Origin of the sequence: Vibrio sp. NH-UV-68 (assembly GCF_042940635.1) — a bacterium.
In the GTDB taxonomy this organism is placed as follows: domain Bacteria; phylum Pseudomonadota; class Gammaproteobacteria; order Enterobacterales; family Vibrionaceae; genus Vibrio; species Vibrio pacinii.
Genome location: NZ_CP134975.1, coordinates 1,845,491 through 1,960,833, shown reverse-complemented (window position 1 = coordinate 1,960,833; position 115,343 = coordinate 1,845,491). Strand labels below are relative to the sequence as shown.

The 115,343-nt window shown below is 45.2% G+C and carries 104 protein-coding genes and 1 pseudogene (2 of these 105 running past the window's edge); 58 read left to right on the top strand and 47 right to left on the bottom strand.

What is annotated here, in order from left to right:
- On the bottom strand, window positions 1-428 hold the 5' portion of the coding sequence (locus ViNHUV68_RS08915) for a PilZ domain-containing protein (RefSeq protein WP_038172731.1). The gene continues 139 nt to the left of window position 1, outside the view; only the first 428 of its 567 coding nucleotides appear in the window; the start codon lies at window positions 426-428; its stop codon lies beyond the left edge, outside the window.
- Between the two features lie 179 nt (window positions 429-607).
- On the opposite strand from ViNHUV68_RS08915, the gene lolC reads away from it, so the two are divergent.
- From lolC to lolE, 3 genes are read left to right on the top strand one after another with little or no spacing between them, the layout of a single operon-like run.
- Window positions 608-1,816, top strand: a complete 1,209-nt coding sequence (lolC, locus tag ViNHUV68_RS08910) for a lipoprotein-releasing ABC transporter permease subunit LolC (protein ID WP_038172729.1) — start codon at window positions 608-610, stop codon at window positions 1,814-1,816.
- Window positions 1,809-2,495, top strand: coding sequence for a lipoprotein-releasing ABC transporter ATP-binding protein LolD (gene lolD, locus ViNHUV68_RS08905; protein ID WP_391087493.1), 687 nt, complete (start codon window positions 1,809-1,811; stop codon window positions 2,493-2,495). The genes lolC and lolD overlap by 8 nt, the downstream gene beginning before the upstream one ends.
- On the top strand, window positions 2,496-3,740 hold the full coding sequence (lolE, locus tag ViNHUV68_RS08900; protein WP_391087491.1) for a lipoprotein-releasing ABC transporter permease subunit LolE: 1,245 nt from the start codon (window positions 2,496-2,498) through the stop codon (window positions 3,738-3,740).
- A 100-nt stretch (window positions 3,741-3,840) separates the two neighbouring features.
- On the opposite strand, the gene ViNHUV68_RS08895 is transcribed toward lolE, so the two are convergent.
- Window positions 3,841-4,371: a DUF2062 domain-containing protein gene (locus tag ViNHUV68_RS08895; protein ID WP_038172721.1), complete on the bottom strand. Its 531-nt coding sequence runs from the start codon at window positions 4,369-4,371 to the stop codon at window positions 3,841-3,843.
- Window positions 4,372-4,379: 8 nt separating this feature from the next.
- Between ViNHUV68_RS08895 and ViNHUV68_RS08890 the strand changes: the two genes are divergently transcribed.
- The 5 genes from ViNHUV68_RS08890 to kdsB are packed head-to-tail and all read left to right on the top strand — an operon-like array spanning window position 4,380 to window position 10,327.
- Window positions 4,380-6,620: a DNA internalization-related competence protein ComEC/Rec2 gene (locus ViNHUV68_RS08890; protein WP_391087489.1), complete on the top strand. Its 2,241-nt coding sequence runs from the start codon at window positions 4,380-4,382 to the stop codon at window positions 6,618-6,620.
- Between the two features lie 33 nt (window positions 6,621-6,653).
- Window positions 6,654-8,402, top strand: coding sequence for a lipid A ABC transporter ATP-binding protein/permease MsbA (msbA, locus tag ViNHUV68_RS08885; protein WP_038172717.1), 1,749 nt, complete (start codon window positions 6,654-6,656; stop codon window positions 8,400-8,402).
- A gap of 2 nt (window positions 8,403-8,404) precedes the next feature.
- A complete protein-coding gene (gene lpxK, locus ViNHUV68_RS08880; RefSeq protein WP_038172716.1) occupies window positions 8,405-9,415 on the top strand; it encodes a tetraacyldisaccharide 4'-kinase in 1,011 nt (336 codons plus the stop codon).
- A complete protein-coding gene (locus ViNHUV68_RS08875) occupies window positions 9,396-9,575 on the top strand; it encodes a Trm112 family protein (protein WP_391087485.1) in 180 nt (59 codons plus the stop codon). Before lpxK ends, ViNHUV68_RS08875 begins: the two co-directional genes overlap by 20 nt.
- Entirely contained in the window at window positions 9,575-10,327 is a 753-nt protein-coding gene (gene kdsB / locus ViNHUV68_RS08870) for a 3-deoxy-manno-octulosonate cytidylyltransferase (protein WP_391087482.1), read from the top strand. The genes ViNHUV68_RS08875 and kdsB overlap by 1 nt, the downstream gene beginning before the upstream one ends.
- A gap of 35 nt (window positions 10,328-10,362) precedes the next feature.
- Here kdsB and ViNHUV68_RS08865 read toward each other — a convergent pair whose 3' ends face one another.
- The 3 genes from ViNHUV68_RS08865 to ViNHUV68_RS08855 form a co-directional block, all read right to left on the bottom strand.
- Window positions 10,363-11,904 carry a SpoVR family protein gene (locus tag ViNHUV68_RS08865; RefSeq protein ID WP_038172710.1) on the bottom strand — a complete coding sequence of 514 codons (1,542 nt, stop codon included), beginning with the start codon at window positions 11,902-11,904 and terminating at the stop codon, window positions 10,363-10,365.
- Window positions 11,905-11,913: 9 nt separating this feature from the next.
- Window positions 11,914-13,185: a DUF444 family protein gene (locus tag ViNHUV68_RS08860; RefSeq protein ID WP_391087479.1), complete on the bottom strand. Its 1,272-nt coding sequence runs from the start codon at window positions 13,183-13,185 to the stop codon at window positions 11,914-11,916.
- Window positions 13,186-13,293: 108 nt separating this feature from the next.
- Window positions 13,294-15,228 carry a PrkA family serine protein kinase gene (locus ViNHUV68_RS08855; RefSeq protein WP_038172706.1) on the bottom strand — a complete coding sequence of 645 codons (1,935 nt, stop codon included), beginning with the start codon at window positions 15,226-15,228 and terminating at the stop codon, window positions 13,294-13,296.
- Between the two features lie 514 nt (window positions 15,229-15,742).
- Between ViNHUV68_RS08855 and ViNHUV68_RS08850 the strand changes: the two genes are divergently transcribed.
- Window positions 15,743-17,629 (top strand): methyl-accepting chemotaxis protein, encoded by a 1,887-nt coding sequence (locus ViNHUV68_RS08850; RefSeq protein WP_391087475.1) that lies wholly within the window; start codon window positions 15,743-15,745, stop codon window positions 17,627-17,629.
- A gap of 99 nt (window positions 17,630-17,728) precedes the next feature.
- Here the strand turns inward: ViNHUV68_RS08850 and ViNHUV68_RS08845 are convergent, their stop codons facing one another.
- From ViNHUV68_RS08845 to pflA, 3 genes are all read right to left on the bottom strand, one after another.
- Entirely contained in the window at window positions 17,729-18,229 is a 501-nt protein-coding gene (locus ViNHUV68_RS08845) for a YfbU family protein (protein ID WP_038172702.1), read from the bottom strand.
- A gap of 122 nt (window positions 18,230-18,351) precedes the next feature.
- The gene (locus ViNHUV68_RS08840; protein WP_391087473.1) at window positions 18,352-19,020 is read right to left on the bottom strand and encodes an energy-coupling factor ABC transporter permease; all 669 of its coding nucleotides are present in this window, start codon (window positions 19,018-19,020) and stop codon (window positions 18,352-18,354) included.
- Window positions 19,021-19,085: 65 nt separating this feature from the next.
- On the bottom strand, window positions 19,086-19,826 hold the full coding sequence (gene pflA, locus ViNHUV68_RS08835; RefSeq protein WP_038172698.1) for a pyruvate formate lyase 1-activating protein: 741 nt from the start codon (window positions 19,824-19,826) through the stop codon (window positions 19,086-19,088).
- A gap of 225 nt (window positions 19,827-20,051) precedes the next feature.
- On the opposite strand from pflA, the gene ViNHUV68_RS08830 reads away from it, so the two are divergent.
- Window positions 20,052-21,932, top strand: a complete 1,881-nt coding sequence (locus ViNHUV68_RS08830) for a methyl-accepting chemotaxis protein (protein ID WP_038172696.1) — start codon at window positions 20,052-20,054, stop codon at window positions 21,930-21,932.
- Between the two features lie 6 nt (window positions 21,933-21,938).
- Here ViNHUV68_RS08830 and ViNHUV68_RS08825 read toward each other — a convergent pair whose 3' ends face one another.
- The 3 genes from ViNHUV68_RS08825 to ViNHUV68_RS08815 all read right to left on the bottom strand — a co-directional run bounded on the left by ViNHUV68_RS08825 (window position 21,939) and on the right by ViNHUV68_RS08815 (window position 27,264).
- Window positions 21,939-22,946: a lipid A-modifier LpxR family protein gene (locus tag ViNHUV68_RS08825; RefSeq protein ID WP_391087469.1), complete on the bottom strand. Its 1,008-nt coding sequence runs from the start codon at window positions 22,944-22,946 to the stop codon at window positions 21,939-21,941.
- 179 nt (window positions 22,947-23,125) lie between these two features.
- Window positions 23,126-25,402 carry a formate C-acetyltransferase gene (gene pflB / locus ViNHUV68_RS08820; RefSeq protein WP_391087466.1) on the bottom strand — a complete coding sequence of 759 codons (2,277 nt, stop codon included), beginning with the start codon at window positions 25,400-25,402 and terminating at the stop codon, window positions 23,126-23,128.
- Window positions 25,403-25,716: 314 nt separating this feature from the next.
- Window positions 25,717-27,264, bottom strand: coding sequence for a DUF3360 family protein (locus ViNHUV68_RS08815; protein WP_038172690.1), 1,548 nt, complete (start codon window positions 27,262-27,264; stop codon window positions 25,717-25,719).
- Window positions 27,265-27,957: 693 nt separating this feature from the next.
- Here ViNHUV68_RS08815 and ViNHUV68_RS08810 point away from each other — a divergent pair.
- The 4 genes from ViNHUV68_RS08810 to ViNHUV68_RS08795 all read left to right on the top strand — a co-directional run bounded on the left by ViNHUV68_RS08810 (window position 27,958) and on the right by ViNHUV68_RS08795 (window position 31,074).
- Window positions 27,958-28,728 carry an ABC transporter ATP-binding protein gene (locus tag ViNHUV68_RS08810; RefSeq protein ID WP_038172688.1) on the top strand — a complete coding sequence of 257 codons (771 nt, stop codon included), beginning with the start codon at window positions 27,958-27,960 and terminating at the stop codon, window positions 28,726-28,728.
- A 66-nt stretch (window positions 28,729-28,794) separates the two neighbouring features.
- Entirely contained in the window at window positions 28,795-29,565 is a 771-nt protein-coding gene (locus ViNHUV68_RS08805) for an ABC transporter substrate-binding protein (protein ID WP_038172687.1), read from the top strand.
- Window positions 29,566-29,651: 86 nt separating this feature from the next.
- On the top strand, window positions 29,652-30,392 hold the full coding sequence (locus ViNHUV68_RS08800) for an ABC transporter permease subunit (RefSeq protein ID WP_391087461.1): 741 nt from the start codon (window positions 29,652-29,654) through the stop codon (window positions 30,390-30,392).
- A gap of 4 nt (window positions 30,393-30,396) precedes the next feature.
- Entirely contained in the window at window positions 30,397-31,074 is a 678-nt protein-coding gene (locus ViNHUV68_RS08795) for an ABC transporter permease (RefSeq protein ID WP_038172683.1), read from the top strand.
- A gap of 69 nt (window positions 31,075-31,143) precedes the next feature.
- Here the strand turns inward: ViNHUV68_RS08795 and ViNHUV68_RS08790 are convergent, their stop codons facing one another.
- Window positions 31,144-32,826, bottom strand: coding sequence for an aspartate:alanine antiporter (locus tag ViNHUV68_RS08790; protein WP_391087457.1), 1,683 nt, complete (start codon window positions 32,824-32,826; stop codon window positions 31,144-31,146).
- 422 nt (window positions 32,827-33,248) lie between these two features.
- On the opposite strand from ViNHUV68_RS08790, the gene ViNHUV68_RS08785 reads away from it, so the two are divergent.
- The 3 genes from ViNHUV68_RS08785 (at window position 33,249) to ViNHUV68_RS08775 (ending at window position 36,276) form a co-directional block, all read left to right on the top strand.
- The gene (locus ViNHUV68_RS08785; protein WP_157631108.1) at window positions 33,249-34,187 is read left to right on the top strand and encodes a DUF2860 family protein; all 939 of its coding nucleotides are present in this window, start codon (window positions 33,249-33,251) and stop codon (window positions 34,185-34,187) included.
- Window positions 34,188-34,213: 26 nt separating this feature from the next.
- Window positions 34,214-35,233: a serine aminopeptidase domain-containing protein gene (locus ViNHUV68_RS08780; RefSeq protein WP_391087453.1), complete on the top strand. Its 1,020-nt coding sequence runs from the start codon at window positions 34,214-34,216 to the stop codon at window positions 35,231-35,233.
- 146 nt (window positions 35,234-35,379) lie between these two features.
- Window positions 35,380-36,276 (top strand): helix-turn-helix domain-containing protein, encoded by an 897-nt coding sequence (locus ViNHUV68_RS08775; protein ID WP_391087450.1) that lies wholly within the window; start codon window positions 35,380-35,382, stop codon window positions 36,274-36,276.
- Window positions 36,277-36,368: 92 nt separating this feature from the next.
- Here the strand turns inward: ViNHUV68_RS08775 and ViNHUV68_RS08770 are convergent, their stop codons facing one another.
- Window positions 36,369-36,635 (bottom strand): GrxA family glutaredoxin, encoded by a 267-nt coding sequence (locus ViNHUV68_RS08770; RefSeq protein ID WP_009841803.1) that lies wholly within the window; start codon window positions 36,633-36,635, stop codon window positions 36,369-36,371.
- A 268-nt stretch (window positions 36,636-36,903) separates the two neighbouring features.
- Between ViNHUV68_RS08770 and ViNHUV68_RS08765 the strand changes: the two genes are divergently transcribed.
- Complete coding sequence (locus ViNHUV68_RS08765) at window positions 36,904-38,157, top strand: iron-containing alcohol dehydrogenase (RefSeq protein WP_391087447.1); 1,254 nt, start codon at window positions 36,904-36,906, stop codon at window positions 38,155-38,157.
- Window positions 38,158-38,187: 30 nt separating this feature from the next.
- Here the strand turns inward: ViNHUV68_RS08765 and ViNHUV68_RS08760 are convergent, their stop codons facing one another.
- The 5 genes from ViNHUV68_RS08760 to ViNHUV68_RS08740 form a co-directional block, all read right to left on the bottom strand.
- On the bottom strand, window positions 38,188-39,042 hold the full coding sequence (locus tag ViNHUV68_RS08760; RefSeq protein WP_038172669.1) for a MurR/RpiR family transcriptional regulator: 855 nt from the start codon (window positions 39,040-39,042) through the stop codon (window positions 38,188-38,190).
- A gap of 279 nt (window positions 39,043-39,321) precedes the next feature.
- Window positions 39,322-40,980, bottom strand: coding sequence for a pyridoxal-dependent aspartate 1-decarboxylase PanP (gene panP / locus ViNHUV68_RS08755; RefSeq protein ID WP_391087444.1), 1,659 nt, complete (start codon window positions 40,978-40,980; stop codon window positions 39,322-39,324).
- A 130-nt stretch (window positions 40,981-41,110) separates the two neighbouring features.
- Window positions 41,111-41,623, bottom strand: a complete 513-nt coding sequence (locus ViNHUV68_RS08750; protein WP_391087441.1) for a hypothetical protein — start codon at window positions 41,621-41,623, stop codon at window positions 41,111-41,113.
- A 115-nt stretch (window positions 41,624-41,738) separates the two neighbouring features.
- A complete protein-coding gene (locus tag ViNHUV68_RS08745; RefSeq protein WP_391087438.1) occupies window positions 41,739-42,644 on the bottom strand; it encodes a LysO family transporter in 906 nt (301 codons plus the stop codon).
- Between the two features lie 19 nt (window positions 42,645-42,663).
- A complete protein-coding gene (locus ViNHUV68_RS08740; RefSeq protein WP_391087436.1) occupies window positions 42,664-43,584 on the bottom strand; it encodes an HDOD domain-containing protein in 921 nt (306 codons plus the stop codon).
- Window positions 43,585-43,939: 355 nt separating this feature from the next.
- Between ViNHUV68_RS08740 and ViNHUV68_RS08735 the strand changes: the two genes are divergently transcribed.
- Window positions 43,940-44,527, top strand: coding sequence for a TfoX/Sxy family DNA transformation protein (locus ViNHUV68_RS08735; RefSeq protein ID WP_391087433.1), 588 nt, complete (start codon window positions 43,940-43,942; stop codon window positions 44,525-44,527).
- 100 nt (window positions 44,528-44,627) lie between these two features.
- On the opposite strand, the gene ViNHUV68_RS08730 is transcribed toward ViNHUV68_RS08735, so the two are convergent.
- From ViNHUV68_RS08730 to ViNHUV68_RS08720, 3 genes are all read right to left on the bottom strand, one after another.
- Window positions 44,628-45,194: a hypothetical protein gene (locus ViNHUV68_RS08730; RefSeq protein WP_038172657.1), complete on the bottom strand. Its 567-nt coding sequence runs from the start codon at window positions 45,192-45,194 to the stop codon at window positions 44,628-44,630.
- A 165-nt stretch (window positions 45,195-45,359) separates the two neighbouring features.
- Window positions 45,360-45,857 (bottom strand): response regulator, encoded by a 498-nt coding sequence (locus tag ViNHUV68_RS08725; RefSeq protein ID WP_391087430.1) that lies wholly within the window; start codon window positions 45,855-45,857, stop codon window positions 45,360-45,362.
- Window positions 45,854-47,806 (bottom strand): ATP-binding protein, encoded by a 1,953-nt coding sequence (locus ViNHUV68_RS08720; protein WP_391087427.1) that lies wholly within the window; start codon window positions 47,804-47,806, stop codon window positions 45,854-45,856. The genes ViNHUV68_RS08725 and ViNHUV68_RS08720 overlap by 4 nt, the downstream gene beginning before the upstream one ends.
- Before the next feature lie 174 nt (window positions 47,807-47,980).
- On the opposite strand from ViNHUV68_RS08720, the gene ViNHUV68_RS08715 reads away from it, so the two are divergent.
- Entirely contained in the window at window positions 47,981-49,246 is a 1,266-nt protein-coding gene (locus tag ViNHUV68_RS08715; protein ID WP_391087424.1) for a DUF945 family protein, read from the top strand.
- A 124-nt stretch (window positions 49,247-49,370) separates the two neighbouring features.
- The gene (gene serC, locus ViNHUV68_RS08710) at window positions 49,371-50,453 is read left to right on the top strand and encodes a 3-phosphoserine/phosphohydroxythreonine transaminase (RefSeq protein WP_391087421.1); all 1,083 of its coding nucleotides are present in this window, start codon (window positions 49,371-49,373) and stop codon (window positions 50,451-50,453) included.
- 46 nt (window positions 50,454-50,499) lie between these two features.
- Here serC and ViNHUV68_RS08705 read toward each other — a convergent pair whose 3' ends face one another.
- The gene (locus ViNHUV68_RS08705) at window positions 50,500-52,779 is read right to left on the bottom strand and encodes a YgiQ family radical SAM protein (protein ID WP_391087419.1); all 2,280 of its coding nucleotides are present in this window, start codon (window positions 52,777-52,779) and stop codon (window positions 50,500-50,502) included.
- A 205-nt stretch (window positions 52,780-52,984) separates the two neighbouring features.
- On the opposite strand from ViNHUV68_RS08705, the gene ViNHUV68_RS08700 reads away from it, so the two are divergent.
- The 3 genes from ViNHUV68_RS08700 to ViNHUV68_RS08690 all read left to right on the top strand — a co-directional run bounded on the left by ViNHUV68_RS08700 (window position 52,985) and on the right by ViNHUV68_RS08690 (window position 56,540).
- Entirely contained in the window at window positions 52,985-55,447 is a 2,463-nt protein-coding gene (locus tag ViNHUV68_RS08700; protein WP_391087416.1) for an EAL domain-containing protein, read from the top strand.
- A 126-nt stretch (window positions 55,448-55,573) separates the two neighbouring features.
- Window positions 55,574-56,254, top strand: a complete 681-nt coding sequence (locus ViNHUV68_RS08695) for a hypothetical protein (protein ID WP_391087413.1) — start codon at window positions 55,574-55,576, stop codon at window positions 56,252-56,254.
- A gap of 85 nt (window positions 56,255-56,339) precedes the next feature.
- The gene (locus tag ViNHUV68_RS08690) at window positions 56,340-56,540 is read left to right on the top strand and encodes a DUF4250 domain-containing protein (RefSeq protein WP_038172642.1); all 201 of its coding nucleotides are present in this window, start codon (window positions 56,340-56,342) and stop codon (window positions 56,538-56,540) included.
- A 32-nt stretch (window positions 56,541-56,572) separates the two neighbouring features.
- Here ViNHUV68_RS08690 and ViNHUV68_RS08685 read toward each other — a convergent pair whose 3' ends face one another.
- Window positions 56,573-57,493, bottom strand: coding sequence for a LysR substrate-binding domain-containing protein (locus ViNHUV68_RS08685; RefSeq protein WP_038172640.1), 921 nt, complete (start codon window positions 57,491-57,493; stop codon window positions 56,573-56,575).
- Between the two features lie 260 nt (window positions 57,494-57,753).
- Here ViNHUV68_RS08685 and metE point away from each other — a divergent pair, with 260 nt between their 5' ends.
- A complete protein-coding gene (metE, locus tag ViNHUV68_RS08680) occupies window positions 57,754-60,039 on the top strand; it encodes a 5-methyltetrahydropteroyltriglutamate--homocysteine S-methyltransferase (RefSeq protein ID WP_391087410.1) in 2,286 nt (761 codons plus the stop codon).
- A gap of 123 nt (window positions 60,040-60,162) precedes the next feature.
- Here metE and ViNHUV68_RS08675 read toward each other — a convergent pair whose 3' ends face one another.
- The gene (locus ViNHUV68_RS08675; protein WP_391087408.1) at window positions 60,163-60,585 is read right to left on the bottom strand and encodes an Ohr family peroxiredoxin; all 423 of its coding nucleotides are present in this window, start codon (window positions 60,583-60,585) and stop codon (window positions 60,163-60,165) included.
- 113 nt (window positions 60,586-60,698) lie between these two features.
- Between ViNHUV68_RS08675 and ViNHUV68_RS08670 the strand changes: the two genes are divergently transcribed.
- Window positions 60,699-61,157, top strand: coding sequence for a MarR family transcriptional regulator (locus ViNHUV68_RS08670; RefSeq protein WP_391087405.1), 459 nt, complete (start codon window positions 60,699-60,701; stop codon window positions 61,155-61,157).
- A 2-nt stretch (window positions 61,158-61,159) separates the two neighbouring features.
- On the opposite strand, the gene ViNHUV68_RS08665 is transcribed toward ViNHUV68_RS08670, so the two are convergent.
- Together ViNHUV68_RS08665 and ViNHUV68_RS08660 are read right to left on the bottom strand one after the other, a co-directional pair.
- A complete protein-coding gene (locus ViNHUV68_RS08665; protein ID WP_391087402.1) occupies window positions 61,160-61,582 on the bottom strand; it encodes a BLUF domain-containing protein in 423 nt (140 codons plus the stop codon).
- Window positions 61,583-61,735: 153 nt separating this feature from the next.
- Window positions 61,736-62,425 carry a DNA-3-methyladenine glycosylase I gene (locus tag ViNHUV68_RS08660; RefSeq protein WP_038172631.1) on the bottom strand — a complete coding sequence of 230 codons (690 nt, stop codon included), beginning with the start codon at window positions 62,423-62,425 and terminating at the stop codon, window positions 61,736-61,738.
- A gap of 115 nt (window positions 62,426-62,540) precedes the next feature.
- Here ViNHUV68_RS08660 and ViNHUV68_RS08655 point away from each other — a divergent pair, with 115 nt between their 5' ends.
- Window positions 62,541-62,711 carry a hypothetical protein gene (locus ViNHUV68_RS08655; protein WP_169738995.1) on the top strand — a complete coding sequence of 57 codons (171 nt, stop codon included), beginning with the start codon at window positions 62,541-62,543 and terminating at the stop codon, window positions 62,709-62,711.
- Between the two features lie 99 nt (window positions 62,712-62,810).
- On the opposite strand, the gene ViNHUV68_RS08650 is transcribed toward ViNHUV68_RS08655, so the two are convergent.
- The 4 genes from ViNHUV68_RS08650 to ViNHUV68_RS08635 all read right to left on the bottom strand — a co-directional run bounded on the left by ViNHUV68_RS08650 (window position 62,811) and on the right by ViNHUV68_RS08635 (window position 67,476).
- On the bottom strand, window positions 62,811-65,258 hold the full coding sequence (locus tag ViNHUV68_RS08650) for a molybdopterin guanine dinucleotide-containing S/N-oxide reductase (RefSeq protein WP_391087397.1): 2,448 nt from the start codon (window positions 65,256-65,258) through the stop codon (window positions 62,811-62,813).
- Window positions 65,259-65,277: 19 nt separating this feature from the next.
- Entirely contained in the window at window positions 65,278-66,375 is a 1,098-nt protein-coding gene (locus tag ViNHUV68_RS08645; protein WP_391087394.1) for a NapC/NirT family cytochrome c, read from the bottom strand.
- A gap of 360 nt (window positions 66,376-66,735) precedes the next feature.
- Window positions 66,736-67,017 (bottom strand): T3SS regulon translocated regulator ExsE2, encoded by a 282-nt coding sequence (gene exsE2, locus ViNHUV68_RS08640; RefSeq protein WP_038172626.1) that lies wholly within the window; start codon window positions 67,015-67,017, stop codon window positions 66,736-66,738.
- A gap of 12 nt (window positions 67,018-67,029) precedes the next feature.
- Window positions 67,030-67,476, bottom strand: a complete 447-nt coding sequence (locus ViNHUV68_RS08635; RefSeq protein ID WP_391087391.1) for a CesT family type III secretion system chaperone — start codon at window positions 67,474-67,476, stop codon at window positions 67,030-67,032.
- A gap of 672 nt (window positions 67,477-68,148) precedes the next feature.
- On the opposite strand from ViNHUV68_RS08635, the gene ViNHUV68_RS08630 reads away from it, so the two are divergent.
- The 14 genes and pseudogenes from ViNHUV68_RS08630 (at window position 68,149) to ViNHUV68_RS08565 (ending at window position 78,555) form a co-directional block, all read left to right on the top strand.
- Entirely contained in the window at window positions 68,149-68,955 is an 807-nt protein-coding gene (locus ViNHUV68_RS08630; protein ID WP_391090299.1) for a helix-turn-helix domain-containing protein, read from the top strand.
- Window positions 68,956-69,102: 147 nt separating this feature from the next.
- The gene (locus ViNHUV68_RS08625) at window positions 69,103-70,089 is read left to right on the top strand and encodes a T3SS regulon anti-activator ExsD domain-containing protein (RefSeq protein WP_038172620.1); all 987 of its coding nucleotides are present in this window, start codon (window positions 69,103-69,105) and stop codon (window positions 70,087-70,089) included.
- 13 nt (window positions 70,090-70,102) lie between these two features.
- Window positions 70,103-70,531 (top strand): YscB family type III secretion system chaperone, encoded by a 429-nt coding sequence (locus ViNHUV68_RS08620; protein WP_391087388.1) that lies wholly within the window; start codon window positions 70,103-70,105, stop codon window positions 70,529-70,531.
- Window positions 70,528-72,392: pseudogene (gene sctC / locus ViNHUV68_RS08615) on the top strand (type III secretion system outer membrane ring subunit SctC). The gene ViNHUV68_RS08620 and the pseudogene sctC overlap by 4 nt, the downstream one beginning before the upstream one ends.
- Window positions 72,298-73,605: a type III secretion system inner membrane ring subunit SctD gene (sctD, locus tag ViNHUV68_RS08610; RefSeq protein WP_391087385.1), complete on the top strand. Its 1,308-nt coding sequence runs from the start codon at window positions 72,298-72,300 to the stop codon at window positions 73,603-73,605. Before sctC ends, sctD begins: the two are co-directional and overlap by 95 nt.
- Window positions 73,592-73,828 (top strand): EscE/YscE/SsaE family type III secretion system needle protein co-chaperone, encoded by a 237-nt coding sequence (locus tag ViNHUV68_RS08605; protein WP_038172614.1) that lies wholly within the window; start codon window positions 73,592-73,594, stop codon window positions 73,826-73,828. The genes sctD and ViNHUV68_RS08605 overlap by 14 nt, the downstream gene beginning before the upstream one ends.
- Entirely contained in the window at window positions 73,812-74,063 is a 252-nt protein-coding gene (gene sctF, locus ViNHUV68_RS08600; protein WP_038172612.1) for a type III secretion system needle filament subunit SctF, read from the top strand. Before ViNHUV68_RS08605 ends, sctF begins: the two co-directional genes overlap by 17 nt.
- A 3-nt stretch (window positions 74,064-74,066) precedes the next feature.
- Window positions 74,067-74,426, top strand: a complete 360-nt coding sequence (locus ViNHUV68_RS08595; RefSeq protein WP_038172610.1) for a YscG family type III secretion system chaperone — start codon at window positions 74,067-74,069, stop codon at window positions 74,424-74,426.
- Window positions 74,423-74,770: a type III secretion system inner rod subunit SctI gene (gene sctI, locus ViNHUV68_RS08590; protein ID WP_391087381.1), complete on the top strand. Its 348-nt coding sequence runs from the start codon at window positions 74,423-74,425 to the stop codon at window positions 74,768-74,770. Before ViNHUV68_RS08595 ends, sctI begins: the two co-directional genes overlap by 4 nt.
- Window positions 74,771-74,772: 2 nt before the next feature.
- Entirely contained in the window at window positions 74,773-75,513 is a 741-nt protein-coding gene (sctJ, locus tag ViNHUV68_RS08585; RefSeq protein ID WP_391087378.1) for a type III secretion system inner membrane ring lipoprotein SctJ, read from the top strand.
- On the top strand, window positions 75,506-76,171 hold the full coding sequence (vscK, locus tag ViNHUV68_RS08580) for a SctK family type III secretion system sorting platform protein VscK (RefSeq protein ID WP_038172605.1): 666 nt from the start codon (window positions 75,506-75,508) through the stop codon (window positions 76,169-76,171). Before sctJ ends, vscK begins: the two co-directional genes overlap by 8 nt.
- A complete protein-coding gene (locus ViNHUV68_RS08575) occupies window positions 76,150-76,809 on the top strand; it encodes an HrpE/YscL family type III secretion apparatus protein (protein WP_038172604.1) in 660 nt (219 codons plus the stop codon). Before vscK ends, ViNHUV68_RS08575 begins: the two co-directional genes overlap by 22 nt.
- A 141-nt stretch (window positions 76,810-76,950) precedes the next feature.
- Window positions 76,951-77,388 carry a hypothetical protein gene (locus tag ViNHUV68_RS08570; protein ID WP_038172602.1) on the top strand — a complete coding sequence of 146 codons (438 nt, stop codon included), beginning with the start codon at window positions 76,951-76,953 and terminating at the stop codon, window positions 77,386-77,388.
- A 3-nt stretch (window positions 77,389-77,391) separates the two neighbouring features.
- The gene (locus ViNHUV68_RS08565) at window positions 77,392-78,555 is read left to right on the top strand and encodes a VopS family T3SS effector adenosine monophosphate-protein transferase (RefSeq protein WP_038172600.1); all 1,164 of its coding nucleotides are present in this window, start codon (window positions 77,392-77,394) and stop codon (window positions 78,553-78,555) included.
- A gap of 42 nt (window positions 78,556-78,597) precedes the next feature.
- Here the strand turns inward: ViNHUV68_RS08565 and sctU are convergent, their stop codons facing one another.
- The 8 genes from sctU to sctN are packed head-to-tail and all read right to left on the bottom strand — an operon-like array spanning window position 78,598 to window position 84,884.
- Entirely contained in the window at window positions 78,598-79,650 is a 1,053-nt protein-coding gene (gene sctU, locus ViNHUV68_RS08560) for a type III secretion system export apparatus subunit SctU (RefSeq protein WP_391087372.1), read from the bottom strand.
- Window positions 79,647-80,441, bottom strand: a complete 795-nt coding sequence (sctT, locus tag ViNHUV68_RS08555) for a type III secretion system export apparatus subunit SctT (RefSeq protein WP_391087370.1) — start codon at window positions 80,439-80,441, stop codon at window positions 79,647-79,649. Before sctT ends, sctU begins: the two co-directional genes overlap by 4 nt.
- Entirely contained in the window at window positions 80,438-80,704 is a 267-nt protein-coding gene (sctS, locus tag ViNHUV68_RS08550; RefSeq protein ID WP_391087367.1) for a type III secretion system export apparatus subunit SctS, read from the bottom strand. The genes sctT and sctS overlap by 4 nt, the downstream gene beginning before the upstream one ends.
- Before the next feature lie 15 nt (window positions 80,705-80,719).
- Entirely contained in the window at window positions 80,720-81,370 is a 651-nt protein-coding gene (sctR, locus tag ViNHUV68_RS08545) for a type III secretion system export apparatus subunit SctR (protein WP_038172593.1), read from the bottom strand.
- A gap of 1 nt (window position 81,371) precedes the next feature.
- Window positions 81,372-82,334, bottom strand: coding sequence for a type III secretion system cytoplasmic ring protein SctQ (gene sctQ, locus ViNHUV68_RS08540; protein WP_391087364.1), 963 nt, complete (start codon window positions 82,332-82,334; stop codon window positions 81,372-81,374).
- Window positions 82,331-83,092 carry a type III secretion system needle length determinant gene (locus ViNHUV68_RS08535; protein WP_391087361.1) on the bottom strand — a complete coding sequence of 254 codons (762 nt, stop codon included), beginning with the start codon at window positions 83,090-83,092 and terminating at the stop codon, window positions 82,331-82,333. The genes sctQ and ViNHUV68_RS08535 overlap by 4 nt, the downstream gene beginning before the upstream one ends.
- Window positions 83,093-83,100: 8 nt before the next feature.
- Window positions 83,101-83,565 (bottom strand): YscO family type III secretion system apparatus protein, encoded by a 465-nt coding sequence (locus ViNHUV68_RS08530; protein ID WP_391087358.1) that lies wholly within the window; start codon window positions 83,563-83,565, stop codon window positions 83,101-83,103.
- Complete coding sequence (gene sctN / locus ViNHUV68_RS08525) at window positions 83,562-84,884, bottom strand: type III secretion system ATPase SctN (RefSeq protein WP_391087355.1); 1,323 nt, start codon at window positions 84,882-84,884, stop codon at window positions 83,562-83,564. Before sctN ends, ViNHUV68_RS08530 begins: the two co-directional genes overlap by 4 nt.
- A 187-nt stretch (window positions 84,885-85,071) precedes the next feature.
- On the opposite strand from sctN, the gene sctW reads away from it, so the two are divergent.
- From sctW to vopD, 11 genes are all read left to right on the top strand, one after another.
- Entirely contained in the window at window positions 85,072-85,971 is a 900-nt protein-coding gene (sctW, locus tag ViNHUV68_RS08520; protein WP_038172585.1) for a type III secretion system gatekeeper subunit SctW, read from the top strand.
- On the top strand, window positions 85,952-86,236 hold the full coding sequence (locus ViNHUV68_RS08515; protein WP_391087351.1) for a TyeA family type III secretion system gatekeeper subunit: 285 nt from the start codon (window positions 85,952-85,954) through the stop codon (window positions 86,234-86,236). Before sctW ends, ViNHUV68_RS08515 begins: the two co-directional genes overlap by 20 nt.
- Window positions 86,223-86,594: a type III secretion chaperone SycN gene (sycN, locus tag ViNHUV68_RS08510; RefSeq protein ID WP_391087348.1), complete on the top strand. Its 372-nt coding sequence runs from the start codon at window positions 86,223-86,225 to the stop codon at window positions 86,592-86,594. The genes ViNHUV68_RS08515 and sycN overlap by 14 nt, the downstream gene beginning before the upstream one ends.
- Window positions 86,594-86,989 (top strand): YscX family type III secretion protein, encoded by a 396-nt coding sequence (locus ViNHUV68_RS08505; RefSeq protein WP_391087345.1) that lies wholly within the window; start codon window positions 86,594-86,596, stop codon window positions 86,987-86,989. Before sycN ends, ViNHUV68_RS08505 begins: the two co-directional genes overlap by 1 nt.
- A gap of 4 nt (window positions 86,990-86,993) precedes the next feature.
- A complete protein-coding gene (locus tag ViNHUV68_RS08500) occupies window positions 86,994-87,335 on the top strand; it encodes a M48 family metallopeptidase (protein ID WP_038172579.1) in 342 nt (113 codons plus the stop codon).
- Window positions 87,328-89,445, top strand: a complete 2,118-nt coding sequence (sctV, locus tag ViNHUV68_RS08495) for a type III secretion system export apparatus subunit SctV (RefSeq protein ID WP_391087342.1) — start codon at window positions 87,328-87,330, stop codon at window positions 89,443-89,445. Before ViNHUV68_RS08500 ends, sctV begins: the two co-directional genes overlap by 8 nt.
- An 88-nt stretch (window positions 89,446-89,533) precedes the next feature.
- Window positions 89,534-89,785, top strand: a complete 252-nt coding sequence (locus tag ViNHUV68_RS08490; protein ID WP_391087340.1) for a type III secretion protein — start codon at window positions 89,534-89,536, stop codon at window positions 89,783-89,785.
- Window positions 89,786-89,795: 10 nt separating this feature from the next.
- Window positions 89,796-90,530: a virulence-associated V antigen gene (locus tag ViNHUV68_RS08485; protein WP_391087337.1), complete on the top strand. Its 735-nt coding sequence runs from the start codon at window positions 89,796-89,798 to the stop codon at window positions 90,528-90,530.
- An 11-nt stretch (window positions 90,531-90,541) separates the two neighbouring features.
- Window positions 90,542-91,033, top strand: a complete 492-nt coding sequence (locus ViNHUV68_RS08480) for a SycD/LcrH family type III secretion system chaperone (RefSeq protein ID WP_038172576.1) — start codon at window positions 90,542-90,544, stop codon at window positions 91,031-91,033.
- 3 nt (window positions 91,034-91,036) lie between these two features.
- Window positions 91,037-92,254 (top strand): type III secretion system translocon subunit SctE, encoded by a 1,218-nt coding sequence (gene sctE, locus ViNHUV68_RS08475; RefSeq protein WP_391087334.1) that lies wholly within the window; start codon window positions 91,037-91,039, stop codon window positions 92,252-92,254.
- A 10-nt stretch (window positions 92,255-92,264) separates the two neighbouring features.
- A complete protein-coding gene (gene vopD / locus ViNHUV68_RS08470; RefSeq protein WP_391087331.1) occupies window positions 92,265-93,272 on the top strand; it encodes a type III secretion system translocon subunit VopD in 1,008 nt (335 codons plus the stop codon).
- A gap of 82 nt (window positions 93,273-93,354) precedes the next feature.
- Here the strand turns inward: vopD and ViNHUV68_RS08465 are convergent, their stop codons facing one another.
- The 3 genes from ViNHUV68_RS08465 to ViNHUV68_RS08455 form a co-directional block, all read right to left on the bottom strand.
- Window positions 93,355-96,162 (bottom strand): Hsp70 family protein, encoded by a 2,808-nt coding sequence (locus ViNHUV68_RS08465; protein ID WP_391087328.1) that lies wholly within the window; start codon window positions 96,160-96,162, stop codon window positions 93,355-93,357.
- A 138-nt stretch (window positions 96,163-96,300) separates the two neighbouring features.
- The gene (locus ViNHUV68_RS08460; RefSeq protein WP_391087325.1) at window positions 96,301-98,217 is read right to left on the bottom strand and encodes an Hsp70 family protein; all 1,917 of its coding nucleotides are present in this window, start codon (window positions 98,215-98,217) and stop codon (window positions 96,301-96,303) included.
- Window positions 98,217-98,849, bottom strand: coding sequence for a DUF2760 domain-containing protein (locus tag ViNHUV68_RS08455; protein WP_038172567.1), 633 nt, complete (start codon window positions 98,847-98,849; stop codon window positions 98,217-98,219). Before ViNHUV68_RS08455 ends, ViNHUV68_RS08460 begins: the two co-directional genes overlap by 1 nt.
- 327 nt (window positions 98,850-99,176) lie before the next feature.
- Between ViNHUV68_RS08455 and ViNHUV68_RS08450 the strand changes: the two genes are divergently transcribed.
- Both ViNHUV68_RS08450 and ViNHUV68_RS08445 read left to right on the top strand, forming a co-directional pair.
- A complete protein-coding gene (locus ViNHUV68_RS08450; protein ID WP_391087322.1) occupies window positions 99,177-100,706 on the top strand; it encodes a diguanylate cyclase domain-containing protein in 1,530 nt (509 codons plus the stop codon).
- An 86-nt stretch (window positions 100,707-100,792) separates the two neighbouring features.
- Window positions 100,793-101,323 carry an exonuclease domain-containing protein gene (locus ViNHUV68_RS08445; RefSeq protein WP_391087319.1) on the top strand — a complete coding sequence of 177 codons (531 nt, stop codon included), beginning with the start codon at window positions 100,793-100,795 and terminating at the stop codon, window positions 101,321-101,323.
- A 49-nt stretch (window positions 101,324-101,372) separates the two neighbouring features.
- On the opposite strand, the gene ViNHUV68_RS08440 is transcribed toward ViNHUV68_RS08445, so the two are convergent.
- The 6 genes from ViNHUV68_RS08440 to ViNHUV68_RS08415 form a co-directional block, all read right to left on the bottom strand.
- Window positions 101,373-102,782 carry a TRAP transporter large permease gene (locus tag ViNHUV68_RS08440; protein ID WP_211252978.1) on the bottom strand — a complete coding sequence of 470 codons (1,410 nt, stop codon included), beginning with the start codon at window positions 102,780-102,782 and terminating at the stop codon, window positions 101,373-101,375.
- 10 nt (window positions 102,783-102,792) lie between these two features.
- Window positions 102,793-103,407, bottom strand: a complete 615-nt coding sequence (locus ViNHUV68_RS08435) for a TRAP transporter small permease subunit (RefSeq protein WP_391087315.1) — start codon at window positions 103,405-103,407, stop codon at window positions 102,793-102,795.
- A 77-nt stretch (window positions 103,408-103,484) separates the two neighbouring features.
- Complete coding sequence (locus tag ViNHUV68_RS08430) at window positions 103,485-104,486, bottom strand: C4-dicarboxylate TRAP transporter substrate-binding protein (protein ID WP_038172560.1); 1,002 nt, start codon at window positions 104,484-104,486, stop codon at window positions 103,485-103,487.
- A gap of 376 nt (window positions 104,487-104,862) precedes the next feature.
- Complete coding sequence (locus ViNHUV68_RS08425) at window positions 104,863-105,345, bottom strand: TerB family tellurite resistance protein (protein WP_391087312.1); 483 nt, start codon at window positions 105,343-105,345, stop codon at window positions 104,863-104,865.
- 172 nt (window positions 105,346-105,517) lie between these two features.
- The gene (locus tag ViNHUV68_RS08420; protein ID WP_391087310.1) at window positions 105,518-107,419 is read right to left on the bottom strand and encodes an alkaline phosphatase D family protein; all 1,902 of its coding nucleotides are present in this window, start codon (window positions 107,417-107,419) and stop codon (window positions 105,518-105,520) included.
- Between the two features lie 3 nt (window positions 107,420-107,422).
- The gene (locus tag ViNHUV68_RS08415) at window positions 107,423-107,788 is read right to left on the bottom strand and encodes a hypothetical protein (RefSeq protein ID WP_391087307.1); all 366 of its coding nucleotides are present in this window, start codon (window positions 107,786-107,788) and stop codon (window positions 107,423-107,425) included.
- A 117-nt stretch (window positions 107,789-107,905) separates the two neighbouring features.
- Between ViNHUV68_RS08415 and ViNHUV68_RS08410 the strand changes: the two genes are divergently transcribed.
- The 4 genes from ViNHUV68_RS08410 to katG all read left to right on the top strand — a co-directional run.
- Window positions 107,906-109,213: a MipA/OmpV family protein gene (locus ViNHUV68_RS08410; protein WP_391087304.1), complete on the top strand. Its 1,308-nt coding sequence runs from the start codon at window positions 107,906-107,908 to the stop codon at window positions 109,211-109,213.
- Between the two features lie 108 nt (window positions 109,214-109,321).
- Window positions 109,322-113,251 carry an ATP-dependent RNA helicase HrpA gene (gene hrpA, locus ViNHUV68_RS08405; protein WP_391087301.1) on the top strand — a complete coding sequence of 1,310 codons (3,930 nt, stop codon included), beginning with the start codon at window positions 109,322-109,324 and terminating at the stop codon, window positions 113,249-113,251.
- Between the two features lie 105 nt (window positions 113,252-113,356).
- Window positions 113,357-113,848 carry an outer membrane beta-barrel protein gene (locus ViNHUV68_RS08400; RefSeq protein WP_391087298.1) on the top strand — a complete coding sequence of 164 codons (492 nt, stop codon included), beginning with the start codon at window positions 113,357-113,359 and terminating at the stop codon, window positions 113,846-113,848.
- 197 nt (window positions 113,849-114,045) lie between these two features.
- Window positions 114,046-115,343, top strand: partial view of a catalase/peroxidase HPI gene (gene katG, locus ViNHUV68_RS08395; RefSeq protein WP_391087295.1) — the 5' portion only. The gene runs 877 nt beyond the window's last position; the window shows 1,298 of its 2,175 coding nt (coding positions 1-1,298); the start codon lies at window positions 114,046-114,048; its stop codon lies beyond the right edge, outside the window.

Sequence of the window (115,343 nt, the reverse complement as noted above, 5' to 3'; positions counted from 1 at the left end):
ACTTTTACCACATGACCATAGCAGTAAATAGCGGCTGCAGGGTGATCTAGAAACATTTTGACGCGCACCTTAGTCGCAGGGTGGAGATTATGATCCGACACATAGGTGAACTGACTAGCACCAAAAGAGTGAGTTTGGCAGCGCTGTTTCTCATCATCTTGTTGGGACAACATGAAAGTAAGTAGCAGGTTGAGTTTCGAGTTTTGCGTATCGAGAAGTTGAATAACATGTTTAAATTCGCTGTTTTTCAATTCATTACGAGCGCTGTCATTGAGAAGATCAAGGTGACTAAATTCACTGGCGACGATAAAGGGCGCCGGAATCTCACTTTCAAACTTTTCGAAACTGGGTAAGGACACATCGTTAGCCAAGGCTTCTATATTGACGGTCATGGTGTGATTAACGGTAAAGAATTCTTGGTCAGACATGTGTGATTCCTTGTGCTTATAGCATTGATTATCGTTATACCAGTCAAGTAATCAAGCTATCCCTTTGTTTATTCCATATTTTAACCATCAATTGGCAATTAAACACTACACGTGCCCGGAATTAATCGGTAGAGTAAACGCCATTATTAGGTCTTTTGGCTGCATATTTGGTTGCTACTATGTTTCATCCTGTCTCCACCTTCATTGGCTTGCGTTACCTGCGTGGGCGCTCCGGTGATAGATTTAGTCGCTTTGTTTCCTACATGTCAACGGCGGGCATCACCATAGGCGTGATGTCTTTGGTCACGGTGTTGTCGGTGATGAACGGTTTTGAGGCCCAACTCAAAGGGCGAATCCTTGGTGTATTGCCGCAAGCGATTATTTCACAAGACTCCGGAAACACCGCATTGCAAGCGACACCCCCTGACTTTATCACTCAAATGTCGAACGCAGGTATGCCTGAACCTGTTGTACAAAGTGAAGCGATTATCCAAAGCCCGAGCCAACTTAGTGCCGGTTTACTATTGGGTATTCAGCCGTCACAACATGATCCGCTCGAAACACATTTGATTGCCGGGCAACTCTCCAATCTAAAAGCGGGTGAATATCAACTGTTTTTAGGACATACCTTGGCACGTTCAATGAACGTATCGCTTGGCGATAAGGTTCGTTTGATGGTAACCAGCGCCAGTCAATTTACCCCGCTGGGTCGAATCCCAAGTCAGCGCTTATTCACGGTGGCGGGTATCTATAACACCGGCTCTGATGTTGATGGGCAACTGATGCTGACCCATTTACAAGATGCGGCTAAATTGATGCGGATGAAAAACGATCAAGTGACAGGCTGGCGGCTGTTTTTTAATGACCCATTCGTTGTGTCGGACTTAAGTAATGAGCCTTTGCCCGATGGCTGGACATGGCAAGATTGGCGCGATCAGCGTGGTGAGCTATTTCAGGCCGTGCGGATGGAAAAAAACATGATGGGACTCATGCTTGGTCTGATTATCGGTGTTGCCGCATTCAATATCATCTCTGCGCTTATTATGGTGGTGATGGAGAAGCAATCTGAAGTGGCAATTTTAAAAACGCAAGGGATGACAGACAGGCAAGTACTGGCAATCTTTATGGTTCAAGGGGCGAGTAGCGGTGTGATTGGTGCTCTAATTGGCGGCGGCTTGGGAATTGCGCTGGCGAATAACCTTAATCAGCTGCTTGAGAGCATGGGCGTGGTGTTATTTTCTGTTGGGGGGGAGCTGCCTATTATGATAAACCCCATTCAGATCGCTATTGTTATCGCGCTGGCGATTGCGCTCAGCCTTGCCGCGACTTTGTTTCCTTCTTACCGTGCATCCACCGTTAAACCAGCTGAGGCTTTAAGATATGAGTAACCTTCTCCAGTGTCACAATATATGTAAAATCTATCGTGAAGGTGCATTCGATACACAGGTTCTCAAAGGAGTTAGCTTTGGTCTAGAGCGTGGCGATTTGGTGTCGATCATTGGTACGTCGGGATCAGGGAAAAGTACCTTACTGCATATCTTGGGTGCGCTTGATGATGCAACCGATGGACACGTGACCTTTTTAGGTCATGACCTATCGACATTAAGCTCCAATCATCAGGCAAAACTGCGCAATCAGCATCTTGGTTTTGTCTATCAGTTTCACCACCTCCTTGCTGATTTTAGCGCCATAGAAAATGTGGCGATGCCACTGCTGATTGGCGGTGCTAAAGTCAATGTGGCTAAACAGGCGGCCAAAAAACTGCTCGACAAGGTAGGGCTAAGTCATCGTTTAGAACATCGTCCGTCTGAATTGTCTGGCGGAGAACGTCAGCGTGTGGCGATTGCTCGAGCGCTGGTGAATAGCCCCGATCTGGTGTTAGCCGATGAGCCAACTGGTAACCTTGATCATAAAACGGCATTGTCGATTTATGATTTGATGCGCGAGTTAAACCAAGAGTCACAAACGGCGTTTTTAGTCGTGACTCATGATGGAGAGCTGGCCGCGAAGATGGATCGTCAACTGCATATGCAAGACGGTTTGTTGATTAATGTCGAGGGCCGCTAAATGTTGTCGTCTTTGTCACTGCTTATTGGTGGACGTTTCAGTCGTGCGAAACAGCGTAACAAAATGGTGTCATTTATTTCGCTTTCATCGACACTGGGTATTGCCGTTGGGGTCGCGGTGATCATCATTGGTTTGTCTGCCATGAATGGATTTGAACGTGAGCTCAATAATCGCGTACTTTCGGTTATTTCTCATGGTGAATTTGAAGGGGTTCGAGGGCCGTTAACTGATTGGCAATCGGTGATTTCACAGCTAGAAAAGCATCCAAAGATCGATGCAGCGGCGCCGTTTGTAAAGCTCACCGCATTGGCTGAAAAAGGCACTCAACTTAAAGCGCTTGAAGTCAGAGGCATCGACCCTAGTGCTGAAAGTCGCGTTTCCAGCCTGAGTGAATTTATTGATTCGCAGGTGTGGTCGACGTTTCAGGCCGGAAATCAGCAAGTCATTTTAGGTCAAGGTGTGGCTGACCTGCTTAATGTAGATAAGGGCGATTACCTGACGCTGATGATCCCAACTAACGGGCCAACGACTAAGGTGCAAGCACCGAAACGAGTGCGAGTAAAAGTGGCGGGCTTATTAACTCTCAACGGGCAAATCGACCATAACTTGGCATTGATTCCATTAGCCGACGCTCAGTCCTACGCCAAACTCGGTCAAGGTGTGACTGGAGTGGCGGTTAAGGTGACGGATGTGCTGCAAGCGACGCAAATTGTTCGCGAGGCTGGTAACACGCTCAATGACTATGTTTATTTGCGTAGTTGGCAGCAGAAGTTCGGTTTCCTTTATCGTGATATTCAACTGGTACGCACCATTATGTATCTCGTCATGGTGTTAGTGATTGGCGTCGCAAGCTTTAATATCGTATCGACCTTGATGATGGCGGTAAAAGATCGGGCGGGCGAAATTGCTATTTTGCGCACCATGGGAGCAAGCGATGGTTTAGTGAAGCGGATCTTCGTTTGGCAGGGCGTCTTTTCCGGTGTTTTAGGCAGTATTGCTGGTAGCATTATCGGTGTGGTTGTTGCGCTTAATCTCACGCCAATGATCTCAGCGCTTGAGCAGCTTATAGGTCACCAGTTTTTATCCGGTGATATCTATTTTGTCGACTTCTTACCTTCGCAGGTCGCTTGGGTGGATGTGGTGCTCGTCTCATCGACGGCTATCGGTCTTAGCCTTATGGCGACTTGGTATCCTGCCTCTCGGGCAAGTCGGCTTAATCCAGCCGCAGTGCTGAGCGCAAAATAATCCAAGACTAAAAAAGGACCATTCGGTCCTTTTTCATTTCTACCTGACATCTGTCTTACATCATGCCCATCATTGGCTCGGAAACTGAGCAACGTAATTTTTATTTTTTGAGCAGATTTCTTATTCTGATCTTACGTTTTTGCCAACTTCTGACCACCGAATAGCGCCACAATGCTGTGATGCCAAAGTAACCCAACATCGCTGCCACAATGCCACAGATCAGACAACCGAGTAAAAACGGCGGACCAATCGTGCTCATTTGATGAAGTAAAAACTCCCACGATAACTCAAAGTGGAAATGCTGTGGCGGGGTATGCATCGCCCAAGCGCCAACTTTGTACGCGAAATAAAACAGCACCGGCATAGTGACAGGGTTACTGACCCAAACTAACGCCACGGATAGGGGCAGGTTAACCCCACACGCGATCGCAAGCCCGGCTGACATAATCATTTGACTTGGCAGAGGAACGAAAGCCATAAAAAGACCCACGGCAAAAGCCCCAGCGGCAGAACGACGGTTCAAACACCACAGGTTAGGGTTGTATAGCACATTGCCAAAAATCTTTAGTGCCTTTTGACGCTTAATTCTTTCGTGGTCAGGCATAAAGCGTTTTATGAATTTTCTTGGCATCGGTAAATATGACTCTCTACTTACATTATTGGACGCTAATCTCATTCTCTGCACTGGTTGCCACCAGTCCCTTCTGGCCGATACTGCCAGACTGGCGCTACCTATTTTATGCCGGGGTTATCTTAGTGATGACCTTCAAGTATAGGAGATTGAGAGGTTTTGTTGGGTTAGCTTTAGCGTGTGTTGTCGTATTAGCGCATGGTAATTTTATGCGTTTTCAAACTGAAACACTTTTCCAAGCAGGGGACGATATTAGCATAACTGCTGAGGTTGACAGCTTTTTTACACCAATAAAATTCGGCTTTCGCGGCATAGTTATAGTTAGATCAATTAACGGACAAACGTTGACCACTGGTGCGCGCGCAAAAATTAAGCTATCGGCGCCGATAGCACTGGTTCCACAACAGATAATTTCTGCTGATGTGACACTGCGTCCAATTGTCGGGGTTGTTAATGAAGTCGGTTTTGATAGTGAACAGTATGCGCTTGCAACTGGCCTTGTTGGTCAAGCATCCATTAATACAAAGCGAAGTTTCTATGTGGTGAGTGGGACAAATCGACGAGCTCAGTTGATTGACAGCGTCAAGCGTGCTTCGGCAGACACCGAGCATCAAGCATTTATCCAAGCCTTATTGTTTGGTCTTCGTAGCGATATCTCTTCTCAAACTTGGCAGCAATTAAAACAGAGCGGTTTAAGTCACCTTGTGGCAATTTCAGGCTTGCATATTGGAATTGCTTTCTCTTTGGGTTGGCTGATGGGTCTAGTGCTGTTTGCTCTTTTTCCACGCTGGGTTTGGTTACCAATGGCAACAGGTTTGGCTTTGGCGACGACGTATGCTTGGCTGGCGGGGTTTTCCATCCCTACCCAGCGAGCGCTTTTGATGTGCATCGTCTTATGTTGCGTGCAACTGCGTGGCGGGAATTTATCTTATCCGTTTAAGTGGTTGCTGGTTTTGGCTACGTTACTGTTTATCGCGCCTTTTTCTGTGGTCAGTGCCAGTTTATGGATGTCAATGTATGCCGTTGCTTGCGTGTTTGTGTTTATTGCGCTTTGCCCTAAGGGGTGGCACTGGTTAGCTAAGTTACTCCTTGCGCAAATGGTGATAGTGATAGTTATGGCGCCCTTGGTCAGTTGGTTGTATCAGGGGGTAAGCGTTGCGGCGGTGGTTTATAACTTAGTCTTCGTACCTTGGTTTAGTTGGGTGGTCATCCCTTGGCTATTCGTTGCAACCACTGCATCACTGTTGTGTGACTCACTGTCTTGGCTTTGGATTGGCTTAGATTGGCTGTTTGTGCCGCTGGACTGGGCGTTAGAGCATTCGAATTGGGGCTGGTGGGAGCTCTCGCATCACGAGTTGTACTGGCTTAGTGGGGCAGTATTGCTAGTCGCGCTAATGCCTTTTCTCGCAATCAAAGCTGTCGCGATTGTATTGTGTATCTTACTGATCTTGAGTCAACCTTGGCGGGCGAAACCGTTATGGGTGCTTGAGATGATGGATATAGGACACGGTTTAGCGGTGGTGATTCGGCAAGAGCAACGTGTTTTATTGTACGACACAGGCGCGGCCTGGAATGACTCGAGTATTGCCGAGCAAGTGTTAACACCTTATCTGGTAAAATATGGCGTAAAAGAGGTGGATTGGTTGGCGATTAGTCACTTTGATAATGACCATGCAGGTGGTTTTGGTCACCTTTCACAGCGTTGGTCACCGAATGATATTATGACCAGCCAAGTCAACACGGGCAACATCACTTGCGTGCAAGGAAAAAGTTGGCAATGGGGCAGGCTATCAATTAACGCTCTATGGCCGCCGGCAAGGGTGGCGCGAGCTTTTAACCCTCATTCATGTGTATTAAAAATCGCAGAGAGTCAAAGTGGATTTAGCCTTCTTTTGACTGGTGATGTCGAAGCCATTGCTGAATGGTTGTTGATCCGAGGGGAAGCCTCACTGGATGCCGAGATCATGACCGTGCCTCATCATGGCAGTCGAACTTCCTCGTTGCCCGATTTTATCAAAGCGGTTAATCCGCAGATAGCGTTAGTCTCGACCGCAAAAGATGGCCGCTGGGATCTACCGAATAAGCAAGTCGTCGAGCGCTATCAACAGCAAGGTGCTAGATTGCTTGATACGGGAAGCCATGGTCAGATAACGGTTAAATTCTATTCGGATCATTACACATTGACTACGATGAGGGCGTTGAAAGGGAATACTTGGTATAGGCAGATGCTGCGTAACCGAGTAGAATAGAGACTATATTGCAAAAGAAAAATAAGCACTTCTATGTCTCTGAATCAAGACGAAACTACTTGGCAAACCTTTAAACGCTTGTGGACCTACATCCGCTTATACAAAGCTGGTCTTGCGGTCGCGGTTGTTGCATTGATTATCAATGCGGTGGCTGATACCTACATGGTTTCTTTGCTTAAGCCACTTCTCGATGAAGGCTTTGGCGATGCAGAATCGAACTTTTTACGCATCTTACCTTTTATTATTTTCGGTATGATGGTGGTACGCGGGCTAAGTGGCTTTGTCTCGACCTACTGCCTTAGCTGGGTATCTGGCAACGTTGTCATGAAGATGCGTCGAGCCATCTTTAACCAATTTATGCATATGCCAGTGTCCTACTTTGATAAAGAGTCGGCAGGCGGATTACTATCACGCATTACTTATGACTCTGAGCAAGTGGCAGGTGCGACCAGCCGTGCCTTGGTCAGTATTGTACGTGAAGGGGCAAGTATCGTTGGCTTATTAGTGCTGATGTTTTGGAATAGCTGGGAGCTATCCTTGGTCTTGTTCGTTGTCGCCCCTCTTGTGGCATGGGGTATTGGTGTTGTTTCTAAGCGTTTTCGTAAGATTTCTAGAAACATGCAAGAAACGATGGGTTTTGTCACCTCTTCCGCTGAGCAGATGTTAAAGGGCCACAAAGTGGTCTTGAGCTATGGCGGTCAGCACGTTGAAACAGAGCGCTTTGACAACGTTAGTAACCAAATGCGTCAACAGTCGATGAAGCTAGTTGCAGCGCAAGCTATCGCAAACCCAGTGATCCAGTTAATTGCTTCGATTGCTCTTGTCGTGGTGCTGTTTTTAGCCAGCGTTGACTCAATACGTAGCGAACTAACTCCTGGTACTTTTACGGTTGTTTTCTCGGCGATGTTTGGCCTTATGCGCCCGCTTAAAGCACTAACTAACGTCACTTCAGATTTTCAGCGTGGTATGGCAGCTAGCCAAACTTTGTTTGCTCTGATGGATTTGGATACAGAGAGAGACAATGGCAAGTACCAAACTGACAAAGTACGCGGCGATATTGAAGTCAAAGATGTGACCTTTACTTATGCTGGTAAAGAGAAGCCAGCGCTCAATAATGTCAGTTTCAAAATTCCTCAAGGTAAAACTGTCGCTTTGGTTGGCCGCTCGGGCTCGGGTAAAAGTACCATTGCGAATTTATTTACCCGTTTTTACGACGTCGACACTGGAGCAATTTACCTTGATGAGCACGATATTCGTGATTACACCTTAAGTAATTTACGTTCCCATTTTGCGTTGGTTTCGCAAAACGTTCATCTGTTTAACGATACCATTGCTAATAACATCGCTTATGCAGCGACAGAAAAGTACAGTCGTGAACAAATCGAACATGCCGCGCGTTTGGCTCACGCAATGGACTTTATCGAATCGATGGATAAGGGTTTAGATACCGTCATCGGTGAAAATGGTGCCAGTTTGTCTGGTGGGCAACGTCAACGGATTGCGATAGCTCGTGCTTTGCTGCGTGATGCGCCAGTGTTAATTTTAGATGAGGCAACGTCTGCGCTCGATACCGAATCAGAAAAAGCGATTCAATCAGCACTCGATGAGTTACAGAAAAACAAAACAGTATTGGTGATTGCTCACCGTCTGTCGACCATCGAAAGTGCGGATGAAATATTAGTCGTAGATGAAGGCGAAATTGTTGAACGCGGCAGTCACAGTGAGTTAATTAACAAAGATGGCGCATACGCCCAGCTTCATCGTATTCAGTTTGGTGCTTAACCTTGATTGAGAAGATCTGGTTTGAGAATTCGCCGTTAAAATACCTGTTATGGCCACTTCTGTGGCCGCTAAGCCAGTTGTTTGCTGTGATCAGTCAAGCACGTCGACGTCAGTATCAAGGCGGAGCAAAACCGACCTATCGGGCGCCTGTTCCTGTGGTGGTGGTAGGCAATATTACCGCGGGTGGCAATGGTAAAACCCCGGTAGTAATTTGGCTTGTGGAGCAATTACAACAGCTAGGTTACCGACCAGGAGTAGTTTCACGCGGCTATGGCGCCAAGGCACCGAGTTATCCATTAACGGTAAGCCACGATACATCAACCAAACATTGTGGTGACGAACCTAAGCTGATACACAAACGTACCTCAGCGCCAGTGGCTGTTTCGCCTCAAAGAAGTGATGCAGTCAAAGCGTTACTGCCTTTGGGTGTTGATATCATTATTACTGATGATGGATTACAGCACTATGCGTTAGAGCGAGATGTTGAAATTGTTGTGGTTGATGGTGCACGTCGCTTTGGCAACCAATCACTGCTTCCACTTGGACCTTTGCGTGAACCGGTGCAACGATTACTAGAAGTCGACTTGGTCATTACTAACGGTGGTCAAGCCGAAGATGGCGAGCTTGCGATGACACTTGCGCCAACCCAAGCGGTTAACATGGTGACAGGTCAGCAAGTTGATGTGACTGAGTTAGATGAAGGCCTGGTTGCCATGGCAGGAATTGGTCATCCGCCGCGCTTTTTTAATACGCTCGAACAACTTGGTGCGGATCTGAAATACACTCAAGGCTTTGCCGATCATAAAGATTTTGAACCGTTACAGTTAGATGCTTTGGCGGCGAAAGGTAAGCATCTCATCATGACTGAGAAAGATGCCGTAAAATGTACGAATTACGCGAAAGATAATTGGTGGTACCTGCCTGTCACTGCACAGTTTAGCCAGCTCGACCAATCGCGGATTCTCAATAAGATAAAAGAGGTTAAGGAAAAGTATGGATCACCGTCTGCTTGAGATTGTTGCCTGCCCTGTATGTAAAGGCAAACTCACATTTGATAAAGATAAGCAAGAGCTTGTGTGTAAATTTGATCGCCTCGCTTACCCGATTAAAGAAGGCATTCCCGTACTTTTAGAGCCTGAAGCGCGCAAAGTGAGCATGGACGAGGGCAGGTAATGTCATTTACTGTTGTTATTCCGGCGCGTTACCAATCAACGCGGTTACCTGGTAAGCCTCTTGCTGACATTGGTGGTAAGCCTATGATTGAGTGGGTCTACGCCCAAGCCATTCAAGCGGGAGCAGAAAACGTCATCATCGCGACGGATGATCATCGAGTAGAGCAAGCAGTGAAAGGGTTTGGTGGCCAAGTTTGTATGACTTCACCTAATCATGAATCTGGTACTGAACGTTTGGCCGAAGTGGTAAAAAAGATGGCCATACCTGACGAACATATTATCGTCAATGTTCAAGGAGATGAGCCATTGATTCCACCAAGCATTATTAGTCAAGTGGCGGAAAACTTGGCCAACAGCCAAGCGCCGATGGCAACACTTGCGGTGGAAATTACCGATCAAGCCGAAGTGTTCAACCCCAATGCGGTGAAAGTGTTAACGGATAAAGACGGTTATGCGATGTACTTTAGCCGCGCAACCATTCCTTGGGATCGTGATAATTTTGCGAGTAACGATAAAGTCATTGCGCAGCCTCTGATGCGTCATATCGGCATTTATGCTTATCGCGCAGGTTTTATTAATACGTACATCAACTGGCAGCCAACCGCCCTTGAGAAAATTGAGTGCTTAGAGCAGCTACGTGTACTTTGGTACGGTGAAAAAATTCATGTGGCGGTGGCCAAACAAGCACCAGCCGCCGGCGTAGATACGCCTGAAGACCTAGAAGTAGTTAGAAACATTATCGCCAACCAATAAACCAAAGGCCCTACATTAGGGCCTTTCTCGTCATATTAGATTTTAGCGTCATAGTCGCCACGTTTTGGGCACGCCCCAAGAATTTCACGACGCCCGGTCTCTTTGACTTCTTCAAGTACGACATCAAAACCCCATAAACGATAAAGGTGTTTAAGCACTTGCTCGTAACTGTCGTCAAGAGGGATCCTATCATGTGGCACATACTGCAAGGTTAGCGAACGATCGCCGCGCACATCGACATTGTAAACCTGAATGTTTGGCTCTAAGTTACTCAAGTTATACTGCGCGGCTAATTTTTCGCGTATTGCTTTGTAGCCGACATCATTGTGAATGGCACTGACCTCGATAAAGTTCTTGCGGTCATCGTCTACGATGGCAAACAGCTTAAAGTCACGGATGATTTTTGGTGACAAATATTGGCTAATAAAACTTTCATCCTTAAAGTTCTGCATGGCAAAGTGCACCGCATCTAGCCAATCGGTTCCTGCAAGATCGGGGAACCACTCTCTGTCCTCATCGGTCGGATTTTCACAAATACGACGAATATCTTGGAACATAGCAAAACCTAGCGCATAAGGGTTGATACCACTGAAGTACTGACTGTTGTATGGAGGTTGCGCGACGACGCTGGTATGGCTGTGTAAAAACTCCAGAATAAATCTGTCTGTCACGAGCCCATCGTCATAAAGGTGGTTCAGTATGGTGTAGTGCCAGAATGTTGCCCAACCTTCGTTCATCACTTGGGTTTGTTTCTGCGGATAAAAATACTGACTCACTTTTCGTACAATACGGACTATCTCACGCTGCCACGATTCAAGCAAAGGCGCATGCTTTTCAATAAAGTAGAGAATGTTCTCTTGCGGCTCTGAGGGAAAACGAGCTTTTTCATTCTCGGCTTCGACTTTCGATTTAGGAACTGTGCGCCACAAATCGTTTACCTGTGATTGCAAATAGCTCTCGCGTTCTTCTTGGCGTAACTTTTCTTCGGCGATAGAAATTTTTTCAGGTCGTTTGTAGCGGTCCACGCCAAAATTCATTAATGCATGACAGGAGTCCAACAGTTCTTCAACTTCCTTAACGCCGTATTTTTGTTCACATTCTGCAATGTACTTCTTGGCGAACAGCAGATAATCAATGATAGAACTTGCATCGGTCCAAGTTTGGAACAGATAGTTGCCCTTAAAGAAAGAGTTGTGGCCGTAGCAAGCATGGGCCATCACTAAGGCCTGCATGGTGACAGTATTTTCTTCCATCAAGTAGGCAATACAAGGATCGGAGTTAATCACAATCTCATAAGCTAAGCCCATTTGACCATGTTTGTAGCCTTGTTCGGTCTGAATGAACTTTTTACCAAATGACCAGTGGTTATAGTTGATGGGCATACCGATACTTGAATAGGCATCCATCATTTGTTCAGAAGTGATCACCTCAATTTGATTGGGGTAGCTATCTAAACGGTAGTGCTCCGCGACTCGTTTTATTTCAACGTGGTAACGCTCGAGTAGATCAAATGTCCAATCTGGACCGTCAGGCAATGCTTTGCTCTTCGTCGGCTTTTTCGTTTTGGTTGTTGTCATACCGCCTCCCTAAGCGTGCTCTTTTTTGAAAAGCTCTCTAAAGACAGGGAAAATATCCTCAACCGCGCGGATGTTTTTCATCGCGAAGTTTGGGAAATCCCCTTCGAGTTTCTCGTACTCGTGCCATAAGGTTTGATGCGAACGGCGAGTGATTTCTATGTATGAGTAGTATTGGCAGTTTGGCAGTAGATGTTTGGTCAGAAGCTCGCGACAACGAGGCGAATCATCGGCCCAGTTATCTCCATCGGAAGCTTGCGCAGCGTATATGTTCCATTCACCGGTTGGGTAACGCTTGGCAATGATTTCGTTCATTAATTTCAGTGCACTGGATACGATGGTGCCACCAGTTTCTTGCGAATAGAAGAACTCGTGTTCATCGACCTCTTTGGCTTGGGTATGGTGGCGGATAAACACCACATCAACGTTTTCATAAGTTCGAGTCAGGAACAAATACAACAACACGTAAAAACGTTTGGCAATGTCTTTGGTGGCTTGATCCATTGACCCAGACACATCCATCAGGCAGAACATCACGGCTTGGCTGGATGGGATAGGGCGGCGCTGATAATTCTTAAAGCGCAGATCGAAGGTATCGATGAAAGGTACAGTCTGAATTTTATGCCGCAGTACCTTTATCTCCTCTTGTATCCGTTGCTCTTCAAGAAGCTGAGCCGGCTCAGACATCTTAACGCGATCCAACTCTTGCTCTAGCTCGTGTAACATACGTTTTTTGCCCGCTGTCATTGCGGTACGTCGGGCCAGTGATTGCTGCAGTGATTTCACGATCGCAATATTGGCGGGAACCCCCGCAGTTTGATAACCAGCGCGATGAGTTTTCCATTCAGTAATTTTGTTGACTTGATTCTTTTCTAAATTGGGTAGCTCTAGGTCTTCGAACAAAATATCGAGGTACTCATCTTTAGATATTTGGAACACAAATTCATCTTGGCCTTCACCATCTTGGCTCGCTTCACCTTCACCTGAGCCTCCACCTTGACCACCGCCCTTGGGACGTTCGATTTTGTCGCCAGTGCTAAATTGGTCATTACCTGGGTGGACACGTTCTTTCAGGCCGCCTTTACCTTGATGAAAGACGGGCTCATTAATGTCTTTGTGAGGAATTGAGACATCTTCCCCTGTCTCTGTATTTGTGATTGAACGTCGATTTACTGCGTCTGCCACAGATTCTTTGATCTTCTCTTTGTGGCGGCGTAAAAAGCGCTGGCGGTTTACAGCACTCTTATTTTTGCCGTTCAGTCGTCGGTCAATAAATTGCGCCATGAGTCACCCCTTATCTCGCACACGCCTTAATCTAAAGGCAGCCATAATTACTTCTTCCCATCCACCTATGTTTTGTTAGGTGGATGGGCATGGGCTAAAACATTGCTATTACGACGATTTACGTACGCGAAGATACCACTCAGACAGCAGGCGAACTTGCTTCTCTGTGTAGCCTTTTTCCATCATACGTGCGACAAAGTCATCGTGTTTTTTCTGATCTTCAGAAGATGTTTTAGCGTTAAACGAGATGACAGGAAGTAACTCTTCTGTATTGGAGAACATTTTCTTCTCAATCACAGTGCGCAGTTTCTCGTAACTGGTCCAAAGTGGATTGGTACCATTGTTATTCGCTCGTGCGCGGAGAACGAAGTTAACAATTTCGTTACGGAAGTCTTTCGGGTTACTGATGCCGGCGGTTTTCTCGATTTTTTCTAACTCATTGTTCAATGCTGACCGGTCGAATAGTTGACCTGTTTCAGGGTCGCGGTACTCTTGGTCCTGAATCCAGAAATCAGCGTATGTCACATATCGGTCAAAGATGTTTTGGCCATATTCTGAGTAGGACTCTAAGTAAGCGGTCTGAATCTCTTTACCAATAAACTCGACATAGCGAGGTACTAGGTAACCTTTTAAGAACTCAAGGTATCGTTCTGCGGTTTCCTGTGGGAACTGCTCGCGTTCGATCTGTTGTTCAATGACATAGAATAGGTGTACAGGGTTTGCGGCAACTTCGGTTTGGTCGAAGTTGAATACGCGCGACAAAATCTTAAAGGCGAAGCGGGTTGAAAGCCCAGACATCCCTTCGTCTACACCCGCAAAGTCACGGTACTCTTGGTAGCTTTTTGCTTTCGGGTCGGTGTCTTTCAATGTTTCACCATCATAAACGCGCATTTTCGAGAAAATGGACGAGTTTTCAGGATCTTTTAGGCGCGACAGAATACTGAACTGCGATAGTAGCTCAAGTGTACTTGGTGAACATGGTGCTTTTGACAGCTCGGAATGGTCGAGCAGTTTTTGATAAATTTTAACCTCTTCGGAGACGCGAAGACAGTAAGGAACTTTGACGATATACACCCGATCGAGGAAGGCTTCATTGTTTTTGTTATTGCGGAACGTTTGCCATTCCGATTCATTCGAGTGGGCGAGAATCATGCCGTCAAATGGCAGCGCTGACAGACCTTCAGTACCGTTATAGTTGCCTTCTTGAGTCGCTGTTAATAGTGGGTGTAGAACTTTAATTGGCGCTTTGAACATCTCGACAAATTCCATCAAGCCTTGGTTGGCTCGACATAAAGCGCCTGAATAGCTGTACGCATCAGGATCATTTTGTGAAAAATGCTCAAGCTGTCGGATGTCAACTTTACCGACCAACGATGAGATATCTTGGTTATTTTCATCACCGGGTTCGGTTTTGGCTATCGCGAGTTGATCAAGTATTGACGGTTTTACTTTGACCACTTTAAATTTTGAAATGTCGCCACCAAACTCGTGTAATCGTTTTGCCGCCCACGGTGACATAATGGAACGTAAATAGCGTTTATCGATGCCGTACTCTTTTTTAAGTAAGTCACCGTCTTCGCTGACGTCAAATAGGCAAAATGGATGGTCATTAACTGGGCTGCGTTCGCCGTTGGCTGACAAGACGTAAATCGGAACTTGCTGCATTAACGCTTTGAGTTTTTCTGCGAGTGACGATTTACCACCGCCGACAGGGCCGAGTAAATAAAGAATTTGTTTGCGCTCTTCTAGGCCTTGGGCTGCATGCTTTAGATAAGACACGATTTGCTCAATCGCTTCTTCCATACCATAGAAATCTTTAAACGTTTGGTAACGTGAGATGACTCGGTTGGAGAAAATACGGCTCAAGTGTGGGTCTTGAGCTGTATCAATGAGCTCTGGCTCTCCGATCGCCATCAGCAATCGTTCTGCTGCGTTAGCGTAGGCACTCTTATTGTCTTTACAAAGAGCTAGAAAATCTTGCAGCGATAATTCCTCGTCCTTGGAGGCTTCGTAGCGCGCTTGGAAATGGTCGAAAATACTCATAATGAATTCCCCTCTGAACTTGTCGAACTGACAATAAACCCGCATAGAAAAGCAAATCCTTTCTCATTTAATCCTAGTTGGTTTTTAGAATTCTGCTTAAAAAATATGTGTTTAATTGCAATTTGTGATTGAGAGCGAGTTGTACGATAACGACAATTTTTCTTCTTGGTCGTCACCTATTTAGCTGATCAATTGTTGTGCTTACAACCATGGTCAATTAGGTGATGCTAATTCTGGATTAGTCACTGCTTCTATCGACAATTGGCCATTCAAACTTACTGCCTTATTCGACTTTCTACGTGACAACGCGCCAATTAGATTCAGTTGGAGACAGAAGAAGTGTGGTTAATGTGAAACTTTGTGAGTAATAAGTAGTTGCCCAAAAATGCATTTAACTTCTATATTCAAACACTGAATCGCCAACTTTCGAGCTAGATCATGATTTATTTTTAACCACGAAATATAATATCGTCGATTAATGATTGATCACATAAATAAAACAAGTGAACTGAGTATGTTAAAAAAACTATCGCTAAAAAATAAGCTCGCTATTTCTGCGAGTCTTGCCATAGTCGTCGGGGGACTGTTGGTTGAAGGGCTGTCTTTTCGGGCGGCGCTAGAACGTTTGGATGTGGAGGTGCAACAACGCTTGCAAAGTACCACTTCATCCTATAACCAGTATGTATCAGACTGGATCGTATCTAAAGAACGTTCTTTGACTTCCCTTTCACAAGAATCAAAAAAAGAGGCCATTGTTACTCACTTGCAGCAAGTCAAAAATTCTGCAGGCTTTGACAATGTGTTTCTTGCCTATCCAGATGGCAGTCAAGATAACGCCAATGGTGTTGTATTACCGCCAGGTAATGATGACCCAAGAAAGTGGGGCTGGTACACCAATGCCGTCAAGCAGCCAAGTAAAGTCTTTATGGACAATCCAACGGTTGCGGCTGCGACAGGCGCCAATGTGGTTTCTTTAGGCAAAGCGCTCAACCTACACGGACAGCAAGTTGTGCTAGGGGCCGATGTTGAAATTACTGACATTGTTGGTGGAATCGAAAAAGTTATTTTACCAGGCGATGGCTACATGTTTATCGCCAACCAACAAGGCAATATCTATGTTCACCAGAATACCAAGCTGCTGAATCAGCCTATAAGTGAGTTGGGTTTAACGGTTTCGACAATTAAGCAAGCGGCTTCAAGTGGCGAAGATATCTATGTTGATGTGTTAGGACATGAATCTGTTGTTTATGCTGAAAACATTGGTGATACAGGCTTAATAACGGTTGTGGTTGTTGATTATCAATCGTTGGTTTCGCCGATATTTAGCGCGGTTTGGGGCCAGCTATTGGTTACGGGTGTCGTCGTGATCATCTGTATTTTGTTGTTCAATCTGCTTTGTAACATCTTATTCCGTCCGTTAAATAACGTTTCTTCGGCACTTGAGCAGATCGCGAATGGTAGTGGTGACTTAACCCAACGTATCGAGGTTGAGTCGAACGATGAAGTGGGAAAACTTGCCCATAACTTCAATACTTTTGTTGATAGTTTACAGCAACTGATAGGCCATGTGCGTGAGCAATCTTATCAGCTCAACCAGCAGTCTGAGTTGAGTACCAGTCGCGCACAAGGTGCCGTGGATGAAATCAATCATCAGCAACAAGAAATTACCATGGTCGCAACGGCCGTTACTGAGCTTGCCAGTGCGACCCAAGAGATCGCTTCTCATGCCGAGCGTACCGCGCAAGCGGCGCATGACTCAACGTCAAGTACTGATAACGGCCGCACATTGGTTGAGCAAACGAAAGGGTCGATAAACAAATTAGCCAGTGAGCTTCAAAGTGCGAGCGACGTTGTCGGTGAGCTTGAGCGACATGGCCAAGAGATTTCGAGCGTACTATCAACGATTCAAGGGATTGCTGAGCAAACCAATTTACTGGCGCTTAACGCTGCCATTGAAGCGGCGCGTGCAGGTGAGCAAGGTCGAGGCTTTGCGGTTGTGGCGGATGAAGTGCGAGTGCTATCGCAACGAACACACTCATCGACTGAAGAGATCAACAAAACCATTGCAGTACTGCAAGATACTACGGCACGTGCGGTTTCTATTATGAGTAATAGTGCAGAACTGGCGAATCATTCGGTGACTGATGCGGATCGCGCAGCCAGTGCATTGGCTGAAATTAGTTCGGCGGTGACTTTGATTAGTGATATGGCAACGCAAATTGCAACTGCGGCAGAAGAGCAAACTCATGTGACGAGCGAAATTACCCAGAACATTACGTCGATTAAAGATGTTGCCGACCAATTGGTCGTCGGTGCCAATGAAAGTTCTGAAGGGGCTCAACAAGTCAAGAGTCAAGCGGAGGCATTAAGCGCCAAAGTGGCGACGTTTAAGCTCTCTTGATGCTAACGCCTCGGTTAATATTGAGAGTGATATATTAATATTGAAGGCTATATAAACAACGGGGCCAAAATGGCCCCGTTCTGTTATCGCTCTAGATTATTAAGCGTTAAAGATTTGCTTTAGCTCATTAGCACACAAATGGTACTGTCTTGGGCAGTTGCGCCATGTTGACAGCATACGTCGGTATTTGTCTAACATTGGCATTTGTGCGTTAAAGTGATGATCGCCTTTGCTAAATTGTGGATATAGGCCTTCTGAATCGATCAGGAAGCGGACATAATTGACAAGTTGAGCCTCAGAGGCGATATCAAAACCGAGGAAAGACAGACGACGTTGGTCTACTTCTTTTTGCTCTTGCTCAGCGAGCATTTTGGTGGATTCTTGCATCGCATGATACATTTCCATGATGTCGATTACTTCACGACATTCAGCTTCAATTAAACAGCCAAAGTCTTTATTGAATTCGCTCATTTGTAGTTCATAGCCACGTTCAACAATGGTCTGTAAACGCTGGTATTTTGCCGCGTTTTCTGGGTCCATTTGTGACATTAAGTAATACTGATTAGATAAAATCAGACGTTGAGCGTTAGTCATTTCCATAGTGGCCTCACTAATACAATCTAATACATTTTTAATGTGCTTAGGTTATCGTTTCTTTGCGCATTGAAACATGATCTCAACACCTATTTAATATGAAAAGCACACCAAGATAGCACGTTTTTTCAGTCGTCTTTATGATAGTGATTATAGATGTAATCGCGATCAGAAAAGACACGAAGTAGTTCGGGTTTGAACACGGTCAGCATTGCTATCGCCATGCCATTGAGCAGCCCCTCGGGAAACGCAAGTAGAGGCGTGAACAGTAGATAATTGTCAAAAATGGTTGGCCAATCAAGATCGGTGGCCAGAAGGTAATAGCCTGAATTGATCAGTAGATGTAAGGTACCCGTCAGCGATCCATTAAGAAAACCCGCGACAAAAATAAACACAAAGATGTTTCGTGGTAAGTAGTGGTAACTAAGCAGAAAAATGGCGTAACTTATAGCAATGGGGAGCAGCGCTGAAAAAACCAAAAATTGGGGAAGAGCAGTCCATGCTAATGAACCAAATAGGGTCATCAACAGCACAATGGCAATGGACAAAGCAAACGCACTGCGCCATCCGTACATCAAGGTAAGTGCCGTTAAGCCGAGAAAATGTATCGAGAGGTTTTCTTTAACGCCAGCCTCAGCTGACCACAGCACCGAAAATATCAAGATGGTGGCGAAGGTAATGTGCTGAAAAGTGCGTTCTGTTTTCAGCTTAGTCAGTAGAACTTGAGTGAGGTCGCGCCAAGAAAGTACAACCGCAAGCAACACCACGATTAAGCAAAATAAACCATTAAGACTCACACAGACCTCAAAAAAAAATACCAACTCGACGTTGGTATTTTTTACGACTTTGTTACCTTTTGGTATCAGTATTTTACATTAGAGTGATATTGATCGAGTATTGACACGATATGGTCCATCGACTCTTTTGATGGTGGATTGACACCCTCTAGTGGATATTCGACACCGAGCGCTTCCCATTTATGCGCGCCAAGCTTGTGGTATGGTAAAAGCTCAACCTTCTCAATGTTGTCCATATCCTTGATAAAATCACCCAACATGTGCACGGCTTGATCATCATCGGTATACCCAGGCACAACGACGTAACGGATCCAGGTTTTTTGGCCTATCTTATGTAGATAACGGGCAAAATCCAGTGTTCGCTTGTTCGATACGCCGATGAAGTCATGGTGTATCTCATCGTTCATATGTTTGAGATCTAGCATCACAAGATCGGTTGCAGCGAGTACTTCATCAACAACGTCAGTGTGTTTACGAATATAGCCATTGGTATCAAGACAAGTGTGGATACCTTCGGCTTGTGCTGCACGGAAAAAATCACGCACAAACTCAGGTTGTAACATCGCTTCACCGCCGGAGCAGGTGATGCCGCCACCAGAGGCTTTCATAAAGTGGCGATAAGACTTAGCCTCGCGAATGATCTCTTCAACGGTCACTTCTTTGCCGCTATGAGTATCCCAAGTATCTCGATTGTGGCAATACATACAACGCATTAGACAGCCTTGCATAAACACAATAAAGCGAATTCCAGGTCCGTCTACCGTTCCGCATGATTCAAAAGAATGAATTCGACCAGTTGTTGACATGTGCTCATCTCGTCTTAGTTATTTGTCCGTTATTTTATTACAAAAGGTAGGGATAAAATAGGTTTTCTCGGTTTCGTCACAAAGAAAACAGCAATTGGGGAAAAGTGAGTTTATTTGCTAAAATTATGTTATAAAAATGTACAAACAATATAAATAATTATAGCGAATGACGTTCGCCGTCTGGCAAGGTGTTAAACATCTGATTGTTGCTAAAGGACTTTTAATATGGATATGCTTGCGCTTTCGCAAAAACAGAAGGTGACTCTGTTTTTGCTTGTACTTACGATAGGATTTGCTTCACTCGCCTTTTTTACCTCTGATCGATTGTCTCAAATGAAAAGTCACTACCACAGTAGTGCTGAGATAGCCGCAGGCTCTTTGTCTATATACCAAACGCAAAGCCATATCTTGGCCTTGGGGGGCGAACTAGATAGCATGACTGGAGCTAAGGTTCCAGCGACACTAGCCCGTATTGATGACATCGTCGTATCGATTGGTAAAGACTCACAGTTTCTGAGCCAAGTAGGGTTAGTCTCTCAAGCTGAGCAACTTACGCAAAGTGTGCTTGACTTCAAAGATGCGGTATCACCTTGGCTATCGATGAAGCAAGAGCTCGGTTTTAATATTGACGAAGGTAAGCTTGGCCAAATGAAGCAATTGGCCGCGACGATTGAACAAAAAATCGCTGAAACAGGCATGGTGACACTCAATTCAGACTTCCAAGCCATGGTTAAGGCTCAGCAGAACTACTTGTTGCAGCCAACAGAAGAGAACTTAAAACTGTTTAATCGAGCTATGGGGGCGTTTGAAAGTATGTCAAACGTCTACGCGATGCTTGATCTTTATGAACAAGAGATTGAACAGTATAAACAAACCTTTGTTGGTGTCAGTGAGTTATCAAAGCAGTTAAACGCTATCGAACAACAAGTGAACTCTACCAAAGTTAATATGACGCAATTGATTGGTTCGATTACTTCGGATCTTGGCGGGATCAGTGCTCGCTATCAAAATGTGGCGGAAAATACCTCTCAGCAAACCTTGTGGTCAATTCTGGTTGCCTGCGTAATTTTGGCCGTGTTTACTATTACTATTTCAGCGTTACAGAGCGCGTCTTTATCTCGCTCGTTAAATCGCACCAAAGAGATTTTGTACAGTTTGTCTACTGGCGATCTTTCTCAACGTATGGTTCAGAGCCAAAATCCCAATGATGAGTTCAACCAGTTGGCTACGAGCATTAATCAAGGATGTGAAAATCTCGGCGAGTTGGTCTCTGGTGTGCAAAATAGCAGTTTAGCTTTGTCGAGTAATGCGGCAGAGCTCAATCAAGGCCTAGATAGACTCGCTCATAACCAATCGGAAGTGTTGGGGCAAACTCAACTGTTAGCTTCTGCGACAGAAGAAGTCAGCGTGACTACGCAAGAGGTATCCAATTCGCTTGAATTTGTTGCAGAGATCAGTCGTTCGTCGACTCATGCGGCAGAAGAGGGGGCGAAAGTGATTGGTTCCGCTATTAGCTCTTTAGAAGAGGTTGGATCTATTATGACCTCAGCGGCTGGCCACATCAATCAGTTAGAAGAAGCCTCATCTAAAGTCGATTCGGTGATGGATATCATCAATGGCATTGCAGAACAAACTAACTTACTTGCGTTGAATGCGGCGATAGAAGCGGCGCGTGCAGGTGAGCAAGGACGCGGCTTTGCCGTGGTTGCCGATGAAGTGCGTAGTTTGGCGGTGAGAACGGTCGATGCGGTATCGGAAATCTCTGGGACCATCGATACGATGAAAAAAGAGAGCGCCGAAGTGATTCAGTATATCGGTCAATCAGAGTCTTCGATGAAGACAGGACGTGAACGCGGTCAACAAGCCATGGATGCGCTAAAACTCATCACAGAAAAAGCCGATGAAGCGTCTCATCAAACGGAAGTTATTTTTACCTCGATTAAAGAGCTCGCCACGACCAGTCAATCGATGGCAGACAACATGACACAGATCTCGTCGGCAATGAAAGAACTTGAAGAAAATAACGAACAGTTACGAAATGTCAGTGGGGTGGTAGAGCAGCGGTCTGACAGCCTCAACCAAGACTGTCAGAAGTTCACCATCTAGGCTGGTTTAGAAGAAAGCATAAAGAGCCAAGGCGCCAGTTCCGTATATTGATTCTTGCGCTTCTTTGTAATCAGGTGTTTTGGCTGTCGCAGAAAGTGTTGCGCCAAAACTTTGGTTATACCAAGCAAAACCCGCAACGGCACTCGCTTGAGTCTTGTCTAAGTTCACATTGTAAATATTTGGGTCTTCGCTCTGGCTGATGGCGTACTTATTGACACCTGAACGTTCACCTTCGATGGTGATATCATTAAAGCGATAACGTGCCTCAATCCCGGTAAAGACAAACCACCCGCCTTGGGAGCCTGCTAACATGCTGGCTCTAAAAGGGTTTTCATTATCAATATTTGCAGCGCCCATGCTGCCACCTAAATCAGCCCCCCAACGGAACATGAGTCCAGTTGAAACATCACTGCGGAAATTACCAGCGTTAAGCTCAGAAACATTGGATATTTCCCAATCGGTATTGGCAATTGAGCGCTGACGCCACAAATTGAAGTGGCTTAAGTAGCCGATGCTGGCGACGAACTTATCGTCAATTTGGTATGCCCAGCCTTGTGGTTCATCTGAACCAGTAATTCCATGTACGATATCTTGAGCTTGGTCTGCTAAGGAGCTTTCGCCTGTCGTGCCTAGCGTCAGATTAAACCGCTGTGCTTGCTGTGGATTGAGGCTGATATAGTTGAATTCAGTATGCAGGAACCCAGCATATGGTCGGTCGTTAGCCAGTGGCGCCGTTGCTTCGATATCGGATGGTGTGTACATCTTGTGGCCAAGAACAAATTCAAATTTATCCAACGATGCAGCCCCCCAGAAAGAGAGACTGAGCGGTTCAAATAATCGATATGGAGTGATAGATCCAGTCGCGTAGCTTAAAAATAATCCATTGGTGTAATCTTGATCGACGCCAAATATGCCATCGTTATCGATAGAAAAAGAAACGGTGGATTTGTCAGACGCAACACTTGCAGCGGAGGCAAGTAATAGCGGCAAAATATAGATGTGGTTCGACTTCATAATACTACGCTTAACTCAATTAGATAGTTGATAATACAAGATTAATTGAATTAGATGGTAGCGAGTTATCTAGCAGTGAAGGGGATTTGTGCAGTAAGTCGACTAAATTAGGTCGGTTGTTAGGTAAAAATAATAAAGCCCCGCTTTGAGCGGGGCTTTGTCAATCATTTAAACCGAGATTATAGAGACTCAGTAAATGTACGTGCGATTACGTCAGCTTGTTGCTCTGCAGTTAGAGAGTTGAAGCGAACAGCGTAACCTGAAACACGGATTGTTAACTGAGGGTATTTCTCAGGGTGCTTAACAGCGTCTTCTAGAGTGTCACGGTTAAGAACGTTAACGTTAAGGTGTTGACCACCTTCGATGCCAGCTTCGTGGTGGAAGTAACCATCCATTAGACCTGCAAGGTTAGCACGTTGTGAGCCTTCATCTTTACCTAAAGCATTAGGTACGATAGAGAAGGTGTAAGAAATACCATCTTGTGCATCAGCGAACGGTAGTTTAGCCACTGAAGTTAGTGACGCTACCGCGCCTTTCTCATCACGACCGTGCATTGGGTTTGCACCAGGAGCGAAAGGAGCACCAGCACGACGACCATCTGGAGTGTTACCCGTTTTCTTGCCGTATACCACGTTCGAAGTGATAGTCAGGATAGACTGAGTAGGGATAGCGTCACGGTACATCTTAAGCTTACGGATTTTACCCATGAAAGTAGAAACAAGTTCACATGCGATATCATCTACACGAGCGTCATTGTTACCAAATTTAGGGTAATCGCCTTCGATAACGAAATCAGTTGCAATACCGTCTTCATCACGAACAGGTTTAACCGTTGCATATTTGATTGCAGACAGTGAGTCAGCAGCAACAGAAAGACCAGCAATACCACAAGCCATAGTACGACGAACATCACGATCGTGCAGAGCCATCAGAGACGCTTCGTAGCTGTACTTGTCGTGCATGTAGTGGATGCTGTTCAATGCAGTAACGTATTGCTTAGCTAGCCAATCCATGAATGTATCTAGACGAGCCATTACGTCTTCGTAGTTTAGAACCTCGTCAGTGACCTTGTCGCCAACTGGGCCAACTTGCATCTTAAGCTTCTCATCAACACCACCGTTGATTGCGTAAAGCATTGTCTTAGCAAGGTTCGCACGAGCGCCAAAGAACTGCATTTGCTTACCGACAATCATTGGAGATACACAACATGCGATTGCGTAGTCATCAGATTGTAGATCAGGACGCATTAGGTCGTCATTTTCGTACTGGATAGAAGAAGTATCGATAGACACTTTCGCACAGAACTTCTTAAAGCCTTCAGGAAGCTGTTCAGACCAAAGCACGGTAATGTTTGGCTCTGGAGAAGGTCCCATGGTGTATAGGCTGTTTAGGAAACGGAAGTTAGTACGTGATACTAATGTACGACCGTCAACACCCATACCACCCATTGACTCAGTTGCCCAAATTGGGTCGCCAGAGAAAAGCTCGTCATATTCAGGAGTACGTAGGAAACGAACCATACGTAGCTTCATGACAAAATGGTCAATCATTTCTTGAGCTTCAACTTCGGTGATCTTGCCAGCAGCGATATCACGTTCGATGAAGATATCTAGGAACGTAGAAGTACGACCTAGAGACATAGCGGCACCATTTTGTGACTTAACAGCAGCAAGGTAGCCGAAGTAAGTCCATTGGATCGCTTCTTGAGCAGTTTGAGCAGGCTCAGAGATGTCAAAACCGTATTTAGCGGCCATTTGTTTGATTTGACCAAGTGCACGATGTTGCTCTGCGATTTCTTCGCGAAGTTGCATCGTTGCCGTTAGGTCTTCACCATTTTCGAAACGTTCTTGAAGAGAAGTGAACTGAGCCAGCTTGTCCTTCATTAGGTAATCAATACCGTACAGTGCAACACGACGGTAGTCACCGATAATACGGCCACGGCCATACGCATCAGGAAGACCAGTCAGAACACCAGATTTACGACATTTCAAGATATCAGGCGTGTAGATATCGAATACGCCAGCGTTATGAGTTTTACGATATTCAGTGTAGATTTTAGAGATGCTTGGATCGAGTTCACGGTTGTATGCTTTACATGAACCTTCAACCATACGGATACCACCATTAGGGATGATAGCGCGCTTAAGTGGTTTCTCAGTTTGAAGACCTACGATGGTTTCTAGATCTTTCTCAATGTAGCCTGCATCGTGAGCAGTGATGGTAGAGATAACATCAGTATCAAAATCTACAGGTGCTTTAGTCGCGTTTTCCTGTTTGATACCTTCCATTACCTTAGCCCAAAGCACGTTAGTTGCTTCAGTGCCTTCAGAAACTAGGAAAGATTCATCGCCTTCATATGGCGTATAGTTCTTTTGAATGAAATCACGAACGTTTACTTCGTTTTGCCAATCACCTTCAGCAAAACCTTCCCAAGCTTTAGCAAATTGCTCTGCCATGACATACCTACCTTTTTAGTAGAAAAAACACGTACCTAATCAAACCGTTGAGTTAGTTAGACCCTCGAAAATTGAGGCGGTACACTCTTATGAATAACAATATGTATAGTCTTTAATTTCGGTTATCGATAGTGAGAACAAACTATAAATATTGTGACTGTATTTATTAGCTTAGATAACAGAGTAAACTAAAAAATTTTTATAAACCTTAAACTAAATCAATAAATGCACTTTTTGCTAAAATTTTTTGAAATAAATCCCTTGATACTAAAAAAAAGTTGAGGACCAAAGCGATCCTCAACTTTTTGAGTCACTTATAGGAAGGCTGGAATGCCGTATTGACCTTCAAGCATACCCACCGCAAGCATTGCTACTAAACAGATAACAAATACACCGACTGGAATAATGATTTTATCTGCGAAAGATAAGCGGGAAGCGCGTTCTTTGTCACCAATTAAGCCATTGTTGTCTAGGAACATAGTAAGTGCCCATGCAAGTACAGGGTTAGCTACAACGGATGCAAAGATACAAATACCAGCTGCCTGTGAATCTCTTGTTTCTTTAACCATCTGCATACCAGCTTCAAGCAGCGGTAAGAAGACACCGACCAGAAGAGCGACACGCATTACAGGAGGCCACACCGCGACATCCATTGGGAAGCCCAAAATAGCCACGATGATACACAGTGAACCAAGCAAAATCGCGCCCGCAGGAATAGGTCGTTTCGCGATCGCTGCAGGGATCATGTAGGTCCCCCAAGAAGAAGTGATGTTACCACCACCTACAGCAGTACCGACCATTTGACGAATAGAACACATGGTCATGGTGTCATCGACATCCATCAGAACTTTTTCAGTCTTACGTGGGTAGTTCAGCTCTTGGAAAATACGGTGACCAAGGAAGTCTGGAGACCACATTGCAACTGCCAGAATAGCAAATGGTAAAGAGGCAATAAAGTGCTGCAGATTTGGAAGACCAAGCATCCAGCCTTGCTCTGTGCTACCCCACCAATAAACAGGGTTAAGGTTTGGAAGCCCCATTTCGGTTTCAAAGGTGAGGTCAAAACCAGCACCTAGGCCAAGCGCAAGAATAAGACCCGTGATCGCACAGACAGGAATCGCCAGCCAACGCTTATTCACTTTGGCTAAGTAAGCATATACGGCGATGTTGATGCCCAATACCACGAGGCCAACATAACCCATACTACCGGCGGCAACTTCGGTTGACTGCAAGCCTACTGCCCAATCTTGAATTGAACCAATCTGGCTCATCGTCCCAGTAAAACCTAAGAAGATCAATAAGCCGCCAGCGGTACCTTGAGACGTAAGATTAACGAGTTTGGAACCGCCTTTGAAGTAGCTTAACAACAAACCAAACACACCGAGCAAAATGGCTAGAGCTAAAGGGTGGGCGCCTGCAAGTGCGATAGAGCCGATAAGCGGAATCATTGGACCGTGGTTACCAGCAAGGTTTGCTCGCGGGTTAATAAATCCTGAAGCAAGGATACAGAATAGCAATGCTGGGATTAGCATTTCTACTCGTGCGACCTCGATAGCGAATTCTTTGCCTAAGTTAACGTGGTCCCATGCTGCAGTGAGACCATCAGCCCAAGACATCATGACCGCCGAGTACATGGCGATAATACCAATGGTACCCGCCAGTGCTGGCACGAGATCTTCAAGCTCAAAACGGAAATCACGACCTGGTAGGTTCAATCCGAAGCGACGTGGCTTCATGATTTGTAGTTCGTGGTCTAGATAGTCTGAACGGTTTGCAAACTCAGAAGCTGGGCGGTGAAGCTCTTGATAGCTCTTGTTTTCGATATCCGAATCAGAGTGCGGTTGTTTTACTGCGTCTGACATAGATTCCTCATATTCAAAAATGTTAATAATTCATCAAAGAACGACCCGATTGTTATTGTGTGTCGGTCATTCAGTAAAAACCTGGTCCTAGTATCGCTTCCTGCAGTTGACTCTGGTCTGCCTTGATTAGCCTTACCTTACCCTTTTGTAGCGCAATGTCCATGTGCTAGAGCATAGAGGATTGAAAGACAAAAAGAGAGGCTATTGAGGCTTTTATCTCTTGGCCGAGTTTAACGTGCTAACCCTAAGGAGTGATTGATTTAGATCACTTTATGAAAGGTTGTGAAAGAAAACTACACAACAATCTATTTACAGGTTAAACAAGGCGATATCCGGTGAAACAAATTTTCAAATTGTTTATTTAATTAGCGATATTCAATGTGTTACCTCGGTAATTGTTAGGTAGTGACTACCTTGATTGAGTGAGATCTTGTTTTTATAAAAATGTTAATACAGAGGTTGGGGGGATAATTTGCTGTTAAAAAGGTTTTATGCGAGATATAGAGCTTTTTTGACTGTTTAATGCATTATTACTCATATTAATTGGCTATATATTGCTGATTTATAGGTTAATAATTTGTTGCATGTTGGGCGGTGGAGTGCTAATTTGTATCGCAATGTGGGTGGAACCCAACAGAAACCAATCGGTATATGCGAGTGATTGGGCATAATAAAGACAGGGAGTAATAGCGCATGAAAGATGTACCAGCGCTGGACATAAAAGAACTGCATAAAACATTTGGACAAAATGAAGTTTTAAAGGGCATCTCATTAGAAGCCCACAAAGGGGACGTAATTTCCATTATCGGTTCATCCGGTTCTGGTAAAAGCACTTTTCTAAGATGTATTAATCTACTCGAAACGCCAACCGCTGGAGAAATTTGGGTCGATGGTGAATTGATTCAAATGAAAAACAATCGCCAAGGCGAAGCCGTTCCTGCCAATGAAAAGCAAGTACAACGCATCCGTTCTCGTTTGGCGATGGTATTCCAAGGTTTTAATCTTTGGTCGCACATGACGGTGCTAGAAAACGTCATCGAAGCACCAGTACACGTTCTTGGTGTGCCGAAAGCCCAAGCTATAGAAAACGCCGAAGTATTGCTGAAAAAAGTCGGCTTGTATGAGCGTAAAGACTACTACCCAGGCCACCTTTCTGGCGGGCAACAGCAGCGTGCTGCTATCGCTCGCGCACTCGCTGTCGACCCTGAAGTGATGTTATTTGATGAACCAACCTCTGCCCTTGACCCCGAACTCGTGGGTGAGGTGTTAGGCGTTATGCGCGATCTAGCAGAAGAAGGACGCACCATGCTTGTGGTTACCCATGAAATGGCGTTTGCTCGTGACGTCTCAAACCATGTAATGTTTTTGCATCAAGGATTAGTAGAAGAGCAAGGTGATCCTGCGAAACTATTTACTAACCCTGATTCAGAGCGCTTGCAACAGTTTATCTCTTCGATTTATTAATCGCCGCAGTGCGGCAAACACAACAACTAAGCTAAAATAAAAAATCCCAATCACAGGAGTATGGAAATGAAAAAGTGGTTATTAGCAGCAACTTTGGCGGCAACAGCTGCATCAGGTGTCGCTCAAGCGAAAGAATGGAAAACAGTTCGCTTTGGTATTGAAGGTGCATATCCTCCGTTTAGCTGGACAGAGGCCGACGGCTCTTTGAAAGGCTTCGATGTTGATATGGCGAACGCTTTGTGTCAGGAAATGAAAGTGGAATGTAAGATCGTCCCACAAGACTGGGATGGCATTATCCCTTCACTTCTTGCGCGCAAGTACGATGCGATCATCGCAGCAATGTCTATCACTGAAGAGCGCAAGAAAAAAGTCGACTTCACTGGTAAGTATGCTCAGATCCCTAACAAATTCATCGCTAAAAAAGGCGCTGGCCTTGATTTTGACAACTTAGACGGTCAAAAAATTGCGGTTCAACGTGCCACTACGCACGACAAATACCTGACTGATAACTACGGCGATAAAGTAGAAATCGTTCGTTACGGCTCTTTCGATGAAGCTTACCTAGATCTTGCAAACGGTCGTGTTGTCGCTGTTTTGGGTGATGCTTCTGCGTTAGAAGAAGGCGTACTGAATAAAGACGGTGGTGAAGGTTATGAGTTTGTTGGCCCTGCACTGATGGATCCGAAGTGGTTTGGCGAAGGTATGGGTATTGCTGTACGTAAGCAAGACAAAGACCTAACTCAAAAGCTAGATGCAGCTATCGTTTCTCTGCGTGAGAAAGGTGTTTACCAAGAAATCGCAGCGAAATACTTTAAATACGACGTTTACGGCCAGTAAGCGTTGTTAAGCGGTCGTTGGCTCTTGTTCCGAGGAGTAGTAGTCAACGACCGATTTTATAAAGTTTAGGGATCAGGAACTTACCTATGCTGGATCTACAAGGATATGAAGCCTCGATTTTAAAAGGGGCCGTAGTCACCATTGAAGTCGCGTTATTATCATTAATACTCGCGATGATTTTAGGCATGCTTGGTGCGTTAGCCAAGATGGCTCCGTATCGCTGGGCCAGAGCCATTGCGACACTCTATACCACAGTGATTCGTGGTATTCCCGATTTAGTTCTTATGATGCTGATTTTCTTCGGCGGACAAATCCTGCTTAACAATAGTTTATATGCAATTAATGAAACTCTGAATGAGTGGTTTGCCTCTAGCGATCCTAGTCATGAATGGACGTCATATTTACCTGATTACATCGACGTGAGCCCATTTATTGCAGGTGTTCTCACCATAGGTTTTATCTTTGGTGCCTACATGGCAGAAACCTTCCGTGGTGCAATTATGGCAGTGGACAAAGGTGAACTCGAAGCTGCCAAAGCATACGGCATGAGCTCGGTAATGGCGTTTAGACGTATTTTGTTACCGCAAATGGTTCGCCACGCATTGCCTGGTTTTGGTAACAACTGGCTTGTTTTGCTCAAGACAACAGCGCTTGTCTCGATCATCGGTCTTGAAGATATGGTACGAGTGAGCTCTCTTGCAGCAGGTTCAACCAAGATGCCGTTTACCTTCTACATGGCCGTTGCGATTATTTTTCTGTTCTTTACCAGTGTTTCAACTGGCTTTTTGAAGATCATCGAACGCAAATTCAGTATTCACGCGAGGTAAAAGGATGGACTTTTCGTTAATTGTTGAAAGTTTACCAATCTATTTAGAGGGTCTTTGGACCACCGTTTGGCTCGTGTCACTGGCACTGGTGATTGGTCTTTTTGTTGCGATTCCTTTGGGCGTTGCCCGTAACAGTGATAACTATCTGCTTAATGGGCCTAGCTGGGCGTTTATATACTTTTTCCGCGGCACGCCACTTTTAGTCCAGCTTTATTTGATCTATTACGGTATGGACCAGTTTATTGCGGTCAAAGGTACCTTGTGGGAGCATGCTTGGTTCTGTGCCTTAGTGGCTTTTGTGCTTAATACTTCCGCTTATACCGCAGAGATCATTCGTGGTGCAATCAACGGTTTACCAAAAGGTGAAGTGGAAGCTGCCAAAGCTTATGGCATGAGTGCGTTTATGACGTACCGTCGTGTTATTTTGCCAAGTGCGTTACGTCGCGCATTACCTGCTTACAGTAATGAAGTGATTTTCATGCTGCATGGTAGTGCGGTTGCAGGGATTGTGACCATTGCCGATCTAACGGGTGCCGCACGTCTGGTCAATTCACGCTACTACGCACCGTTTGAATCCTTCTTAACGGCAGGCCTGTTCTACATGGGACTGACATTTATTATTCTGATGTGTTTTAAAGCAGCAGAAAAACGTTTCCTAGCCTATTTAAGACCATTAAGTTAAGTCATCGAAATACAAAAAAGGCTTCCCGCGGGAAGCCTTTTTACTTTTCTAAATTGAGAATACTCAATATCAGCTTAAGATAATCAGTATCGTACCGGCTAAGGTCATCAGTATATTGGCGATGGCGTAGGTGCCCGCATAACCAAGCGCCGGAATGGTTGATTTCGCATAGTCATTGACGATATCCATCGCAGGAGCGCAAGTCCGTGCGCCAATGATGGCGCCAAACAGCAGTGCGCGGTTCATTTTTAATAGGTAAGCGCCAACTAGGTAAGCGACGACGACTGGCACCACACTGACTAAAAACGCCAAACCAATGACCTGTGGGCCAACCTGTGACAGGTGGTCAAACATTTTTCCACCCGCACTTAAGCCGATTCCGACCATAAAGAACATCAAGCCAAGATCTTTGACCATGTTCAGTGCCCCTTGGGGAACATAGCCAAATGTAGGGTGATTCGCGCGTAAAAACCCCAGTGTGATTCCGGACAGAAGTAGGCCGACAGCATTACCTAAACCGAAGGACACTTGACCAAATGTCATGGTAATTAAACCAAACAGCACACCGAGGATGAAAAAACTACAGAAGGCCAGTAAATCCGCCATTTGACTGTGAATCGAGATAAAACCGATCTTCTCAGCGAGACCATGAACTCGACTCTTTTCGCCACTAACTTGCAGTACATCCCCTTTGGCCAACACGATATCTAGGTCCATCGGCATTTCAATTTGTGCACGAACAACACGGTTAAGGAAACAGCCATACTCTGATAAGTTGAGATCAGAGAGACGCTTTCCAGCAATCGCGTCACTTTTTACTACGATCTCTTCTTCTGCGATTCGTAGGTCAAGTAAGTTTCGGTCAAACACTTCTTTACCATTACGAAAGCTTGGGTCGAGGCGAGCGTGGCTATCAGGAAAGCCAACGAGGGCAATTTCGTCGCCCTCTTGTAATATGGCGTCACCGTCTGGGTGGGCTAAAATACCGTTGCGGCGGATACGCTCGATGTAACACCCAGTCTGACGATAGATCCCCAGCTCGCGTAGGTTCTTGCCATCTGTCCAGTTAATCAGCTCTTGTCCGACGCGATAAGCACGAATAATGGGGAGGTAAACTTTACGCTGCCCAGAGCTGCCAAGCCCCCGTTCTTTAGCTATTTGCTGCGCAGAATCTGACAAATTCTGTTTTTGTAGTTTAGGCAGTAGCTTTGCAAACATAATCATACTAATAAGGCCAATCAGATAGGCCATAGCATAACCGACCGAAAGGTTTTCAATTACCTGCTCAAATGCCATATTGCGTGGGATTGTAGCTAAACCTGAGTTCAGGGCATCTTGGGCTCCCACTAATACCGGAGTTGAGGTGAGTGCACCCGCCATCATTCCAGCCGAAAGACCAAAATCGAGCCCAAGGTAGTGGGACGAAAAGTAGGTAATTGACAAGGCCGTAACGAGTACCACCAGGCTTAAAATAAAGTAGTGTTTTCCATCTCGGAAAAAGATACCAAAGAAGTTTGGTCCCGCTTCAATGCCTACACAGTAGATAAATAGCATGAAACCAATAGTGAGAGCGTCCGCATTAAAGGTGAAGCCAAGGTGGCCCATAATTAATGAGGTAATTAGGACTCCGATTGAGTTACCTAACTGTAGGCTTCCAAAGCGGATCTTGCCGATCGCTAAACCAATAGCAAGCACGACAAAAATGAGCAAAATGGGGTTTTGTTCTAGCAAAAGTACTACGTCAATATTCACGGGCGATTCTTGTATTGCGGCCGAGGGTGGTTGTATGCGCGAATTGTATCTGAATATGACTAAAAAATAAGTGAAATATTTTATATTTTACTATTAGTTTACACAGGGTGTCGTTAACCGTTGACTATTCTATTAGTTTTATAAGGTTTCAGCGTTGCGAGAGGCAGCCAATCAAGCGCGGATTGGGCGAGTCTAGTGAGTCGTTTAGTCATCCCGATCACGACAATTTCTTCTAAGAAGTTGCTCTTAAATGAGCTTTTTACATCGATACCACTTCCATTTCGTTATTTTGCATTCAGCAAGTTGGGACACTTTTTAACGCTAAAGCTATGGAACAATTCTCATCATAACTGGTGGAGAGCAGTCATCGCCTTTTTTGTCAAAGATGAAGATTGAGCGCTATAAAAAGTAAGGGAGAGATTGTGAAAACAAATTTACTCGTGGCTATGTCTGTAGTGATGTCATTGATATCAAGTGACATTTTAGCTGCAAGACAAGGACTGTCAGGAAGTGTTGGGGCCGTAGCTATTTACAATGAAATTCAAAGTAACCTAAACACTGGAGATGACAATAGACTTTCATCACTAAACCATGAGGGGAATCGCGTAGTAACTAGCAACCTTATTCCGTTAGGTCAGGTTCGTTATCAAATCAATGATCATCAAATATTTGTTGGTCAAAATGAGGATACTTTTGTTCGAGGCGTGCTTGCTCTCGAAATTGGCTATACAAATCAATGGAACAGCGCATCATCGCTGACCGTCGCAGTCGCGCCAACATTAGTCACGGGAGAAGTATGGGCTAACCCGTATTTACTTAATAACGCAAGAGAGAAAACCGATATCAAGGGTAATGTATATCGGTTGAAATTCGAACACCACTACATGTCGTTGAATCTAGCTTATTATGACCGGGAGGTTGGAAGAGAAATGACACCAAATAGCTTACTCAATCGAGATGGCAATGGTTATTTTTCCAACATTTCATTCCCCATTCCCTTTTCAGCCGATGTTTTCATTGAACCAAGCCTTTTTTATCAAATAGACAGTGCACAAGGTAAAGCCAATGCGTTCGATAAATTAGGTGTAGGGCTAAGCGCGACATTATTTGTCCATCCTTATACTTTCGTCATTGATAGTCGACTTTCGACCAGTGAATACGATGCGAAGCATCCCATCTTCGAAAAAATCAGGGAGGAAGATAGGTTTCACTTAAGTCTGTCATTCGAAGAGGTAAACATTTTGGGATTTGATCAAGTCAGTTTTGTTAGTCAGTTGGCTTATGAGCAGTCACAGTCAAACATTGCGTTTTACAATCAGCAAGAGTTCACTATTCTTTTGGGCGGCTTGTATCGTTTTTAATCTATTGTGGAAGAGTGATTATTAATATGAGAATCATAAAGTTAGAGTCGTTAATGGTTTTCTTGGTTCTCCTGTGTTGGAGTGAAGTGTCTTTGGCGAATGTGACTGAGCAGCGGCTGAGTTTTGAACATGACGGCTACACACTTAGTGCTTATTTCAAATCGCCGAGTGACGCACACAAGGTTAAAGGCGTGGTGTTTTTTATATCAGGTGATGGTGCGACGCCATATGATGCTGATGGTTACTATGATGAAATTTGGCAAGTGTTTCTAGATGCTGGTTATGCAGTCTTTAGCTGGGACAAACCTGGCGTCGGTCAATCGGGCGGCAACTGGCTTAAGCAATCAATGTTGAATAGGCAAAGTGAGGTGCGTAGCGCGATTAGTTTCGTAAAGAAACACTATCCGGATAAGGCTCAAACCATTGGTGTGATGGGGTTTAGTCAGGCTGGATGGGTCGCTCCCGCATTGATGCGAAATAATCCAGATATCAGTTTTATGGTTGGAGTTGGCTATGCGATGAACTGGTTGGATCAAAGTTGGTATATGACAAAAATTAAATTGCAACGTGAAAAGGCCAGCTCTGCTCAGTTTCGTCACGCGAGACAGAGGCATCAACAAGAGCGGTTGTTTTGGAAAGAGCGTCCAAGTTATGCCAACTATGTAAAGCTGTTTGCTGATGAAAAAGCGGTAATGAGTGAAGAACGCTTCAACTTTGTTAGAAAAAATGTCTGGTCAGATGCAACAAAGGATTATTTGAACATCAAGCAACCAATACTGATTTTACTCGGTGACAATGATGTGTATGTCGATGTTATGGATACCTACAATGAGCTAACGTTAATCTACAACGGGCAAGATAACGCCATGATTAAAATTATCCCTGATGCGACTCATGGTTTACTCAAATACCCTGAATTCGACGATGAGAATAATGACTTAATATCTCTGGTTAAGTTATTGTTGCTCGGTAAGCGTGCTTACGCGCCAGACTTTTTCACGACACTTTCAGCTTGGCTTGAGAAACTCGACAGCGAAACACCATGAAAAAGAGCATTTTAGCCAGCGCTTGAATCGATCCATCAAAAGCGCTTTGCTTTGCGTCTCGTTTTGGGAATACAGCATGAAATGGGTTTGATTTTAATCGGTGGTCGGGCGATAGTAATTCGGTCTTCCTGTTAAAGTCATTGTCTATGCCTGATCATGTCAAGCCAGTGTTTAAGTTGGTGCCCGAAATTGCGTTATTAGCGTCATTACCGAAGCACCTAAAAAAACGCTTTGTCCTTGCCTTGAAAAAGATGCACGAAGAACCAAGTGAGTCTCGGTCATGGGAAAATATTGCCGCCGATAGTGCGATTTCTCCCTATCATTTCCACCGCCAATTTACCGAGTTGTTTCATGAGACTCCGGGCCAATATATGAGTCGCTTGCGCCTTCAGCTCGCGGTTAACTTGTTGCTCAATGATCACCCTATCTCTGTTCTGGAGATTGCCCAACACTGCGGCTTTACCACCTCTCAGGCTTTAGCTAAGGCGCTAAAAAGAGAGTTGGGGCTTACTGCTAAGCAAATTCGAAAAATAGGTACTGAGTCTACACCTCGTGAGACCTCGGACTTTATCGCAAAACTTGCTCATCCAGGCTTACATTATTCTGTTGAAACTGAGCTGGCAAAGTCGATACCAATGGAACAAGTTTGGTATCCCAAAAGAGGCATGAAAAAAATTGCTCTGGATAATCCAGATTGGGATAGAGTATTTGCAAAGTATGGTCATCGATCAGTGCGTTTATTAGGCGCAACACCTATAAACCAACTTGAGAAGAGCTGGAGTCACATTGAAACTGTTATTGGTGATTGGCAAGTGGATCACGCGCGATACGATTTTATTATCCCCGAAGGATATTACCTGTGCGCTGAGGTTTACTTGCTCTCTGATATTGCTTACAGCACCGCACTTGAAGCCTTGTTCGATATTGCGGAACAACAGCAATTAGAGATTGATGAGCGTGCTTTTTTGGTTGAAATGATTCGTGATATTGAACCGACGTTAACGGGGGGAGTGACGTTTTCGTTTCAACTCCCTATTCGTTGATTAACCTTTTGTGCTATGGCAGTGCGTATGGCAATTCGTCACAAGCAACAAAAAAGCCGCGATAATCGCGGCTTTCACTGAGCAGTCTGGTCTTATTCGTCGAATAGACCAAGATGTTCTTTTGCGTACGCTTCGAATTCGTCGCAGCCACCGATATGATCTTGATCGATGAAAATTTGAGGGACGGTTTCTACAGGTTTGCCGACAGTTTTCTCAAGATCTGCTTTAGAAATTCCTTCCGCATGGATATCTACATAACGGTAGTTGAAATCATCGCGTTTTGCTTTCAGTGTTTCTGCGTGCTCTTTTGCACGAACACAGAAAGGACAAGCTGGGCGACCAAAGATAACTACGAACATATTGTTTTTCTCCTGTATTTTGTTACCTGCAACTATGCCCGAATCATAAACGGAAATAAAGTGGCAATTGCCTGTTAGTTTAATAGGTGAAATCTATCGACTAAAAATTGAACCTTTACTGGCCAGGCGGCGTATTTTTAAATGTGCTTTAGCTCTATAAAGACGCAATAAAATAAGGGTTAATACCAACAAGTTGCACTGAGTCAATTTTATTCTTTTACGGAAAAGGCAAGCTATTACTACGCCAGTGACAGGGAGTGTATCTAGCATGTTTCAGTTTATGACCTCCACTCGAATTATATTTGGAGAAGGTGCTTTGGAGCGCTCTTTGTCGGTACTCAACCAATTTGGCTATAGTGTCCTTTTAGTTAGCGGCAAAAATCTTCAACGCTCAGCACTCGTCATCGACTACTTGAATCATCAAAATATGCGTTACCAACACGTAGCCATTCGCGGTGAGCCTAACATTACCATGGTTGAAGAAGTGGCGTTGGTTGGGCGAAAATTCAAGCCTGATATGGTGGTTTCCATTGGTGGTGGCAGTGTGCTCGATATGGGTAAAGCGTTGGCAGCGGTTATTCCCAACCAAGGCGATGTGTATGATTATGTCGAAGTCGTCGGCAGGAATGTACCGCTTAAAGCAAAGCCCATCCCTTTTATCGCCATTCCCACCACGGCGAGTACTGGTTCTGAAGTAACACGCAATGCGGTACTGCGTTCGGGGCAAGATCGAGTTAAGGTCAGTCTACGTAGTCCAGAAATGCTCGCGGATGTTGCGATTGTTGATCCCAGATTAACTTATGGCACTGATACACAAACCTCAGCGCGCGGTGCTATGGATGCCTTTACTCACTTAATGGAAGCCTATGTGTGTGGCGAGCCGAATCCATTGACCGATATGATTTGTGAAGAAGGTTTGCGTAAACTGAGCGGTGCTATCATGAAAGGTTGTCTTGAGGATGATCCACAAGCGCGTAGCGATCTCTCTTTTGCCGCTATGCTCGGCGGAATGGCAATGACCAATGCTAAGCTCGGAGCCGCACATGGATTGGCGTCAGCATTAGGTGGTAAGCTTCATGCGCCGCACAGTATCATTACAGCCCAACTTGCGCCTTATGTGATGCAAGAAAACATCAGGGCCGCGACACTTGCTGGCCGAGACGATATCCTCAATCGTTATGAAAAACTGGCGCAAATTCTCACTGGCCGTGTGAATGCACACCGAGACGATGGAATATTGTGGGTTAATATGATGCTCGATAAGCTGCCACTGCCGAAGCTCAATAGCTTTGGAGTATGCAGTACATCGTTTGAGTCTGTCGCCCAAGATGCATTGAAATCGGTCGCGATCAAAGGCAACCCGATACCACTGACTATCCAACGCTTGATGTATATATTAGATCAGGTCTGTCAATGTGGTGGGGAGTGTCAGCAAGGTGAACAACTCGAATCAAGCTCTAAAGCAGATATCATTCACCAAGGTTATCGTCAGGATGAAGGGCGGCTGCAAAGTAGCGAATAAAAAAGGAGCACTTGTGTGCTCCTTCGTCATTTATAGCTGTGAAAGTTTATCGTAGCGAGAATCTTTCAACACATCTTTTACACGCTTTAAGTTCTCACGAAATCCAGAACCACGACGAAGCGTAAAGCCTGTTGCGAGGACATCGATGACCGTCATTTGAACAACGCGACTTGCCATCGGCATGTATACGTCGGTATCTTCTGGCACATCGAGTGATATAGACAACGAGCTTGCTTTATCAAGAGGTGAGTCTTTAGCAGTAATTGCAATCACTGTTGCGCCGTTTTCACGCGCGAGATTGGCAATTTCCACTTGGCTCTTCGTCCGACCAGTATGCGAGATCAGTACGATAACATCGTTATCAGTACAGTTAATGCAACTCATGCGTTGCATTACGATATCTTCAAAACAGGTAATCGGAATGTTAAAGCGAATAAATTTGTTTTGTGCATCTTTCGCAACCGCCGACGAGGCACCTAAGCCAAAGAACGAAATTCGTTTTGCTTGAGTTAGCAGATCAACGGCACGATTAACTTGCATCGGGTCAAGGCTATTTTTAGCCACGTCGAGGCACGCCATGGTCGATTCGAAAATCTTGTGCGTGTATGCGTCAGGGCCATCATCTTCTTCAACGTTACGGTTTACATATGGCGTTCCGTTGGCAAGACTTTGTGCTAAGTGCAGCTTGAAGTCGGGGAAGCCTTTAGTATCTAAACGGCGGCAAAAACGATTAACAGTAGGCTCACTTACATCAGCCATTTTGGCTAGCGTAGCAATACTAGAATGGATAGCAGTCTGCGGTGAAGCCATGATTACTTCGGCTACTTTTCGCTCGGACTTACTAAAGTTTTCTAGGTTTTTTTGAATTTTTTCTAATGTATTCATAGTGTTCACGAGGGTATAGAGAACAACTCACTGGATATACCCAAAATGAAAAAGGGTAACAAACTGTTTCCCAAAGGGTAAGTGCAATCCAGCGCCATAGGGCCAGTATAAACCTAAGCAAAAGATTTACGACAACTTTTCTGTCAAGCAATTAGTCATTCTATGACAAGCCTCAAACAAAATTTTGTTTAAACTACAGAATTGATTTCTAAAGTTGGATAAATTTTTGTTTTGAGGCTTAAGTTGATAGACAAATTACAATATTTCAGAAATAAAATTTCAGACTGAATTGTCAGCGCTGAATATCTGTTCCACTGTGTGATTGATTTGCGCCATCAGCTTTGGTGCTTGCTGAGCAATTTCACGTTGCTGTTGCAAAATGTGGTTTAGAATGTCGCAGCCCGTCAATGGATTGGCTAGCACCACGCGGAATACAATAGTGTTCAAATGATCCCACTTAGCAGGGTTGAGGCGCGTTCTCGATACAAACGATTTTCCCGTTTCTCGTTGGCGTTTTTGAATGAATTTGGTCAGTTCATTGAGCAGTTCATTGAGTGTTACTCGATGTTCACCTTGAGCTTTTTCCAGTGCATTTTGCACTCGTTGAGGAACGTAGCGGTAAGTGAGCAGGCATAACTCTGGCTGCGAGACTAATTCGAAGTCTTCTTGCTGACCGATTAAGTTGGCAAAATAGTTGGCTTTGTCGATGCTCTGATCGATAAGAAGCTCATAACCAGGTCGGCTAATGATATGCATTGCAGCATAGACTAACATCGCCATGCCAGATCGTGAACCCTCTAGGGTATGACTACCAAGATCTTTAGACCCTTTACGCAAGATATATTGCGCATGGTGTTCAATGGATTTCATCGCGTCAGGCTGTTTGAACAATACCATTCCAGCGCCCATTGGGATGTAGAGCTGTTTATGGGCATCAATCGTGACGGAATCAGCCAACTCGACGCCGGCTAGTAAATGGCGGTAATTGTTCGACATCAGTGTTGCACCGCCCCAAGCCGCATCCACATGAAAATGGCAATTTTCTTGCTGACAAACTTTTGCAATGGCTTGCAGAGGGTCGATGTTACCGGTTTCAGTGGTTCCTGCCACACCGATGACTGCAAAAGGTTTGATGTTGTTAGCTTTTAACTCGGTGATGCGCTGAGCAAGTGCCTCTGGGCAGATGCGGTTTTGGTTATCGGTTTTGACGGCAACTAAACCTTCTTGACCTATACCAAGAACGTCTGCGGCTTTTTTAAGCGAGTAGTGACCACGTTCGGAGACTAATACAGCAAGACCTTCATAACCATAATGCTTCATGGCTTTGAATAGACCTTCTTTTTCTACCCCTTGGAAGTCACCCTGTGCTTTTAATGCATTGTTACGCGCAACCCATAGAGCGGTAATATTAGCAATGGTTCCGCCTGAGCAAAATGCGCCTAACGAGTGATTGGCGCTGTGCATCCACTGGGCGTAAAAGCTATCATCTCGACCGTAAATAAGACGATGGAGCATACCGAGCACTTGACGCTCTAGTGGCGTAAAGGCTTTTGATGTTTCAATTTTCACCAAGTTTTGATTGAGCGCGATCATGATTTTCGACAACGGCATTAAGAAATACGGTAGCGCTGACGTCATGTGGCCGATAAAGCTTGGGGCAGAAGTATGAACGGATTGCGAGACAAGTGTATCGAGCAAGTGTTGGGTATGATCCGAGACAAATTCTGGTTTTTCAGGGATAGTGGCGTTGGAAAAATCTTTTTCGATATCTCGAAGCGGTTTCTCTTCGGCAACAATATGATCACGCAAAAACTCGTTTAAGTTGCGTGATAGCTTTTCTTCAATCTGGGTTAACGTTGAGTCCGGCCCTTCAGGTACTGTGAATATGCGCAATAAGCTCTCAAAATTCACATCAGCCGTTTTATGTTCCGTTATCATACAGCGACTTTGCTCTAATCATCTTTCTTGCAAGCGGGACAATCTAAACGAAAACGGGAACAATGTCCCGTCTTAATTAACGAATCTTAATATTTTCAAGTGACAAATACTACTGGCAAAAAAAGTGTTTCTATTGACAGTTGATCATTTCAAGTTGTTGAATTGACTTGTTATATCGTTTCAATGCCGCATCTATTTTTGTCGGGTGACTGAGTAAATCTGCAAACGCAGAGCGCAGTTCGTAGTTCTTCTCATGCGGTTGAGATTGACGGTCGCTAAAGGTCGTCTGCGCCAACTTGCCTAACTCATCGCTGCGTGATGAAAGCACTTTAATGTCTTTTTGTTCTAGTTGTAGCCAAGCTTCGACAGGCTGGTTGGTCGCCACTTTAGTTGGATCTTGTTTAAGGTAGTAATGCACAGCAGCTCGATTGAGCTCAAAGTGATGTTGACGACCTTGCAGGAACCATTCACTGACTTCACTCAGATCTGGATACTGTTGTGCTGTCAGCTGAGACAAGTCTTCATACCAGTGAAGCGAAGCATCGATATAGGCATCGTACTTTTGCGACAAACATTCGTTGTCAGTGGCAGAGGCGGTAAAAGCAGCGGCGCCAAGCAGCAGGGCAACAAGAGTACGTTTCATAGTGATTCCTTTTGAAGATAATTATTATAAGTGTGCTTTTATTGTTTTAGTGTTGATTAAAGTTAGTGGACTTAACCCGGCATAATATAGAGATTTTCGCTAATGATTCTGCGATCTAGCCTGCAAGAGAGACAAAGAATAACATCAAAACGGGTACCAAAAGACTTAATATAAATCCGCTAACAATGGCAATGGGTACACAGCGTACACCTCCTGTGGTTTGAATCACTGGTAGTGTAAAGTCCATTGCTGTTGCACCAGCATAACCGATTGAGGTGCAAGGTTTGTTGCGGATAAAGAGCGGGATTAAAACTAGGGCGATCAGCTCACGTAGCAACTCAATCATAAAAGAAGCACCGCCATAGACCGGACCAAACGCGTCGCCCATTAAAATTCCCGCGAGTGAGTACCAACCGAATCCAGATGCCATTGCTAGGCCCTGAAAAACATCAATTTGAAGTATTGTTGCAGAGATGACTCCGCCAATCATGGAGCTAGCAATAATGACTAGGGCAATGACCATTCCATGCTTATTGAGTAGTATCTGCCGCAGAGTTAAACCACTGTTGCGTAATTGAATACCAATAAAAAACAGCAGTAAAAACAATATCCATTCACTGGCGGTGTCTACCCAACTCAGGTCGAAAGGCAGCATAAGGCCGATCGCTAAGCCGCCGCCGACAACGATAATCAGCTTGGCAGATTCAAGTGCCATCGATGACAAAGGAAGCTTGGTATTACTTGCATCGGTTTGGATCGGTAGCCACTTATCAATCAGCGGCAATACCGCTAAATTTGCTAGGCTTAAGCAGCTAAAAAAGACAGCGGTTGTCTTTAAGATTAACTGCAGGTTTTGGCCGAGATTATCCAAAGCGGCTAGGCTGAGTCCCATCAAAGCCAGAATGACATAGATTAGGTTCGCCGTTGCAGCATTGATTTTTTCAAGTACAGATGGTTTGGCAATAGAAATAAAGTACCCTACCACCAGTGGGGCAAAAATAAATATCATCCCTGAAAACATGGTAAATCCTATTTAGTGGTTAGAGGCCACTTGCGCGAATGAGTTCGTCTATCTGTGTGTTGAACTCAATATCACTTAAATTACTGAGTTTGTACAGTATATCGGCACCAGTAACGTCAAATTCAACGGTATGGTCGTCAATGTTTTCATCTTGACGACGGAACATAAGGATATGATTGGCGATACGAGCGACATCTAAGTAGCTGACGGCTACGTCAGATGAACTGATAGTTTGGTTAGAAGCCACTTCGAGGAAGTCTTGGTCAAAACCCCACGTGTCTAGCACCAACTTACTTGCATTAGAGCACTGTCGATCAAATATCTGGAAAGCGATATCTTCTGCTAGGTAGTTACCTTGTTCCAAGTAGTTGTGGTACTCGTTAACAATACAAAACAGGCCAATGTCAGCCAATAAACCAGTAAGGAGAGCTTTGTCGGTTTCAAGGTTGTTGTAGGTGGCTAATCCAGTCTCTTTAAAACCCTGAGTGACGAATACCATCGTTGCGGCCAACTCACGTGAATTGGCGGCACTTTGACTAAGGATTTTGTTGCACGAGTGAGTTAAGTTGACCGAATGCTTAAGTTGTTCAATAGCTTGGGCTGTCACGATGTCACGGACACGCAGAATACCCAAACGTGAAACCGCGGTCATTAAGTCAGTGCAGGTGATATTACGGCGATTGAATATCACTGAATTGGCAACGCGAACTACAATAGCGGCCAAGCCAGGGTCTTCAAACAGGCAATCAGCAACATCTGAGATAGTGGTGGTATCTTGGGTACAAAGTTGTTGAATCTTTAACACAACATCAGGGATCGGGGGTAGCGAGATCTTGTGGCTCTTGATTGAATTTTCAATCAAGCTAGAGAACTCGGATTCGATTCCTTTGATTAACAGGTCACCATTTTCTGGTAGCCAATAAAAAGAGAGGTGATTCATAGGATCTATACAATTATCATACTGTAAACAGTTTAACGTTTTCACCGATATATTAGCAATCACTAGATAGTATTAAATGATAATTTGTGTAGCGATTTATTTGCGCCATAAATCAAATTACGTCGGTTATGAAAAGTAATAGAGTGTGACATTAATCTCGATGTTCAGCTAATCCAATGCAATTGATGTGATATATGCACAGACTTAATTTGTTTCGTTAACTATCATTCGTACTACGCAATATCGCTTAAGCCTCGCAAAACAAAATAATACTGCTTGAGCGCAAATAATTAATTCGCTTATTACTGCTGTTATCTGGTGATCTTAACTAATCGGGGTATTTGATTAAGGATCAATGGATATGACAGAGCAAAAGTTTATTCAATACGTTAAAAAGTTTGGCGACTTTCAAAAACGCTCGATGTTTGGTGGTACTGGACTGTTTAAAGAAGAGGCTATGTTTGCCTTAATAAGTAACGACCATGTTTTTATTCGTGGTGGTGAGAAGCTCGATAACGAGTTATCGCAACTAGGCTGCGAAAAGTATCGTCACGTTAAAAAACAGACAACGGCAACGGTAAACTACTATGATGTCACCACGCTCTTTGTGACCAACGACAGCAAGATAGCCCGTCTTGTCGAAGAATCTATTACCTATTCGGTTTCTGAGCGTGAATATAAACGTTCATATGCTAATCGCCGGCTACGTGATTTACCCAATATGCAGTTAACACTGGAGCGCATGGTCAAAAAAGCCGGAATAGAAGATGTCGATACTTTTGTTGAGCTTGGCCCTTCAGCGGTGTTCTCTAGAGTGAAGCAGGCTTATGGCAGCGATGTTGATGTGAAGTTATTGTGGAAGTTTGCAGGTGCGATAGAAGGCATTCATTGGAAACTAATCCAGGAGCCGCGTAAACGCCAATTACTGGCTAATTGTCACTAAAACTAATTTTATCCACTCCTTTATTTGGAGGGATTGCTCAAGCAAACGGATTTGCATAAAAAACCGAGGTGATGACCTCGGTTTTTTAGCTCGACGTTAATTAGAACTTAAAGCGAGTGGTGAACATTAATTGGTCACCGTAGAAATCATTAATACGTGCTTCGCCACCGATTGAGAAAAGTTCTGTCGAGTGGAAACGAACGTAAGCTGAACCAATCCACTTGTCATCATCATCAATCGATACGTAACCGCCTTTTCCACCGACTTCAAGTTGTGGACCTAACCACTGACGGATGCCTAGATTTAGCTCCATACCAGTATTGGTGCCTTGGCCGTAACCACTGCGACGCTCATTACCAGTATCAACTAAACGTAGTAACATTTCGCCAGTGAAATCGGCCCAGTTGTTGATTGGAGCGTGAAAGCCAAAACCTGCAGACGCATCATAATCGCCTTCAAATTCAGAATCGACACGACCAAGAATGTGAGCATTAGGGTGGATCGACTTACTTATAGCAGCACCAAAGGTAACAGGGCTTGCGCCGATACGAGCTTCTAAGTAGTCATAACTGAAGTTGCTCATTACTGCTGGGCTGTTTGGATCGGTTTGAGCGAATGATTGGCCCGATGCAAGCACTAGGGCTGCAGCTAAGATTGTTTTACGCATATGGACGATAAACCTATATCTTGTTAATTTCCTTGGTCTTTAGCGACGTGTGCGCCATGACATCATTACGACATGATAATGCATCATAGCAACAGTCACTATAGAAATGTCATTGTTTTGTCGTGATTTACATAACTAAGCAAGCTCTATGCCAGAAATGACTAATTATTCACCGTAATCGACACGTTTTTTTGCCATTGCTGCAAAGATTTTTTCAGTGTCAAGCACAGATGCCCAAGGCATTAACTCAGGTTCGTTTGCGATCATATAAGTTGTGAGCTGGCTTTTGACTATTTCTCTTAGTTCATCACCGCGCCATGGTTTGGCAATGAAAAAATCAAGACTGGAGTGATTGACAGCCTCAACCGTGTCTTCCAAACCTGCTTGTCCGGTTAACAATAGCTTACGTGCCTGAGTGGTTGGCGAGTTTTCATTGAGTTCAATCAGAAATTGGATGCCAGTTTGATCAGGCATAATGTGATCACAAAGTATAAGCGCCAATTTTACGTCTTCTTGCTGGCACTCTTCGATCAGGGATTTGGCTTCTGCAACCGACTCGGCAGCCTCCAAAACAAAATTCTCTTCAAAGCAATCGAGATCTTGAATGACGCTATCCAAAACTTCACGTTCGTCATCAACACATAAGATTAGGTACTTGTTCATTCAGGGCTCCTTGATTCGGGTAGTGCTTGGTCGTAAGGTAACCAAACAGAAAATTTAGTGAATTGATCAATTTCTGACTCGACTTCGATTTTTCCGCCGTGTTGATGGACAATTTGTTGGCAAACCGATAACCCGATGCCAAGACCAAAATTACCCTCTTTTTTAGTGGTAAAATTTAAACTGAACATTTGCTCTTGGATATGTTTAGGGATGCCACTGCCGTTATCAGTAAAGCTGATCACTGCCCACTGGCGATAATCTTTTTCTCGCATACTGGTTTCTATTAACAAGTGACCTTTACTCGGAAAGGCATCAATGGCGTTGGAGACGAGATTAGTCCACACTTGTTGCAAGGCTATTGGCAGGCACTGAATGGAAGCTAAATCGGCGTAGCGCTTTTCAACCTCATGAAATTTTAACCTGTTTTCAAAAATAACTAAGGTGTCTTCGATGCCTTCATGAATATCAATCAGGTGGCGCTTTTCATCATCAGGACGAGCGTAGCCTTTTAGGCTGCGGACCATATCGGCGATACGACCCGCACACACGTTTATTGAGCGAAGAGTGCTGCCCGCCATGTAATAATCTTCAAGTTGAACAAGTTGCGCCATAGTTGCGTCAGGGTGGTTTTGCGCTTTGTTTTGCCATTGAGCGTCGCTTTCCAAGCCGAGTTTGACCAATTTCTTTGCTAGGCGTCGATCACCGACATTTTGCTGTACCTGGCGAGTCAGTTCTCTTTCTGTTGCGGTTGAGCGTGGGCGCTGTGCTAAGCCTGCTTTGAGCACTTCAATGCCATCGATACCCACGTCTTCGCTCCAACGACCATCGACTAAATGTTGTATTTTGGCGGTTAATGTTTCAGTGCTACGCAGAATAGCTGCAATAGGGTTGTTGAGTTCGTGCGCGACTCCGGCAACCAGTTGTCCGAGCATCGCCATCTTTTCTCGTTCAATGAGTTGTTGATGAGCGGACTCAAGCGATTCCAACGTTTTTTGCAGCTCGAGCTTAGTATTAATACTGCGTTGCAAACGACGATTAAAGTGGCGTAGCAGCAAGTTGGTAAATAGCGGCAGTAAGGTCATATTGGAATGCATGACTTTAGTGAACACGTCTCGGTCGAGTTTGATTACTTCTGTTTGTGACAGGGTCACTGCGGTCGAGAAAGAGGGCTCCCCAGTGACAAATGACATTCCGCCAACGATATTGCCTTGGCTATGCCGTACTACTTCCCGCTGCATACCGATGTCGTCTTTTTTATACAGAGCAACGTCACCTTTGGTAATGAACCATAGGAATCGATTTTCTTCACCCTCTACTGTTAACAGATGATCGGCGGAGTAGGTGCGGCAAGCTTTGGTTTCGTCTTGTTCGGCAAAAAAATCGAGCAAAGCCGTGGAGACTTTTTGCGCCAACTGTTGATCACTCATGCTGTGATGATCGGTAATGAAACCTTCTCGATAGCTGCGCATTTTCTGATCGATATGAGCGCGTAGCAGACGATGTTGATCAAGCACTTGGCTGTAGGACAGTAAGTTCTCTTTGTCGTGCGTGAGAATAAAGTTGGTCAGCTCTTTTTGCACCGTCCTATGTACCACGTTGTCCTGTAGTGGTTTCGTCAGACAGTAATCGAGGCGTCCATCGTTGACGGCAGAGAGAATAGCTTGAATGTCCTTGCCACAGCTAATTAAGACTTTTTTGGCACTTTGTGTGTGGTGATTCTTGTCGAGTTGAATCAAAAAATCAGCGCCATTGAAATTATCGTGGTGGCTGGCAATCACCAAGGCGACGGTTTGTTGTTGTTCGAGGCAAAACTCAAGTGCCGCATGGGCATCGTCAATGGTATCGGCTGTATGTAGGTCAAACTTACTGGCAAACGGACTTAACTCGCGCCTAAGTTGTTCAACGCTAATCGGGTTGTTGTCCAAACACAGTACAGAGAATTGATTCACGACTAGGCTACAATATTAACAAATGACACCTTTCACTCTAGCAAGCTTAGCAATAGAGTATTGAGAGCTAGGTATGAAGAATCTCATTTGTTTTGGCTTTAAGGCCAATACTCTGATTTATCTCAATGTTTTTTGGTGTAGACTGAACCAAATCGTGACTAAGAATTGATGACCATGGAATTAAAAAAACTCGGTGCTATTGGTGGCGCCATCTCTCTCGCTTTGTGTTGGCCGTTGGCTGTTGGACAAATTGGACAGAGCGTTATTCAAGACGGCGTGACTCACCTGAATAGTGACTCTGTGCGCGCTGAGGTTATTGAATATGACCGAGGGTATCTGTCCTCACAGATCACCACTCGTTATACCGTGATTGACCCGATACTAGCTGAACAGTTAGTGGTTGATGGTTTACCAACCGAGCTGGTGGTCAATAGTCAGGTGTCGCATGGTCTGTTCAGCCTTAGTGCCGAATCGGTGCTTGAGAATGTCGATGACCTGCCATTAACGCTAGAGACCGTCACTCAATTAAATGGTAACACCGAGTACATCCTTAAGCTTGATCACTGGAACCAGGTCACTGAAGGGCAAGATGGTGCGATTGTCTCTGTTTCTCCTTCTACGCTGAGTGGTCATGTTACGGTGTTGGGCGACATGACCTATCAACTCGATGTTCCTTCAGTAGAGATTGATTTCAATTCCGGAGAGAAAATGGTGCTTTCTGGTCTACAAGGCGAAGGTGAAGGAAAAAAGGTCGACAGTTTTTGGATAGGCGAACAAACGCTTAAGCTAGCGAGAGCCGCGATTGTTAGCGGTGAACAATCGCCTTTATTTGCATTGAGTGACAGTCAATATCGTTTTGTTAGTTCGTTTGATGAAGCCGCTAAAACGGTCAGTAGTCAGCATATTGTTGAACTGAATAAATTGGTCACCAGTGAAGGTGACGTTGACAGTGTGTCACTCGACTTTGCCTTTGGCGATCTAGATAGTGAAGCGTTCGCACATTTAATTACCCTGTACCAAAACAATCCTGTCCCGAGTAACGACGATATTCAAACTGCGATACCTTATGTCGATAGCTTGTTTTCAAAGGGTTTTTACCTCGCCATCAATAAGATGGAGGTCAACCTCAACCAACAAAGTCGCTTCGAAACAACGTGGAGCATTAACGTACCAAAAGGAACGGATAATGTGACTCAAAATATGGCGATGATCTTGCCTGCTTTGACTGGGGATATCGATACTTATTTCTCCAACGGCTTAGTGACCCAATATCCATTCATTCAGCAGGGCATTGATGAAGCGATGGTGATGGAATTAATGCAGCAAAATGACACGGGCTACCGTATCAAAGCGCAGCTTAAAGAGGGTAGTTTACTATTTGAAAACGGTCAGGAAATTCCGTTGATGGCGCTACTTATGCCAGCACTGATGCAACCTTAACGGGTAAGTTTATTGGCTTTAACCGATAAAGAGGTCTAAAGACCTCTTTTGTTGCTTTTTATCCGATAAAAAACATGCTATTAATCGAAGTAGTCGTAATACAAGCTTGAGCAAGGAAAGTGAGATGGAAAAGGTGTATAACTTTAGTGCTGGTCCCGCAGGGCTGCCGAAGGCCGTGATGGAACAGGCGCAAAGCGAATTTGTAGATTGGAATAACTTAGGTACTTCTGTGATGGAAATCAGTCACCGTAGTAAAGAGTTTATTCAAGTAGCAGAAGAGGCAGAGCAAGATCTGCGTGACCTTCTCAATATTCCCAATAACTACAAAGTGCTTTTCTGTCAGGGTGGTGCGCGTGCTCAATTTGCTGCCGTTCCGCTAAACTTGCTCGGTACAGCCAAAAAAGCCACCTATATTGATGCGGGTTATTGGGCAGAAAGTGCAATTAAAGAAGCGTACAAATATTGCCAAGTTGACGTATTTGACGCTAAAACGCAGCGCGAGGGCAAAACTGCTGTGGTAGATGCGGATCAGTGGACGATTGACCCAGATTCTGCGTATGTTCATTTTTGTCCAAATGAAACCATTGATGGTATTGAAATCAGTCAATTGCCTGTAACAGATAAGCCGATTGTTGCTGATATGTCGTCGAACATTCTATCTCGTCAAATTGACGTATCGCAATATGGTGTTATTTATGCAGGGGCACAGAAAAATATTGGTCCTGCAGGCATTTGTATTGCTATCGTTCGCGACGACTTACTCGGTTTAGCCAATGCGCTGCTGCCAAGCTTTATGAGTTACAAGGTGCTGGCAGAAAAAGAGTCAATGTTCAATACACCGCCAACATTTGCTTGGTATCTATCTGGCTTAGTGTTTAAGTGGCTTAAGCAACAAGGTGGTGTAGCTGTGATGGAGAAAATCAACCAAGAGAAAGCGTCGCTATTATACAGCCAAATCGACGAGTCTGATTTTTACATCAACACGGTTCATCCGGATAACCGTTCACGTATGAATGTCCCTTTTCAATTGGTCAAACCCGAGCTAGACGAGTTGTTTCTCGAACAAGCACAAGCTAAAGGTTTGGTTGCCCTTAAAGGTCATAGGGCCGTTGGTGGCATGCGAGCATCAATCTACAATGCGATGACGATTGAAGGTGTTCAGGCTCTGGTCGACTTTATGCGCGAGTTTGAAGCCAATAACGCTTAAGCTCCGCAAAAGGAAAAAAGCCTAGCGATTTGCTAGGCTTTTTTGATCAACGCTGTTTAGCTTTACGCCCTGCGGCAGGTTTGCCGGAACCTGTCGCTGTCGGTTTCCCGCTACGAGAGTGTTGGGGTTTGGCCCCTGGTTTACCGTTGCGGTTGACATTGCCGTTACTGCTACTATTGCTTTTAGCGCGTTGTTCGCCGTGCATTTTTTCAAAGCCAGGTTGTGATTTAGTGTGCTTAGTCGCGAAGCGGTGAGCACCGTGACGACCTGATTTACGGCGCTGTGCTGGTGTCTGAGCGTCAAAGTCTTCTTCTGGTACTAAGCAGTTCGGCTTGTCACCAATCAGGTGCTTTTTACCCATGCTGATCAGTGCTTCGCGGATAATCTTCCAGTTCTCTGGATCGTGGTAACGAAGGAGCGCTTTATGCAGACGGCGTTGGCGATCGCCTTTTGGCACGGGTACATCCTCACGCTTTTTATACTTCACGCGTTTCAGAGGGTTAGTCTCTGAATAGTACATCGACGTTGCGTTACACATTGGCGATGGGTAGAAGTTCTGTACTTGATCACACTCGTAGTTATGTTTTTTCAGCCACAACGCAAGGTTAAGCATATCTTCATCTTCTGTGCCCGGGTGAGCAGAGATGAAGTAAGGGATTAGATATTGCTTCTTGCCCGCTTCAGCGCTGTACTTTTCGAACATCTCTTTAAAGCGATCGTATGTGCCCATACCAGGCTTCATCATCAGATCCAGAGGGCCTTTTTCAGTATGCTCTGGAGCAATCTTCAAGTAACCACCAACGTGGTGAGTCACAAGCTCACGTACGTATTCTGGAGATTCAATCGCTAAGTCGTAACGAACGCCAGAAGCGATCATTACCTTCTTAATACCCGAAACTTTTCTTGCTGAGCGATAAAGGTCAATGGTGTGTTGATGGTCTGTGTTGAGCTTTTCACAGATTTTTGGGAACACACATGATGGACGACGACAGTTAATTTCTGCTTTCGGGTCTGAACAACCCAAACGGTACATGTTCGCCGTCGGGCCACCTAAGTCAGAAATAGTCCCGGTAAAGCCAGGCACTTTATCGCGAATCTCTTCCATCTCGCTCAAAATCGACTCTTTAGAGCGGTTCTGAATAATACGCCCCTCATGTTCGGTAATCGAACAGAAAGAACAGCCGCCAAAACAGCCACGCATGATGTTAACCGAAGTTTTGATCATGTCATATGCAGGGATTTTCGCTTTGCCATACATAGGGTGAGGAACACGCTTGTAAGCAAGACCAAACACGTAATCCATCTCTTCTGTTGTCAATGGAATCGGTGCTTGGTTCACCCAAAGTTCACGGTCACCGTGACGTTGGATCAAAGCTCGACCAGAATACGGGTTGGTCTCAAGATGCAAAATGCGGCTCGCATGAGCGTAAAGGATGCGGTCATTATTTAGTTTCTCAAACGCAGGGATACGAACTGCAGTTGTTTTTGCATCGTGACGAGAAGGGCGAATGGTAATAGGTTGCGCCTTTACCTCTTCCTTTTCATCTTTCTTAGTCTCACATTGCGTTTCAACTTCGTACGGGTTTACTGGCACATAAGCCTTGTTCGGCTTTTCGATACGAGAAGAATCAATGATTTTGAAACCTTCAGGAGCCGCTGGAAGGTTGATTGCGGTACCGCGAATATTGGTTAGGTTAGCGATCTCTTCGCCATCAGCAAGGCGATGTGCGACTTCAACCAATGCACGTTCAGCGTTACCGAAAAGAAGGATATCTGCTTTTGCATCAAACAGTACCGAGCGACGAACTTTGTCTGACCAGTAGTCGTAGTGCGCAACACGACGCAAGCTCGCTTCAATCCCACCAAGCACGATAGGCGTACCTTTATAGGCTTCACGACAACGTTGAGAGTAAACCAGCGTTGCTCGGTCAGGACGCTTGCCGCCTTCATTGTTGGGGGTATAGGCATCATCATGGCGTAACTTGCGATCGGACGTGTAACGGTTGATCATTGAGTCCATGTTACCGGCAGTGATACCAAAAAATAGGTTAGGTTTGCCCAGTGCCATAAAGGCGTCTTTATTGTGCCACTGAGGTTGAGCAATGATACCGACACGGAAGCCTTGGGCTTCTAACAAACGACCGATGATGGCCATACCAAAGCTTGGATGATCCACATAAGCATCGCCCGTTACGATAATAATGTCACAGCTGTCCCATCCAAGGGCGTCCATCTCCTTTCGACTGGTCGGAAGGAAAGGTGCGGTGCCAAAGCACTCTGCCCAGTATTTCTTATGCTCGTGAATAGGAGTGATGTTGCTGTACATATTTTGCTCTCTGTGCCAAGGAGCGCGAATTATAGCGACTTGGCCAGCGACTATCTACCTCAATATCACTGTGGCTTATTGTGACGATCTGGCTTTATCGAGTGGAAGCCTCATTTAGCACCAAAGTGTTAAGTGAGTAACGATTAACACGCCTACCATTTTCTATAATATGAATAAATATGAAATGACATAAGTTGGTTAGTCCATGAGTGCATTAAAAACGAAAGATGGACAAGGTCAGCAAACCGGACCGAAGCGTAAGTTCGCTGTTTATGATTGGTGTCTAGATCTTAAAACGCAGACGTTACGCTGCGATAGCGAAGTTTCTATGATGCTGTTTGGTCGCCAAGATGAAGGACTGAGCGCTAAAAGCTTTTTTGAGTTACTACCTAATACACAGCGCAGTGTTATTAAACGCGTGTTCCAAACCGTGCTTGAGAGCGATAAACCGCAATATACTCACTGCTGCTTGATGGCAAAAACCGCGTTGTTTTTTTATGTTGACCTTTATATCGAACGTGTCAGTAGTCACGAGCTAAAAGGCACACTATCACCGTGTCTGAATATATCAAGCTCGCATGAAATGGCGGAAATTTTTTATTCAGTGTTTGAAAATGACCATCATGGCATTGTCGTGACTGATTCAGAAACGCGTATCCTTGCTTGTAATCATTACTTTGAAGTCCTCACTGGTTATTTAAGAAATGAGATCGTGGGCCTTAAAACGCGGGTTTTCAATTCAGATCGTCATAGCTCCGCTTATTACCAACAGCTTTGGAGCCAAGTTGAGCAACAAGGGTATTGGAGTGGTACGCTGTTATCACGTCGTGCTGATGGAAGTGTCTTCCCACAAGATTTGACTATTCACAAAATCAATCCGGGAAATGGTGAAACTTATTATTTGGGCTTTTCAGCTGATCTGTCGCTAGAGTTAAACCGGCTTGAGGATAGTGTATCGGGCGGTATTGATCTGCTCACCCAACTGCCAGATAAAAACAGGTTTATCGAACAACTTTCCCAGCTTTGCCAGCAAGCCGAAATGGGCAAAAGCCTAGTGGTACTCGCGATTCAGCCTCATTTTACTTCAGGCAACTTACCCGAGAAAAAACGTCAGTTTGCCAGTTATTTACGCGATAATACTGAGGTCCTTACTTGTGGTTATTTAGGTCATGACTGTTTTGCGTTGTGTCTTGATTTTGCCTATCAAGACAACCGTCAAGTGGTAACCAATATCGGCCGTGCGATTACTAAGCTGCTTCAGAGTTTTCAACATGCCCAAGTGTCAGTGGCTAGAGCGTTGAAGGAAGGGGTGACAGGGGTGTCTGTACTGAGTGCCGATGCGTCCACGCCAAATCAATTGGTATCACACGCATACCAAGCATTACTCGAACTACATTCTGGGCACGCTAGGCGAATTAATTTTTATGATCGTGATATTCACCGTCAGATTGAGCGTAAGAAGCAACTAGAAGAACATGTGCTGACGGCGCTGCGTAATGGTAATGTCGAGATCTATTTCCAACCCATTGTCGACTTAAAAAAGCAGCGCATTGATAAATTTGAAGCCTTGTGTCGTTTTCCAGAGAACGCCGACTTAGAGACGAATACTCAAGAACTAGTCGCGGTTGTCGAAGAACTGGATAAAGTGGTCGAACTTGATGATCTGGTGCTGCTTAATTCTTTAAAGTTACTTCCCCAATTGCAACAACGGTTTGGTGAGCATATAAAGCTCTCGGTCAATCGGTCACTCAAAACGACCACTAACCTCACTAGTATCTTAGAACGAGCGGCCATGCTGCTTGATACACAACATATCAATCCAAGCCAGATTACTTTTGAGTTTACAGAAAGTGCTTACTTCCAAAACGATGAAAAAAATCTAGAACTCTTGTCTGCGCTTCGTGGGGCTGGGGTTACCATCGCGGTGGATGATTTTGGTACAGGTTGTGCCTCGTTTCGTTATTTAAAAGAACGTTACTTTGATATATTGAAAATTGATCGCGCGTTTATTCAGGATATTACTTATCAATCTAGGCAATACAGTATTGCAATGACTTTGATTCAGTTAGCTCAGCGCCTCGGGTTAGAGGTTATCGCAGAAGGCGTGGAAACGGAACTCGAATTGGAAATCCTCACTAAGTTGGGGGCTGATTATATCCAAGGTTTTTATTTTTCTAAGCCACTACCCCTAGAGGAACTTGAAGATGTTATTGGCTGTTTCTCTGTTGAACAGCAATCATCGATGGAGAATGCCGACACACTAATTCAACTGGTTGAGCCTAGTCAGCGTATCGATCCTGGTGAGCCGTTATCCTTGATTTACCAATACTTATCGTCAGGGAAATTCGACTATTTGCCGGTTATTGAGAGTAAAGAGTGTGTGGGTTATATCGATAGAAATCACATGAATTTACATCTCACCCCAGGAATGGGCACCGACTGGGAGTCGAACAAAGAAAGCGGCTACTGGCATAAGCCCGCTAACCGAATTATGTCGCCTGTGATCACAGTACTTCCTGATCAAACGGCCAAATCTCAAATCAGCCAGCTTGTGATGAAGAATGCCGCTTTTCCCTGGTGCTTAATCGATGAACACGGACATTTTAAAGGCTTTGTGGGAGAGAAAGCGGTGATGGCCTATTTAGCCAATAATACCCAAATGGCTTAAATCGGCTACACATAACACATCAATTTGAGGGGAGGCACTATCAATGGTGAATATATTTCACAGATGGCTAACGCGTCTGAATCTGCTATGATCCGCGTCCTAATATCCCATTAATTCGATAGTGTTATGATTCAGCAATTACTCGCCGTCCTGTCCCCGATGTTATTGGGTGCACAGCTCATTCTAACTTTGATCTTGGTAAAGGGCGATCTCTGCCCTGGTCAAAGAGGGCGCATTCACAAGATGCTGCCTACCATCGCTCTTTTGTGGCTAGCCGTGTCATCATTACGTATTGAAGCGATGATGATCGTATTTGCAATCGCTTATTTTTATTCTCAAGTACAAACCAAAAAGACTCGCGTACAAGGCCCGATGTGGGTTATGTATTTAGCCAACGGCCTTGCATTGGCTTATGTCGCAATTGAGATCGGCAGTCAACCATCGCTTGTGGCAAGTTTGAATACCTTGGTTGCTATTTTCTTACTTGGCGCTCTGCTTGCACATTTATTGCTGACGATTGCGCGAACCCGTTTGCAAGCCTTTCATCGAATTTTACCAGTTACAGGTATCGTGGCGGCCATGCTGATGAGCTTAACCATCTTGCTTCAAGCTTACACAATGGATCCACAAACCTTAACTCAAGTGACCGAACCTTTATTGGTTGGCCTAGCAATGTTAATTACCTCAATCGTAATATGGTGCTGGCACCTCTTGACAACAAAACCTGTGAATAAACTTCAGCTTGGTTGTGCGCTAGCGCTCCTGTTGTTGGCGGTTTCTTCCAATCAGGCGCTGTTTTTATTGTAAGCGTAGAAATTTAGAGTTTGCTCACTGCGAACATTGCCAACCATTACTAAGCTTAACTAAGTGAGTGCGTAAAAAGGAGGCAAGGATGGATCTGAGTAATGCGGGTAATTTTGATAGCAGTATTCTGTTAGGTATCGTCAATGAGAAGCTGCGTTTAGAGTGTGATAGTTTTGAAGAGTTGATCAGCACCTATGAAATGGATGTAGAGCAAGTTGTTGGCAAACTTGATCTGCTCGGTTACAGCTACGACCCATTAACCAATCAGTTTAAGTCGTATCAACGGTAAACCCAAATGAGGAGGCGCATAGCCTCCTTTTTCTATCCTAGTTTGACGGTTTTAATTCCATCTAAATGACCTTGCGACTGAATACGTGCCGTATTGAAGAATGCCTGTAGATAGCGCTTATCCTTATCTGAATGTCGAGTGGCCGCAAATAGTCTGCGCCATAAACCATTGCCAAGCGGAATGCTGGTAATCAAACCTTGGCGTGAGAACTCACTGATTGCCCAATTCGGTAACGCCGCAACCCCAAGCCCAGCAGAAACCATTTGAATCAGCATCAAGGTATTATCCGCTTGTTTCCACTGTTTGGGGTCGACGGAGGCAGGTTGCAAAAAGTGTTTAACCACATCAAGACGGTTTTTCTGTACTGGATATGAGAGCATGGTTTGATCGCTCAGATCACTAGGTTGAATCGACTTTTTCTTAGCAAGAGGATGACTAACCGAGGTGACTAGACGCATCTCAAAATCAAACAGGGGTTCGTAATGCACTTCAGAACGCGGTTGAATATCTGAGGTGATGACTAAGTCGAGTTCACCACAAACGAGTGCGGGTAAAGGTTCAAACCCAAAGCCAGATGAGAAGTCGAGTGTCACGCTAGGCCAAGCCTGTTGGTACTCCTTTAAGGCGGGCATTAACCACTGAAAACAAGAGTGACATTCGATTGCCATATGCAGTCGGCCATTAACATCTTCTTTTAAGCTAGCAACTTCATTTTCTGCTTTGGCAATCCGAGGCAGAACGTCTTCGGCTAGCTTCAGGAATATCTCACCTTCTGCGGTGAACTTAACGGGGCGAGTTTTACGCAGAAATAGCTGACCGCCTATGCGAGCTTCAAGATCTTTAAGCTGGTGGCTGAGAGCCGACTGAGTAAGATGCAATGTGGTGGCGGTGGCGGTTAGCGAACCGGTATCGCGCAGTGTTGCTAAGGTTTTAAGGTGCTTGAGCTCAATCATGAATTCCCTTCATATAGACGATTTCTGCTTGAATAGTATTAACTTACTCCGATTTATTGGATGTGTAAACATCTAGACGTCTAAGTCGGCCATTCGAATCTGAAGCCCTGCAACATGAAATATACTAATAAACATGTTGAATATTTGGAACTTGTTCTATCCGGTGAACAACGAGATAGTTTAGCCATCCAGACATCTTTATTAAATGATTGATGTCGTACTCTGGCACATTGACGAATCTCAGCGAAAGGGCAAATAACATGACAACAACGACTCACATTCTTGGCTATCCACGTATTGGCGAAAAGCGTCAACTTAAATTTGCATTAGAGAAATATTGGCGTGGCGAAATTGATCAGGCCGAGCTTAAAACGGTCGGAGCAACGTTGCGTGACAACCACTGGCAAGAGCAGGCTCAAGCCGGTCTCGATTTTGTCACAGCAGGTGACTTCGCTTGGTACGATCATGTTTTGACCACAACAGTACTGCTTGGCCATGTACCTAAACGTCATCGAGACGGTTTCCCAGATATCGATACGCTGTTTAAAGTAGGCAGGGGCCAGTCTCAAGCTCAGTGTGGATGCAGTGGCAGTGCCGCCTCAGACATGACTAAATGGTTTAATACTAACTATCACTACATTGTGCCTGAGTTTAGCCGCGATGATAGCTTTGAAGTCAGCTGGCCACAGTTGTTTGAAGAAGTGAATGAAGCGGTACAAGCGGGACATAATGTTAAGCCCGTACTCCTTGGGCCGCTCAGTTATCTCTACCTTGGTAAAGAAGTTGAACCAGGTTTTGACCGATTGAGTCTATTGCCACGTTTGTTGACGGCTTACCAAGCCATTCTGGCCAAACTCACTAAACAAGGCGTCGAGTGGGTACAAATTGATGAACCTATCTTAGCGCTTGAATTGGAGCAGCCTTGGCAAGAGGCATTTAAACTCGCCTATCAAATGATTCGTTGTGACGTCAAGGTACTGCTGACAACCTATTTTGACTCGGTAACTGATACCTTAGACAAGATAGTCGAGCTGGATGTAGACGGTCTACACATTGATGTGTCTGCCGCGCCTCGGCAATTGGATACTGTGGTCGAAAAGTTGCCTGAGCACTGGGTTCTGTCCGCTGGTGTGATCAATGGGCGAAATGTTTGGCGTGCCGATTTAAGTGCGCAACTGGCCTTATTAAAACCAGTCAAAGATAAGTTGGCTGACAGGTTATGGATAGCCAGTTCGTGCTCGCTACTGCATAGCCCCGTTGATTTGGAACTTGAAGCGAATTTGAGTGATGAAGTGCACAGCTGGTTTGCTTTTGCTAAGCAAAAATTGACGGAAGTGGCGTTACTGGGTAAAGCGTTAGATGGTGATCACGCGGCTATTTTGGCTTGCGATACATATAGTACGCCGATTCAAGCGCGCAAAAGCGCAACCCACGTTAACAAACCTCAGGTTCAAGCGCGGCTTAATCGTGTCACTCAGGCATTTACCGAGCGTAGCGCACCTTATCCAGAGCGTGCTGCCCATCAACGTGAAGTGTTAGATTTACCATTATTCCCAACCACGACCATTGGCTCGTTTCCACAAACCAGTGAGATTCGTGTTCAACGCAGTGCTTATCGTAGCGGAAAGCTCTCTTCGGCGGAGTATCAGCAAGCGCTTAAAGGACATATTTCGGATGCGGTAAAACGCCAAGAAGCCTTAGGTCTTGACGTACTCGTTCATGGTGAAGCTGAACGTAACGATATGGTCGAGTATTTTGCCGAAAATCTCGCTGGTTTCCAGACAACTCAGTTTGGCTGGGTACAAAGTTATGGTTCACGTTGCGTCAAACCCGCTATCGTTGTCGCTGATATCGAACGTGAGCAGCCAATGACTGTCGAGTGGTCTACCTACGCGCAATCATTGACCTCAAAGCAGATGAAAGGAATGTTGACAGGGCCAGTCACGATTCTTTGTTGGACTTTCCCGCGTGAAGATATCAGCCGAAAAGAAATTGCCACCCAGCTAGCTCTGGCGCTACGCGATGAAGTGTCCGATCTTCAAGATGCCGGAATCAATATTATTCAGATTGATGAACCCGCTATCCGTGAGGGCTTACCACTTAAAAAAGCACAGCATAAAGCATATTTAGAGTGGGCTGTCGATGCGTTTAAGATTTCTGCGGCGAGCGCGAAGCCTGAAACTCAAATTCATACTCATATGTGTTATTCAGAGTTTAACGAGATCATTGATTCGGTTGCGGCGCTCGATGCGGATGTGATTACCATCGAAACGTCACGTTCAAATATGGAACTATTGAAAGCTTTTGAAGCGTTTAATTATCCGAACGAAATCGGTCCGGGTGTGTATGATATCCATTCGCCGAATATTCCGACTCAAGAGTGGATTGAAGGTTTAATCAATAAAGCGGCAGAAAAGATCCCGTCACAGCGATTGTGGGTCAATCCAGATTGCGGATTGAAAACGCGTAACTGGGCCGAGACAGAAGCATCGTTAACCAATATGGTGTTGGCGGCGAAAAAGCTCAGAAAAGCTTACTCTGCGTAAGTACTGTGTTGTTAACTATGCATATGTCGTTAGAACAATGTATGCAGATAAAACAATGCCGACCTAATGGTCGGCAGTGTTGTTAGTGATGCTTTGACATATCGTTTCAGTAATGCCAGCGAGTTAAATTGATTCACCGTTGACGGTGACTTGCACATCGATATTACCACGAACTGCGTTAGAGTAAGGACAGACTTGATGGGCAGTACGAACCAACTCAAGTGCTTGTTCTTGCGCAAGCTCTAAAGTCGCAGCTAGGCTCACTGTTAAGGCAAAACCACCTTGATCATTGGGACCAATACCCACTTCAGCAGTAACTGGCGCATGCTTAAGTGCCACTTTGGCTTCGTTGGCAACGTGTAAAATGGCATTTGAAAAACACGCAGAATAACCAGCAGCAAACAGCTGCTCTGGGTTAGTGGCAGCGCCACTTCCACCCATTTCTTTCGGGTAAGCGAGTGCCACATCTAGTAGGCCATCGTCTGTTTTTACTTGCCCATTACGGCCAGCGAGTGCAGTTGCTTGCGTTTTGTAGAGTGTTTTCATGTTATGTCCCTTAAATTTAGGTTGTGTACAATCTAATTGTTTGCAATGTTAGATCGAATCTTAGTTGAAATGCAAGTATATTGTGCGCAATTTATTTTTATGAGTGAACGTCTATGTCTCATTGCAAGTCACAACGTATTTTAGCGGCCGAAGAGTTACTGCTGTTAGACAATCAAGTCTGTTTTCCGTTATACAGTGCATCTAACGCAGTGATTCGTAGTTATCGCCCGTTACTTGATAAGCTCGATCTAACGTATTCTCAATATCTCGTCATGATGGTGCTGTGGGAAAATGACGGCATCAGTGTTAAAGATGTTGGTCATCGTTTGTATCTAGATTCAGGTACGTTGACGCCATTATTAAAACGACTGGAGTTAAAAGGGTATGTGGGACGTGGGCGTAGCGAACAAGACGAACGCGTACGTGTGCTTAAACTCACCCCATCAGGCTTGGCATTAAAACAACAAGCGATACAAGTTCCAGAGCAGATGAAATGTAAGTTTCATCTTGAGCTTGATGAACTGATCACCTTGAAAAGGTTATGTGAAAAAGTGCTAAGTAGCATTGAGTAACACTAACTGATCGTCGGCAAGGCATTTTTGAGATCAAGCAGTAATTGATAAGCGCTCTCACCAGACATGTGGTATGGGTTGAATTCACTAGCGCCTGAATAGCGCAAGTAAAGTGGCGCTGTGAGGCTAGAAGAGGGAATGTAACCCATCGACCAGTGGCTAAAATCACGCGCGCTTACCTCTCGGTAGTCGAGCATAATTATGCTTGAGTGGCGTTTATCATTCAAAATACGTTGATAGACATCATTGACATTGGTTCGTGATCCTTCCAAACACTGTAGAAAATAGTGCCGGTCGAAACACAGCATCCCAGTCACATCGAGTGCACTGTTATGTTTGCGTGCCGAGCTAATAATTTCTTCGACGGTCGATAAATCAAACCCTTGTTCAATGGTGCTGGCATACACGAGTCGTGTTAGAAACATTACAGGCTCCTTTAATGTGTCGGCAATATGTGTTCGCAAACAAGATTCAATATAAAACCTAGCTCATATTTGCGATTTGACAATAAATAACGTAATCATTGCCTGCGACACACCATGACCATTGATGCCTCTACGCTTAGATCTCTCGGTTACTTAGATCACTCGGTTGTCACCTGTACTGTAAGCAATCACTTGGCTAATATGGGTGAAACTTCGTCCACTTTGTTGTTGCCATTGTAAAAAAGCTTGAGTTGCCGCTGTGAGCGAGCGCAGGGTATCTCTCCCTCCTTCAATAAGCCCTGTGTTACGCAGATAACTTTCTACATCACCAGATAAAATAAAGGTGTCAACACCCATTTGACGCAAACTGTATGGCCCCGTATTACCACCTAACCGTTGGCCGTGTTTTTTCAGATAGAGCCACAATCCAGTAATATCATCCTTTGGCCACTGCGCCACCATGTTAGCGAACGAGCCATGGTTGAGTGAACATTCATGCATCATTTGAGCATTAGCACGGATAGACTGAACTTTACTGTGGTGGCGAATGATTCGTTTATCGGCAGCTTTGTTATCCCACTGTTCATCTGAAAGCATCAACAAGGGTTCTATTTTAAAACCAAAGAAGATCTCTTCAAAATTTGGCCACTTATTTCTCACCACTTGCCATGATATTCCACTTTGAAACACCTTCATACTGAACGCTGATAGCCAGCGGTCATTAGGTATACGCTGCAGTTGTTCGTGGCTAAGTGGCGAAGATAATAAAGACTCTAACTGGGTGACGCCCCCTTTTCGATCCACTGCGCGTTGGTAAATGTCGTCAAACTTTTCTTGTGTCAATGTGATGTTCTCCCTCAAATAAAACCAGCTAACCTGTTGCAAACAGAAGTTAACTTATCAATGACATAGTAACGATTGATCACGCTAAAGTCTGCGAAAAAACACGGAGTTAAACATGAAGAGTATTGGATTGGCGTTAGTCATCACAGCCGCTTTATCGGGATGTCAGATTACCAACGTTGAAGGTGAGTATCGTGATCTTGAAGTAAAATATAATAGTGACAAAGAGACACAACAACGCGAAAAATTCTGTCCACCAGGGCAAGCAAAAAAAGGTCGCTGTTAGAAAAAGCCAAGCCGATATACTAGAAAACACAATGCCGCTCACTTTAAGTGAACGGCATTGGAGCGAGTGCTCTAGTTTATCGGATTTATAAGTGTTTGTTTACGCGCTTTTCGGTGGGACAAACGCCGTCAGCTCAAGTGCCGGACCTGTATACTTTTCAATCCGGACTAACGCCGAGTTTGCTGCGCACCCGTTAGCGAGTCGCGAGGTAGGAATGTCGAGCGTTAGGACATTCGCACCGCCATTTTTACACAAGCCCGTTTTGGCATCGAGATCAGGCCAGCCGCCTTCATGAATACAGACCGAACCAGGTTTAATGCCGTCAGTGACCAGAGCGCCAACCAGTACTTGTCCTCGATCATTGTAGGCGCGGACTAAGTCACCGTTCTTGATACCTCGGGCGGCGGCGTCTTGAGTATTAATGGTAATTGGCTCACGGTCTGCAATGGCGTATTGCTGACGTAGTTGGGCGTAGTTAAATTGACTGTGCAAACGGTGGGCTGCATGAGCCGTCATCAGCTGCAGTTCGCCCTCTTTGGCGCTACCAGAATATTCGGTTGGTTCCATCCAAGTCGGGTGAGCAGGGCAGTCATCAAGTTTATAGCTCTCGATAGTTCGCGAGTAAATCTCGATTTTTCCGCTTGGCGTGCCAAGTGGGTTCATGACTGGATCTTTTCTAAAATCAGCATGGCGAACAAACTCGGCCGCCTTCTTGTTGAACTTCATTTCAATCAGTTGATTTTCATCCCAGAATTGGCCGAATTTTGGCATGCGAATTCTTGCTGCTCGCGCTCCTTTTTGCGCCGTTTCATAGAATTCTTTAATCCAATCCATTTCGTCCTTACCCTCGGTAAACACATCATGACCACCGGGTTTGATCAATTCCGCCATATCGGCAAAGACGTCGAAATCATTGCGTGCTTCACCTTGAGGTTCGACGACTTTCTTCATTGGTACTAAGTGTTGATTACTATAGTCGCCTGTCATGGTCATGTCGTTGCGTTCAAACGAGGTGGTGATGGGCAAAACAATATCGGCGTGTTTTGCCGCTGCGGTCCAATAAATTTCAGAAATCACGACTAATTCAGGTTTTTGCCATGCTTTGATCAGGCGATTAGTATCTTGGTGATGAGTAAAGTTACCACCACCTGCCCACCAAATCATTTTAATGTCAGGGAAGGACAACTCTTTGCCGTTATGGAGATAAGCCTTACCTGGGTTTTCAAGCGCTTCGACGATACGGGCGACTGGGAAACTATTAACTGCGCCAGAAACGGCCCAATCGTTACCAGCCGAAGAGCCGCCACCGATAGTCGCTGAAATCGCCGGGAGTACCCCTGCGTCTCGGGTCGGGTTACCACCGTTAGAGTAATGGTAAGAGAAGCCAAACCCGCCGCCAGGTAGCCCGATTTGTCCTAACATTGAGGCCAGAGTGACCAACATCCAGTGACGTTGTTCACCATATTGTTGGCGCTGCAACCCCCAACCAGCCATTAGCATGGTGCGATTTTGGCTGAAGATATCTGCGAGCATTTCAATTTTTTTGGCTGGAACGCCGCTAATTTTTTCGGCCCATTGTGGTGTTTTCTCGACACCATCTTCTTTACCAAGTAGGTAGGCTTCAAATTCTGGGTAACCTGCGGTGTATTTATCCAAGAATGCTTTGTCGTGTTTGCCTGTTGTTATCAATGAGTGAGCAATACCCATCATCAAGGCAACATCGGTCATTGGGTTAGGTGCAATCCACTCAATTTTGCCGTCAAAGAAGTCGATGGTTTCTGAGCGCATCGGATCGATCGCAATGACGGTTTTGCCCGATTTTTTTAGTTGATGGAAAAACTCTAGGCCAGAGCAGTCACTTGAACTCCATGCAATTTTTAATGTATTGAGAGGATTCATCCCCCACAGAACAACCACCTCGGAATTTTCCATGACGACTGGGTGAGTAGTTTGCTGTTCATACACCTCTATCGAGCCCATTACATGCGGCATAATTACCTGCGCAGCACCCGTTGAATAATCGCCTAAGTGACCAGAGTAACCGCCTGCCATACTCATATAACGTTGTAGTAGTGTTTGAGCTTTATGCAGCACCCCACTTGAACGCCAACCATAGGAACCGGCAAAAACAGACTCAGCGCCATACTGCTGACGAATGCGCATGTGTTGTTCATGGATCAGTTTATAAGCCTCATCCCAAGAAACGCGGACGTAGTCATCTTGGCCGCGCTCGCCTTTCGGTTGGTTGGGATCATCTAAGTAGCCTTTGCGTACCATCGGGTATTTGATTCGGGCTTTGGTATAGACTTGATCTGGTCCTGTTGATTGCAGGCTGTTTACTACTGTTTGTGCAAGGGCATTGGTGGTTGAAACCAGTTTTCCCTCTTTCACCTCGCAAAGTAAAGGCCCCATGCGGCTAGCCGTTAATACGCCTGAACCACGTTTATTTGATGCGGCCGTACTTAAAGGAGCGAGAGAGGTAATCGCTGCGGCGCCCGCAGCCATGCCAGTTCCTTTGAGAAAACCGCGACGTGTAATTTCGGTCATAATCGTATCCTTTTGTCTCTTAGTGGCCTACCACATCTTTGGCGTGGTATTGGAAGAATTTGGTCAGCACTTCTAGGTCGTAATCTGAGATATCAGTGCGTTCGCCCATTCCCTTCGCAACAGGGCCCCATGCGTTGACAGTAAAGTGCCCTGCGGGAATTTTGGAATGGCAGGTTGAGCAGTAGACCGTGTCGAGTTGCTCAGCGTATTCCCATAACGGTTTTTGGCTTGAAAGAACCGGTGAATCAATATCGCCAACTAAGCTGGCGGAACGCCATTCGTTACCGTATTCGTCTTGTATGTAATTTCCCACTTGTAAGGCGGCTTGGCCTTGCTCGGTTAAGGTGGCGATAATCGCGCGTTGCCCTTCACCAAAATAAAGCACTTGCTCTGCGCCTTTCATTTGATAGCCATCAAGCTGAACTTGACGGGCGTTGTCTCCTTGGGAGGCTAACACCATTAGTTCAGTTGTTGGGCTAACAGTGGCAAGATCACCCAATTGGACGAACTGGACCGGATAAACTTGCTTGGCTTGTGGATCGGTTTGCTCAGTGAATGCCATCAAGTTGTCGAAGGCGGCACTGTCCATTTCAGGTTCGGGAGCAAAGTGGGCAACACCTTTATGACAGTCAATACAAGTTTGCTTGTTGTCTAGTCCGTACTGATGCATTTTGACTGCGTCATCTGACTGCTCGTAAGTGTCCATTGCTTCATGAGTATGACAAGAACGACAAGTTGCTGAATCGTTGGCCCTCAATTGCGCCCAGACGGTTTCAGCCATGGCAATACGGTGTTCTTCATATTTTTCTTCGCTATCAATCTTGCCAGTAATAAACTCATGATAGATGTCTTTAGACGCACGAATTTTTGTCACGACATAATCGATAGGGTCTGATGGGATATGACAATCAGCACATTCGGCTCGTATGCCTTTGGCATTGGTAAAGTGAATCGAGCCTTGATACTCCTCATAGGGGATTTGCATAGTGTGGCATGAGAGGCAGAACTCGGTGCTTGACGTGTAGTGCATAACTGCGGCTGTGCCTCCGAGGGTCAGCCACCCTATAGTGATACCTATTACGGTAATTAGTGCGATATAACGTTTTCTAATTGACATAATGTGCACCAACCTTTGATGTTTTTTGTGCTCTGTCGCAATCTACTCCTTTAGTGGTACATGATGGTTGATCTTGCTCATAACCATGATTTTTGTATGGTTAAAATGTTTATATCTGAGGGGTTGATCGCTGATTTAATCAATCTAAGCAATAGTTTCACGAGTTGACATTGTTATTAGTGATTAATCTCTCAATATTGCCCTCCTGTAAGTAGAGGGATGTAATAGAGTTTAAGACTCTGATTTTATTTAATAAATTTCTTTGTGTGGTGAGTTTTTGCGAAATGAGCGGCAGGAGAAAAATATAAAGTAACGGCTGAGCACTGACATGTTTCCAAGCAAGTCTACAGCAGATCAAAATCATTCGATGATTTGTACTTTTCGTTGATAAAGTGTCTCTATAATTTGCTGGACCCTGTCGTTAGACATAACTAGATTACAATGCTGGAGATCACTCAGTTGCGTTAATTGTTGGTCCAAAGAAAGTTTGGCTTGCCGCTTATCATTTTGGTGGATAGTAGGATCAATAATAGCAACAACCTGACCGTGAAACTTTTTCGTCGGGGCGAGGTTAGTGTGTTTGATTTGGTTAAAGTCATGGGTATTGAAGTTGTTTTTCGTGATTTGAATATCGTTTGACATAGTCATCCCATACTATACTTTCAGGTCTTCATGGTTAGGTTCAGAAATACCTTGCTCGTTATTTTCAAAAGCGGTGAGCAGTGACATCCATGATTCACTTTGCGATATGAGTTCTGCCAGTGAGGACTCAAAACATGTGTAGTCAAAGGTCTCGATGTTGAGTATTTTATGTAAACATAAAACTTCTCGATGGTTATCCAAACCAAAAAAAACGCCAAAATCGGACCAGTGATTGTTAAATGCCAATAGTGAACGACATAAATCACTGTTGACTGCTTTTAAATCTACAACTTCCGACTCTAGTTGTACTGCATTAATTTCTGAGTGAAAGATGATATGAACTCGAAGGATATCATCGAACACTAAGCTTAACTCATTATTCACTAGTGATAGTTCAGGCAAGCCTATTTGATGAGCAAACTGAGTTAACACCTCATCTATTTTATGGCGTGCTGACATATGCAGGTTCCTTACTGTGGAAGTATCAGTCGAGCATATGTTATTGTAAGCGTGATGTTTATAACAATTAGAAGATATTTTTTATACATCAGTCGGATCTAATTTTTATTCACATTTAGAACTTGGAAGGGTGATGATGTCATGTTCGAACAAATACAAATTAGTTCTATATTATTTATCCGTATTAATCACGGTATGTTATTTATAAAGTATGTGCTTTACAAATCTAACGCAGTAAAAAATCATGCTATACACCTACAAGCCAATGTAATACAACACTGAAGCATTATAAATTAAACACTGTGATTAACTTATCTTGTCATATATTCATTCTTCGGACTTGTAAAGTTGTGTTATAAGTTATTTTAAGTTAGCCTCTAAAGATTCAGTTTTCTTTTGTCAGAATAAAATTACATCTGTAGATTTTTATTTTAGATACTAATTAATTGTTCTAAAGTCGTCTATTTTCTAAAATAGAGTGTAGTTCGTTTTCAAGTTCCTGTGCTCTTCTCTTAAATTACAATAATATTTTAAATGTTGGCAGCGATAGCTCTCGATATTGCATTATGCCTCCCGTTTTGAAAATACGGGGTAAGTGAGTATGGTGAAGGTCAGAAGATGAGTGTGTCAGAAGAACGAAATACAGATAAAGCCAATTCTGGTTTTGGCAAAATGCGTAAGCTTTCAACCTATTATCGAGAGGATGAGGTATTGAACTCAGATCATTCTCAGGTTGTTGTGGTGCTTAATGGACAATTAAAAGTTCAAACTGGTGAGTGCACAGTCAATGTTCTGGCTGGCAGCGGGATTTTTCTGTCACAAGGTGATTACTTGTTTGAATATTCGGCATTTGGTCGTAAATATAACTCGATAATCATCGAGTTTGGGAATGAATTGGTGAGTCAATTACTACAAAAGCACAGTGATCTGCTGATGACTTTGGCGACAGCCGATAAAGTGGTTTCAGGTTTGTTTACTTTTGATTTAAATATACTGCTTGAGCAAGTTCTGTCAGGGATGCAAGCATTGGAAGAGCAGTCTTATCCTGATGCGATCATGCGTTTAAAATACGAAGAAATGTTAATCCTTCTTTTACACAGTCCAGGCGGAGAGCGACTTTATTCTTTACTTTCTCAATTAACCAGTCGAACCTCACTGAGACTGCGACGCTTTATGGAAACGTACTATTTAGAGGAATGGAAGTTGAATGATTATGCCCATGAGTTTGGTGCCAGTCTCACTACATTCAAAGAACTCTTCAATGAACATTATGGCATGCCTCCACGCGCATGGATCAGTGAACGTCGTTTATTGTATGCACACAAGTTGTTGTTGACGAGTAATATGAGCATCGTTGATATCGCAATGGAGGCTGGTTTTTCAAGCCAATCTTATTTTACTCAGAGTTATCGTCGTCGTTTTGGTACTACGCCAAGTAAAGTCCGTTCGGGGGATGAACGGGTTATTATTGCTAAATAAGTGACTAAAAGCTAATACTTTGTGACTTTTATTATAAGTATACCGATGTAACTCAATATATGATCATCTAATTAGAGACCAATACCCACGACTAATGTCACCTCTTACGTTCCGTAGTGTTCGAAGGGGGGAGGAGAACGAGACGAGATGAAAAAGCAGCATTGGCGACGCCGTTCGCTTTTTTCAGATAACGAGGTGATCAAGCGAAAGGTTACGGTTTTGCATAGTGGTGTCCGCCACGATAGATCCTCTAGGCAAACGCCACATAAAAATGTTGTCAATGTCAGCCACCGTCAGCTTTTAAGTGAGGGTGTGCTCAGTCACGAGCAACTGTCTTTGTTGCAGAGGCTTTTAGATAGAGACGTGGTTGATAGTTTATGTTCGGCTCAGGTCGTAAAGACCTATCAAATGTTAGACACTCCGCTAGACCGTTTTGCGATGCGATTGTTTTTAGAAGTGGGGTCAAGACTTAGTTCAAACCAAGTTTTTGAAAATAATCAACAACGGCTGACGTACATTAATCAACATATTGGCTATCGCTATAATTTAGCAACGCCAAAATCGTTGGCGGTGTGCCTATGTGGGGCGATAACCGAGTGGCTCAAGCGCCAAACCGATCAGGATGTGCTCTCCAGAGTTGCTGAAATGGGGCAATTAAACAGCCAACTTCAGATTCAAAAAGAGTATTGGACTAAATTAGCCAGTCAACAAGCTCAAACGAGTTCAATTTATATCGAGCAGCAACTACAGCTGATCAAATCTCAGCAAACAAGTGTTAAAGAGCAACTTAAAATGCTCGAAGTGAATCATCAAGAAATGGCTAATTCATATCGATTGTCATTAGAAATTTGGCAGCCATATCTTGATGAATTAAAGGCGTTGGCTGAGTTTACCATGATCACACCCAGTTTCTTTGTCGCTTGGGAAGCTTGGTGTAAAAAAATAACTGAGTTTGCTCCCGAACTGAATGAGATCTGGGAGGCGTGTGATCATGTTTATCGTGACTTGAATGCAGTTGCTAAGTTGTGGCAGTGGTTTCGAGATATGCACTCAGTCAGCCAAGCTGATCTCTATTACTTTGATGTTCAAAGTGGTCAGTGTGGTTACGCTTTTAATCATCTCAGTCATAGCTAATTAAGGCATCACTATGCTAAACGACATTATGAAATCTCTTGCTTCTGAGCGAGGGATTAGGGCTTTTACGCCTGATGAAAAGGGCGCCTTTAATATTGATGTTGACCTATTTAGTCTCGAAATCAAGCAGCGTTCCTCTTGGATAATATGGGAAACCACGTTGCCATTTACGTTTGCAGAGGACTTAGACTTTCAAGGTGAGCAGATGCTAAAGCGCTGTATGCAATTTTCATTAAAGACGCTTCGTGATGGCCTAAATACGTTGACCGTAAACAACGATCAGAGCTTGGTGCTTCAGGCTAAAGTTGGATGTGAACAGTTATCTTATGCGCGTTTTTGTGCCCTTTTGTCGCAACATATCGATAGGTGTGAGCGTTATAGCGCACTACTAACACCAGAAGGCTTTAATCATATCGAGCGTCATACTATGTGGTTGCCATGAAGCACATCAGAAAATGGCAGCTATTGGTTAGCTTAATATTAGCTTTTGGTGTCAATAACTTAGCCGCTGCACCTCTTGATTGGCCTAATCATCGTCCGTTTCGTTATTTTGCAGATGATGACTCACTGAAGGAACTGCTGAATAACTTTGGTGCTAATTATTCTGTTGCAGTGGTTGTCAGCGATAAAATCAGTGAAAAGGTGAGTGGTCGATTTACCCCACAGCACCCAAACGAATTTCTTGATTACTTGGCTCAAGTCTACAACCTAATGTGGTATTACGATGGAGCGGTGTTACATGTCTATAAAGCCAATGGAATTCGTTCGAGACTTCTTCAACTCGAAACTCTCACCACACGAGAATTACGTAGTACGTTGATGTCTACCAATGTCTGGGATCCACGCTTTCATTGGCGAGCGGTTGAGGATAAAGGCCTTGTTTATTTGTCTGGACCACCGGATTACCTAGATTTGATCGTTCAAACGGCGCAAGCGTTAGAGAGCCGTATACTTCGCCAAGCTAACCCAATTGATGAACTGTTTGTGGAACTGATTCCGCTTAGGTATGCGTCTGCGACTGATCGTGAGGTTTCCTATCGAAATCAGAAGGTTATCGTTCCTGGCGTCGCTTCCGTGTTACGGCGATTAGTGTCGGGTGTTCAAACGCAAGTTGTCACGGTGAATCATCAAATGGCAGACGAAAAGCCAAGAGAAATAAAGGCTAATCCACCCACACTTGGCCTTGCGACAGTCGAAGCCGAGCCAGGGTTGAATGCCGTCATTGTGCGCGATACACAAGCAAGATTGCCTCTTTATCGTCAGTTAGTGGCACAGTTAGATAAGCCTCAAACAAGAATTGAGGTCGCGTTATCAATAGTGGATATCAGCGCTAACCATATCCGCCAGCTTGGTGTGGATTGGCGTGCGGGTATCTCGGTTGGTAGTAACCGTATTCTCGACATTAAAACGACAGGCGATGTGACTGGCGGTGACGTCACGTTAGGTAGTGGTGCGACGTTTCAATCTTTGTTGGATGCCAGCAATTTAAATTACATGCTAGCTCAAGTTCGCTTACTTGAATCAGAGGGAAGTGCAAAAGTGGTGTCGAGACCGACGTTGTTGACGCAAGAAAATGTCGAGGCGGTGCTGAACAACAGCAATACATTTTACGTTAAATTGCTCGGGTCTGAAACAACAGCACTTGAAGAGGTCAGTTACGGCACGCTGCTTAAAATTGTCCCGCGTATTGTTGGTGATCGTTTCGTCGAGCACCCTGAGATTAACTTAAGCCTCCACCTCGAAGATGGTTCGGAGATCCCGGATGGTAGTGTGGATGATTTGCCTTCCGTTCGTAAGACAGAAATCAGCACATTAGCGACGGTGAAACAAGGACAGAGTTTGCTGATTGGCGGTATTTATCGTGATGAAGTCAGTCAGCAGTTGCGCAAAGTACCTTTACTTGGAGACATCCCGTTCCTTGGGGCACTGTTTAGCAGCAAGACCAGTGTAACTCGCCGCACGGTTCGTTTGTTCATTATATCGCCTCGGATCGTAGTTGACGGGATTAGCGATAATGTTTTTATCGACAATCAATATGACCTAAGACCTCCGTTCGGACAACGAGATAGTCTCTCCAACGACAGTAAAGTGCTTAAGCAGCGTTAACGCTTTATCAGCGTAAAACTGAACAAGTTGGTTGGCGAATCAAAGTCGCTCTGTGTGATTTAGAATCGCATTACGTGCGCCCAGTCGAGTTGAGGAGTCAAAATGACAAGCAAGCAATGGAAAATTCGTATCTTGTCCGGTGTGCATTCAGGGGGAGAAGTGTCATTACCTCCAGGCTCATTGGTTCTGGGGAGTGATGATTATAGTGCCGATCTGGTGTTATCTGACGCGGGGGTAGACCCCCACCATCTGACACTCGAATGCAGAGATGATTACGTGACATTAAGCGATTGCAGAATTGCCACGGTGCATGGAGATCATATTGACGTCATTGGACAAGGGATTAATTTAGAGCGTGGCAGTGTAGTCGTCGTTGGTGTGGTTCACTTTGCCATTGGTTATGTCGAAGATGCATTGATTACTTTCGAGCCAGCAAAAGGTGTGAGCAAGCATGAACCATATTTTGACGGAATCGCAAAGCCAAATTGGACACGAGTACTCGTAATTGGAGTGTTGTGCAGTGTGTTACCGAGTGCGATCTTAGCTGGAGTATTTTATCGCCAAGAAAATAATACAATCAATACGATAACCACTGAAATCGAACCCGTGGCACAAGTGAGACATGTTTTAAAGCGGCTTGGATTTAAGGATGTAAGTGTTGAGTGGAATGCCAGTGATAATCAAGTTGTATTAAAGGGATATGTAGCGGATTACCAGCAAAAACAGCAGTTGCTATACGACATTGATCAACTTGGTATCAATTACATAAGTGAATTGCGCACGATGGAAGAAATTCAACGTAGTGTGCGCTTCGTTTTACATAATCTTGGTTTCCACCAAGTGAATGTTGAAAATGGTGAGCAGACCGGAACAATACTACTCACTGGCTATATCGATGATGCCAGTCACTGGAGTGAAGTCGAACAAATTCTAGCAACAGATGTTCCTGGCTTAGTGGCATGGAAAACCGAGTTACAGCACTCAGGTGCTTATCTAGACACACTTAAACGGCTTCTGGAAAAACAATCACTACTGCAAAAAGTACACATTATCACTAATGGCGATCACGTTGAGATAAGGGGCGAGTTGAGTAAACAAGAAACCGCTCGATTCTATAGCGTGGCGCGCGAGTTTAGGCAGCAACTCGGCGAGATACCTTATTTAGTTCTCAAATCGATGCCTAACGTCAGCAAAGGAAACAGGGTTGATTTCCCTTTTCGTAGTGTCAATTTTGGTCATGCGCCTTACGTCATTCTGAATGATGATGTTCGGTACATGGTTGGGTCAAGAACACCTCAGGGCTACCGCATCTCAAGCGTTACTCCGCAAGCGATTAAACTGGTTAAAGGAGGTCAGGTGATCAATGTCGAGCTGAACTTTAGACAAGAGAACAATCATGACAAATCTTGAGAAAATTCTAGATAATGACCGATATGGCGTAGAAGCAAATAAAATTATTGAAGCGCTTTTTCAGGCACAGCTCTTAGTTAAACGGCAGCTAGATCAAGGGTGTGTCCCTCAGCAATATCAAATGTTAACAACTCAACACCAGGCGTATATTGCCGCGCAAACCGTCATTAAAAATTACGTTTCAAACAAAGTTAAGGAGAATGCTTATGACGTCTTTCTATGATAGTTCCACATCGGTCAATTTAGACCAAGTCAAAGACCAGCTCATAGAGCAAGCCAAGAAGGCTAATGAAAACGTTAACAAGGCGATCGAGAATCTGTCTGCCAATGCCGATGATCCTTCGAAGCTTGCAGAACTGCAACACACCATCAATCAGTGGTCAGTGATCTATAACATTAACTCGACTACGACAAAAGCGATCAAAGACGTGATGCAATCTATTTTACAGAAGGTATAGATCATGAACACAGCAATGCGTCAGCTCTTGGCTGAGACCGCTCTGATGGCCACGGGAATTCATCATCACACCGCTGCTGAAACTATCGCTGATTCGCTCGCTCAAGAGCAAGATACGGCAGAAGTTGTCGCCATGATTCGTGCCATGAGTTTAATGAACCGCGGGAAGTATCAGCAAGCTGAGCAACTCCTTACCCCTTGGTGCTCAACCTATCCTTGTTTGATCTCGTTTGCCGCTTTAGCCGCAGGTAAAGCCGGTCAGATCACTAAAGCCGAGAATTGGTTAATCCAAGCCGAACAAGTAAATCCAGAGAGCCAAGCATTCGCAACGAGTTTTGCGCAAGAACTTAAGAACTTTCTATGATTATTGATTCAAGCTATCGCTCAGGTATTCAAACTAGCCTAGAAGAGGTGCAAGATGCGCAGATTGAAGATGAGCTCAAAGAGCGTTTTGAGCAAGCAATGTCGGTCGTAGAAAGCGATGCAGGCTTAGAGGGCGGATTGCTCGAAAATATTAGCGAGCTCAAATCCAACATCGATAATGCTAAAAGTGCGCTCCAAGAAAATATGCAAATGATTGGTGACAATCCGGCGAAATTGCTTGAAATGCAGTGGGCGCTGACACGAATTACTTTTCAAGAAGAGTTGATCGCTAAAACCGTGGGTAAAACAACACAAAACGTAGAAACTTTGCTAAAGGCGCAGTAAAAATGGAAGAGATAATCCGTATTCTCGCTTTGAGCGTGGTTGTGTTTGTTTCCGGATGTCAAACTGAGTTATACACAAATATCAGCCAGAAAGAAGGCAACGAAATGTTGTCGATCTTGTTGTCGGAAGGCGTTAACGCCGACAAAGAACCTGACAAAGATAATACGGTAAAGCTTTTGGTTGAACGCTCGCAAATCGCCTTTGCGGTGGATACACTCAAGAATAAAGGGTACCCACGTGAGGAGTTCTCTAGCTTAAAAGAAGTCTTCCCTAAAAACGATCTTATCTCCTCACCTCTCGCTGAGCGCGCTCGCTTGATCTACGCAAAATCTCAAGAGCTTTCATCAACGCTGTCTCAGATTGATGGCGTTCTGGTTGCTCGCGTTCATGTTGTGTCGGAAGAAAAAGATTTACGCCCGGGAGAGGATCCAACCCTAGCTTCGGCGTCAGTGTTTATCAAACATGCTGCTGATGTTGTTTTAGATTCTTATATTCCGCAAATAAAATTACTGGTAAATAACAGCATTGAAGGACTTAGCTACGATCGAATTAGTGTCATTATGGTTCCTTCTGCACAAGGTCGTGCCATGCCTCAAGGTAAACAGTACGACAGTATTCTATCTATCCAAGTGTCAAAAACTTCAACGAATCGCTTTATTGTTTTGTTACTTGTTTTATTTGTGCTACTGGTTGGCTCAAATATCGCGACGTATTGGTGTTATAGGAGTGTAAAACGTGGATAATCCTGAAACGCTATTTAGTCAGGCAGTGTATAACTTCAATTACTGCCCATGCCAATACATTGACATAACCTGGTTAACCCAACCGTTGCCCTGGCTTGAAAACCTTGGCGGCTGGCGAAAAAGACCCGCTCTGAATCAATGGTGCTTGCGAGAGTGGGGAGTCACCCCAGTTTCTGAAACGGCGTTTAATGTGCCCAGCTTCAGTCTTGCCCTTCTGCCATTAGAACCACTCAATGATCTTATCATCATGGTTGGCGGCGTACTTCATTGTCAAGCGATGCGTCATATTGTGTTGAAAGAGCCTAAACAGCACTTAAATTCAGTGTTTGGAATGACTGGTGCTCGATATTGTATTCAGCAAGGGCCTATGCTGCTTTCAAACTGGCCATTAGGGTGGCAAAAAAGCCTACCTAGCCAATTTGATTGTGTAGGCTTGAAAACTCGCGCGCGAGAACTGGGGCTAGTTTGGTTTAATTTCTTGTTGCGAGATGCTCCCGAGAGTCTTCATCAACGCTGGCGTTTCAAGTTAAAGTCATCCGAGTCTGTTTCTCAATCTTCATCCCCATGGCTTGATGTAAACCAACATGATTTGGCCTATCAGTTAACTAAAAAAATAGCAAAGCAGGTAATTCCACAATGTTTTCATTTGTTGAAATAAAAGCAGACAACGTCCAGCTCAGCCCCGGTCTTAAAGTCCTTAAAGCGCACGATTATTTGAGCTATTTGGATTCTAAGGACTTGATAGATGCGGCGCATTCACAAGCTAAAAATGTTGTCTCTAAGGCGCAACTGGCTTACGAAACCGAGAAACAAAGTGGTTATCAAGATGGGTTAGAAAAAGCCAAGATAGAACATGCGCAAACGATGTTGCTGACTTTGGCAAAGTGCAATAATTATTATTTAGAGGTGGAGAAAGAAATGACCGCAGTCGTGCTTGATGCCGTGCGTAAGATTATTGATACCTTTGATGATGCCGATATCACCCTCAATGTTGTACGTGAAGCATTACAGCAAGTAGCAAACCAGAAACAGGTCATATTGTATGTCCATCCAGATCAAGTACGAAATGTTCGTGAAAAAGTGTCGACAATGTTAAGTCACTTTCATGAAGTGGCTTATGTCAACGTGATGGCCGATGTTCGTTTAACAAGCGGTGGGTGTATTCTTGAAACCGAGGTCGGTATCGTTGATGCCAGTATCGATAGTCAACTTGATGCGTTGAAGCAAGCCATGGTCAAACAACTGAGTGATCGCCAGCTTGATGTGAATAGCGAACCATCGATGAATTATCGGTAGTGATCAGGGTAACTTCCTCTTTTATCTGGCAGTAGCGGTCTTAAAACGATAAAAGTCCGACGCTTATTGGCATATCAACAACGGAGAATAGAGAAAAATCACCATTCAAATTAATGCCAAGAGACTGGAGTAGCTTAGCGCATGATAAATGGATGGATGACCTCTGTACTTGCTGAGTTTGCTCAGCGATGCAGCATTTCGGGACTCGCCTTTGATAGGGATAATTGTTGTCGTCTGATCGTAGACCACGGTATCGCTCTGACCGTTAATGTCAGCATTGACCGGCTGACCATTGTTGGTTTGGTTTCAGATAGAAAACCCGGCTTAGACTGGCACACTCAACTGATGAAAAACGCCATCGTTAATGGTGACCCTGCAGTGTATTGGGATGAAGATCTTGGGTTGGTTGGCTTTGTTCATGTTGATCAACACCTTTTAACCGCGTCATTGTTAGAGCAATTGATGGTGGACTTCATTGATTGGATCAAAACTGTGACTAGTCGACCACAACACTTCATCAATCCAGTCAATCAGGCGTTAGATATAGATTCATCACTAGGTTCTTTAATAAGGATTTAATTTATGGTTAGTTTTAGCAGCGTTAGTGCGTTACGAGCGGCAATGCCTCAAGTTCGGGATGAAATATTCAGGGAAGGAAAACTCAGCGTTGGCGGCAAAGAGTATAAAGTTAATGTGGCCACGCAAGAGTTTATACGTGTCAGTTCGGCAGCTGATTCGGCTTCTCGTTTCTTTGAAGCGACGGAGAAACTGTTTCGTGAAGGGAGCCCACAGTCGGTTGCTAAAGCGATTGGTGAGGTCATGTTTAATAATGAATACGGTCAGTCTCAGCGATTACAAACCCCTTCTTCGGTAGAGCATGCGAGAATGCTGTTTAAAAATGGCGACATTAATACGACAGCCGATGTGCTAAGTACATTTGAAAAAATTGACCCTAAAATTATGCGCGGCAATAGTACAGAGTTTAGTCAGTTGGCGAATAGAGCAATGACCGAAACCATGCTCGATACTGACTCAGGTAAAAGACTGACGTCACTTATCGGCAAAGGGGCTGCTTGTGCGCTAGCAGGCCGAGTCGTCGCCGATTATGGGGGAGGTGTTGCGGCGTTGCAAAAAAGTCCAACGTCTAGCATTGGCCAAATGAAAGCCATTTTCGATATGGAAATTGTGCACCTTAAATCGGCTCAGCAACATATCGAAGGACTTGCGAGTATTGACTTGAGTCAAGGTGTATACGCCGAGATTTTGCCTGAAAGCACTTTCAACCCGACTAAATTGGTGAGTAATGTCGATCGTGCAGTCGCTTGGATTATTAATGCTTCAAACACAAAGGGTAATGATGCTGAGAATATTCGTGCATTGCTCAGTGAGTACGCATCGAGTGACAAAGATCTACTGAATATGAATAATCTTAAGCAACTTCATCAGCGACTCGTACCCAATTTAGAGCGAGATTATCGTGGTCCCAATATTTCCGGTGGCACGCTGCCTTCCAGTATCGGAGGGGAAGCTATGCTTAAACAGCATTTGGAGTCCTTCTTAGCCAATAAGACAGTCTCTAGCAGGGATTTGGGCAAGCATCTGCTTGCGGGGGTGATTGGTTATCATGGTTTCACCGATGGCAATGGGCGTATGGGCCGACTGTTGTATGCGATTGCTGAATTACGTAATGACGCATTTAATCCATTGTCGCTGAATGCAGAAAATCGTCTCCACGGTATTAAATAAACACGAGTCAGCGTCGGCACATTGTTGATGTGAAATTCAAGACTATTCTCTGTCTTGTGGTTCTAAAGAGGCGACCCATCTTAATATTTCGGCGGTCGCTTCAATTAAGTCACTTGGAATGTATTGATCTAACTGGCCGTTGATGTATAAGGCGCGAGCGAGTGGCACTTTTTGCATCACAGGTATACCTTCTTGTTGTGCGATATCGGTCATGCGTTTTGCCATCGTATCGGTTTCTTTAAAGGTGATGATAGGGAGAGGGGTTTCGCCTTTTTTATAGTAGAGGCCAATAGCAATATGCGTTGGGTTAGTGACAAGAACATTAGAACGTTTGACATTTTCTTTTTGGTTTGACGCCTGTAGCTCCTGGTGTAGCTGGCGGCGTTTGCTTTTGATTTCTGGACTACCTTCCATCTCTTTGTATTCTCGTTTCACCTCGTCTTTGCTCATTTTCAGTTTTTGGTTATGCTCGTGTTTTTGGTAAGCAAAATCAGCCGCTGCAATAATGAGTAAGCCAACTGATGAGGTGATCATCAGCTGTTTAAGTAAGACACCTGTGATGGTTGGCAGACAGTTAAGCCCGCAAGTAGGAATGTGCATTAAGGAGTTTAGGTTACTTTGTAGCGTGACCCAGATAATGCTCGACAATAAAGTCACCTTAAGGGTCGATTTGATAAACTCAATCACACTTTTTTGCGAGAATATTCGCTTTGCCCCTTCGACTGGATTGATTTTTTTTATATCAGGAGTGACTGATTCTACGCTGAAGATGAACCCGAACTGTCCGATGTTGGCGATTAGAGTGATAAAAACGGCAACGATATTCAGCGGAGCTAAGAGGTAGAGCATTTCTTTGACCGTCAAGAATATCACATCGGGTAGAGCGTGTTGAAAATCCTGATAAGCGAGCTGACTTGGCAAGAGCAAGAGTGCAGATAGGTGGTTGAGGTAATATTCGGCAGATATTAACAGTACGGCCATGACGACAATTACCAGTGTTGAAGAAACGATTTCTTGGCTCTTAGCCACCTGGCCTTTCTGTTTAGCCTCGCGAAGTTTTTTTGCCGTCGGTTGTTCTGTTTTTTCACTGCTCATGACGTCCTCGGCCAGATAGTGTTGAGCTGTTCGACAAATATCAAGGTGTTAGGAAACAAGGCTTGGTATTGACCCATCATCAAAGCAAGATAAAAGATCAATAACACACTGGCGACAGCACTTTTAACGGGCATCGCCAAAATAAATACGTTGAGCTGTGGAGCAAAGCGACTGATTAGTGCCAAGCCAAATTCAGCCAGAAACATCGCTAGAACCAGTGGCGCTGCCATCAGCACTCCAAACCATAACATCTGTTGGAATTGCTGATAAAAAAAACCAACCCAAGCTTCAGTAAAGGTTGGGAAAAAGTCGATGAGAGGCCAAGAGTGATAGCTTTTGAAAAGGGCCGACATAAAGGCGATAAAGCCACCGCCGGAAAAAAATAATGTAATTACTGTCTGAGTCAACAGCACAGCAGTTGGCGTCGATTGCGAGCCCAATATTGGGTTAAACATGCTCGCCATTGCTGCGCCGCGTTGGTTATCAATTAGAAAACCACTGGCTGCCACTGCCCAAAATGGTACCGCCGCGATAAAACCGATTAATAGCCCTAACAGCACTTCTTTGCCAAGGATAGTGATAACCCAAAGTGGGTCAGTTTTGGTCGATAGCGTGTGCTGGTCAACCACGGGGAAGACAAACAAGGCTAACGAACATAAAACACCATTGCGTATCATTGCGCCACCTAACACCTGCTTACTTAGAATCGGTAAAAAGATAAAACATGCCATCATTCGAGGTAAGGTTAAGCTGTAAATGAACAGCGCTTGGTTGAGGTTGTTGTCGTTCATCGTATCAACGAGACCGTGTTCATCATTAGCGCGGCGAAGGAATGTAACTCGGTTCCCATCCATTGAGCGGTGATCAACAAGGTAATGATCACGGCGATTAACTTAAACACGAAGCCGAGTGTTTGCTCTTGAACTTGGGTTATCGCCTGAATTAAAGACACCAGTGTGCCTATTAAGGCTGACGCCAAGATCGGCGGAAGAGAAAGAAACAGAACCAAAGTTAAGGCTTGAGTTGCACTGTGAATAATGTCGGTTGGATTCATTACAATGATGCCTTCTCAGCGGTAACTCAGCACTAAGCCGTGGGTGAGTTTGGTCCAGCCATCTAGCATAACGAAGAGCAGGAGCTTAAAAGGGAGCGAAATGGTCATCGGGGACACCATCATCATCCCCATCGCTAATAAGATGTTGGACACAATTAAATCGATGGTGATAAACGGCAGATACAACAAAAATCCAATTTCAAATGCACGCGTTAGTTCACTGACGGTAAAGGCCGGCAACAGCAGCAGCAAGCTATCTGACTCTAAACGTTCAACGTATTTTTTGGGCCATAAACTCCGAGCCGCATCAGTAAAAAATAACGCTTCGGTGGCGCGAATATGTTTTTTCAAAAAGTTACGATAAGGCTGCATGCCGCTTTCGAATAATCCTTCAACACTGGCAGAGTCTTCTATCGAAATATTGTGTGAGGCGACGTAGTCGTAAGTTTCAAAACCGATGGGTGCCATAATAAAAATCGACAAAATGATGGCTAAGCCATACAGCGCCATATTTGGCGGAATTTGTTGAACCCCTAATGCGTTACGTAACAATGAAAAAACCACCGCAAGCTTGACGAATGAAGTCGCCATCATCGCAATGAATGGAATCAACGCCAGCAAGGCAAGACTGATGATGAGATTGAATTCATCTGCTAATTCGATCATATTAGGCTTGCTCGCCAGTGAAAATTGTCAGTAGGCGAATACCTAGTTTGCCGTTGACGTTGACCAGCTCACACTCACCAATTACCTTACCATATGCTCTGATCGACACGGGGTTAGTCGTGGTTTGGTCGAGCTCGAAAACATAGCCAGGCTGGAGTTGGCCAAGTTGTTCGAGCGTTACCGTTTGGTGTCCTACATCAAAGGTTAATTCAATCGGTAACTTCTGAGGATCAGAAATAGATTCTTGGTTGTGCAATTTGTTCATAGTGTTCTCTTTTTCTAAGATGGTGATGGTGTGGTCTTGCCATTGACATCGCCACAGGGCTGAGCCCGATAGTTGGAAAATAACGTGTTGATTCGCAACGTAACAGTGGTCAAAAAAGATCACATCTCCCAGGCTGAGTGCCGAAAAATCGCCGCTAGAAACTTGGGTTGAGCCTAGACAAAGCCAAATCGGTAAGCTGATATGTTGATTCGCTTTATTTGAGCGTTGCGGCAGAGCACCAAGCAGCGGTTCGTTACCTTGGTTTACCCATAAACAAAAGGTACGTTCACGACTTTTGATGGTGAGCATTAAGCGTGTTTTTTGTTGGCAAGCTGGCGTTAACAGTGGCTCAAGTTTGATTAATACTGGCATTAGACCAAATTGTTTTTTGAGCTGGTGTTCATAAGGCTCTAGTTGAGATCCGAGTAACTCAAGTTGCAAAGAGTCAGGTATTGAATCAAAGCAGGCCTCATTAAGAATGTGACTTAGCCACTGTTGCAATTGTGCAGAGGCGAAATCAATCATCACGGTCTGACTGCCTATCAGCGCAGAGAGTCGATAGCCTTTTAGTTCAGGGTTTGAGGCCATCGTGATAGATAAACTACCGCCGTTTTCGTCTTGAAAATAAGATTGTCTGGCGCAGAGGCGATTGATCAGCGCTATGCTATTTGCCGCCAATCTAGGAAGAGGTAAGTTCATAGATTGTCCTCATGACGCCACTCATCATAAATAGTTCGTTGTTGTCGAGAGTGTTGCTGATCATGCTGATGCTCGCTCTGTTCGGTGATTAAGAGTCGAATCGGGTGATCCAATGCCACACGGCTTAAACGCTCGGTAAGATCTTGGCGTGCTTGTTGATTGATCACCGAATGCGCATGCTCTTGACGAATGATGACCTGATACCCTTGGTTATCTCGCTTTATTTGGATCTCCCCCCCTTGGAGCTGACCGTCATTGAGCAACAAACGAACTTCTTTTCCAGGACTTGAATGGGGAATCGATATTTTAATGTGTTCAACCAGTTGGTTGATAAATTTAGACTGCGCTTTTGATGCCGGCAGAGATGCTTTCTTGGTCATGCTTGGTATTATTGACTCACCTTGTGTTGCCAGATGAGAACTCGGATAACCAACGTCCTCTTGGCTGTGAGCGCTGTCATTGAATGCTTCCAACATTACTTCTACATCTTTGGTCTTGAGCGATAGTGCACAGCCATACCGTTGGGTTGCTGAATGTGAGGAGTCTTGTTTGAACATGTCTTTTAAGTGACAAGGTGGCTTGGTTTGCCCCTCGACATCATTTTTAGTGGGTCTGTTTTTGCTTGTTACTTTCTTGCCTTTCATCGCGTTCTCAAAACGCGATTGTAATCCACCACATTGATTGCCTACCTTTTGGTCGGCATCAACTGGTTTGGTTTTTATCTGGCTATGACCATCAATGCTGTGTTTAATCTTCATGATTACCTCTACATTACTGCGATAGTACGGAATTCTTCTTGGTCTAACTCTTCTTGATATTGTTCTGAGCGTGCTTTCTCGGTCTGTTGTTGTTGTTGATACAAGCGTGCACATTTTTCTGTCGCTTTGTACGCTACTACCGCGAGCTTCTTTTTTTGCGCAAACACCATTCGCTCATGCTCTAGGTGCTTTTTTGCCTCAGCGGCTTGTTGCTTTAGCTCGGCTTCACGTTCGCGTAGCAGGGCGATTTCTTGCCGAAGTGTGTCGAGCTCTTTGAGCAAAACCGAACTCTGTTGCGCTTTAGCAAAGCGCCGCCGCTCCTCTTGTTCACGCCATTGGTTGTAGTCATTTATGGCTTGCTGTGATTTGTCGAGTGCTGTGCTAGCTCGCGATACGTGATACGCCTGTTGTTGAGCCGCTCTGTGTGCTTTATCGGCGCGCACAGTTTTAATGTGCAAGAGTTGGTTAATCATTGTTTTGTTAGTTCTTTCAATTGTTTGATTGCGCTAGTTAAATTGCTGGTTTGTTGAGTCTCTTGACGTAAGAAGGTCCGAATATCTTCATGCTGCTCAATGGCCAGATCAGTCCGTACATCCGTGCCTTTTTGGTATTCACCGATCTTTATTAGCAGTTCGACTTGTTCGTATTTCGCTAACATTTCACGTATATGGTTCGCCGAATCTTGGTGTGACTGCTCAATGATTTGGTTCATCACTCTGCTGGTAGAACGTAAAACATCAATAGCTGGATAGTGATTGGTGGCGGCCAGATCTCTCGACAGAATAATGTGGCCATCTAGAATTGAGCGTATTTCATCAGCGATTGGTTCTGTTATGTCATCGCCTTCGACAAGAACGGTATAGAGCGCCGTAATCGATCCTTGGTCAGACTGTCCCGCTCTTTCCATCAGTTTTGGTAGTGCCGCGAAAACAGAAGGTGGATAACCTCGACGGGTAGGAGGCTCACCAGCGGCTAGACCAATTTCACGTTGTGCGCGTGCAAAACGGGTCACTGAGTCCATTAAAAGCAAGACGCGCTTACCTTGATCGCGAAAATACTCTGCAACTGAAGTGGCGACAAAAGCTGCTTTAGCACGTTCCATGGCAGGTCGATCAGAGGTCGAGACCACCAATACTGAGCGAGCCATACCTTCCTCACCGAGATCATGTTCGATGAATTGACGAACTTCACGTCCACGTTCACCAATCAGAGCAAGTACCGTTACGTCCACGTCTGCAGAGCGAATTAATTGGGCAAGCAGGGTGCTTTTTCCACCGCCTGCGGCAGCAAAAATGCCCATGCGCTGACCTTCACCGCAAGTTAATAAGCTATCAATGCAACGGACACCCAGTGAAATAGGTTTGTTGATCAGTTTGCGTTGCATCGGAGGGGGGGGATCTCGATACACCGGATACCAACGAAAGGGGGCTTGCATCTGACTACCATCTAGTGGACGACCTAAGCCATCAAGTACTTTTCCGAGTAAATGTTCACCAACACTGACCTCATGCATTTTACCCAGCGCAATAACTTCAGTATTGGATGAAATCCCTAACATGTTTCCCAATGGTGTGAGTAAGGCATTGGGATGCTGAAAGCCGACTACTTCAGCCAGCAGAGACAATGTCTGGTCAGGGTTACGCAGTTCGCAAAGTTCACCCACACGTACACCCGGAACGACGGCTTTGACTATAGTGCCTGTTACTTGGGTTACACGGCCACGAATCTGGATCAGGCGAGATTGCTCAATCGCCGCGTGTTGGCAATCGGTTATATAAGAAAACTGGTTCAAAGTAGTTTTAAGAAGTAATGATTGATGGTTGTGAGCATAGAGAGATGGACTTTCTATTTATATCGAATATCAGTCGAGAGTTTTTAGAATGCTTAAAAAGCCCTAAAAAAACGCGCCTTATTTTGACAGTTCGACCCTAATTTGAACCCTATACTCGCTTCACATTACATACGACGGATGTCAATGAATGAGTACAGTCAGTCACAATGTGACCAGTTTGAATACAAAGTTTGAACCCTCAATGGACTCAAATAAACAACAGAGTAGTTCGACTATGGTGAATGCAAAAGGTCGCTATCGGGGCGAAATGGTCACCGTTCATAACGCCGCATATTCAGTATTCGATGCGATGGAAGAGTTGACGTCACTCGGTTCAGAAAAGGCTGAAAAAGATCTAACAAAACGAGCAATCAAAGATCGCTTTTCGCGATCGACACAAGCGAATCAACAGCTCTCAGAATACTTAAGAAAAGTCCCCGATTTAGAAAAAAAACAGACGCTCAAAGAACTCACAAGCAAAATATCAGATGGCAATATTGCCACCATCGAGCAGCTACAAACGTATCTTGATGGCTTCTCAAGCGAGAAAAGTCATCAATATTTAGCGCTAAAAGTACTTAAGGAGTCTCTAGAGTCGAGTGTCAACAATATGCCGTTGTTAGAGGTTATCGATCACGCCGTGCAGCATATGGAGCAGCATACAGATTATTGGTCGAGAATTGATACTGAGATTCGGGTGTCTCGATTTGCAGATGATTTTAGCCGCGAACAAGCGTTCAGTAGCCTCCACCAATTACGCGGCTTTTACCGCGATAGCGTGCATAGCTATCAAGGATTAAGCGCCGCCTATCACGATGTTGTCGAACGATTTGGTTCACAGCAAGTCTCTACTGCGGTTGAGTTCATGTTGCAGGCGATGAGCGCAGATTTAAGTGTACAAGGTTGCACGATTGATTCAGTAAAGCTTCAGTTACTCATGTCTGATATGCACAAACTAAAAATCCTCAATACGCTTCAAGATCAGGTAAATCAGGTGTGTTTGATGCTGCAATCACAAAGGCTTATCTATGGCCAATCAAGGGGTTGAACTAATGGCTGACATCATCGCTTTGATTGAACAGCACTGGGTAGACAGTGAAGCCGTTTGCGCAATTGCAGACTCGATGGATCTAGCCGTCAGCGTATTAAGAATCCGCTTTCTTCATCAATTGCACAACCTGATTAGGCAGATACCAGTTGATGTATTTAACGATGCAGAGCAGAGACAAAACTTGTTACGTGCGGTACAGACGGCACTTACTGACGCTATCGACCAAGAAGAAGAGCAAGCGTGGCAAGATGAACTGGATTGATGATTCAGTCGATGATTTTTGTCGCGCAATGGGGGTGGAGAATGTCGACTTTTCTTGTTCAGGGAGAGTGCAACTGACGTTTCAATGCAGTGGAACGTTACATATAGAAAAACACCAAGGTATGTTGTTCATGATGCTTGCAAGGGAAATATTGAGGTCTCAATCGGCCAAGCTGATTAAACGTGCGTTGGCGATCTGTAACGATGAGCAGGGATGGCCCTTTTTAGTGCGCGCCAGCTTGCTAGGTGAAAATACTTTGGTATTCAGTGCACAGATGGCAGGCGAAGAAGTTACACATCCATCGCTAGAGCAAGCGTTGGCAATGCTTATTCGGCTGCATAACAATATGGTGAATTAGTGAATAAGATAAGCTCATTAAATAATGTAGGTGCGTTAAATGTAGGTATCGAGGCCTCAGGTTATCTCGGTAGCGGCGAGTTGCAACATAGATTGCCACAACGTTTTCAACTACCTCCAGCCGGCCAAGCGGTGGCGACGCATTTACCGCGTTTGTATCAACTTCGTCTTTCAGAACAGCACTTATTAGGGCTTGCTACTCTCAAGCTTTCACAGCTGGAACTCTTGAGGCCAGAAAAATACCGTCAGCAGTTTGAGGATACCTTACACAATCTCAAGAACTTAACTTGCCAATATCACTCTCCATCGATCATTTCAGCCACAACCACTCTAGAGGCGAGCCAGTTAGAACAAAATCACCTGACCATGGCGCTTCACTTACTGATTGAGGTTTAGTGCGATGCTAAGCAATCAAGACGTTGAATTTCTGCTGGTCCACGCCGCTTTACAAGTGCAATACCAGCAGCCTGATAGAGCAATATCGCTGCTTAATGTGGTGGTTGACGTTCGCCCCCATTGCTGTGAAGCAAAAAGGTTATTGGCGGTTGCGTGCTTGCAAGTAGGGTGTTTTGCACGCTCTATTTTGCTGTGCGAAGAGTTATTGCAGTTACAGCCACAAGAGTATGAATCCGGGCTATGGTTGTGCATAAGCCAAGCGCGATGGAAACAAAGCCGTCAAGAGGAGGCGCGTCAAGCACACAGGCGCTACGTTAGATCACTTAGCAGTCAAGCGAATGAATAAACTCATCGATGTATTAAATAAGGTGGGTGAACGTAAAGACATTATGCTTGCAGTGATGTTGCTAGCCATTGTGTTTATGATGATCTTGCCATTGCCTACGGCGCTTGTCGATGTGCTGATTGGCACAAATATAAGCATTGCGATCGTGCTACTGATGTTATCGATCTATATTACGACGCCACTCGAATTCTCGGCTTTCCCCGCTGTTCTCTTGATTACGACCTTGTTTCGCTTGTCGTTATCGATAACCACAACACGTTTGATTCTTCTTCAAAGTGATGCTGGAGAAATCGTATATACCTTTGGTAATTTTGTGGTTGGCGGCAATTTAGTCGTTGGTATTGTGGTTTTCCTTATCATTACCATTGTCCAGTTTATGGTCATTACCAAAGGCTCTGAGCGCGTCGCTGAAGTGAGTGCCAGGTTCTCGCTTGACGCAATGCCAGGTAAACAGATGAGTATCGATGGCGATATGCGGGCAGGGGTGATTGATGTCAACGAGGCAAGGTATCGGCGTTCGCTGATCGAAAGAGAAAGTCAGATGTACGGTTCGATGGACGGTGCCATGAAGTTCGTCAAAGGGGACGCTATCGCAGGTTTAGTGATCATCGTCGTCAACCTTCTTGGTGGTGTGACAATCGGCATCACTCAAAAGGGTATGAGTGGGGCTGAAGCGCTAGAACTGTTTGCTATTTTGACCGTTGGCGATGGTTTGGTCTCGCAGATACCAGCGCTATTTATCGCCATGACGGCAGGCATTATCGTGACTCGAGTCTGCCATGATAACGCTTCGGATTTAGGAACCGATATTGGTGGCCAAGTAACTGCTCAGCCAAGGGCGCTATTAATTAGTGGTGTATTGCTGATCTTATTTGCATTAATCCCTGGATTCCCGAAAATTACTTTCTTGGTGTTAGCGACGGTGGTTGGTGGTGGAGGGGTGTTCCTTACCTATCGACAAACAAAACACAACCAAGCTGAGACCTCTGATCTTTCTACCTTTGTTGCTCAAGGCGCTGGCTTACCTGCCGCTAAGTTGAACCTGCCGACATCAACGCGGGTCAATAAAGGTAAGCTGATTGAGCAAGAAGAATTTGCCATGACAGTCCCTCTTTTGATCGAACTCGATTCAAGCTTACAAGCGAGCCTTGAAGCGGTGGCGCTAAACGATGAACTTGTCCGAATAAGACGCGCACTTTACTTAGATCTTGGTGTGCCATTCCCTGGGATACACCTGCGTTTTAATGATCAAATGAATAACAATGAGTATTTGATTCAACTGCAAGAAGTACCAGTAGCACGCGGTCGAATTGAACAACAGAAACTGCTCGTGATAGAGGATAATGAACAGCTTGACCTGCTAAGTATTCCGTTTGAACAAGGGGATGATTTTCTTCCGGGGATCAGCAGTGTATGGGTATCAAAGCGTTATTTAGACCAGTTAGAGACAAGTCACGTTGGTTTCTTCACATCCGATAGAATTTTGACTTACCATTTGTCACATGTGCTAAAAGATTACGCGCAAGACTTTATCGGTATTCAAGAAACTCGTTATCTGCTTGAACAGATGGAAGGCGGCTTTAGTGAGTTGGTCAAAGAAGCACAGCGCATTATACCGCTACAAAAAATGACAGAGATTCTGCAGCGTTTAGTCAGTGAAGATATCTCCATTCGTAACCTGCGAGTGATCTTAGAAGCAATGGTCGAGTGGGGTCATAAGGAAAAAGACGTTGTCCAACTTACCGAGTATGTCCGCTCTAGCTTGAAGCGTTACATTTGTTATAAATACGCTAACGGACAAAACATGCTCCCCGCCTACCTACTTGATCAGAGTGTAGAAGACACCATTCGTAACGGCATTAGACAGACCTCTGCAGGAAGCTATTTGGCGCTTGATCCTGCGGTGACTCAGCAATTTATTAACGACGTAAAACAGACGATTGGTGACCTTAGCCGTATGCCAAATAAACCCGTGTTGGTTGTGTCTATGGACGTGCGTCGCTATGTCAGAAAGTTGCTTGAGTCGGAATATTACGAGCTTCCGGTGTTGTCTTTCCAAGAGCTAACTCAGCAAATTAATATTCAACCGCTTGGCAGAGTAGGGATGTGATAGCCACGCGTTTCGACCTGCGAGTTTTAAGTCATTGAGCAATCGAAAAAAATAAAAAGACTCGACGTTTACTGACAGAGAGAGTCCAGTGAACGCATTTATTATGGGTATCACAATGAAATCACCTTTTACTGAAACGATCGAACTTGCAGAAGCGGCGATTCGAAATGCGGATGACAAACATGATAGGTTCAAGCCATTACTTGATGAGCTAGGTGTTGATTCAGTCGTAGGTAATACGATGTTGCTTGACTGGGCGCATCACTCGCAAAGTAAGAGATCGGAAAAGAAAAGTCAGCGATACAAACGGCCAATATTAATGCGTGGCATAGTGATTTAGAGGTTTGCAAATGATAGAGATGACTAATACAAGTAATCAAACGACGGCTACGACTCATTATGCTCAGAGTACGATGCAAGATTGTCAGCCAACCACATTTAATCAAAGCCAACCGGCACTGAACCCTGTTTTTGCCATTGAGCGAGCCGCGCAGTTAGAAGATCGCCAAGTGCGTAAAAGTACCGCCCCTCATTCAACCTCTCAACTTGACGATAAGGTGCTGCTTGCACTGAATGAGCGCCGCCTGGATCGCTTAGAAAAACGTGAATTGCAGAAACAGGAGCTGCAAGCACTCACAACGCAACTCAAAATTTACGCGGTGGTGCAGTCCAACATCCATTCTAAGTTAAGTAATACGGACAGCAATCAAGAATCTCAAACCTATACACCACAGAATGAAGGTTTTAGCTATGCAGATTTTAATTATCAAGATGAGGCCACTTTTAAACAGTCTCCAGAGTATCAGTATCTGTTGGATCATAATATTAGTAATCATAAAGACTTCCTAATTCAGCAGGGTATCAGCGTCAATAAAACCTCTTATCAAAATACTAAAGAGGTGAAGAACCTAAGTGATTTTTCAACATCCATTAGTGATAAATCCAAACTGCTTAATGATGATGTGCAGCTTAAAGTCACTGAATTGAACGACACAAGCTCGCAGCTCAATGCGACCGTTGAGGCGATGAACAAGTTTGTGCAGAAATATCACAGCATTTTAGAACAAATCCTACGCGCCTTTTAAGGATACCCTCCATGAGTAATGAAAACGTCTCGATCGAACCATCTCACAGTCAAGCTGAGGAGCTAATGTCATTTCTGGAACAGGGTGGCACGATAAAAATGCTTCACGATGTGTCAACAGACACCATCGAGCATATCTATGCAGTCGGTTATAACGTTTTTCAGTCCGGTAAAGTTGAACAAGCTGCCCAAGTCTTTCAGCTATTGAGTATGCTCGATCACTATCAAGCTCGATTTTTCATCGGCTTAGGCGCGGCTCGTCAAGAGTTAGGTGAGTATCTGCAGGCAATTGATGCCTATAGCTACGCGGCACTGATGGATATCAACGATCCTCGTCCTCCTTTCCATTCGGCGCAGTGTCATTTGAAGCTTGAGCAATTCATCGAAGCGGAAAGTGGGTTCTACAGAGCAAAGGAGGTGTCAGCCGGGCAATCAAACTATGCAGATTTGCATAAACGCGCAGACATCATGTTAAAAGCGCTAAAAAAGAAAAGGAGTAACTAGGCAATGAGTTCTATTGTACTTGACCGCGCTCACAGCCAGACATACGCCTCTAGTGCTGAGAAAACCGAGAAAGCAGCACAGAAAAGAAGGCTAGATAAGACTCAGCCTTACCAAGCTGTGCAGTCTGCTGTTGTGGTTAGAAACGTTAACAATCAACCCTGTGAGCCGCTTAATCTCGTCAACTTTCCAGTTCAGTTGGATGTCCCTAATGCGGCGATGAATGAGAAAGTTAACGAGTTGACTATCAAGGACATGGCACAGCTACAAAAAATGGTTGATGCCATGGCGAATACCCTTGATGCCAGCGCTGCTCAAACAGGCGCTTTGGCGGTTAAGATTGTTGCAGGTTCAGTGGATGATTTTGAAGTTGAGCTCGCGGCAATCATTGATAATCTCAAAACGGCGCAGACGAGTCTGAAGCTCAAGGAGATCGAGGTTACAAAAGCAAACCACAAACAAGAGATGAACGACAATCAACACAAGATTGAAGAGTCTCAAAAAGTCACACAAGAGGCGAAAAAGTCGGGTTTAGCTGCCAAGATCTTCGGTTGGATTAGTGCCGTGGTTTCCGTTGTCGTCGGGGCGATTATGGTCGCAACGGGAGTTGGTGCTGCCGCAGGAGCACTAATGATTGCCGGTGGTGTGATGGGGGTCGTTAGCATGACACTGCAAGAGCCCGAGGTACAAGATGCTTTAAAACAAGCAGGCATCAATGTTGATGCGCTAAATAAAGTCGTCTTGGCGTTAGACATTGCTGTCGCCGTTATTGGCGCTGTTGTTACTTTTGGCGGTGCCGCTGCAGGCGGTATCGCCAAACTGGCGGCTAAGAGTGCCACAAAAGTTGCTGAAAAAGTCTGTGAAATGGCCACCAAGGTGGCAACGAATATGGCAAAAGTTGCCGACATGGGTTCCGAGGCGGCTTCAACGGTGACGAAAGGAGTTCGATATGGCGCTGAAACCGTCGATCTTACAGTTAATGTGGGAAAAGGCTCGACAGATAGCCTGCATGCTAGCCATCAAGCTGATGTTGCCAATATTCAATCTGAACTTATAGAAATGCGCGCGGAGATGACATTAAGCCAGGCGGTGATCGACAAGCTAAAAACAGAAATTGAGAAAATCATGCAAGGTTTTCAGGAAGTCATGACGATGATTATGCAAATGATTGAGTCCAAGAGCGAATCGATGAAAATAGTGTTAAACCGCCCCGCCACAGTATAAGGAGTCGAAGATGGTAGATTTAATTAGCAATACAAAAAGTACGGCGAATATATACGCTTTAGGACAAGAGGTAAAAATAACGGTTAAAGCGCAGCAAGCTGCAACCAAAACCGAAGCGAGCGCGGTAAAGGGTACCAGTAACAATTCGGCCCCCCTTTCTGCTTGCGTACAACTTGATGTGCCTAAAACACTTGCCACCAGTCACCAGGGTAAAGTTGCGGAGAAGCTGGTGGATGCAGTGGCACCAACGCTGAACTTACTAACGCAAACCCTAGATAAAACAATAAAAGGGCAACCAATGGTGAAGTCTGTGTCTGAATCGGTTTCGCAAGTGCTCAGTTTGTTGTCTTTGCTTTATCAAGTATCAAAGCTGAGTCGTAACCAACAAACGCTACAGCGTGAGATTGCTGTAGAAGCCAATGTGGCAAGCTTGCAATATCAAGCGAATGAAATGAAAAATGCTGCTAACGCACTGTTAGCGACAGCGGTTGTCTCAGGCGTATTGGCAGGTGCGACTGCTGCTACGGGGGTGGTCGGTAATATTAAAGCGGTGGGTAAGATAAAAGCACAAGTTGCGGACAACCATGCGTTGAAACCGCAGAAAGCGGGTCTTGAGCAAGTAGAACAAATGTTGAAATCAAAAAACTTGTCTGCTGCGCAAAAAGAACAGTTAGTGAAATTGCATAATACAGGGCAAGATAATATTGCTGATATGCTGTCAAAGCGGCAAGTAAATAGTCGTAAGTTTGAGCATCGGATGGCAAAAAACCAAGCTAACAATGCCGTACTGCAAGCTTTAGGTCAGATGTCTAATGCGGCATCTAATGTTGAACAGACCAAAGCTCAGGCTCGTGGCAAAGAAGATGAAATCCTTGCCGCTCGAGCGCAGGCCGCAAAACAGAAAGCGGATGAAAATCTCGGCTTTCAAGACAGCTTGTTAAAAGAGCTACGAGAGTTGTTTCGTGCTATTTCGGATAGCGAAAACCAAGCGTGGCGCGCGTCGGGATCGGCAGTTTAACCCGTTTCAATATTTAAACAGTTTCAACAATAAAAAGGCGCTCAACTCAGTGCGCCTTTGTACCATTTTATTTAGCTTGCAGTTAGTGGTTAACAAGGGTTAAGCCGCTCGGCAAAGCATCACCAAAGACACGTTTTGACTCACTAGCTGAGAGCTCTTTGACTTCTTCAACAAGAGATAACCACGACTGTGGCACTTTGCTTTGTTTGAGTTTATCGACCACTTGTTGGCGGAAGTCATCAGAGATATCAAACAGTCGATCGCCGGTTTTACGACACATCATGACCGACGCGAAAGCGATCATCGGCTCTTTTTGCCAGTTTTGTTCAAGTAGCTTCGGTAGCCATTGCTCAGCTTGTTCACGAGCAATGACATTGTGTTGACTGCCATAAAGTGGCGTACGCGCTGCTAATCGGCCCAGCGCCCACCAATGAGCTTGTTCAAATTGATTGTGGTTGAGGGCTTTACTTAAACACCAAGAGGCGAGCAGAGTTTTATCTTCGACATCGAGGTGCTCAAGAGAGGCGGCTAAACGCAACATTGATTCATAACCCATTTCTTGTGCCGCTTTGGCCGATTGTGGGTTTTTCATCGCACCAGGGTGCAGATATTTAGCAATATCCGCGAGGATCGTCTCTTGCTGCTCTTGATTCAGACCACCGGCAATACGGCGCCAGAATACCCACCAATCGCTCCAACCTTGATGGTTTTTGAACTGGATCCCTTGCTGGTAGAGTCCCCAAACTTGTTCGATGCGCCATGAATCGGTGGCATCGCCAAAACCAGGGCGTAACGAGAAGCCGGCCAAGCGTAGCCAGTTTTTTTCATGAGCTTCGGAGCGACGTCGGCGTTTTCTTCCCAGCGCAAAAACATCGAAAATCTGACGTAGGGTGGTAAAATCCCACTCATCCCGTTTGCCGAGCATTTTTTCAAGATCTTTTGCGAGCGTTTTTATCTCTTTGCCTTCGGCGCTTTTTTTGTTGCCACTGTAAAGGCGTGAAATCAGCGCTTTACACTCAGCAAGACGTGGATGCGTGTTCTGTTGTTGAATCTCATCCGCTTTTTGATTACGGACTTCAAATTCCAGTGCCCAGCGCTTATTGTCATCGGCGACGTTAACACACTCCATTTTTAGTGTGCCCACCTCGGTTAACTGGCAAGCAAGTTGTACTTCGACACGCTCTTTTTGATTGGCTTGCAATTCCGTACCTTGCCCTTCAAGAGTTGAGATATATGGGGGCAGCGGCGAGAAAAGATCGGCATCGATATCGACCATGGCTCCGTTTTGAATGGCAGTATTGTTGCTCAGCGTGTCATGAGTTGTCGTCAACAGGTTGAAACGAACTGGTTCACCGAGCGTCAGAGCGAAACGGCGACCACTTAAGCGGATTTCGTGACCTTCTTCTGTGCCTTTGGCCAGCAAGCAGAGTGCTTTACCCATTTTGTTCTTTTCTTGTAGGTGCAAGAAGTAGGAACGAGCCACACCACCGCCGATTTTTAGTTGTGCGCCTCGACGCGCTTTACCAAAAGCGACCGCACCGAGTGCCACTGACCAATCAGGGTGAGGGTTATCCAAAACGGTCACGGGTTCACCGCGCCAATGGCTTAGTAGACGGGTTACGCGCTCGGTAACTAGCTCACTATTGAATACCCCACCATTAAGCAGCAACCCGACAGGGATGGCAGGCTTACTGGTATCTTGTTGAGCCAGAGCCGAATAGGAGACTTGTTGATGTTGATTGAGGAATTCGGCCACATGCTTGCTGACCGCAGGGTCTGCGACATAAGGTAGACCAAATTCAACCACCGCACTGCGTCTCTTATCCGGTGTATGGGTAAAATCCGACAGAGGGAAGAAACCATCAAGGGCGATTTGATGTACTTCTTGTTTGGTTAAACCAATACTTTTTGTGCCACCAAGCAGTTTAGAACCACTGCCGAGCATCGTGATTTTCACTTCGTCCGGGGCGTGGGTTGAAAGCAGGTTCTCTTTAGCTTTACGGGTTTGCTGGATAAGTTTTGTTAAGCTTGCAGCATTAAGCTTTTTACTGTGACTAAAACGCTGCTCGGCAAGATGAGCAAGGGCTAGGTCAAGGTTATCACCGCCGAGCATTAAGTGTTCACCGACGCCAATTCGATCCAGAGCAAGCTCATCATCGGTATACTTTGCTTCAATTAAGCTGAGGTCGGTTGTTCCGCCACCAACATCACACACCAAAATAAGTGGTAATGATTTTAGCTCTTCAGCGGCGCTGTTCTGGTGACGAGCATACCAGTCGTAGCACACCGCCTGTGGTTCTTCGAGAAGAACGATATGATTAAGACCCGCCAGTTGCGCAGCTTCTAAGGTCAGTTTTCGCGCCGTTTCGTCAAACGAGGCGGGCACCGTTACGACCACATCTTGATGCTCGAGAGGGTTGCTTGGATGACGATAGTTCCATGCTTGACGAATGTGATTCAAATAACTCGCACTGGCTATCACAGGGGAGACTTTGTCTACATCATCGGCGCCCGCCCAAGGCAGAATATCTGAGCGACGGTCAACCGCTTGATGAGAGAGCCAGCTTTTGGCACTCGATACTTGGCGACCCTCGACTTTGGCGCCCAACTCACGTGCCCACTCGCCGATAATGACATGTGAAATGTCGCCATCGACGGGCTTGTTTTGCCACGGCAGAGTTAAATCTGACTCAGAGACTTGTCCTTGAGCGGGATGGTAACGGAAAGAGGGTAAAAGCGGTTTGCGCACCACTTCACCCGGCCCGATTAACTGGTCGATATCAAACAGTGACACTGGTGCGTGTTCTAGGTTGTCAGTGATTTCACAAAACGCCACAACGGTGTTAGTTGTGCCTAAATCAATACCGACTAAAAATCGAGGAGAGGCCATATAACAAAACCCTTTGTCTATTTATCGCATACCAATCTGGGTAATTTCGTCTTCGTTTAGTCAATAAACGAACGAGTAGACTGGCGTCTGGCAAAAACGGCACCTTGTGGTGCCGTTGTCTCATTATGTTGGTTCGCTTTAGTTATCTTTGCCATCATCGCGCACGTCAAATTCGACATGCCATTTTTGGCCATTATCAGAGGCGATGGCTTCAAGGTGGAGCGTACCTAGCTCGGTAACGCGAGAGGCTAAAGTGACAGGAACCACTTCACCTTCACGGCGCCCTTCAGAAACGGGCAAAGTCACTTGAATTTCTGGCAACTCTTCGAGCTCTTCCGGTGCCCAGTGATCAAGGTGAAGGCCGGCTTCGTCGTCTCGGCGAACGGTCGAACCAAAGAACTGGAAGCTGACCGGTTGGCCGATAATCAAACCAAATTCTTTACTTGGTACGCTAACGCTAGAGCCTTCTTCCATGCCAAATGGTGCGACGCATAGTGCTTCCATCGGTGGTGCCATCCCCGGAATAGCCGGCATCGCACTTTCAATCCCGACATAATAACTGGATGCAATACCGCCTCGAATTCGAACACCTTGTCCACGGCGAACGGCACCATAGTAGCTTGCACCACTAGCGACGGCTAAGTCTAAGTCGACACCAGTTAAGCGTTTGGCGATTGGGGCGTCGGTTTCAAGCAACCATTGATTAATGGTTTCTTCAAGGCGAGCGGCTAGCAATGTCGATTTTAACACCCCGCCGTTGAATAAAATGGCGGTTGGTTTAATAAAATCTGCTGACTGATCAGTCTGGCCGCCCATACCTGGCATATTAGCAAAAGGATTGAACGCTTCTGCCGTCGCGCTGCCACCTTGTGCATTAGCTTGTTTGGTCAAGAAAGCCGCAATATGGCGTGTAATTCCGGCATCTTGTGCATAAGGCAGACCCATTTGAGTCAAGGCGCCACGATTGCGCTGCACTGGGTGCTCTGTCACGGCAACTTTTGGAAAAAAACCATCAACCAAGGTTTGCTGAACTTCCGCTTGAGTCAGTTCCGTTTTTAAAGTGGCACCAAGCAGTTTCGAACCACGGCTCGGAACTACGATCGGCACTGACTCAAGTTCAGCGTCGATAAGGAGTGCTTCTTTGGCATCACGGCAAGCATGGGTCATGGCTTGTACTTGCCATGGTTGCAGTTCTTTGCCTTGCTGTGCCAGTTTCATCTTCAGGCGGTAGGCAAGGGCTAAGTCCATGTTATCGCCGCCGAGTAGGATATGCTCTCCAACCGCGATACGGTTGAGGCTAAGGTTGCCATCTTGTTCGGTAACTTCAACCAAAGAGAGGTCAGTAGTACCACCACCGATGTCCACCACCAGCACAATATCGCCGACAGTAACGTCGTCACGCCATTTGTCGTGGCTGTTATCAATCCAGTTATAAAGCGCAGCTTGTGGTTCTTCGAGCAAAGTCAGATGAGCCAGGCCAACATTGCGCGCCGCTTCGGCGGTTAAGTCTCGCGCCGCTGGGTCGAAGGAAGCCGGTACCGTAATGGTGACATCTTGCTGAGTCAGAGGATGGTCTGGGTGTGCGTGATCCCAAGCGTTTTTTAAGTGCTCTAAATAAAGTTCAGTCGCGCGTAATGGTGACACTTTTTCGACTTCTTCCGGGCTACCTGCGGGTAAAAAAGCATCGCGACGGTTTACACCGGCATGGCATAACCAAGACTTTGCACTGGCCACTAAGCGAATCGGTGTTTTTGCACCAAGATTACGTGCAATCGCGCCCACTAGAGCGCTTGGCTGTGATGACCAAGGCAGCACACGTGACGCTGGGTTCATTTCGTGTTGGTGCGGTTGGTATAAAAACGAGCCCAGTTGGTTACGAGTTTCTACGTTACCAGGCGCGGTCAGCTGCGCAATTGGCATGACTTCAACGCGAGAGTCTTCTTGTTGCGTATCGATAAACGAGAGCACGCAGTGAGTGGTGCCTAAGTCGATACCGACGCTAAATTTCGCTGTGTTCGAGCTAGCGTTTTGTTGGGCGATATTTTGGTGTTCCATTACAGCTCAACCTCAGCAGGCGCTATAACAGAAGCATCGTAGTTTTTAGCTAACTTTGGTAAGTTGATTGCGTTCGCTTTCCAACCTTTGTGGACCAATGTACCGTTGAAGGGTGCATTGCCTGTAACGTTGCCCGTCAAACGAATCTGTTGTGGGTTGAAGCCTGCTTCGATAGTAATACGGGTCTCTTCATCTTCATGGCGAATAGGCTCAAGCGTGACATAGTCGGTTAAGACTTTTTTACCACCAGTATGGATGACGCGAGCGGCGGCGCCGACTTCTTCGTCAGAAAACGCAGTCAGGTCTTCTTGGAGAAAATCGATAAGGCGCGCTTCTTGTTGCATGAGAGAGAGAAGCTGCAGCGCTGAGTCGGTTGAAGCGGTAGCAAGTTTCGACTCGACTTCTACAACCTTCTCAACCACTTTTTCTACTTCAATGATTTTCTCAACTTCGACAATTTTTTCGACGGGCTTTTCTACTTCAACGATTTTTTCGACTGGCTTCTCAACCACTTTTTCCACTACGGTTGATTTGCGTGAAACCGCGATCAGCAGCAATAGAACGCTTGATGCAGCAAGACCTGCGTGAAGCATATCGAACGTTTGAGGGATCATTTGTAAATCGAACGTCATGACAATTCTCTTCTAATTTTTCTGATTTCAGAGACAGGCGAAATCTCTGTGAGGGCTCTGGGTTGAAATAAGAGCCGATTTATTCTGATAGATTGGGGTGAATATTATCATAATCAAGTCAATGTACGGCTACAAAAACAGGCCGAAACAGGGGTTTTGATGGCTAACTGTTTTGTTTTTAACCGAATTTAGCCGAAAAAGGAGGCCTATACCTCGAAATGAGGATTGTTTCATATCAAAGGCAGGATTGAGCTTTATATCGCCAATCAGTAAGCGCTAGAATAGCGCGTTATTCTCAAGGACGGTCGATTAATCCGCAACAGCGTTATGCGCCAATTTAGAACAAAGAAGTTTTTATTTCCTGCCGTTACCTTAGTCTTTACTTTGATGCTGACGTGCTATTTGGTTTATTTTGCTTATCAAGCTCAGCAAAGCCACAGTATGGATTTGGTCGATAAACTGGCCGAACAACAGAGCGAAAATTTGCAACAGGTGATTGAAAGTGATCTGCACTTTATTGGTGCTGGGGCCAATTTCTTTCGTTCTACTCACCCTGATGACTGGGATCGCTTTTCGATTTTCGCGGAGCAAGTGTTGTCGTCGTCTCAGTCATTGATCGCGTTGCAATGGATGCAGCGTGTCGAGAGCAAAGACATTGATACACACATTGCCAAGGTGCGTGCAACATTCCCATTTTATGAGATCTACACCATCCCCAAAGATGGACCTAAAACCTTTGGCTATATCCTGCCAAATAATCAGCCAATCTACACTGCGTCTGATGTCTATCCACGCAGTGAAGCGAATTTCAAAGCTTTGGGTTATTACTCATCAAGAAGCCGTTTTCAGTTGGTTCTTGATCATATTGTCAAAACTGGTCAGCCAAGTCTGTCTGACAAAGTACGGTTATTGCAAGATGGCATCGACAAAAGCATTAGTAAAACCGGGTTGCTGGTCTATCATCCGGTCTTTTCCGTTGACCAACCGCAAAAGCTAATTGGTGTGGTAATTGGTGCCATCCGTTCGACCAAATACTTTGAATCAATAGTGTTACGTACGGCCACTGAGCAAGAATTGTTGGTTCGGGTGACCGATTTAGGCTTTGATGCAGAAGACGATCCGATTTTGTATCAAAGTGATGGCTGGCAAGAGAGTCAGGGGATTGACATCCAGAAGCGTATTCGATTACCAAACCGCGAGTGGGTAGTTGATTTTAAACTGGCGGGCACCGTTCCATACAACGACAAAATGGTACTGTGGTCGATAGGTTTGACTGGGCTTACTGTGTCATTATTGCTTACCTACATTGTGTACCTATTGTTGCGAGATCAAGAGTATTTAGAGAAGCTGCTCAATGAACGAACCCGTGAACTGCAATTTTTAGTCGATTATGACGCGCTAACAGGCATTTATAATCGCCGTGCATTCAGTCGTCACTTGCAGCAAAGAGTCACTGACAAACAGTGCTTTTCTTTAATCGGTTTTGATATTGATGAGTTCAAGCAAATTAATGATAGTTACGGGCATATTGCAGGCGATGAGGTCTTGATTGGTGTGGCTAACGTAGTGTTAGGCCAGTTACGTGAAGGCGACATTTTTGTGCGCATCGGTGGTGATGAATTCTGTATTATTTCTAATGTTACTGAGCCGCAAGCGCTGGCAGATTACGTACAACAGATTTGTGATGCGGTCGGACAGGCTGCCTATCACTTTGCTCAACACGACATTCGCTGTACGTTGAGTATCGGCGCGGCTATCCGCACAGATGAAAGCCAAGAAGACATCCTGCAGCATTGTGATGCAGAGCTCTATAAGAGTAAGCAAGCAGGGCGAAATTGTGTCTCGATTGCCGCATAACTGAGCGCTTAAACGTGTTCGATTCGAATTTTGTCGATTTCTGATGTAGAATTTCGCGTTTTGCGAACTTTGAACAAAGGCCAATCATGAACCATAACCGTATTGTTTGTTTCGATTTAGAAATGTGTTGTTGGAATGAAAACGGTGTCGGTACCACTGGGGAAATTATTGAAGTTGGGCTAGCAGAAATTGACCTTGTTAAGGGCGAGATCGTTAAGCGTGCACAATATTACGTCAAACCAGAACATGATCAAGTCTCGCTGTTTTGTGCACAATTGACCGGTATTACGCCACGCACGGTTGAGAAACAGGGTCGGCCTTTGCAAGAAGTGCTTAAGTCGATGGTGAAAAACTTTGGCGGTGCGAACAAAATCTACGCCGCTTGGGGCCGAGATGATCGCGTGTTAGCCAAAGAGTGCCAACAAAAGGGCATTGAGATGCCGTTTAATGAGTTCATAAATTTAGCAACCCTATTTCGGATTCAAAATCGCCTTAAAGACAAGCGTGTTGGTCATAAAGTCGCGCAAGAAAGTAAAGGTATCGAGTGGGAAGGCCGACAGCATTCAGGTTATGTCGATGCCCATAACTTAGCCAAACTTGCATTAACGATGCTGTAAAAAATCAAGGGAGCGAATGGCTCCCTTGATGCTATTGACCGCTATTTTATTACGCGTAGCCAATCATCTCTGGTAGCCACAACACAATACTTGGGAACATGATCAGCACAGCAATGGTGATCACGTCAGCCACGAAGAAAGGCGTACAGCCGCGAAATACATCTTGAACTGAACATTCAGGACGCACTCCTGCAACCACAAAGCAGTTCAAGCCGATAGGCGGGGTGATTAAACACAGTTCTGCCATCTTGACCACGATAATACCAAACCAAATCGCACAACCTAGCCCGGAAACACCAAATGCAGAGTCTACTGCGGCCACATCTACGCCGCCATTTAGAGCAATAATTGCAGGGTAAACAACTGGGAGAGTCAGTAGCAACATGCCAATTGCATCCATGAACATCCCCAGAACCGCATACGCGAGTAGGATAAACAGCAAGGTCAGCATTGGGCTTTGTTCTAAGCTGACGATCCAATCTGAGAAAGCACTCGGCAGATCGGCAAAGCCAAGAAACCGAACGTAAATCAATACCCCCCAGATGATGGCGAATATCATTGCTGACAGCTTGGCGGTTTCCATGATTGAGCTTTTAATCTCTTTCCAACGACTGCCATGATAAAGAGCCACCAATAAAATCACGCTAGCACCAAGGGCACCAGCTTCTGTTGGAGTCCCGACACCGCCATAAATACACACCATGATAATTGCGACGACAAAGAAAATGGGCGCTGCTGCTGGCAGTGATTCAAAGCGTTGCTTCCAGCTATACCCTCGCACAGGTGGACCAAAATCTTTTTTGGTCATCGCAAGGAAAATAACTAATCCACCGTAAATCAGCGCTGAAACAAAACCGGGAATAAAGCCTGCCATCAACAGGGCACCGACATCTTGCTCGACGATGATGGCGTAAATGACCAAAATGGCCGATGGCGGGATCAACGAAGCGAGGGTGCCACCTGCCGCGACAACGCCAGCGGCAAAGCGCTTGTCGTAGCCGAGTTTGAGCATCTCTGGAACCGCAATTCTGGCAAACACCGCCGATGTTGCGACCGAAGCGCCTGAAACCGCAGCGAAGCCTGCTGTCGAAAATACAGTAGCGACCCCCATTCCGCCCGGTAACCAACCGACCCAACGTTTCGCCGCTTCAAATAGCGCTTTTGTCAGCCCTGCGTGATAGGCAAGAAAACCGATCAAGATAAAGGTCGGGATCAGCGATAGCGCGAGCGATGATACTTTAGAATGAGGAATGGTCCCGGCCATTTTGAGTGCCACCATAAAGCCACGTTCGAAGCCAAATTTGGCACTGAATATCCATACTAAACCGAGGAACCCTGCGGTGGCAGCGGCAAAGGCTACTCGCACACCAAGCACAACAAAAATAAGCATGGCACCTGATACCCAAAGACCAATTTGAATGCTGTCCATAGTGGCCATGGTTTGAATTAAATCTGACAAAATAACTCTCCTAACTCTCGTGTCCGGTTACTGCTTCGGCTTCTTTTGCGGCCACTTCGGCAGCTGATTCAATCAGAGGGACACCAACAGGGCGTTCATCTCTTCTCACTGCTGCGCGCGCGTAGCCCCACATTTGTAACACTAACCGCGCAGCCAAGATGCTCAGGGCAATCGTCACGATTAGCTTGGCTGGCCAAGTCGGAAGGTTTATATCGAGCGACGAGTCGCCAATCGAATAGGCGCGCCAAAAGTGCAAATAGGAGCCGTAAATAAGCACAAGCGTAACGGTGAACATCAACAGAGCAGACATAAATTCAGTGACCCATAACCAACGGCCTTTGAAGCGGCCAATGATGATGTCCATCCGGATATGACCACCCATGCGTTGTGTGTATGCGATGCCCAGAAAGGCAATAAACGCCATGGCTTGTTCGACCCAGTCAACGTAACCATTGATGGGCGATGAAAATAACCAACGACCTAACACGTTAACGGTGGCGAGAAAAACCAGTAAGAAAATTACCACGCCACCAGCGAGGTTGAGAAAGGACTCGAAACGAAACAGTAAGCGGTCTGCACGACTTAACTTCGAATCATCTTCCAATACAGAAGCAGCAGCCGACATAGCGGTCTCCTATCTAAAAATCTGTCATAGAGAGTGTGCCAGGCAAGTCAGAATGTCTTACCTGGCGGGTGAGGGAATTACTCAGCAAAGAGTTTCGCGGTGTGGTCAAATACAGCTTGAGAGTCAAACTTGTCTTTGTATTTATCAATCCACTCTTGGCGCACTGACTGGGCCAATTCGTTGAGCTGTTCGGTCTGCTCAGGAGAGAAGGTCACTAAAGTCAAACCTTGATCGCGGATAGCTGCTTGGTATTTCGCCGTGGTGTTTTGCTCATAGTTTTGCACATAGAAGTCGAGCGCTTCATCGACGGAACCGAGTAGTGCTTCACGATGAGCGGGCTTGAGCATTTCAAGAGCTTCAGTATTAACCACCACTGGGCAGTTGGCAGAGCCTAAGTTAAGGTTGGTTGTGGCCCATTTGCCCACTTTGTAGGAATTCGTCGACAGGTGAGCATGGGGAGCAAACGAGGCGGCATCAATGACGCCAGAATCCATCGATTGGCGGACCTCAGAAAACGGTACCCCAGTTTTGACTGCGCCGAGCTTACCCAGTACTCCCATAATTCCGCCTGGCCCACGTACGCGCAGGCCATCAAAGTCTTGTAGAGAGTTTAGTGCGTCACTCTTGCTGACAATGTTGTACTGCGGCAGTGGTGTTGGCATCAGCAGCGTCGCATTCCAACGCGCCAAGTCTTTTTTTACTTCAGGGTGTTCAAATACTTTCATGTAGATATCACTAATGCGAGCTAATGACACCTCTTTGGCAAACGGCAGTTCGTTGACCGTAATGGTCGGGTTTTTATCGGCATGATAAAAAGCGCAAAACTGAGCCATTTCAAATGCACCGAACGAAATGCCGTCTAAGTTTTCACGCGCTTTAGACAGGCCGCCATAAGAAATGTTGAGTTTAAATTCACCGTTAGTTTTCTGTTCAACTAGCTCTGCGAGCTTTTCTACGTTTTCGGTAAAAGCGCGGCGTTTTCCCCACAGAGAAACATTCCATTCCGTTGCAGCGGCGACTTCCGAAGCCATAAATCCAGTGATGGCGAGGGTAATGAGGGAGGTTTGTAGTGCTTTCATATATCGTCCTTGTTGTTATGCACGCGTGTTTCGCTCATTGGGAGCGATTCGGAGTATTAAACCGACAATTTGTGTCGCAAACGTTTTGATTTTTTTCGAATATGACTATAGCAAAGACGTTGTAAAGTTAATGAGTTGTTATCAAATTATGGTGCTTTCCTCACGACTTAATGAGGTCAAGATGTGAAGTGACGGCATCGAGTAGCGTGCTACAGGGGATGACAAGTTGAGGTGACGTTACGTGGTGATTAGGTTGAGCTCAGGTCGCTCTCACTGTGTGAGAACGACGAGATGGGATTGATGCGGCGTTGTCATAGCGATGTGATGTTACTCAGGCAATCAAGGTACGAGGACTCGGTTGATTTGCCAATATGACCTACTGGTCTTTATCGCTAGTTGGAGGCTCGTTGGCCGGAAGTTCGGTGACAGAAAGCTTGGCACGAATAAAGTCACGGTGATCAACATAAAGCAACTCGGCGGTCTTACGAATGACGGCTTCTTCTAGTGGGTCGATCGTGCCATCGGCATTGGCAACTTGCCACATCGCCTGAATCACGCAGTAGCGGTTTTGTTGACTAAGTTCGCGTAACTGGGAGGTAAACTCATACAAAGACGCCGAATCTTTGCTGCATTGTTGAGCGCGAGTTAGCAGTGCGTTGGTTTGGCTAGGGTCGAGATTGAGCAGTTTACCAAGCAGGTGATGTTTTGCTTCGCTCTCTGCACGCTCAATCTGATGATCGGCGCCAGCAACCTCGTACAATAAGCACGCAATCGCTAAATTGGGGTCTGCGGCGCTGTGTTGGCCTAAATCTTCCCCTTCAAGCAACTGTTTAAACAGTTTAGTAATCGAATTTAACATGGTCTATGCCTTTCTGTGCGGTTGTGCTGGTAAATGCGCTGTTCTAGCTATCGATGTACGACTCTACTTATCTAGGTGCGACTCTATTTATAGATAGTGACGTTATTTATAGTGCCACTCTGTTTATAGATAGTGACGTTGGTCGTGGATCACAATACGTTTGACCAAAATCTTACTTTTCTTTTATCGGCATAAACTCCCACTGCTTGCCGTCACCAGTTAAAATCGCGATACGTTCTGGTTGGCCTTGTTTATCCAGTTTGAGTTCGCCAATGGCGCTGCTATTGACTAAGCGACGACGCCCAGGTGTATTTGGATCGCGTTTTTTCACTTTGAGACGCTTACGTTTGGTAAACCAGTTCAATGGTGAGCGCGGCGAATAAAGCAACCGGTCTGCGTGGTCACACAACGCGAGCAAAGGTTCAGGAAACTGGCTTTTGAGACCACTGCAGGTGACTTGATAGATGGTCGGGCTATTGCGTCTAAACCTGAGTTTAATGTCGTATGCGAATGAGTAGTGCACATCGCCTGACAAAATAACAAAATTAGTCGGGGTTTTGGTGTGGGTAAAAATACTTAACATTGTATTAGCGCTGCCAGGGTGCGCCATCCAGTTTTCTGCATCAACCATTAACGGTTTACCGAGTGCAGTCACTATCCGTTGTAAGGTCTCAATAAACTTGACACCAAACATCGGTGCTGGCGAGACAATGATCACTTTGTCTAGATGCAAAAGCTCATGCTGCAGCTCTATCATGGCTTCCCAGTCCATCAATCCTGACGGTTTATTCATTTTAGATTCAGAACGCCAACGCCGCGTTCGAGTATCAAGTACCACGACTTTCGGCGAACGCTCAATCGTATAGTGCCAAGCTTCAAAGCGATATAAATGGCGGATAAAGGCGTCATGATTGTCTACACTCGGCGTGTCGAGAAATTGGCGTGCCAAATTAACAAATTCGTGATTGAAGTTGTCGGGCTCGTTACCCCATCCCTGACAAAGCCAATAGGCCATTAAGCCATTACCAATGATGCGGTGTGAAAATGGATTTTGATAGGCGGCCGTTTCCCAGCCAATGGTGAGATTCCAATCGTCGGTAATATCATGATCATCAAAAATCATGTAAGTCGGGATATGGGCGAACAGGCGCTGCACTTGGCTAAGACCATCAACAAAGCTTTGAAGGATTTGATGTTCGTCGTGCCAACGTTGTTGAAGGCGCGGCTCCATAACCTGTCCAGCGTGAGAGAAACCATTGTCCCGCAAGCGAGTTGGATTGATGCAAGACCACAAGGTTGGCGACCAAACGAGCAGATACATAGCGACAAACTCGCTAAAGGTAATCAAATGGTTTTCTGTATCGGTAGAGGTAAAAATAGGCGCGTTGCGCTTCGGAAACAGCTTAGTGAACAGTGTGCCGTCATCGTAATGATGGGGTAAGAGATGGTCACGGCGATAATAACAGTCCGGATGAGCAAAAAGCTCGTCACTGTTTTGTACAGGCGCTTGATGAAATTGCTCTTGCGGGAGCCCTAATAACTCAATGGTTTGATGGATGGCATCGAGCATTGGTCCAGCAACGTGATCTGCGTAGATTTGGTCGCCGCTCATCATTAATAAGTCAGGGCGTTGGTCGATAGAATATTGGGCGACTTTTTCATCGGCGCGCACCAAGGCATCGTCACTAGGATCATGAGGGTTACGACACGAGCCGTGCATCACGTAATCGGCTTTGGTCGAGATGGTAATGCTAAGTTGTGACTCATTGCCATAGAGCAAGTGTGGGTATAGCTCAACCAAGGGGCCGTGTTGGGTATTAAATTGATAATTGAGCGCAGTATCTTGCGGGAACTCACCAACAATACGCACTAAGGTGACATAGCAATATTGGCCAACTTTAAACGCTTCGAACTGGCTTAAAGATTGACGGTGTAACTCGGTTTGGTCGGCCGCCAAACTGAGGGCAAATTCACCATCAAGGGGTTCACGTGTGGCTAACCAAAAGACCAGCTCAGTGGCAGTGGTTTTGCGCAAGATGGGGCCAGCAATAAGAAAAGGTCTTTTATTATCCATGTGTTACTCAGTGGGTTCCTCGGGTAGGCTTGGGTCTTCAAGAACTTCGATGACTTCTGAGCTTGAAAGTTCATGGCCCATTAAAAAAAGTGCCAGCATCGCATCTGCTTTGGTTTTATCGTCAGAGCTTTCGGTAAGGATTTGCAAAAAGCGATGACGTATCATGGTGATTTCGTGCTCGACAAAACCGCGTCCTTCCTCTTCACCTTGTGTCTCTTCTGGTGCGGTATCGAAACTCAAAAACAGCAAACCACCATCAAGCTCAGCGTCGAGTAATCGTTCTGGCAGCCAAGTTTCTCCGGTCACTATGTCCGGATCGCAGTTGCTTGGTAATCGAGCGAGTCGTTTTTTTAATTCAGATGCTTTCACAATCGTTAGATTTGAGGGATCATAGATTCTATTTTAACGACCAATAGCGCAGAAACCTAAGTATTAAGCACTTTAGTTGGTCAGTTTTTGAGTTGTTACGTCACTTTTGGATAGAAAATGATAAAAAACCGTTCGCTATCGATGTTCTCGATAGCTGTCAGTGGCTTAGTTTTCCCCTCTGCTTATGCCCAGCAAGCGGAGCAAGATTGGGGTATCGCCGCAATTTATCGTATGGCGTCAATTCCGTTTAAAACCGAAAACGGCGATCAAACCGTCAGTACTTTTGTTCCTATGATGTTTTTTGACAATGAGCATGTGTTCATTGATGGGATGCAAGCGGGTGCTTATTTATATCAAGGCGATAATATCGAGTTCAATGCCTTGATGCGTATGCGTTTTGTCGATATTCCTGCGTCAGCACAAAATGCCCATCAAGGCGATACGTTCGACTTTGGTGCTCAGTTACGTTATCAATTTAGTCAGAATTGGCAGTTAGACACCGAGTTAATGAGTGACAAAGATATGCGTTTTCACGTCAATCTTAGTGCCTCGGCAAACTATCAATGGGGTGACTGGCAACTGACGCCTCATGCGACGGTGAGGTACAAAGATGCTGACTTCAACAGTGAGTATTATGCGTTTAATGATTATACCGGCGAGCGCATTGGCGCAGGTATTGATGTTAACGCGGGCGTCCGAGCCCGTTATCACGTCTACTCGAATTTATATCTGCTTGGCGCGGCCAGTGTCACGCACCTTGATAGCAATGCCTACCAATCACAGGTAGTCGATGACAGATTTGAAGGTGAATTTTACCTAGGGTTCGGATTTTTTAACGACAAGAGCAAAGCGCCCAAATCAGAGTTGAGTAATAAACGTTATTGGCGTGTCGCGCACGGTTGGGCAACCCCTTCTAATATCGGTGAAATTATCAAACTTAACCGTGAGAAGGATCCCTACAACAACCAGCTCACCTCGCTTTTTTATGGGCACCCATTAACCGATGAATTATTTGGTATACCCATTGATATCTACTTTACGCCGGGAATTGTCCATCACTGGTCGTCTGAGGTGCAGTCTTCTGTCACCGAATATGTCGCAGCCATTAAAGCGTACTACACCTTTGATTGGCCGACTCAATGGCGGTTTGGCGTTGCAGAAGGGCTTTCTTACGTAGACAGCTTTACCTATATTGAAAACGAAGAGATGAAATCTAAAGGCTACAACCCCAGTAACCTCCTGAACTATTTGGATTTCTCTGTCGACGTTAATGTTGGCGATTTGTTCAATTCAAACGACTTGAACAATGTTTGGATTGGCTACTCGTTGCATCATCGCAGTGCGATTTTTGAAAAAGCCTCGCAATATGGGCGGATAAAAGGGGGCAGTAACTACAACACCCTTTATCTCCAGGTTGATTTTTAGCCGCCCACCATAGAAGCAACGCCCACAGGTATAGGTTTGTGGGCGTTTTTATTATCATCTGTGATACAATCCGCGCAGTTTTATCGATAGAAAAGAATAGGTAACGCTTTGACTTCGTCACAGCCAAAAAAAACAGCCGCATCAGAGCATCAGGCTCAAGCTAATAACGCGGCTTCATTACGCAAAGCACTCAACCAGTGCTTGTTGAAAGACAGATTTCGTTTAAGCAAACGCATCTCCGGGGCAAGTCGAATAAAAAAAGAAGCCTCACGTAACGCTGTGTTTGACGAGATCGCATTAGATATTGCTAAGTCGATGATGGCAGCCGAGCAGCGCTGCGCCGTTGTGCCGACGATCAACTACCCTGACATCTTGCCTGTTAGCCAGAAGAAAGACGATATTGCCAAGGCGATTGCAGACAATCAGGTGGTGATCGTTGCCGGTGAAACTGGGTCAGGCAAAACCACTCAGTTACCTAAAATTTGTGTCGAGCTTGGCCGTGGTAAATATGGCTTAATTGGTCATACTCAGCCACGTCGACTCGCGGCGCGTTCGGTGGCGAGCCGCATTGCAGAAGAGATGGAAAGCACACTGGGTGAGTTTGTTGGTTATAAGGTGCGCTTTAACGACCAAATATCAGATAATACTCAAATTAAGTTAATGACTGACGGTATCTTGCTGGCAGAAATTCAACATGATCGCTTTCTTAACCAGTACGACACCATCATCATTGATGAAGCGCACGAGCGCAGTCTGAACATTGATTTCATCCTCGGTTATTTAAAAGAGTTACTGCCGCGTCGCCCTGACTTGAAGGTGATCATTACCTCAGCAACGATTGACCCAGAACGTTTCTCTAAGCATTTCGACAATGCACCGATCATCGAAGTCTCAGGTCGCACCTACCCAGTAGACACTCGTTATCGCCCATTGGCGGGAGACGATGATAGTGATCGTGACCAATTAGAAGGTATTTTTGAAGCGGTCGATGAGCTGTGCGATGAAGGTCTGGGTGATATCCTGATCTTTATGAATGGTGAGCGAGAAATCCGCGACACCGCAGACGCACTGGCGAAACGTAACCTCAAGAGTACCGAAATCGTGCCGCTGTATGCACGCTTATCGGCTGGCGAGCAAAACAAGATCTTTCAACCTCATGCTGGACGTCGGATTGTATTGGCGACTAACGTGGCTGAAACGTCTCTCACCGTACCTGGCATCAAATATGTGATTGACCCGGGCACGGCGCGTATTAGCCGCTATAGCTACCGCACTAAAGTACAGCGCTTGCCAATTGAGCCAATATCGCAAGCGAGCGCCAATCAGCGGAAAGGCCGTTGTGGTCGTGTCGAAGAAGGTATCTGTATTCGTCTTTACTCCGAGGACGATTTCAATTCTCGCCCTGAGTTTACTGATCCTGAAATTCTACGTACCAATTTAGCCTCGGTTATCTTACAAATGACCGCATTGGGCTTAGGTGATATCGAAGCATTTCCATTCGTTGAAGCGCCAGATAAGCGTAACGTCCAAGATGGGGTGCGCTTGCTTGAAGAGCTTGGCGCGATTAATGATAAAGCCAGCGATCCAAATAAACGTCTCACGGCAACTGGCCGTCAATTGGCGAAGTTGCCGATTGATCCACGTCTGGCACGTATGGTACTTGAAGCGCCTAAATATGGCGCTTTGAAAGAGTTGATGATCATCGCATCGGCCTTGTCGATTCAAGACCCGCGTGAGCGTCCAAGTGATAAACAACAATCTTCGGATGACAAACATCGTCGTTTCTTCCATGAAGAGTCAGATTTTCTCACCTTCGTTAATATCTGGGATTACCTGCAAAAGCAGCAAAAGGCGCTATCGGGCAGCCAGTTCCGCAAGCAGTGTAAACAAGACTACTTAAACTACTTGCGTGTGCGTGAGTGGCAAGATGTGTATTTTCAGGTCCATCAGGCGATGCGTGAAATGGGCTTTAAGCTTAACGATGAAGCCGCGAACTATCAAAGTGTGCATAGCGCGATCCTCGTGGGCTTACTCTCACATATTGGTGTCAAAGACCAAGAGAAAAACGAATATCAAGGCGCGCGTAACGCTCGTTTCCATATCTTCCCAGCGTCGGGGTTATTCAAAAAGCAACCTAAGTGGATCATGTCAGCCGAACTGGTGGAAACATCGAGGTTGTGGGGGCGCATTATTGCCAAGATCCAACCTGAATGGGTTGAACCTTTGGCGAAACACTTGATCAAACGCAGTTACAGTGAACCCCATTGGTCGAAAAAAAACGCGGCGGTCATGGCGCATGAGAAAGTCATGCTATATGGCGTACCTATCGTACCTAAACGCCTTATCAACTATGGCAGTATCGATCCTGTTGTCAGTCGTGAGCTGTTTATTCGTAGCGCTTTGGTTGAAGGTGAGTGGGAAACTAAACATGCTTTCTTTAAGCAAAACCGTAAGTTGCTGCAAGAGGTTGAAGAGTTAGAGCACAAGTCTCGTCGGCGCGATATCTTGGTTGATGATGATGAGTTGTTTGATTTCTATGATCAGCGAGTGGGCACCGAAGTTGTGTCTGGACGCCATTTTGATACTTGGTGGAAGAAAGCATCCCAAGGCAATCCGGAGCTGCTCAATTTTGAAAAAGAGATGTTGTTCAAAGGCGATGCCAGCCATGTCACTGATCTCGATTATCCTAATTTCTGGCATCAAAATGGCCTCAAATTAAAACTGAGTTACCAATTTGAGCCAGGTGAAGATAACGATGGTGTCACGGTTCATCTGCCTTTACCGATTTTAAACCAAGTTGAACCTGCTGGCTTTGACTGGCAGATCCCAGGTTTACGTCATGAGTTAGTGGTCAGCTTGATTAAATCGTTGCCGAAAACGATTCGTAAGAATTTTGTTCCGGCGCCAAATTATGCCGATGCCTTTTTAGCACGTGTCACGCCGATGGAAGCACCATTGCTTGATTCGTTAGAAAAAGAGTTACGCCGCATGACAGGTGTTGAAGTATTGCGAGACGATTGGAACCTCGACCAAGTGCCCGATCACTTGAAAGTGACGTTCCGCGCCGTCGACCATCGCAACCGAAAGTTAAAAGAACATCGCGATTTGCATCAACTCAAAGAGAGTCTCAAAGAGAAGGTGCAAGAGACACTGTCGAAAGTCGCTGACGATGATATCGAACAGCAAGGCTTGCACACGTGGAGTTTTGGTGAACTGCCAAAAGTCTATCAGCAGAAACGTGGCGGCTACGAAGTCAAAGCGTATCCAGCGATCGTTGATAGCAAAGACAGTGTTGAGATTAAGCTCTACGAAACCGAGCAAGAGCAAGTGCAAGCCATGAAGGCCGGACAGCGCCGCTTAGTATTGCTCAATGTGCCATCGCCGATTAAGTACTTACACGCTAATTTACCGAATAAATCGAAGTTGGGTCTGTACTTTAATCCGTATGGCAAAGTACTCGATCTGATTGATGACTGCATTGCCTGTGGCGTAGACAAATTGATCGAACAAAAAGGCGGCTTAGTGTGGCAACCTGAAGCGTTTGAACAGTTGAAAGAGCACGTTCGTGCCGAGTTGGGTGATACCGTCGTCGAGATTGCCCAGCAAGTTGAAACGATTTTGACCACCGCGTTCAGCATCAATAAAAAGCTTAAAGGTAAAATTGACTTTACCATGGCGTTTGCACTGTCTGATATCAAAGCGCAGATTGAAGGGCTGATTTTTAAGGGCTTTGCGACTGAGTGTGGCTGGAAGCGCCTGCCGGACATTTTGCGTTACATGAAAGCGATTGAGCGCCGGATGGAAAAGCTGCCAATTGATCCAAACAAAGACCGTTTGCATATGCTAAAAATCGAGTCGGTCACTAATGATTACAAAGAGTTACTTAATAAAATTCCGAAGGGAGTGGCAGTTCCTGATAACGTTAAAGAAATACGTTGGATGCTCGAAGAGTTGCGCGTTAGCTACTTTGCTCAACAGCTAGGTACCCCTTATCCCGTTTCTGACAAGCGTATTAAAATGGCAATTGAAGCTTGCTAGGTATGTAATTTGCATAAGGTTAAGTATACCGTTCGGAATTTTGACTAATACGGCAGAGGTTTGCCAGTTGAAGCCTCTGCAGCATATAAATAGAGAAGGTTTATTATGAAAAAGACACTACTAGCGCTAGCTCTGATTGGCGCGTCCACCACTGCTTCAGCGGACTCATGGATCTACGGCAGCGCGAGTGTAGGTCAAGCGGATTTGGGTAACGAATCTTCAACCTCGTATAACGTTCATGTTGGTACTGGTATTCTTCCATTGATCGGTCTTGAAGCGGGTTATCAAGACTTTGGCGATTTCGACAACGTAAAATACGGCAACTTCACAGGTAATCTAACTGGTTCTGCTGTGTATTTCGCGGCGAAACCAAGCATCGATTTTGGCCCTCTTCATGTGTACGGCAAAGTTGGTTTGCACTCTTATGAGTTGACGGGCGATAACTTTAAAGAAGATGAAATCGACATCATGTATGGTGTTGGCGCAGAATACTTTGTGATGGGGCCGATCTCTTTAGGTGCGAGTTACAATGTGTTTTCAATGAAAGAAGAAGATGTGAAAAACTTTTCGCTTAACGCCACTTTCCATTTCTTATAATTAGCGCACGCTAAAAATACTCCACAGCCAGAGTCGATATGCCTCTGGCTTTTTTTATCCATTTCATCATTCATCGGTTCTACCAATCAGTGAAATAGACGTAAACATAGTGTGTATATTTGCATACTTGTTTATCCTTTCTATCCTTTCTATCGTAAACAGCTTAATTATAAGTAATTAACAAGAAGGATCGACCAATGTCAGATAAACAGAAAACCTCAGGACAGTGCCCCGTTATGCATGGCGCAATGACACAAGCCAGTGAGTCAAACACTGCGTGGTGGCCAAACGCGCTCAATCTCGACATCCTCCATCAACATGACAGTAAAACTAATCCTTTAGGCGCAGATTTTAACTATCGTCAACAACTCGCAAAGCTTGACGTAGCAGCGCTTAAACAAGATTTAACCGATCTTATGACCGACAGCCAAGCGTGGTGGCCAGCTGACTGGGGACATTATGGCGGCTTGATGATTCGTATGGCATGGCACTCGGCGGGAAGTTATCGCATTGCTGATGGTCGCGGAGGGGCTGCAACGGGCAATCAGCGTTTTGCTCCACTTAACTCATGGCCAGATAACGGCAATCTAGATAAAGCGCGCCGCTTGTTGTGGCCAATCAAACGCAAATACGGCAACAAAATCAGTTGGGCTGATTTGATTATACTTGCCGGCACCATCGCCTATGAATCCATGGGGTTTAAGACGTTCGGCTTCGCTTTCGGCCGCGAAGATATCTGGCATCCAGAAAAGGACACCTATTGGGGCTCTGAGAAAGAGTGGTTGGCAACCAGTGGAGGTGAAGGCAGTCGTTATTCCGGTCAACGTGATTTAGAAAACCCGTTAGCGGCGGTAATGATGGGGCTTATCTATGTCAATCCAGAAGGTGTTGATGGCAACCCCGATCCACTTAAAACGGCGCAAGATATGCGAGTGACGTTTGCTCGTATGGCAATGGATGATGAAGAGACTGTGGCACTAACGGCTGGGGGGCATACCGTTGGTAAAGCGCACGGTAATGGCGATGCGGCCAATCTTGGGCCAGAGCCAGAAGCGGCTGCGATTGAAGAGCAGGGGATGGGTTGGATGAACCATACCTCTCGTGGCATTGGTCGTGACACTGTAACTAGCGGTGTTGAAGGTGCGTGGACGACCAATCCAACACAATGGGACGATGGTTACTTCGAACTGCTGTTCAAATACGATTGGCAGTTGACGAAGAGTCCGGCTGGCGCTTGGCAATGGGAGCCTGTCGATATCGCAGAAGAAGATAAACCTGTCGATGTCGAAGATGCAAGTATTCGCGTAATGCCAATGATGACCGATGCCGATATGGCGCTCAAGCTTGACCCAGAATATTGCAAAATCTCACAACGCTTTCGTGACGATCCAGCGTACTTTGAACAAGTGTTCGCGCGTGCATGGTTTAAGTTGACTCATCGGGATCTTGGTCCGAAAGCTCGTTACTTTGGCCCCGATGTTCCTAGTGAAGCGTT

Excerpts from the sequence above, each read along its gene's own strand:
- lolC (WP_038172729.1), top strand. The coding sequence starts at position 608 with ATGTTTCATCCTGTCTCCACCTTCATTGGCTTGCGTTACCTGCGTGGG.
- lolD (WP_391087493.1), top strand. The coding sequence starts at position 1,809 with ATGAGTAACCTTCTCCAGTGTCACAATATATGTAAAATCTATCGTGAA.
- lolE (WP_391087491.1), top strand. The coding sequence starts at position 2,496 with ATGTTGTCGTCTTTGTCACTGCTTATTGGTGGACGTTTCAGTCGTGCG.
- ViNHUV68_RS08895 (WP_038172721.1), bottom strand. The coding sequence starts at position 4,371 with ATGCCAAGAAAATTCATAAAACGCTTTATGCCTGACCACGAAAGAATT.
- ViNHUV68_RS08890 (WP_391087489.1), top strand. The coding sequence starts at position 4,380 with ATGACTCTCTACTTACATTATTGGACGCTAATCTCATTCTCTGCACTG.
- msbA (WP_038172717.1), top strand. The coding sequence starts at position 6,654 with ATGTCTCTGAATCAAGACGAAACTACTTGGCAAACCTTTAAACGCTTG.
- ViNHUV68_RS08875 (WP_391087485.1), top strand. The coding sequence starts at position 9,396 with ATGGATCACCGTCTGCTTGAGATTGTTGCCTGCCCTGTATGTAAAGGC.
- kdsB (WP_391087482.1), top strand. The coding sequence starts at position 9,575 with ATGTCATTTACTGTTGTTATTCCGGCGCGTTACCAATCAACGCGGTTA.
- ViNHUV68_RS08865 (WP_038172710.1), bottom strand. The coding sequence starts at position 11,904 with ATGACAACAACCAAAACGAAAAAGCCGACGAAGAGCAAAGCATTGCCT.
- ViNHUV68_RS08860 (WP_391087479.1), bottom strand. The coding sequence starts at position 13,185 with ATGGCGCAATTTATTGACCGACGACTGAACGGCAAAAATAAGAGTGCT.
- ViNHUV68_RS08855 (WP_038172706.1), bottom strand. The coding sequence starts at position 15,228 with ATGAGTATTTTCGACCATTTCCAAGCGCGCTACGAAGCCTCCAAGGAC.
- ViNHUV68_RS08850 (WP_391087475.1), top strand. The coding sequence starts at position 15,743 with ATGTTAAAAAAACTATCGCTAAAAAATAAGCTCGCTATTTCTGCGAGT.
- ViNHUV68_RS08845 (WP_038172702.1), bottom strand. The coding sequence starts at position 18,229 with ATGGAAATGACTAACGCTCAACGTCTGATTTTATCTAATCAGTATTAC.
- pflA (WP_038172698.1), bottom strand. The coding sequence starts at position 19,826 with ATGTCAACAACTGGTCGAATTCATTCTTTTGAATCATGCGGAACGGTA.
- ViNHUV68_RS08830 (WP_038172696.1), top strand. The coding sequence starts at position 20,052 with ATGGATATGCTTGCGCTTTCGCAAAAACAGAAGGTGACTCTGTTTTTG.
- ViNHUV68_RS08825 (WP_391087469.1), bottom strand. The coding sequence starts at position 22,946 with ATGAAGTCGAACCACATCTATATTTTGCCGCTATTACTTGCCTCCGCT.
- pflB (WP_391087466.1), bottom strand. The coding sequence starts at position 25,402 with ATGGCAGAGCAATTTGCTAAAGCTTGGGAAGGTTTTGCTGAAGGTGAT.
- ViNHUV68_RS08815 (WP_038172690.1), bottom strand. The coding sequence starts at position 27,264 with ATGTCAGACGCAGTAAAACAACCGCACTCTGATTCGGATATCGAAAAC.
- ViNHUV68_RS08810 (WP_038172688.1), top strand. The coding sequence starts at position 27,958 with ATGAAAGATGTACCAGCGCTGGACATAAAAGAACTGCATAAAACATTT.
- ViNHUV68_RS08805 (WP_038172687.1), top strand. The coding sequence starts at position 28,795 with ATGAAAAAGTGGTTATTAGCAGCAACTTTGGCGGCAACAGCTGCATCA.
- ViNHUV68_RS08800 (WP_391087461.1), top strand. The coding sequence starts at position 29,652 with ATGCTGGATCTACAAGGATATGAAGCCTCGATTTTAAAAGGGGCCGTA.
- ViNHUV68_RS08795 (WP_038172683.1), top strand. The coding sequence starts at position 30,397 with ATGGACTTTTCGTTAATTGTTGAAAGTTTACCAATCTATTTAGAGGGT.
- ViNHUV68_RS08780 (WP_391087453.1), top strand. The coding sequence starts at position 34,214 with ATGAGAATCATAAAGTTAGAGTCGTTAATGGTTTTCTTGGTTCTCCTG.
- ViNHUV68_RS08775 (WP_391087450.1), top strand. The coding sequence starts at position 35,380 with ATGCCTGATCATGTCAAGCCAGTGTTTAAGTTGGTGCCCGAAATTGCG.
- ViNHUV68_RS08770 (WP_009841803.1), bottom strand. The coding sequence starts at position 36,635 with ATGTTCGTAGTTATCTTTGGTCGCCCAGCTTGTCCTTTCTGTGTTCGT.
- ViNHUV68_RS08765 (WP_391087447.1), top strand. The coding sequence starts at position 36,904 with ATGTTTCAGTTTATGACCTCCACTCGAATTATATTTGGAGAAGGTGCT.
- ViNHUV68_RS08760 (WP_038172669.1), bottom strand. The coding sequence starts at position 39,042 with ATGAATACATTAGAAAAAATTCAAAAAAACCTAGAAAACTTTAGTAAG.
- panP (WP_391087444.1), bottom strand. The coding sequence starts at position 40,980 with ATGATAACGGAACATAAAACGGCTGATGTGAATTTTGAGAGCTTATTG.
- ViNHUV68_RS08750 (WP_391087441.1), bottom strand. The coding sequence starts at position 41,623 with ATGAAACGTACTCTTGTTGCCCTGCTGCTTGGCGCCGCTGCTTTTACC.
- ViNHUV68_RS08745 (WP_391087438.1), bottom strand. The coding sequence starts at position 42,644 with ATGTTTTCAGGGATGATATTTATTTTTGCCCCACTGGTGGTAGGGTAC.
- ViNHUV68_RS08740 (WP_391087436.1), bottom strand. The coding sequence starts at position 43,584 with ATGAATCACCTCTCTTTTTATTGGCTACCAGAAAATGGTGACCTGTTA.
- ViNHUV68_RS08735 (WP_391087433.1), top strand. The coding sequence starts at position 43,940 with ATGGATATGACAGAGCAAAAGTTTATTCAATACGTTAAAAAGTTTGGC.
- ViNHUV68_RS08730 (WP_038172657.1), bottom strand. The coding sequence starts at position 45,194 with ATGCGTAAAACAATCTTAGCTGCAGCCCTAGTGCTTGCATCGGGCCAA.
- ViNHUV68_RS08725 (WP_391087430.1), bottom strand. The coding sequence starts at position 45,857 with ATGAACAAGTACCTAATCTTATGTGTTGATGACGAACGTGAAGTTTTG.
- ViNHUV68_RS08715 (WP_391087424.1), top strand. The coding sequence starts at position 47,981 with ATGGAATTAAAAAAACTCGGTGCTATTGGTGGCGCCATCTCTCTCGCT.
- serC (WP_391087421.1), top strand. The coding sequence starts at position 49,371 with ATGGAAAAGGTGTATAACTTTAGTGCTGGTCCCGCAGGGCTGCCGAAG.
- ViNHUV68_RS08705 (WP_391087419.1), bottom strand. The coding sequence starts at position 52,779 with ATGTACAGCAACATCACTCCTATTCACGAGCATAAGAAATACTGGGCA.
- ViNHUV68_RS08700 (WP_391087416.1), top strand. The coding sequence starts at position 52,985 with ATGAGTGCATTAAAAACGAAAGATGGACAAGGTCAGCAAACCGGACCG.
- ViNHUV68_RS08695 (WP_391087413.1), top strand. The coding sequence starts at position 55,574 with ATGATTCAGCAATTACTCGCCGTCCTGTCCCCGATGTTATTGGGTGCA.
- ViNHUV68_RS08690 (WP_038172642.1), top strand. The coding sequence starts at position 56,340 with ATGGATCTGAGTAATGCGGGTAATTTTGATAGCAGTATTCTGTTAGGT.
- ViNHUV68_RS08685 (WP_038172640.1), bottom strand. The coding sequence starts at position 57,493 with ATGATTGAGCTCAAGCACCTTAAAACCTTAGCAACACTGCGCGATACC.
- metE (WP_391087410.1), top strand. The coding sequence starts at position 57,754 with ATGACAACAACGACTCACATTCTTGGCTATCCACGTATTGGCGAAAAG.
- ViNHUV68_RS08675 (WP_391087408.1), bottom strand. The coding sequence starts at position 60,585 with ATGAAAACACTCTACAAAACGCAAGCAACTGCACTCGCTGGCCGTAAT.
- ViNHUV68_RS08670 (WP_391087405.1), top strand. The coding sequence starts at position 60,699 with ATGTCTCATTGCAAGTCACAACGTATTTTAGCGGCCGAAGAGTTACTG.
- ViNHUV68_RS08665 (WP_391087402.1), bottom strand. The coding sequence starts at position 61,582 with ATGTTTCTAACACGACTCGTGTATGCCAGCACCATTGAACAAGGGTTT.
- ViNHUV68_RS08655 (WP_169738995.1), top strand. The coding sequence starts at position 62,541 with ATGAAGAGTATTGGATTGGCGTTAGTCATCACAGCCGCTTTATCGGGA.
- ViNHUV68_RS08650 (WP_391087397.1), bottom strand. The coding sequence starts at position 65,258 with ATGACCGAAATTACACGTCGCGGTTTTCTCAAAGGAACTGGCATGGCT.
- ViNHUV68_RS08645 (WP_391087394.1), bottom strand. The coding sequence starts at position 66,375 with ATGTCAATTAGAAAACGTTATATCGCACTAATTACCGTAATAGGTATC.
- exsE2 (WP_038172626.1), bottom strand. The coding sequence starts at position 67,017 with ATGTCAAACGATATTCAAATCACGAAAAACAACTTCAATACCCATGAC.
- ViNHUV68_RS08635 (WP_391087391.1), bottom strand. The coding sequence starts at position 67,476 with ATGTCAGCACGCCATAAAATAGATGAGGTGTTAACTCAGTTTGCTCAT.
- ViNHUV68_RS08630 (WP_391090299.1), top strand. The coding sequence starts at position 68,149 with ATGCGTAAGCTTTCAACCTATTATCGAGAGGATGAGGTATTGAACTCA.
- ViNHUV68_RS08625 (WP_038172620.1), top strand. The coding sequence starts at position 69,103 with ATGAAAAAGCAGCATTGGCGACGCCGTTCGCTTTTTTCAGATAACGAG.
- ViNHUV68_RS08620 (WP_391087388.1), top strand. The coding sequence starts at position 70,103 with ATGCTAAACGACATTATGAAATCTCTTGCTTCTGAGCGAGGGATTAGG.
- sctD (WP_391087385.1), top strand. The coding sequence starts at position 72,298 with ATGACAAGCAAGCAATGGAAAATTCGTATCTTGTCCGGTGTGCATTCA.
- ViNHUV68_RS08605 (WP_038172614.1), top strand. The coding sequence starts at position 73,592 with ATGACAAATCTTGAGAAAATTCTAGATAATGACCGATATGGCGTAGAA.
- sctF (WP_038172612.1), top strand. The coding sequence starts at position 73,812 with ATGACGTCTTTCTATGATAGTTCCACATCGGTCAATTTAGACCAAGTC.
- ViNHUV68_RS08595 (WP_038172610.1), top strand. The coding sequence starts at position 74,067 with ATGAACACAGCAATGCGTCAGCTCTTGGCTGAGACCGCTCTGATGGCC.
- sctI (WP_391087381.1), top strand. The coding sequence starts at position 74,423 with ATGATTATTGATTCAAGCTATCGCTCAGGTATTCAAACTAGCCTAGAA.
- sctJ (WP_391087378.1), top strand. The coding sequence starts at position 74,773 with ATGGAAGAGATAATCCGTATTCTCGCTTTGAGCGTGGTTGTGTTTGTT.
- ViNHUV68_RS08575 (WP_038172604.1), top strand. The coding sequence starts at position 76,150 with ATGTTTTCATTTGTTGAAATAAAAGCAGACAACGTCCAGCTCAGCCCC.
- ViNHUV68_RS08570 (WP_038172602.1), top strand. The coding sequence starts at position 76,951 with ATGATAAATGGATGGATGACCTCTGTACTTGCTGAGTTTGCTCAGCGA.
- ViNHUV68_RS08565 (WP_038172600.1), top strand. The coding sequence starts at position 77,392 with ATGGTTAGTTTTAGCAGCGTTAGTGCGTTACGAGCGGCAATGCCTCAA.
- sctU (WP_391087372.1), bottom strand. The coding sequence starts at position 79,650 with ATGAGCAGTGAAAAAACAGAACAACCGACGGCAAAAAAACTTCGCGAG.
- sctT (WP_391087370.1), bottom strand. The coding sequence starts at position 80,441 with ATGAACGACAACAACCTCAACCAAGCGCTGTTCATTTACAGCTTAACC.
- sctS (WP_391087367.1), bottom strand. The coding sequence starts at position 80,704 with ATGAATCCAACCGACATTATTCACAGTGCAACTCAAGCCTTAACTTTG.
- sctR (WP_038172593.1), bottom strand. The coding sequence starts at position 81,370 with ATGATCGAATTAGCAGATGAATTCAATCTCATCATCAGTCTTGCCTTG.
- sctQ (WP_391087364.1), bottom strand. The coding sequence starts at position 82,334 with ATGAACTTACCTCTTCCTAGATTGGCGGCAAATAGCATAGCGCTGATC.
- ViNHUV68_RS08535 (WP_391087361.1), bottom strand. The coding sequence starts at position 83,092 with ATGAAGATTAAACACAGCATTGATGGTCATAGCCAGATAAAAACCAAA.
- ViNHUV68_RS08530 (WP_391087358.1), bottom strand. The coding sequence starts at position 83,565 with ATGATTAACCAACTCTTGCACATTAAAACTGTGCGCGCCGATAAAGCA.
- sctW (WP_038172585.1), top strand. The coding sequence starts at position 85,072 with ATGAGTACAGTCAGTCACAATGTGACCAGTTTGAATACAAAGTTTGAA.
- ViNHUV68_RS08515 (WP_391087351.1), top strand. The coding sequence starts at position 85,952 with ATGGCCAATCAAGGGGTTGAACTAATGGCTGACATCATCGCTTTGATT.
- sycN (WP_391087348.1), top strand. The coding sequence starts at position 86,223 with ATGAACTGGATTGATGATTCAGTCGATGATTTTTGTCGCGCAATGGGG.
- ViNHUV68_RS08500 (WP_038172579.1), top strand. The coding sequence starts at position 86,994 with ATGCTAAGCAATCAAGACGTTGAATTTCTGCTGGTCCACGCCGCTTTA.
- sctV (WP_391087342.1), top strand. The coding sequence starts at position 87,328 with ATGAATAAACTCATCGATGTATTAAATAAGGTGGGTGAACGTAAAGAC.
- ViNHUV68_RS08485 (WP_391087337.1), top strand. The coding sequence starts at position 89,796 with ATGATAGAGATGACTAATACAAGTAATCAAACGACGGCTACGACTCAT.
- ViNHUV68_RS08480 (WP_038172576.1), top strand. The coding sequence starts at position 90,542 with ATGAGTAATGAAAACGTCTCGATCGAACCATCTCACAGTCAAGCTGAG.
- sctE (WP_391087334.1), top strand. The coding sequence starts at position 91,037 with ATGAGTTCTATTGTACTTGACCGCGCTCACAGCCAGACATACGCCTCT.
- vopD (WP_391087331.1), top strand. The coding sequence starts at position 92,265 with ATGGTAGATTTAATTAGCAATACAAAAAGTACGGCGAATATATACGCT.
- ViNHUV68_RS08465 (WP_391087328.1), bottom strand. The coding sequence starts at position 96,162 with ATGGCCTCTCCTCGATTTTTAGTCGGTATTGATTTAGGCACAACTAAC.
- ViNHUV68_RS08460 (WP_391087325.1), bottom strand. The coding sequence starts at position 98,217 with ATGGAACACCAAAATATCGCCCAACAAAACGCTAGCTCGAACACAGCG.
- ViNHUV68_RS08455 (WP_038172567.1), bottom strand. The coding sequence starts at position 98,849 with ATGACGTTCGATTTACAAATGATCCCTCAAACGTTCGATATGCTTCAC.
- ViNHUV68_RS08450 (WP_391087322.1), top strand. The coding sequence starts at position 99,177 with ATGCGCCAATTTAGAACAAAGAAGTTTTTATTTCCTGCCGTTACCTTA.
- ViNHUV68_RS08445 (WP_391087319.1), top strand. The coding sequence starts at position 100,793 with ATGAACCATAACCGTATTGTTTGTTTCGATTTAGAAATGTGTTGTTGG.
- ViNHUV68_RS08435 (WP_391087315.1), bottom strand. The coding sequence starts at position 103,407 with ATGTCGGCTGCTGCTTCTGTATTGGAAGATGATTCGAAGTTAAGTCGT.
- ViNHUV68_RS08430 (WP_038172560.1), bottom strand. The coding sequence starts at position 104,486 with ATGAAAGCACTACAAACCTCCCTCATTACCCTCGCCATCACTGGATTT.
- ViNHUV68_RS08425 (WP_391087312.1), bottom strand. The coding sequence starts at position 105,345 with ATGTTAAATTCGATTACTAAACTGTTTAAACAGTTGCTTGAAGGGGAA.
- ViNHUV68_RS08420 (WP_391087310.1), bottom strand. The coding sequence starts at position 107,419 with ATGGATAATAAAAGACCTTTTCTTATTGCTGGCCCCATCTTGCGCAAA.
- ViNHUV68_RS08410 (WP_391087304.1), top strand. The coding sequence starts at position 107,906 with ATGATAAAAAACCGTTCGCTATCGATGTTCTCGATAGCTGTCAGTGGC.
- ViNHUV68_RS08400 (WP_391087298.1), top strand. The coding sequence starts at position 113,357 with ATGAAAAAGACACTACTAGCGCTAGCTCTGATTGGCGCGTCCACCACT.